We start from the raw sequence: 115,343 nt of genomic DNA, 5'->3' as shown, positions 1-115,343 counted from the left end.
GAGATCCGGAACGGGTCCGGCATTGCCAGCCCGGCGAGCAGGGCACGCCGTTCCTCGTACGGCTCGCGCAGCAGCGACGTGGTGCCGAGCTGGAGCAGGTCGAAGGCGAGGAACCGGACCGGGACGTCGTGGAACGGTTCGGTGCGGCGTGGGGAGCTGCGGTGGGTCTGGTAGCGGCCGCGGCGTTCCTGCAGCAGCCCGAAGTCGATCTGGCCCGCGTCGTTGTAGACGACGATCTCCCCGTCAAGCACCGCGGCCCGGCCGTGGAGGGCGGGAGCGAGGACGCCGGCGAGGTCGGCGAACTCGTGGGTGAAGTCGATCCCGTTGCGGCTGGTGAGCACGGTGGTGCCGTCGCCGGCGATCTGCATGCAGGCCCGGTAGCCGTCCAGCTTGTACTCATACGCCCACTCCGGGCCCTCGCGCAGCCGGCCGCCGTCGGCCTTGGCCAGCATCGGCTCGACCCAGCCCGGGACGCTGGAGGAGGCACGCGCAGCCATGGGCGGCCTCCCGGGGGTCGAGACATCATCGTCTGGTTTCGACGGTAACCCGGCTGGCCTAACCTCGCCGGGTTTGCGCTGGTCAACACCCTGATCGGTGACACCGCGTGCGGGGGCGAGCGCCCTGAGCTGCAGTCCGGCCACGGCGGGGTGAGCTTGAGCGACTCGGCTTGACAGCGGGCGGAACGTCTCGCAATATCCGAACAAGTGTTCGATGAGTTCGGGTTCGCTCGCGGCTTCCCTCGTTGGCGTCTCCGGTGCGTGTTCGTGGTGCTGGAGGTGCGTGGTGGCGGTGCCCGAGGCGGTGGCCGGGCTCGCGGCGATCCCCGGCGTCCGCACTGCGGCGCAGCTTGGCGACCCAGCCCCGGATTCCTCGACGTCGGCAGGTTCTTTGCCGGTGGCGCCGGCTCTCGCTGGCTGGTGCCAGACGGTCTGCGGCGCGGCAGCACGGTGGCGGTCCGCGGCTCGACCGCCTTGGTCCTGGCCTTGTTGGCCGAAGCGATGGGGGAAGGATCGTGGGCGGCGATCACCGGTATGCCCGAGGTCGGCCTGGTGGCGGCCGCCGAACTGGGCGTCGACCTCGACCGGCTCGCCCTCATCCCCGATCCCACCCCTCGAGCGCCGCGGCCGGCGCCCCCGCACGCGCATTTCCCCATGACGCCATTGTGTCGAGCCCGGCCGACTCGGACAAACAGCGGCGCGCAGCTGCAGCGATCATCACCCAGCGCGGCCTTCGGCCCGCCCGGCAGTCACCGCAGGCGATAGGCGGTTCGGGGTCGGTCATGGGGCCGCGGTGCAAGCCCGGTAGCCGAGGCTGCGGAAAAGCCCTCCGACGTTGCGCAGTTCAGTGATGGGTGCCCAACGGCAAGTCGTCGTCGAAGGGCGACCCAGCGCGTTCATCAACGACCAGGCCAGTCCGGCCGGGTGCGCCAACCGGCTGAAGTGCTGTCGCTCCGGCAGAGCAGGCAACGCGGTCGGCAGGTGAAAGTTCCGACGCCTCATCCTCAGGACCGGGTCCGGCGAACGGCCGGCTCACCGAGCGTGGTGGACCATTCCAGTTCAGCACGACGATCCGACAGGCCATCACGATGCTGCTCCTTGGCTGGCGACCCGGTTCTAGTGCACCGGGTCGGGAAGGTGGAACCGCTCAGTAGGCGGTGCGCCGCGTGGCCGTGGGCCGGGCGGACGGTGATTGCCTTACCGGTGCCGGCAATGGACTCCACAAAAGCCGACTGTTGCGCGACGGCGTTGTCATGGATCTCATTATGACCGGCCTCCGGGGGGCAGGGCATTGCGGGTGGGCGGCCGGTGACGCCGAAATCGCCAACGAGATGGCCGTCATGTCGTGTCGCACGAACATCGGCCGTCGGGCTCGGGCGTCAACCGACGGGTGTTGCGCTCTCGGATCAGGCGATCCCAGGGGAAAGTATCAGTCACCGGTCGGGCTGAATCAGTGGCGCACACGCTTGCCGGTTCGGCCTCGGGCACGCAGAGGTCGATCTGGCCTGGCAAGCGTTCCTGCGCCGGTTCGACATCGAGCACACCTTCGCATGCTGAAGCGAACCCTCGGCTGGACCACCCCGAAACTGCGCTCACCCGAGGCCGCCGACCGCTGGACCTGGCTGCTGCTCGCCGCCTACACCCAGCTCTGCCTTGCCCGTGACCTCACCACCGATCTGCGCCGCCCCTGGGAGAAACCCCGACCAGCTCAGCGGCTCAGCCCGGTACGGATCCGCCGGGGGTTTCGGAACCTGCGTCCACCGCTCGCCTGCCCGGCCCGTGTCCCGAAACCCTCCCGGCGCGGCCCGGGACGCTCCGCCGGACTGCCCAACCACCGGCCCGCGTCACGTCACGACGTCCACACCGTCAGCAGCTCGAACACCCAGAAACCCAAGCCTTGCAGGAAGACCAAGTCGAGTAACCCACGACCCCGTCGAACAGGTTAAAACTCAAGCTAGGCCCAGATGTGGCCGGCGGCGTCGGCGACACGCAGGATCAGCTGGTGCCGTGAAAGCCGTGCCGGCGCAGAAGGGCGGCGGATCATCGACCCCTGAGGACGATCGTGTTCTGAATGGGAACACCACGTACTTGGCCGGGGCACCGCTAATCCTCGATCCGCCGGTTCATGACCACCTTGTAGTCATGGCCGTAGTACACCTCGCCCGTGGTCCGGTTGTGGTAGAAGTGGATCTGGAAGTCGCCGTAGGGGCTGTGGTGGGTCCGCGTCGAGTACTTGGCCCACTGGGAGGGCCCGCCCGACCGGGCGAACACTTCCTTCACGTAGGGGTTGCCGATCACCTCGCCGGCCTGGACGGGGAACGCTTCTTCGACGGCTACCGCGGTCAGCTTGCCGTCGGGGGTGAACGGCTCGTAGCGCGAGTGGTGCCGGAACTCCTGAGCCATTTTCCCGGCGTCGGCCCCGGCGGGGATCGTGTTGCCGTAGATGTCCTTGCCCTGCTCCAGGAATTCTTTTTCCTGCTTCTCGTAGCGTTTCCCCTTGGCGGCCAGGACCTCCGCCAGAGTCGGCTCGCCACGTCGATCACCGGACCTGCCCGCCGCCCGCTCGACCGGCTTGCCGCCGCTGGTGTTCGCCGCCCGGTCGGCGGACTTCCGGCTGTGCGGTCGCTCGGTGGTCTCGCGGTTGCTCTTGTCCTGGTTCCGGTTGTCGGGTTTCCGGCTGCTGTGGGTGCGGTCGGTGGTCTTGCGGGTGCTCTTGTCCTGGTTCCGGTTGTCGGGTTTCCGGCTGCTGTGGGTGCGGTCGGTGGTCTTGCGGGTGCTCTTGTCCTGGTTCCGCTCGTCGGCTTCCTGGCCGCCCCGGGACCGGTCCGGGGACTTCCGGCCGCTCCTGCCCTCGGTCCGGTCGGCCGACTTCCCGCCTCCCTTCCCCGTCGTCCGGTCGGCGGTCGCGCGGGACGGCGCCGAGCCGCCCGCCCGTTGCGGGCCCGCCGAAGAGCCGCGCGGCAATGTCGGCGGCTCCGTCGGGGGAGTGGGGCGGACCGTCGCCCCCTTGCCGCCGGGTGGTTGCTCCGGGGCAGGCGGTTCCGAAGCAACCGGGCCACCACCGCTCTGCCCCTTGCCGCCGCCTGGCCCACCCGCCGGCGGCCCGGCTTTCTGCGGCCCGGCCGCCGGCGGAGTGCCCCGTGCGGGCGGCGGTGCGGCACCCCCCTTGCCCCCGCCGCTTCCGAAGAACGGCAGCCCGCCGCCGACGAATGGCCTCAGTACTTTGAGCGGCTTGTCTTCGAGTTCCGGCATGTCGTGGGAACCGGTCCCGCCGGTCATCTCCGCTTCGTCGCAGCTTTCCCCGCCCAACGTACAGAACTCGAAGTCGCCGTCGGGATCCCGTGAGGAGCCGGACGCGAGCCGCAGCTGCGGCCGGCCGCCCTTGTCGTCGTGCTTGACCGAGGTCGTGGACCGGCTCGGAGTGCCCTCCTTCGAGTTCCGGGCCGGGCGAGCGGTCTTCTCCTTCCGCTGCCGCGCCGACTCGGCCTGCTTCTTGTTCTCCGGTGACGCGTTCGCCCACCGGTCCTGCCGGGCGCTCCGTTCCCGCTGTTCGCCACGACCCGCTTGGCTGCTTTCGACTTTCCGGCGATCCGCCTTTGCCTTCTTGTCGGCGTTTTCCCGGCGGCGCTCCGCGGCGTTGGCGGACCCACTGGGTTTCTTCGACCCCTCCTTGGTCGCCTCCGCTTCCTTCTTCTCCGCCGTCTCGCGGCGCCGTTCGGCGGCCTTCTCCGAGCCGGCGGTCGCAGCCTGCCGTTTCTTCGCGGCGGTTTCCTGGCGGTGCTCCGCGGCGTTCGCGGAGCCGGTGTTCTGGTGTGCGCTCTGCTTCGCGGGAGGCGGCGAAGGCTGCCCGGCGGTGTTCTTCGGCTCCGCATGGGCCTCCCCGGCGCCGAGCACGCCGACCACCGCGGTCAGCACACCCCCGGAGACCGAGCAGAGGATGGCTTTCGTCAGATCCGGTTTCCTGGTCACCGCGCTCCCCGCTTTCGCCGTACCACCAGCAGAAGGTGGCTCACGCTAGCGTCGCCGATACACCGGGAATACAGCGAAGATACAGCCGGTACGGCCGAAGGTGTCCGCCACCGCGGGGCAGCCAGCAGCGCACGGCAGGAACCGGACAGGCGCCGTCGCGGCCGGGAACCGGCTGTTATCCATGGTGCATGCGCCGCGAACTCACCGCCCTCACCGTAGTTTTCCTGAGCCTGACCGGATGTGGCAGTGCCCCGGTGGCCCAGCCGCCGCCCGCGTCCACGACCCCTGTCACGCACACTCCGACAACCACCGCTACGCCCACCCCGACAACCACGGCCGCGCCCACGCCGCCGCCGACGTCCCGTTCCCGGAACCCGAACCCGCCCGCGCCGCCGAGCAACCGGATCCGCGACTGCTTCGACGGCGACTGCACGCTGCTGCTGGCCAAACCGGCGACCATTCCGCTGGACGCCGGGAAGTTCCACTACTCGTCCCTGCGGGTGACGGCGATCAGCGCGGATAGCCTCGCGATCAGCGTCCGCTACCGGCAAGGCGGCGGTGCCCAGTCCAGCATCGGCCCGGGTCTCGGCGGGGCGAGCTTCGGGTTCCGGGGCTCGCCGTCGATCGAGGTCGGCCTGACCCAGGTCGGCGGCAAGCCCGCGCTGGTGCTCCAGCCCGGAGCCGTCACGTGAGCCGGGCCGTCGCCACGGCGGTGCTCGCGTCCGCAGGAGTCCTCGGGCTGGTGGCCGGATGCGACGACGGTGCGCGGCCGGGCGCCGCCGCGCCGCCACCGTCGTCCATCCCGGCGTCGTCCTCCCCGGTGGTGTCCGCCCCGGCCGCCGCCGACAGCAGCGACTACTCCGCCTGCACCGACGGCAACTGCGAGGTGCGGGTGAGTGGCCCGGTCGACATCCCGCTGAGCGGGCAGGGCGGCCTGCACCGGATCTCCGTCACCGCCGTCACCGCGAACGGCATCGACTTCACCACCGGCGGTGGCGGCACCGGCACTCTGACGCGCGGGTGCGTGATCACCCTGTACGAGAACGGAAGCGGGTCCCGCTGCAGCAGCGGCGAACCGGAGCGGCCGCGACCGGTGGACGGCGTGCTCGCCCTGCAGCTCGCCGATCTGCGCGCCGGCACCGCGATCCTCCGGCTCGTCTCCGGCAAGGTCGGCCCGCCGCCCGCCTCGCTGCGCCCACCGACCTGGTCCTGGTGAAGGAGTTCACGTGACCGAGAACCCGCACGCCGACCGCGGCAACCGGGCCCGCCGTCGCGAAGAGCGCCGCGCCCGCCCGACCCCGCCGCCCGCCGCGGCACCGGCCCGGCCCGCCAACCTGAGCCGGGCCTTCGTGGTCTGGATGGTGCTCGGGGTGCTGACCGCGGTGGCGATCATCGGGATCATCATCGTCCTGGCGGCGGTCAACCTCCGCGCCGGCTACCGAGGCGCCCGCGTCGTGCTGACCGTCATCGGAGCGGGCAGCTTCCTGTCCCTCCCCGTCATCGTCGGCGGTGTGCTCTGGTCCGGCGGTTCCGGCGCCGTCGCCCTCATCCCGCTGGGCTTGTCGTCGGCCATGATCGCGGCGGTGGTCCTGATGTGGCGGCCGGACGTCACCGCCTGGTTCCGGGCGCGGAGACAGGAGACGGCGCCGCGTCAGGCCTCGACCAGGTAGCCGATCGTCGGTACTGTGCGGACCGGCTGTGGCTCGCCGAGCTTGCGCCGCAGGTTGCGGATCGCCACTTCGAGGGCGTTCGACGCCGGCGGGTCCGGCCACGCGCAGGCGATGAGGTCCTTGCGGGACACCGGTTTTCCCGCCTCGGACATCAGCCGCTCCAGCAGGTCGAACTCGGTGCGCGTCAGGCTCAGCAGCACCTGGCCGCGGCGGACCTCGCGTCGTCCGGTGTCGAGTTCGAGGTCGGCGCAGCGCAGGACCACCGGCTGCGGCAACGCGCTGCGGCGGCACAAGCTCCGGACCCTGGCCACCATCTCCTCGGCCAGGAACGGCTTTTCGAGGTAGTCGTCGCCGCCTCGGCTCAGCCCGGCCACCCGCTGGGCCGGATCGCCCAGCGCGGTCAGGAACAGCACCGGGACGGCCCAGCCCTCCCGTCGTTTCCGCTCGACGTACCCGAGTGCGTCGCCGCCCGGCAGCATGCGGTCGAAGACCGCGCAGTCGTAGGTGTTGACCCACAGCAGCTCGTCGGCGGCAGGCAGGTCGCCTGCCGGGTCGACGGCGAACCCCGCGCCGCGCAGCGACGTCGTGATCGCCAGCCGCAGATCGGCGTCGTCCTCGGTCACCAAGATCCGCACACCGCCACTAAACCAGCCTCAGCTCGCGCGTTCCAGCAGCCAGCCCCGATCGGCCGCCTTCACCCCCGCCTGGAAGCGGCTGCGGGCCCCGAGCTGGTTCATCAGCTCCGACACCATCCGGCGGACCGTGCGCACCGACAGGTCCAGCCGCGCCGCCACCGTGTCGTCCGTGCAGCCCTCCGAGAGCAGCGTCAGCAGTTCCCGCTGGCGCGCGGTGAGCCCGGCTTCGCTCGCCGAGCCGGCGGACCGGAACGGCGTCGCGCCGGACCAGAGGCGTTCGAACAGTTCGACGACCGTCGTGACCACGGCGGGCAGGTGCACGGCGGTGACCCCGGACTCCGGGCGGCGGCCCGGCAGCACGGCGACCGCCTGGTCGACGACCAGCGCGCTCGACGGCACCTGCGCGACGGTCCGCACGGCGGCGCCCGCCTGCACCAGCGCGGCCAGCCGCGTCGCCACCGCCGGGTTCAGCCTCGCCCGGTCCGGCACGAGGACCCGGTACCGCACGCCGCGGCGCAGGTTGTCGAGGTCGATCCGGCGCAGCGGCGCGATCGGGTCGGGAGCCCCGGGAGCGAGGACGGTCATCACGACGACCTCCGCGGTGGCCGCGGCGAGCGGGCCCGCGGCCCCGCCGGCGCGGTCGGCAGCCAGCACGACGGGGCGTTCGGTCAGCACCTGGCTCACGCGTTCACCTCGCTGACGCTCGGCGCGGCCTGAGCCGACGGCGCAGTGGTGAATGATTCGTTCGCAAGCTCACTCATGCCGGCACCCCGCCGAGCACGAGAGCCGGGGTCTCCGGCATGGTGACGCCGATCCGGTCGGCGAGCCGCACGGCGGTCTGGACCGCACGCACGGCCCCGACGAGGAGGTCCTGGATCTGCGCGAGGTCGGCGTCCGACGGCGGCCCGCCGAGCAGCACCGTGCGGTGCGCGCTCGCCAGCGCCGTCCCGGGCTCGACGCCGAGCTCCGCCCGCAGCACGGCCCGGGCACGGGCGAAGACTTCGAGCGCTTCGGCGCGGCGGCCGCCGTGGTGCAGGGCCAGGACCAGCCGGGCCCACGCGTCCTCCCGCAGCGGGTCCTCCTCGGCCAGCGCCCGCGCGAGGACGACGGCCTCGTCGTGCCGCCCGGCGGCGGTGTACACGTCGGCCAGCCGGCTGCGGAGGCGCTCGTGCAGCTGGTCGGCGGCCGCGACCGCGGGAACCGCCCAGTCGTGTTCGAGGCCCCCGTAGGGGCGGCCGCGCCACAGCCGCAGCGCGCCGGTCAGGCGCTCCGCCGCGGCCGCGGTATCCCCGGCGCGCACCGCTCGCTCGGCGGCGTCGAGCGCCAGCCGGGCCAGGTCGATGTCCGACTCGCCGGGCTCGAGCCGGATGCGGTAGGCACCCGCTGCGCTCTGGATCCGTGCTCCCGCCGAGGGGAGCGGCAGATCCCGGCGCAGCCGCCAGACGTAGGTCTTCAGGTTGCGTTCCGCCGACGGCGGCACGTCCTGTTCCTGCCACATCATCGTGATCAGCTGGTCTACGCTCACCCACGCGTTAGCGTGGACGAGCAGTGCCGAGAGGAGGGCGGCGGGCTTGCCGGCACCCACCCTGACCTCGGCCCCGCCCGGCCTGCGCACTTCGAGCGGCCCGAGCACCCCGAACGACACTGGACACCTCCTTCGATCGACTGAAGTCACGATGCCGGACCGGTGATGAGGATTTGATGACATGAGCGGAGCGAGGGGCCGGGTGCTCGTCGTCGAGGACGAGGAGGACATCCGGGTGGCCGTGACGGCCGAGCTGCGGGGCGCCGGCTTCGTGGTCGACGCGGTGGGCACGCTCGCCGACGCGACGAAGGCGCTCGACGCGGCCGAGCACGCCTGTGCCGTCTTCGACCGCATCCTGCCGGACGGCGACGCGCTCGGGTTCGTCGAGGCACTGCGCCGCCGCGGCCGGGCGGTGCCGGTGCTCTTCCTGACCGCCCGCGACGCCGGCGCGGACCGGGTCGCCGGGTTCGCGCACGGCGGCGACGACTACGTGACCAAGCCGTTCGTGCTGGCCGAGCTGCTGGCGCGGGTGACCAACCTGTGCCGCCGGGGCGGTGTGCGGCCGCCGGTGCTGCGCCACGCCGACCTCGAGGTCGACTGCGCGCGCCGGGAAGTTCGCCGTGGCGGGGTCCTGCTGTCGCTGAGCACCCTGGAGTTCGCGATCCTCGAGCACCTGGCCGCCCGGCCGGGGCTGGCGGTGACCCGCACCGAGCTGATCGAGCACTGCTGGGAAACCGAGCCCGTGGCGAACGTGGTGGACAAGGTGGTCAAGCGGCTGCGGGACAAGCTCGGCGAGCCGGAGCTGGTGCACACCCTCCGCGGCGTCGGGTACCGGCTCTCGTGAGCGACTCGTCCGCCGGACGGCTGCGCCGCCTGCGCCGTCTGCTCACGCTGCTGTTCACCGTCATGAACGCCGCCGGCCTGGTCGCCTTCGCCTGGCTGCTGATCAACGTCGACGCCGACCGGAGCACCCAGCGCCTCGACAGCGAGGTGCAGCTGGTCGTCACCGGCGTCAACCGGCTGCTCGGCTACTCGGGTGGCTCGCTCGTCACCGCGTTCATCGGCCAGGACCCGCTCAACGACAAGTGCCCGCAGTTCGCCGTGCTCCCGGGCGGCACGCCCGCTTTCGCGGGCTACGCCAGCAAACGCCGGTGCGTCGACGTCGACGACGCGTTCCTCGACGGGCTCGCCACCCAGGCGGTCCGGGCCGCGCACCCGCTGGCGGGGTACACCCGCACCCCGGACGGGCAGTCCCTCTACTTCGCGGTGGACCCGATCCGCAACAGCGACCGGCAGTACGTCGGCGCGGTCGTGGCGGTGACTCCCACCGCGGCCGAGGACGCCCGGCACGACCGGTTCACCCTGTTCGTCGTGGGCGGGTGCGTGCTGCTGGTGGCCGCGGTCGGCGGCATCGGCTACCTGCTCGCCGGCCGGGCCACCCGGCCCGCGGTGACCGCGCTGGAACAGCAGCGGTCCCTGCTCAACGGCGTTTCCCAGCTGCTCGACGGCGTGGTCCACGACCTGAAGACCCCCGTCGCGCGCCTGCGCGCGCTGGCCGACGCGGCCCAGCGGAACCCCGAAGCGCAGGCGGAGCTGCTGCCGCGCACCATCCGGCTGGCCGGGATGATGGGCGACATCATCGACCTGTGGCCCAGCCGGGCGCGGGTGACGGCCGGGGTGGAGGAGCTGACGCTCGCTCCGCTGATGCTCGACCAGCTGGTCGAGACACTGGCCGAGGACATCCCGACCGACGGCGCCCGCGTCTCGGTGACGTCCGTGCCGACCCGCGTCGACGGCGACGCCACCCTGCTGCGCCGGGCGATCGGCAACCTGATCGGCAACGCCCTCAACCACGGCAGGCACGGCGGCGAGGACGCCGACGTCCAGGTCACGGTGCTCGACGGCCGGGTGATCGTGGCCGACCGCGGCCCGGGCATCGACCCGGAGGAGGCGCCCAAGCTGTTCGAGCCGCACTACAGCGGCGGCGGGTCGACCGGCATCGGGCTGGCGGTGGTCAAGTGGGTGGCCGAGGTCCACGGGGGAACGGTCCGGGTCTACAACCGCGACGAAGGCGGCGCCATCTTCGAGCTGAGCCTGCCCGTCAGCGGATGAGACTGCTCGGGCCGTGGCGGGCCGGAGACATCCGGCACGTCCGATTCGAGCCGGATGGATCAAACGTGTACTCCGTGTGTATCCGCCGAAGTACCCTGGGTGCGTGATCCGAGGAGGGAAGGGGGCCGCGTGGCGGGCGCGGGCTCCGATCGCGGTGGCGGTGGCGGGCTGTCTCGCCGTGGTGGGGCTCGCCGTGGGGGGTGCCGCGGACCCGCTCGGCGGGTTCGCGTTCAGCCCGTCCGGGCACTGGGTCTACAACCCGCAGCTGGGCGCGGCCTTCCACGTCAACGGCGGTGGTGACCGCGCCGACGCCCAGGTCGACGTGCCCGGGGCCGGGGCGGGCCCGGTCGTGCAGGGCGACACGAGCGGGTTCGTGATCGGGCCGTCGAAGATCGTCGAGTTCGGGAAGTCGTCGCTGACCGTCGAGAACACCACGGCCGCGCCGTCCGACGAGCGGCCGGTCACGCTGGAGGTCCGCGGCGGCCCGTACGCCGTGTACCGGCAGGCCGGCACGATCGCCCGGCTCGGGGAGCTCGGCCTGATCCCGGCGGGCGGCCCGATCGGCGACGTCGTCGCGACCGGGGACGGCAAGCTGTGGCTGCAGCGCGCCGACGCCGGGCTGCTGTGCGAGCTCCCCGAGCAGGCCGACCGCCTGTCCTGCCCGGTCGCGCTGCCCCAGGGACACCGGGGACGGCTGACCGTGGTGGCCGACCGGCCGGTCTTCGTCGACACCACCGACGACACGATGCGGCCGGTGGAGCCGACGGAGCTGGGCAGCCCCGCGCCGCTGGAACTCGACGTGCCCGACACCGCGCAGCTCGCCTCCACCGACGTGGCCGGGCAGCTGGCCATCCTCGACGCGCCGGGGCAGAAGCTGCACCTGGTGGACACCGCGGGCCTGACCAAGGACCGTCCGCCGGCGCGCCCGCGGACCGTCAGCCTGCCGCCCGGCGACTACACCGGCATCGAATCCTCCGGCGGGGTCGTCGCGGTGGTCAACCGGACCACCCACACCCTGCACACCTTCGACAGCGCCGGCGTACCGCGGGCGCAGCGCCCGATCCCCGGCGGGGACAGCCAGCCGCCGCTGGTCAAGGGCGGCGACGCCCGGGTCTACGTCGACGGCGCGGACGGCGCCCACGTCATGGTCGTCGACCACGACGGCGGGGTCAGCGAAGTGCCGGTCACCGGCGACCGGAAACCCGACAGCGACCAGCAGCCGCCGCAGCCGCAGCAGCCGCCGCCGCCGGCCGCCTCGACCCCGGCGCAACCGCCCGCCGCCGCCGAGGACCGCAGACCCGTTGCCCCGCCGAAGAAAACGCAGCCGCCGAGGCAGCAGCAACAGCCGCCGCCGACGAAGGCGGCCCTGCCGGCCAGCCCGCCCGGCGCGCCGCGCTCGGTCGCCGCGACGGCGGACGAGGGGGCGGCCACCGTGTCGTGGGGCGCGGCCGCACCGAACGGCGCGCCCGTCACGAGCTACCGGATCAGCTGGGCCGGTGGCGGGAAGACCGTCGACGGAACCGCCCGGAGCACCCGGATCAGCGGCCTGGCCAACGGCACCGCGTACGTGTTCACCGTGGTGGCGGTGAACCGGGCGGGTGAAGGCCCCGGCGTCAGCTCGAAGGCGGTGACGCCGCGGGCCGCGGTCAGTCCGCCGGGCCGCCCGGGAAGCCTGGCGGTCGAGGCCACGACCAAGCACACGTGGGCGAAGGTGACCTGGACGGCCGCCGCGCCGAACGGCGCCCCGGTGACCGCGTACCACGTGAGCTGGGTCCGCGACGACGGTTCCCGCAGCGGTTCCAAGACGCTGTCGGGCTCGGCGAGGACGTACACGATCGAAGACATCTGGGACGGCAAGGACATCCCGTTCACCGTGACCGTGACGGCGGAGAACAGTGCCGGGAAGGGTCCGTCCGCCTCGGCGCACAAGGCGCCGCCGTCGTGAGGGGAGAAACAGTGCAGCAGCCGCGGGCGACCGAGGTCTACGCCCGGATCGCCGAGAACGTGCAGGGAGTGCTGCGCGGCAAGCCGGAAGTCGTCCGGCTCGCCGTGGCCGCCCTGCTCGCCGAGGGGCACCTCCTGATCGAGGACGTGCCCGGGCTCGGCAAGACGACGCTCGCCCGGTGCCTGGCGCGCAGCATCGGAGGCACCTGGAACCGGATCCAGTTCACCCCGGACCTGCTGCCCGGCGACATCACCGGCGTCATGGTCTACCACCAGAACAACGAGCGGTTCGAATTCCACCCCGGCGGGATCTTCGCCAACGTCGTGCTCGCCGACGAGATCAACCGCGGCACCCCCAAGACGCAGTCGGCGCTGCTGGAGGTGATGTCCGAGCGGCGGGCCACCGTCGACTCGGTCGCGCACGACGTGCCGCACCCGTTCCTGGTGATCGCCACGCAGAACCCGATCGAGATGGAGGGCACCTACCGGCTGCCCGAGGCGCAGCTCGACCGGTTCCTGATGCGGGTCGCGGTCGGTTATCCCGACCACCAGGCCGAGCTGGAGGTGATCATGCGCGCGTGCGCCGGCTACGGTCCCGACGAGCTGTCGCCGGTGGTCGACCTGGTCACCCTGCGCGCGGCGGTCGACGAAGTCCGCGACGCCCGGCTGGATCCGGCGATCCTGTCGTACGCGGTCCGGCTCGCCGAGTACACCCGCGACCACGCCGACGTCCGCTTCGGGGCGAGCCCGCGAGGCAGCATCGCGCTGGTCCGCGCGGCGCAGGCGATCGCCGCCACCGAGGGCCGGGCCTACGTGACCCCGGACGACATCAAACTGGTCGCGAAACCGGTGCTGGCGCACCGCCTCGTGCTCACCGCCGACGCCGAGCTGAACCAGCGAGAGCCCGCCGACGTCGTGCAGGAAGCACTCGACAAGACGCCCGCACCCGCCATCAGCGCGGTGTGAAACCGATGCGGCTGACCCCTCGCGGCGCGGGAGTCCTCGCTGCCGCAGTACTGCTCTACGCCCTCGGCGAGGTGGCGAATTACGTCCTGCTGCGGGCACTGGCCGGGGCCGCCGTGGGCGCGGTGCTCGCCGGGATCGCGGTGACGCTGCGCCGTCCCCGGGTCGCGGTGCGGCGGGAGATCTCCGCGAACCGCATCCAGCGCGGCGGCGCGACGGCGGCCAAGCTCGTGGTGAGCAACCCCGGCCCGCGGCGGCAGCCGGGCTTCACCGCACGGGAACAGAGCGGCCACGGCGAGGTCGTCGACGTCGGCTCGCTCGCCCCGGGAGCTTCCGAGACGTACTACTACAAGCTGACCGGCCGTCGCCGGGGCCGCTTCACCGTCGGGCCGCTGACGCTCGAGCGCACCGACCCGCTGGGCCTGCTCCGGCGCCCGGTCGCGGCCGGTGACACCGCGACTCTGTGGGTCTACCCGCCGCTGCGGTCGGCGCGGGCACCCGGCGCGGGACACCCGCGCCACCACCACGACGGCCCGACGACCGACGACTCGCTGCACGGCTCGGCCGACCTGCGCGACGTGCGGGAGTACGTGGTCGGCGACGAGGTGCGGCACCTGCACTGGAAGGCGACCGCGCGCACCGGGCGGCTTATGGTGCGCGACTACGTCGACCCGGACCACCCGCGGTTCACGCTGCTGCTCGACACCCGCCCGCACGTGCTGTCCGCCGTCGAGTTCGAAGAAGCGGTCGAGCTGGCGGCCTCGCTGGTGAACGCGGCGGCGACGGCCGGGCACCGCTGCCGCCTGCTCACCCCGGCCGGAGCGGACGTGGCCACCGACGGCGGCGCGGTCGGCGTGCGCCCCCTGCTCGACGTCCTGTGCGAAGCCGTACAGGAGGCCGGCGACGCCATGGTGCCGGCGGGGCTGGGCCGGACCGGTATGCGCGGCGGCTGCCTCGTGGTGGTCACCGGCCGGGCGAGCAAGGACCTTCCGCTGCTGGCCGCGGTGCGCGCGCACTTTTCGGCGTTGTACGTGCTCGGCGTCGGAACGCACGGGCTCGGCATGGACGGCCTCGGCGTGCACGGCATCGACGGGGTGCACGGTGCCCGCCGGCTCAGCGCCCCGGACGCGCGGGAGGCGGTGAGCCGGTGGAACCAGCTGGTGTCGTGACGGACCGGGGGAGTCACCCGGGAGGCCACGCTGTTCCCCGCGGTTCCGAAGCGGCGATGCTGGCCGCGGCGGCGCTCGGCGGGCTGCTGTTCGGCCCGGTGTTCGGCGTTCCGGCGCTGCTGCCCGGGCTGGTCGTCGTGCTGACCACGTTCGGGGTCGCCGAGCTGTGCCGCCGCCGTCCGGGGCTCACGCCGTGGCGTCCGCTCCTCGTGCTGGGGGCGGGGCTGCTGGCGGTCGTCGAAACCGTCCTGCCCGGCACGACACTGGGCGGGCTGCCGACCGTGGCCTCGCTGTCGGTGCTCGCCGACGGCGCCCTGCACGGCTGGCAGCGCACCCTGCAGTCCACCTGGCCCGCGCTGCCCGAGCCCCGGCTGGTGGTCTTCGTGCCGCTGCTCGTCCTGCTCGCCGGACTGCTCGGACTCGAACTGCTGCACCGGACGCGGCCGCTCCTGGCCCTGGTCCCCGCGTTGCTCGTGGTGGTGCTGAGCCAGGCGTACGCGGCGGCGAGCGGCCTGGCCGCTGTCCTGGCGGGACTCGCCCTCGCGCTCTTCGCCGCGCTGATGGTGCTTTTCCGCCGGGGCGGGCGGGTACCGGTGCTCGTGGTCCCGGCGGTCGCGCTGGGCCTGGCCGGGGCCGTCGCCGCCGGTGCCCTGCACCCGACCGGCAGGCCGGTGTATTCGTTGCGGGACGACGAACCCGCGCCGGTGCCCGCCGCGTCCGTGGCCAGCCCGCTGGACGACATCGCCGCCCGCCTCCGCACCCCGGCGGCGCCGGTGTTCCGCTACACGGCCCCGGAGCCGGTGGCCGCCTGGCCGGTCGCCGTCTTCGACGACTTCGACGGCGCGAACTGGCGGGCGGACACCGACTTCCGGCGCGTGGGGCGGGAGATCGCGCCCGGGCCGGCGGTCAGCGCACCGGTGTCCCGCAAGTCGGCGCGGGTCGAGGTCACCGGGCTGACCGGGCCGTGGCTGCCGAGCCAGACGTGGCCGGCCTCCGTCGAAGGGGTTCCGGCGCTGGTGGACGAGCACCGCGGCACGCTCGTCGCGGAGCGGTCCGCGGCCGGTGCCCGGTACACGGTCGGCTGGTGGGAACCGGAGACCGACGCCGGCGCCCTGAGCGACGCGGCGCTGGACCCGGAGGCGGGCCTGGGCGGCCTGCGCGAGGTGCCGCCGGACATCGACGCGCTCGCCGAGCGGGTCCTGCCCGGGTTGAGGCCGTCGTTCCGGTCCGCGCTGGCGCTGGAGCGGTTCCTCGCCGAGAACTACCGCCTGGCCGTCGGCACCGACCTGCCGACCGGGCACGGGTGGCCGCAGCTGCGGCGGTTCCTGGTGGAGGACAAGCGCGGCACGAGCGAGCAGTTCGCCGCGGCCTACGTGGTGCTGGCCCGGCTGCAGGGCATCCCGGCGCGCCTGGTGACCGGGTTCCGGGCGCCGGAACGGCCGGAGCCGGACGGCTCCTTCGTGGTGCGCAACGGGAACGCCGCGGCCTGGCCGGAAGTGGCGGTCACCGGCGTCGGCTGGGTCGCGCTGGACCCGGCCGCGGGAGCGGCCCGCAGCGGCACCGGGACCGCCGGTGTCGCGGCCGCGGTCGCCCGGGCGCGAGCGGAACTGCCGCCGGATCCCCAGCTGCAGAACCCGGAGATCACCACCGATTCGTCCACAGAGGACTCGTCGGTGTCCGGTGTGGACTGGCTGGCCCTGGCGCTCGCGGCGGTGGTGCTGCTGGCCGTCGTCGCGCTGGCCTGGCTGGCCGGAGTTCCCGCGGCGGTCGCCGTGCGAACCTGGCGAAGGCGCCGCCGGACGGGCCGCGACGCGGTGCTCGGCGCCTGGGCCGAGGCACGCGACCGGCTGCGCGCCCACGGTGTCGCGGTCACGGCGGGCATGACGGTCCGAGACCTCGCGGCGGCGGCGGGCCCGGTCGCCGACCGGACCGCGGTGCAGGGACTCGGCGCGCTGGCCAGGACGGTCGACGTGGCGCTGTGGTCCGGCGCCGCCCCACCCGACGCGGGCGGAGCCGCGTGGACCGCGGTGCGAGCCGTCCGCGAGGGCCTCGGCAGACGGCCGTGGCGGGAGCGGCTCCGGGCGGCGCTCAACCCGGCGGTGCTGCGCCCGCCACGCTGAGCGTCGACCCGGTCAGCACACGGCGTCGCGAATCCCCCGGGGCTCGCTCTGCCAGCTGCCCCGCGGGCTCGTCGCCTGGATCCGGAAACAGTAGGCGCGGTCGGGCCGCACGGTGATCCGCTTGCTCGTGAGGCGCTGGGCGAGGACCACCGTGGGCCGGGCCTGCCCCGCTTCGGTCACCAGTACGGCGAAGTCGAGGTTCGGCGGGGCGTGCCAGGTCAGCTCGACGTGGTCCTGCCGGTCGACCGGCGGGTCGAGGTCGATCCGCACGGCGGCAGCGGACGTCGAAGACGCGGGTGCGGGAACCGGCGCGGGCGGCGGCGCGGGGCTCGTGGCGCCCCCGGGCCACAGCAGCACCGCGGCCACCACGACGACAGCACCGGCGAGCCCGGCGAGCGCGAGGGCGGGACCGCGCCGCTTCCGTTGTGGTGCAGGCGATTCCCCCGACGGTGGTTCGAGCACGAGCAGCGGCTCGCCGGGCGCTTCCCGCAGCGCGGCCAGCGCGGCGAGGACGGCCTCGTCGTCCGGCCGGTCCCGCGGTTCCTTGGCGAGCAGCCGGGTCACCAGGCTCGCCAGCGCCGGCGGGGCGTCCGGGAGTTCGGGCGGGGCAGCGTCGAACACCCGCAGCACGAGGGCCTCCGGCCGCTCGCCCGGCGCCGCCTGGAAGGGGGCCTGCCCGGTGCGGCAGAAGTGCAGCACCGCGCCCAGGCAGTAGCGGTCCGACGCCGCGTCCAGGACCCCGCGGCTCAGCGTTTCCGGCGCGAGGAACCCCACGTCGGCCGCTGGGCTCCGCCCGAACCGCCGGCGCAGGCTGACGCCGAAGTCCGCGACCACCGGCTCGCCGCCGTCGGCGAAGAGCACGTTGCCCGGGTGGACCCCGCCGTGCGGCACCCCGGCGTCGTGCGCGGTGGCGAGCGCCTTCGCGACGGCCGTGGCCACCGCCACGGTTTCGGGCACGCCGAGCGGGCCGGTGCGCGCGACCCGGTCCGCCAGCGATTCCGCGCACCAGGGCGCGGACAGGGCCGTGCGCCCGTCCGGCAGCTTCGTGACCCGTTCGGCGAGCCGGATCGGCGCGGGGCGCAGCTTGGCGAGCGCCGCCTGCTCGCGGTCGAACGCGGCCCGCGTCTGCCGGTCCAGGGGTTCGCGGAGCACCTTGACGACGACCCGCTCACCGGGCCGGTCCCCGGGGGCGAGGTACGACGACGCGTGCGGGCCGTCCCGGAACGGGATCAGGCCGTCGGCGGGCGGATTCTCCATCTCGCCGGTCATCGTAGCGCCCGGCGATCGGCGGATCACTCCCTGCAGGTGGCGCCGCGCAGCGCCCGCGGGGGGCTGGCCTGGACCCGGACCCCGTTCGTCGCCTGGACCTGGAAGCAGTACTTCAGCCGCGGGTCGATCGGCACCCGCGCCGAGTGGTCGTGCCGGACCAGGGTGGTCTTCGTCGGGCCGGACTCGACGGCGACGACCACGGCGAACTCCCACCCGGCGGGGCCGGTCCAGGACAGCGCGGCCGTCGTGCCGAGGTCCGCGGGCTCGGCCAGGGCGAGCGGGACCGGTTCGGTGGTGCGCGACGGGACGCCCGGCGCGGACGCCGCCGCTGCGGGCGGTGCGTATTCGGCGGGCCCGCGGGTGAGGAACCATCCGGCCGCAGCGGCGATCGCGACGGCCGCCGGGATCGCGGCGAACCGCCACGCCCGGTTCTTGCGGACGGGCGGAACCGGTCCGGCGTCGTCGGCCGGGGGCGGCGGCCAGGCGAACACCTCGGTCCCGAAGGACGTCCGAGGCGCGCCGGGAACCTCGGGTTCGGGTTCGTGGTCGTCCCACAGCCGGAGCAGCTGCCGCGTCACCGCTTCGGCGGACGGCGGCCGCTGGTGCGGGTCCTTCAGCAGCAGCTGGTCGACGAGCACGAGCAGGTCGATCGGCGCCTCCGGGCGGTCCACCGGCGGTGCCGGGGTGTGGCGGACCGCTTCCCGCAGGGCGCCGGCGTCGGCCTCGGCCGGGAACGGCGGGTTTGCCGCCAGCGCCGTGTGCAGGACGACGCCGAGCCCGTACAGGTCCGACGCCGGCTCGGCGACGCCGTCGTCGAGGGTTTCCGGGGCGAGGTAGGCGATCCCGTGGTCGTGGTCGCGGACGAACACCGCACGGAGGGTGCGCTCGAAATCGCTCAGCACGGGCTCACCCGACGTCCGGAAGAGCACGTTCGACGGCGTGACCCGGCCGTGCACGATGCCGGCCCGGTGGGCGGCGACGAGGGTGGAGGCGAGCGTGATGCCGAGGACGAGCACGTCGGTGACGGGGAGCGGGCCGGACGTGGCGACCAGCCCGGCGAGGGACTGCGTGCACAGCTCCATGCGCAGCGCACACCGGCCGTCGGGCATCGGCTCGACACCCTGCGGAACCACGATCCCGACCGTGTCCGCGAGCTGCGCGAGGGTGGCCAGCTCCCGGTCGAGGCGGGCGCGGGTCCGCCGGTAGAGGCGGCCGGGGAAAATCTTCAGCGCGACGGCCTCCCCGCCGCGCCGGCACGCGCACACGGTCCCCGACGCACCGCCGCCCAGCGGCACCAGGCTGTACTGGCCCACTTCCGCCGTTTCCATCGCACGCTCCCGGACGCCGCCTGCTGGTGTCCGGTCGATCGTCGCGCGTCGGACCGCGTCGCGACGGGCCGTGGCCGGTTGCTGCCACGCCCCGTCGCGTGCCCGCGTGCTCGGGAAGACTCCGGTGTGCTGCTTGTTCCGCGACGGGGAGGATGCGACATGGTGACCAGCAAGGCGGAGCGGCCGGTGCTTTCTGCGCGGGCGGCACTGCGCAACGCGGCTTTCGCGCGCCGCACCGAGGCCCGCTATATCGCGGTGCCCCGGACGGCGTGGCTGGGCCACCCGGCTGCGGAAGCCGAGCCCGAAGACGAGGTCGGGATGGAGCAGGACGTGCGTGAGCCGGATCTCCCGCCGCTCAGCAGGGCGGCGGTGACGCGCTTCGGTGCCGTCACGGCCACCCTGCTCTACGGGGTGCCGACGAGCGTGCTGATCGGCACCCCGGCCGGCCTCGCGGTCGGCGCGGCCGCCGGGATCTTCGGCTGGCTGGCCGGGCGTTCGCTGGCCGACGAGTACTACACCCGCCACCACGGCGAAGACGCCTGAGACGCACGGCGGCGGCGCGGGGGTTTCCCCGCGCCGCCGCCGCTTTCTCTCCCCTCCGTCACTTCCGGGTCACGGTGACGCTCGACCAGGCTGATCCGTCCGAAGTGGACTTGGTGATCGTCTTGCTCTGGCCGGGCTTCACCTGCGACGAGTCGAGCGACACCGACACGGAACTTCCGCTCGTCGTCTGACCGGCGGCCACCGGCCGGTCCTTGACCCGCGTGGTCTTCTTTGCCTGCGGCCGGTGCTTGCCGTCGCACTGCTTGACCTTCTTGAGCTCCGACCTCGCGTGCTTGACGTCCGCCGACGCGGTGTCCAGCAGACGCCGGGCGTCCTTCACCGCCTTCGAAGCATTGTCTAGCGACTGACGCGCCGAGACGACGGGATCGGCGTTCGGCACCGCGACGGCGATCGGCTTCACCGGCTGCGCGATCGGCTTCACCGGCGGGGTGACGTGGTTCTTGACCACGGCGGCGTGGACCACCGAGGGGCGCGGCCGGTTCGCTTTCTTGACCGGCTTCTTGTGCTGCTGGTGGGCAGCGGCGCGGGCCTCGGGCTTGGCCACCTTGACGACCGGGCCGGGTGCGGCCACGGGAGCCGCGGGTGCCACCTGGACGGCGGCGGGCGCCGGTGTCGCGGTGGGCGCGGCGTTGGGCGTCACCGCCGTGCTCGCGAGCGCGGCCGGGACGTGCTGCTCGCCCGCGTCGCTTTCGGCGCCGTCCCAGAGGCCCGACGCCGCCGTGACGCCGACCGCGGCGGTCACGAGGCCCGCCATGCCGTAGACGTAGGCCTTCTTCATTCAGTTCTCCTTCGGTTCGGTGTGGCCGGCCGGCGGCCACGGGGCCCGGTCCGCGAACCAGGCGCGGACCTCCGGCTGGAGCAGTGGCCTGAGCACCAGCGCGGACAGGATGAACGGCATCGCCGCGGTGGGGGTTGGTGCCGAATCGGACGCCAGCGCGATGATCACGCCGACGAGGGCGCTCGCCGCGTTGATGCCCTCGACGGCGATGGCGACGCCACGCACCCACGCCAGCCGCAGAGGGAGCAGGACGGCGCACACGAAGAGGACCGCGGCCAGGACAACGCCCGCGGCCAGCGTCAGCTCGAAGCCGGCGTCGTCGCCCGCAGCCGACGAAGCGACCACGGAAAGCAACACCGTCCCCACGGCGATGCCGAGGACCGACTGCACGAACATCAGGATTCTGGCGGTGCGGAGGGCCTTCGGCGGCGGCGTCCGCAACGCGCGGTTCGTGCGGTCCATGCTGTTCTCCCCTTCTCGATCGGGCGGACTTCCACGGTGCTGCTGTGAAACCAGTTTCGAGGTCGGACGGCAGCGCCGGGGGGCCGTGACCTATTGCTGCCACGACCACCGGACGCTCCTGACGCGGCGGCCGCGCTCGGAGGCGAACACGAACCTCGGGTTTCGTGGCCGTGCGGGTGTGTTTACATGGCAGCTTCGGGGGCAGTCAGGGTGACTGAGGCAAGTGATCGGTTGTCGCGCCGCCCCGTTCCGATCCGACTCCCCGACCACCCAATCGGCGCAGCGACGAGGCACAGCGATCGAAGCCAACGGCGTTGGATCAGGTTAGGCCCGACTCGAACACATGAGCGCCAACGCGAATAGCGCACGATCGAATACATGCGCTGCACCGGCTGCGCATGGCTGCGCGTGCCTCCTCCCGCGTCCCGAACTGGGTCGAGCCGATGCTGGCCAAGGCCGACGGCGGCCGGCTCCAGCAAGGCCCGGAGTGGGCGTATGAGTACAAGCAGGTTCGTTGATTCCTGGAGGGCAATCCTGCGGAACCGGCCGCAATGACCGCAGGACTCGGGCGCCGGCACGCTGGTTCACCTGCACAACCAAGAGCTGACCTGGTTATAGCGCTGTAAGCAGCCGAACACCGAACTCGCCATGATCGCTGTGCGCGTGAGCGACATCCCGGTCAACGACCGATCAGCGGCACAAGAGCGCGTTCTGTCCGGGGTCCGGATACTGGGTTTATGGTGACCGGTGAGCGCGTCTGCGATGTGGGTTTCCTCAGCGCCGATGTGGAGCTGGCGGGGACGCTTGCGATTCCTCGTCGCCCTGATCCGACTCCTGGGGTGGTGATGGTCGGCGGGTCCGGACCGTCGGACCGGACCAACGACAATTTCTTCCCGCCGATCCGCCAGCACCTCGTGGAAGCCGGATTCGCCGTGCTCGCCTACGACAAGCGCGGTGTCGGCGCGTCCTCCGGCGACTGGCTCGCGGGAACGATCGACGACTTCGCAGCTGACGCCGTCGCAGCGCTGAACTTCCTCCGCTCCCAGCCTGGTGTCGAAGCCGAAACCACCGGCCTGTTCGGGCACAGCGAAGGCGGTTGGGTCGTCGTGCGCGCCGCGGCTCGCGAGAATGTGCCCTGGGTGGTCACCAACGGTTGCCCCGGCATGACACCCGCAGCTCAGGACCGCCATGCGCTGGCCACCGCCCTCCAGGCGATCCCCGGTGTCACGCTCCACGACGCCGAGGTGACACTCGCCGTGTACGACCGTCTCGTCGAAGCCGGTCGACGCGGCGCTGACTTCGCCGAAGCGACGCGATTGGTCCAGTCTTTCTCGATCCCCGCAGCCGTCGAAGACCTGTTCGACGAATACTGGTCCGAGACGGACGAGCACCTCTGGGAGTTCACCAAACGCAAACAAGACCACGATCCGATTCCGGACGTGCTGCGTCTGCGTTGTCCGCACCTGGCGACATTCGGCGGCGCCGACGAACTGGTTCCGGTCGCGGACAGCATCGGCCTGTTCGCCACAGCCGCCTGCCATGCCGAACGCCATCCGCAGGCAACCCTGACCGTCGAGGTGTTCCCCCATGCGAACCACCGTGTTCAAGTACGCGATGGGACCGCGTTGGTGTCCGGCTACCTCGGCGCTCTGACCCGGTGGATCACTGAGCATATCGACATCGACTCGCGCTGATGAACGCTTCCTCATCGGCATGAGCGGGCGTTCGCGGGGGCTGTCAAACGAGCGGTGTAACTCGGGTTGAAGGGAACTACTTGCGTCGGCGGCCAGGCGGCCGTCGAAGGCGATCTCGAACGCTGCGCCGGGCCCGCACCACCGCGGCCCAGCTGCAACGCAGCCTGCTTCCCGGCCCCCTCGCCCCAGCCGACGGCCTGCGGACGGCTGCCCGGTTCGTCGGCGGCGCCGAGATCGGCCTGGGCGGCGACGGGTACGACCTGTTCCCGCTCCCAGCGGGCCGCCTGAGGGTCGTCATCGGCGATGTCGCCGGACAGGGACCGGACGCGGCAGTGATCATGGGCCGCATGCGCAGCGTGCCTACGCTTTCGACAACGACGGTCCGGCCGCCGTACTCGGCAAACTCGACCGGGAAGCGAACCACCTCGAATACGGCACCATGGCCACCGTCGCCTACGGGGGCTCCTCGGTCAGCTCTTCGGTGCGCCCACCGCATCGCGTTTCACCGCACCCGGAGTTGCGGGATTCGAACGGCAGCTGCTGCGGCGGGCGACCGCCCGCGTCGGGAAAGCCTCGACGACTGGCGGCGGGTGACGGGACGGTGTCGCCGAGGATGGAGACGGAGCCGGTCACCGCGAGCCGGATCGGCGCAGCTGACAGCCCACGAACGTGCCCTGCGAGCAGCGGGGCTCGCCGAATCGGGCACGAGCTGGTAGCACGGCGGCGACCGGCTCGTTTGCGCGGTCACCGAGGCACCCGCCGTTTGAGCCTGCCGATCACCGGGAAATTCGTGATCGAGATACTTCGACGGCACGGAGGACGTCGCATGTCGCACCACACCGCCATGGATGAACTGACCAGCAGAGGCGAGGACGACAGCTTCGACGCGCTCGCATCGCGGCTCATCGACGAGTACGGGCCCGAACGCAGTCAGGACATCCGGGCGGCGATCGCGGCGGAACGGCGGCGGTTCGACGACGCTGGTGTCCGAAGCTTCCTGCCGGTCCTGGTCGAACGCTCGGCCCGGGACCGTCTCGAACGCGCCTGAGGTGTGCTTTCCGGCGCGAAGGCGTCCACTTTGTACTGATCGTTGACCTGCACGTCCAGCAGGACGTAATAGGCCAGCATGATCCGCAGCTGCGGGACGTTACCCGTTGCGTGCGTCAGGCGGTGAGGGGGCGCGGCGCGGGCAGGTCGGGTTGGGAGTCGGCCAGAGTCCGGTGGGCAATGGAGGCGACGAGGTCCGGCACGTCCTGGCGCTCTCGCCAGACGGCCCGCTGCCATGCGGCTCCATTGCCCGAGCCGAGCTGGCGAGCCAGGAGTTTCGCGACGCGGGGGTACTCGCCGAACGCTTCGAGTTCCGGGCGCAGCTGCTTGAGCAGTCTGTTCAGCAGGTGAGCAGGCGGGACAAGCCGGCCGGTGGCGGGGTCGAGCCACTGCCCGGTCAGGCCCTCTCGCGCGGCCCGGAAGCTCGCCATGCGCAAAACCTGATCGGGCACCTGCGGCGCCGGTTCGCCGGCGTGCACCTTCCGCAGCGAAGCCGACACCAGCGCCCGGACCACGGCGGCGAGCAGCGCGGTTTCGTTGGCTGTCGCCGGGACGTCGCTGATCCGCACTTCGAGGGTCGGCACGTGCGTCGACGGCCGGATGTCCCAGTACACCATGCGTTCGTCGAGAACGGTGCCGCAGTCGATCATCCTGGCCACCGTGGCGTCGTACTCGGCGGCCGAGGTCCAGACCGGCGGCGGACCCGAGCACGGCCACCGGGACGTCCGGACCGCGCGCCAGCTGGCGAATCCGGTGTCCCGCCCGTGGTGGACGGCCGAGTTCGCGGTCAGGCCCAGCAGCACCGGCAGCCAGGGCCGCAGGTGGTTGCTCACCCGCACGGCGATCTCCCGGTCGGGCACGCCGACGTGCACGTGGCAGCCGCTGACCTCCTGCCCGGTGATCAGTGCGCCGTATTCGCGGGCCATCCGGCGGTACCGCGGGGTGTCGGTCACCCGGCCCAGCGGGGCCCCGGCGACCGGGACGCCGACGGCGAGCAGCCGCGCGCCGACCTGCAGAGCGGCCGCCGCGGTCACCGCCCGCAGCTCGACCACGCGGTCACGCACCTCGCGCATGCTGTGACACACCGGCGTGGCGGTCTCCACCTGCGCAGGCGAGAGTTCGAGTCCGACGTCGACCCCGAACGTGGCCGCCGCGTCCACGACCTGCCGGTTCAGGGCGACCAATTCGCCCGAGACCGGGTCGGTCAAAAAGAATTCTTCTTCTACACCGATCGTGGGTCCGGCGTCGGGAAATACGTTCATGACCGCACCTGGATTCGTCCTCGGGCGCACGGCGCGGGCCGTACGCCACACCAAAACGGGGGAGCGAGGATCCGGCACACTGTTCGGCCGAGGCTCGGGTGCCGGAACCAGCCGGCGCCCGCCGCTCATGATCGGGAATACCGCCTCCGCCGACGGACAAACATGATCGCGGCCACGGCGGCGAGCATCCCGCCGAGTCAGCAGGTCGAGTTCGGCAGACAGGGAGTGCGGCCCACGACAGGCCGGCATCGTCCTGAACGTGGTGCCGGAGTCCCTGCCGCCTTCCGCCACGGTGGCCCCGACGGCCCGTGCCGTCGGGGCCACCGGCGCGCCCGCCTGGGGAATGGCCGGTGGGTGGCCGTTCACCCGTGCCTTCTCGCGTCCGTGGGAGGCCGGGCGGTCCGGTACGCCACCGGCGTCGGTACCGCGTTGCCGGTCAGGCTCCGGGTGAACGCGCCCACCGCCGCGGACGGCGCGGGTCAGGCGTTGATCGCCTTGCGCTCGACGCGACCGCTCGTGACGGCGATCTTGCGCGGCTTGGCCTGCTCGGCGACCGGGATGCGCAGGGTCAGCACCCCGGCGTCGTAGCCGGCCTCGATGTGGTCGGTGTCCAGGGTGTCACCCAGGAACAGCTGCCGGCTGAACGTCCCCGCCGGTCGCTCGCTGATCAGCGTCCGGACGCCGTCGCCGGTGACCGCGGTGCGCTCCGCCTTCACGGTGAGCACGTCGTTCTGCACATCGACCTCGATGGACTCCGGGCTCACGCCGGGCAGGTCGAAGTGCACCACGAACCGGTCGCCCTCGCGGTAGGCGTCCAGCGGCATCGCCGCGGAGCGGGTCGCCGCGCCGAAGAACTGCTGGGTCAGCCGGTCCAGTGCCTGGAACGGATCCGTGCGAACGAGCATGGTGGTTTTCCTCCTTCCCATCGTGAGGTGGTGCTTCGGCGACGTCTTGATCCTGCGTCTCGCCGGCACCACCGCTGCGCTGACATCCCGGAAACGGGTATCTCCGCGACGCCTGTTCCCATGACTTCCAGAATCACTCGAATGGAGTACTGTCACGCTAACTGGTTGAAGAAAGCGCTGGTAGGCGGCTGAGTCGAAGACGCTCATGTGTGGGGAACATACGTGCAGGCTGGTTCGTCATAGGGGTGAGAGCACCACTCGTAAGCCTGTCCGGATTTCTGGAGGTGGGACTGATGACACTGACGGCTGTGCGATCGGTTTCCGCGCTGGACCGCTGGGACCCGTTCGGCGAGTTCGACGTGCGGGAAACGGACGATGCCTACCTGGTCGAGGTGCAGCTGCCCGGGCTCAAGCGGCGGGACGTCACGGTCGAGGTCACCGGGAGCGAGGTGGCCGTCAAGGGCGAGGCCAGGCGGCGCGGGCTGTTCCGGCGCCGCGCCCGCCAGGTCGGGGAGGTCTCCTGCCGCGTCACGCTGCCGGACGAGGTGGACACCGACGCCGTCTCGGCCGCCTTGGCCAAGGGCGTGCTCACCGTCCGGGCGCCGAAACGGGAGTTCGCTCGGCGGCGGCGCATCGCCGTCACCAGCAGCCGATCCTGACCCGGCGCGGAGGTGAGACTCGATGACCACTTTTTCGCCACTGCGTGAGCCGGCCGCGGTGCCGACGCCGCCCACCGGGTGGCCCATCGGCGTTTACGGCAGCTACGCCGAAGCCCAGCGCGCCGTGGAGTACCTGGCCGGCCACGACTTCCCTGTCGAGGACGTCACGATCGTCGGCGTCGAACCCATGGTGGTCGAACGCGTCACCGCCCGCCTGACCTGGAAACGGGTCCTGGCCGGCGGCGCGGCTTCCGGCGCCTGGTCCGGTCTTTTCCTGGGCCTGCTGCTCGGCTTGTTCAGCAACCGGCCGCTGGTGGCACTGATGTCGGCCGGGCTGGTGACCGGGGTCTTCGTGGGCCTGGCGTCCGCCGCGGTCGGCTACGCCGTGGTGCGGGGCCAACGGGACTTCGCCACGACCACGCAGCTCGTCGCCCGGCGGTACGACGTGTTGTGCGAGCCCCGCCACGCCGAGCGGGGCCGGGATCTGCTGGCGGAACTCGCCGTGGCCGGACCACCGCGCCCCGGCGAGCAAGGGCACCTGGAGGCGAACGCGGCCGGAGGTGATCGAGGCCTGCGTCCATCGCTCCCATGACGGCTCTGCCGATCGACCAGTTCGCCGTGCAGCCTCCGTCGTGGCCGGCCCGGCGCCGACTCGCCGGTTGCCGAGCCGTCCGGCCGTGGCCGGTCACGACGGCCGCGGCACCAGGATGAACCCGCTCTTCGGCCGTGCCGGGACCCGCCGCAGGGAAATGCTCAGGTCCTGCTCGGGGACGTCGTAGTCGAGGGTGGCCAATCGCCCGGCCAGCGTACGCACGATCCCGATCGAGAACGGTTCGCCCGGGCAGCGGTGGTTGGTGTGGGGATCGCCGCCGCCCTGCGGGACGAGCTCGTACGCGCCGATGTCGTGGCCCAGGAACCGCTCCGGGCGGAGCGTGTACGGGTCGCCCCACAGTTCGGCGTCGTGGTTCTGGCCCCACAGGTCCAGCAGCACCATGGCGTGCTTCGGGATGCGGTCGCCGTTCCAGGTCAGCGTTTTCACGGCGCGGCCGCCGATGAACGGCGCGAACGGGTAGAACCGGCGCAGCTCGTGGGTGAACGCCTCGGCGTAGGCGACGTCGCCGGAGCGCAGACGCTCGCGGTTGGGCCAGCGGTGCAGGGCGTGCCCGGCGTAGGCGACGAACCAGGCGACCGCGACGGTCGGGCGGATGACGTCGAGCAACTCGACCGCCGTGAGCCGGGGGTCCAGCTGCTCGCCATCCGGTTCGCGGTGGTGGGCCACGACTTCGCCGGGGCGTCGGCCGCACCGGAACGCACTCGCGTGACAAGGCCGCCGAGCCAGGCCTCCCGCCGGTTGCGCGCGGCACGGGCGCGCCAGTGCCGGGGTCCGGGCGTGGCGAACCCGTCGACCATGGCCACCAGATCGCGCGCCACCGAGGGCACGTCGGCGTCGGCGAGCGGGACGCCCGCCCGGCGGCACACGGCGCGGGTGATGATCGCGGCGGCTTCGTCGGACAACACGATCGGCCGGCCGGGCGGCCAGGAGGCCACGGCGTCGTCCCACGCCGTGGCCACGTCGTCGAGCAGGCCCGCGGTGGTGTCCGGGGTGACGACGGCGTGGAAGAGGCTCTTGCGGACGCCGTGATGTTCGCCGTCGAGGGTGTGCACCGCGCCGTGGCCGAACAGGGTGCTCTGCACCGGCCACGGGATCGCGGTGTGCCGCCGGACGTGGTTCTCGGCGTAGAAGAAGCGGGCAGCGTCCGGGCCGCACAGCCCGGCCGCGCGCTGACCGAGGACGCGGGTGTGCGCCACGCCGGAGGCCGAGCGGGCCCGCCGGGCCGGGAGCCAGGTGTAGCCCTCGGCCAGGGCGAGCAGGCTGTTGCCCAGGAGAGCCCGGGGTCGTCGCGTGGTGCGGGGTGCCCGGTTCGCCCGTGGCCAAACCGGCGACTACCCCGTTGCGGACCACCTCGCCCGGCTTGCGGGCAGCGGCGTAGCCGGGGAAGTGCGGGGTACCCGGCCGGAATGATGAGACGCGCACTGTGGGAAGGCCTGGTCGCCGGGGCGGCCGGGGTCACGGCGATGACGATCGGCGAGAAACTGGAGCAGCGCCTCACCGGCCGGCCCGACTCCCACGTCCCCGCCCGGGTCCTGCGCCGGCTGACCGGAAGACCGGACGACCCCGGACGGCCGTTGCCGGCGAACTGGGTGATGCACTTCGGCCAGGGCGTGGTGCTGGGCGTCGTGCGCTCGGTGATGGCGCAGGCGGGTCTGCGCGGTCCGTGGTCTTCGGCGAAGTTCGCCGTGATCCGGCTGACCAACGACCAGATCCTCGAGAACGCCACCGGTGTCGGCGCGCCTCCGCCGACCTGGCCGCGCGGCGAGCTCGTCGTCGACCTGCTGCACAAGGGCGTCTACGCCGCAGTGACCGGCGTTGTCGCCGACGCTCTCGCCGCCCGGTCCGGCCCCGGGCCGGGACAGCGGCACGCCGCCGTGCAGCCGGGCCGGCATTCCGACGTCGGACCCCTGCCCCGTATCCCGGCGAGCAAGCGGTGAACGGAACGTGCCGAGGGCACCGGGCCGTCCCCCGATGCCAGACTGTCCATTTTGGATCGCTTCGATGCCGGTCAGTCGGTGAAGCAGCGCAACGACGGCGGCAGTGACCGCGGCTCTTCGTCCAGTTCGAGCAGCCAGCCGAGGCAGTGGAAGATCACTTCGGCGATCTCGGCCGGATCACCTGACGTCGCGAGTTCCGCCTGCACGGCGGAGTCGAAAGGATCGTCGTTGAGCGCGGCCAGCACCGCGCGTACGGCACCCCGGAGGTTCGGCGGCAGGTGGTCGATCCCCACCGCTCCGGCTTGCTCGTTCTCGATCTGGGCCGTGTAGACCCTGTTCCCTGCGGTCGGCCGGCGGCCCGTGATCGCTTCCGCGCACAGACCGGTCAGCTCGACCACCACGGCGGCGGGCAGCCGCGGCGACCGTGACCGGGCGACGGCGATGACCGCGTCGGCCAGGTCGTCGTCCGCTCCGCCGCGGGCGGCCCGCAGCAATGCTGTCGAGAGCCGGTGGCACTCCGGGGGAGGGACGCCGTCCGGCGTCTCGTTCGGGTACATGTTCAGCAGCTACCCGGCGCTTCCGGTGATAACCCGGGTCGATTCGGCCGGAGTCCCTTCACCGTGCCGGTCCTCGCGCCCAGGCCGTCAGCTCGGGACAGCTTCGAAATCCGCGTCGCGGCGCACGGGTCCGAGTAATCGGTCTCGGCCCGGGTAGTTCGCGGGCAGACATCACAGGCGGGACCGAAGAGGTGACGATGGTGGCTGCCGACCTGCCGTCGGCTGACGAACTGGCCGCCCGTGTCGAGCAGGCCGGGCGGGGAACCTGGTGACATGACCGACACCGAAGAGGAGCAGCGGCGCCGGCTCGTCGAGTGCTTCGAGCGCGCCGGTCTGACGCTGGAGCAGCTGTGGATGCGGTACTTCGCGCTGGGCGGCGACGCGGGTTTGCTGGAGCTGGACGCGTATCTGCACGGGGTCATGTCGCTGCCGCGGGTTCAGCGGGACATGGTCGCGCACGCGGTCAACGAGCGGCTCGACGAGCTGATCGGCCGGAACCGGGTGCCCTACAGCCGGCCGATCCGGCCGGGCCGCCCGGCACACGGCCCGCTGGCGGCGCTGGTGAGACTGCTGGAAGGCGCTCATCGCGCGCCGCCGGAACGCCTGCCCGCGATCCTGGACGCCGCGGGGGAGGCCCTGGACCTGCGCCTGGGCGTCTACCTGGCCGACTACTCCGGGCGCATCCTCCTGCCCGTCGGTGGTGCCGGACGTCAGCCGCTGGAGGTCGGGAACACGGTCGCGGGGGAGGCTTTCCAGCGCGGGGACGTGGTGATCGACGACGAGCGGGACGAACCCCGGATGTGGGCGGTGCTGCTGGACGGCGTGGAGCGGCTCGGTGTGCTGGAGGTGGCGCCGACCGACGGCACGGATCCGCACGACCCGCTGCTCCAGGAGCAGTGCCGCTGGCTGGCCTACCTGTTCGGCCACCTGGTCACGATCACCACGCACTACGGCGACGGGCTGGACCGGGTGCGACGGCGGGAGCACCGCGGCCCGGTCACCGAGCTGCTGTGGACGGCGCTGCCGCCGCTGACGGCGGCGACGGAGTCGGTGACCGTCGCGGCGGCGGCGGAGCCGGCGTACGCCCTCGGCACTGATGTGTTCGACTACGCGCTGTCGGAGACGTCGGCGTCGTTCGCGATGTTCGACGCGGGTGTGCGCGAGCCCACCGCCGCCCTCAGTGCGGTGGCCGCGCTGTCGGCCTACCGCGCCGCCCGCCGCGACGGGACGGGCCTTCAGGCTCAGGCACGCGCGGTCGACGAGGCGGCCGGCGACCTCGGCAAGGCCGTCTCCGGGGTGCTGGGTGAGTTCGACGTGACCACCGGCCGCGTCACGTACGTGGCGGCCGGGCACCCGCCCCCGTTGCTGTTGCGGGAAGGCGAAGCGACGAGATCGCTGCGCGAAGGCCGCGCGGCGCCGTTCGGCCGCGGCGACGGTGAGTGGACGGTGACGGAGGAAGAGCTGCGGCCCGGCGACCTGCTGGTGCTCCACACCGACGGGATCGTCGCCGCGCGCGACCGCCACGGCGTGCCCTTCGGCCGGTCCGGGCTGATCGAGGTCCTCGAACGGGAAGGCGCGAACCGGTTGCCGCCGGAAGTCGCCCGGCGCATCACCCAGGCAGTTCTGGCCCACGGCGGTGAGGCCCTGGCCGACGACGCCACCGTCCTGCTCCTGCGTCCCTTCGGCGACTACCGGACGTCACAATGGTTCTGACCGAGGTCCCCGTGATCCGTGCGCGCCGTCCGCGCGCGAGCGGTAAGCGAAGTTCGCAGGCGACGCCCACCACCCGGGATTTGACTGCTTTTGTCCGCACCGCTGGTGATCGACGCCGAACACGCCGGGACCGCCAGCCCAGGGCCGCCCGCCGGGCCGTCACCGACTTCGACAAGACCGGCCTGCCCGCCGCCGAGATCGACGACCTCGTCCTCGCGGTCAGCGAAGTGGTCGACAACGCGCTGCGGTACGGCCGCTCGCCGGTCCGGATGCGGATCTGAGCGGACGCCGAGCACATGGTCGTCACCGTCCACGACAGTGGCGAGGGGCCGGGCGACCCGTTCGCCGGGCTGCTGCCCGTCGCCCGCGGCATCGGCGGTCGCGGGCTGTGGATCACCCACCAGGTGTGCAGCCAGGTCGCCCTGCACCGCGACGACACCGGCTTCACCGTCCGTCTCACCGCGGGACGACCTGGGTCTTGGCCCACGGCGCGCTGACCCCGTCTCCGCTGTTTGTCGGTCGGCTTCGCGGGTACCTACCGGCGAGTAGGAGTCGGGTGAGGGACATCCGGCCGAAGGGAGAACCATGACGAGCGCAGCACGCCCGGCCGGACCCGTGCCCGGACAGCCCGTTCCGCCGAATGCGGCTCCGGCAGGCCCGCAGGCAAGGGATCTGGGGCCGGCGACCTCCGGACGCGCCACCGGCGCGGAGACGAAACCGGCTTTCAAGACGACCGAGTTCTTCGTCTTCCTGGCCGGTGTCGTGGCGATCGTGATCACCGCCGTAACGGTCGACGGCGACGCCACCACCGGTGGTGACCCGTTCAACGCCGAACAAGCGTTGCGCTACATCACGTTCCTCGCCATCGGCTACATGATCAGCCGTGGTTTGGCCAAGGCCGGGGCTCGTCAGCGCGCCGACCGCCGTTGATCGGTCAGCACGGCCGAAGACCGCTTCCTGTTGGGGCGGGCAGTCCGCGCTGAATCCTAGAGCGATCCTCGGTCAGACCGGCGGCCTCGACCGCTCTCAGGGCACATTGGACGCCCACGCGAGACGATCGATCCCGGCTGGGCGGGCAAGGTCGCGCGTCCGGTCGTTATGGGCGGGCCCCTCGACCTGCCCGACCACGGCGGAACTCGTGCGCGAGGTAGGGCGGCGGCGGCCAGCCCCTGACCTGACCGGGTTCCGGCGAAAAGAACCGCTTCCGCTCGGCGAAGGTGGGGGAGACCTGCGAGCGGAAGCGGTTGCTGGGGGTCGGTACGGGGGTCGCCTCTCGGCGGGTGGCGCGACCCGGCTCCGGGGTGAACCGGTGTTCCGGGAAGGCGGAAGGGGTGAGGCCCGGGGAACTCCGCCGTACCGACACCCAGTACAACGCCCGGCGCGGTGCGGTGTTCCCCGGCGGCGACCGCGGCGGGCGTGACGTGCGTCGCTCACAGGTCCCGGCGGTGCTCGACGAGCCAGGTGGCGACCTGGTGCAGTTTCATGTTGCCGTGCTGGGAGGCGTCGACGAGCATGCGGAACGCGTGGACCGGGTCGACGTCGTGGCGCTGCATCAGGATGCCCTTGGCCATGCCGATCGTGTCGCGGTGCTCGACCGCGGCGCGCAGGTGGGCATCCTGTTGGGCGGCGGCGAGGGCGATCGCGGCGTGGGTGGCGAAAACCCGGCCGTCCTGCTCGGTCCGGTCGCTGAACGCGTCGGGGCGGCCGGAGTAGAGGTTCAAGGCGCCGAGAGTGCTGTCGGTGAGGAAAAGCCGGTAGGACAGCATCGACCGCACCCCCGTCTCGGCGGCGGCCGGGGCGAACCGCGGCCAGCGTGGTTCGGTGACGAGGTCGCCGACGCGGAAGATCTCATGTTCGGCGATGGCGTCGACGCACGGTCCTTCGTGGGTGCGGTACTGGATCCGGTCGATCTCGGCGACCAGGGCCGCGGTCGGGGCGACGGTGCGGATCCGGCCCCGGCGTTCGGCGAGGGAGATCCCGGCCTACTCGGCGCCGTCGACGTAGTCGACGGCGGCCTTCACGATCGCCATCAGGGTCGCGTCGACGTCGGGTTCCGCCTGCAGCGAGCGCGCGATCTGTCCGAGCAGCCGGGCGAGCCCGGTGTCGGCCTCGTTGTCCTGTCCGTTGGGGTTCATCCCCGCCTCCCTCGACGCTGACGGATACCCGGTCTTCCGGCGATCATCACGGCGAAGTCTTTCCGGACCGGTGAACTTGACCGGAGATCCCGCGTCGGCTTCGGATCCGCAGGTGATCCGGGAAAGCGCTCCGGCGCGGTCCGGTCGCTCTTCCAGGCGCACCGGATCAGCCGGCTGGTCGCCGAGCTGTGTTCATCAGAGTCGGGTCAAACAGCGTCGAGAACCCCCTTGGCCGAACCGTTCGCCACTCGGCGACGGCCGGTTCGAGGCCGCTACCCGCCGCGCCTGGACCGCTGCGCCCGGCGGTCCTGCCGGCAGGACGTGCAAACCATGACCTGTCCGAGGAGCGTGCCCTCGCCGGAGACCAACCTGGCGACGTAAAGGGTGTCCCGGCCGCATCGCTCACACGGGATCGGGCTGGTGTCCGGGCTGATCATCACCCTGTTCGGCATACGACGTCCTTCTGGCGGAGTCGAATCCGACGGCGCCGGGGTGTCAGACACCGGGAATCGCGACCGGCGGTGGCGGGGACAGCGGGACTTCGCGCAGGGCGTCGGCGAGGATCGGGTAGACACCGACGTGGGTGTCGATGCCGAAGATCCGCAGTGGGCGAAGGACCGCGCGAGTCGCGGAGACGATCCCGATGCGGCGGCGCTCGGCGCAGGCCCGGCTCACGGCGCCCTCGACCGCCCGCAACCCCGCCGAGCCGAAGAAGGTCACTCGGGACAAGTCCAGTACGAGGCCGGCCGGCAAATCCTGCCACAGCGCCCGCTGCAGCAACCGGACGGAATCGGTGTCGATTTCTCCGGCGGCGGTGATGATCGACAGATCGTGCCGCCACGGGACGTGCCGCACGGTCAGGATCGGTTCGGCGTGGTGACGGATGGAGTCCCGCTTCGTCGCGGCCGGTGGATATACGGAATGGGAAAGGGGTGAAGGCATGGCTGGGTGCTCCCGAATGATTCGGGGCGAAGCGTCGGTGCGGCCACCGAGAAGATTCGAGCGCAACAGGGGGGAGCCCGGCACCTCGCCGTGACATCTGTCGCCGGACGAGGATGGTGCGCAGCTAGCAGGCTCAACCACGCTCTCCTTCACTGTAGCCGCCTTTCCGTCTTTTGTCGCGGTCGGCAGCGCCCGAAAAGATATTCACATGTGGACCGTCACCCCATCGCGTCGATACACCGTTCGCCACGGTTTTTCCTCCGATACAGCGGGTAGGTGGGGGTGAAGCGGCGGCCGTTCACTCGCGGACGACACCCGAGAAGGTGACCGGTCGGCGAATCCACCGCCGCTTCAGTGACGCGAGCACCGCCCAGCCCCACACCGAGGAAAGGATTGGGACCATGGCCGACAAGGACACCAAGGAGATCAACCCCGACGCGCCGGTGTCGCCCGGCACGGCGCCCGTGCCGGACTTGGACGTCGATGTCGCGCAGTTCATGCGGGAGGACCCGCCGTCGCCACGTCCGGGAGCCGCTGCGCCGGAGCCGCCGGACTGACTGATCAGCGCGCCGAAGTGCGTGGCCGGAAGTTCTTCTCGCTCTCGACTCCGCCGTCGCAGTCGTGGATGACGTGGCTGACGCGTCGTTTCCTCGCTGCCTGCCGGCCCGCCAGCACGGCGTCCACCCGGTGCGGCGAGGTGTTGGAGGCGCGGACGCCGCCCTCGACCCGGTTCTTCCACTGACCATCTTCGAAATAGGTGTGCACGTCGCCTTCGGCCATGGGAAGCCCCTTCAACCGGCTCGAGTTGTCGCTTAGCGGGCGGCGTCGTTTCCGCGTCGAATCGGTCGGCGCGCCCCTGACGCAGGGCCGTCGCAACGCAGTTCTGTCCGGGCGCCCCCGGTGGCGGTGATCACGACGCGCGAGCTGAGGTTGAACCCGAGGCCACTCCGAGGGCGGACCGCGGGGATCCGGCGTCGGTGGTGGCTGCATGCCTCACCGTTTCGCGGATACCCCGGACAACTCCGTCCAACCATCGTGATGAAGAGCCGGAAAGAGCCGGTCGGCGAGCCGGAGACGAGCAGCACGCCGAGTCCTGCCCGAAGCCTGTGACGAGCTCGCCCGCTCGGGACGCGGGCGGAGGTGGCCTGCGGCTGATCGACGTCGCCTGGTGGTCCGCGGTGACGGCGCCGCCCCAGCGGGTGGTGTTCACGCGGGCCAGCGGTCCGAGGCCGAGCAGCAGCGCGGCGGTTGCCAGGCGAACACTCCGCTGCCGGTGTCCTGCCGGCTCACCGGGAACACCGGGATCGGTGCGTCGGTGAAGAAGCCGGGTGCGTGGACGGCGTTGAGGATGGCGTTCCACGCCGCCGGTCCCAGTCCGGCCGCGAGGCCGGCTGTGCTGATCACCAGCGGTCGGCGGGGCCGTACCAGCACCCCTTCCGCCGGCCACGATCACCTTACGCAGAACAAGAGCCCGTTGATGTGTGGTCGTGTGGCGTGGCGGGCCGCAGTTCCACGCAGCACTCGCCGGCACGGGGATCGAGGACGGCTTCGACGGTGGGGGCCTGGATGCCGTCGAGCAGGCCGCTGAGGAAGGCCTGGTTGATGCCGCACACGAGATCGGGGGCCTTGGCGGCGAGCGGGTGGAACGGGCAGTTCCGCAGCCGCAGGCACGTCGGGTTTTCCCGATCCGGTTCGAATCCGTGGCGTTCGACGATGGCCGAGGTGAGGGTCAACGCGCGCTCGGTGCCGAGGCGTCCGGGCCGGAGCTGATCGCGTTCCGTCGCGCCGAGCGCTTCGCCGTGGCGGTGGGCGGCGCGCAGCGCCGAGTCGCGGGCGGTTTCGCCGTCGCCTTCGTCCAGGATGGCGTCCAGCAGGATGTCGGCGAGAACGTCGTGCTGGCGGGGCGGGATGCTGACCTGTACCTCCAGATCGGACGGCTCATAGACCTTGGGAGCCCGCCCGACCTTGCGGATCCCGCCGACGAACTCGTAGCGGGTCCGCAGCAACCCGGCCGCGACGAGCTTGTCGAGGTGGAACGCGGCCAGCTTGCGGGAGATGCCGACCGCCTCGGCGGCTTCGTCGCGGGTGACCGGGTGCCGGGCCTGCCGGATGTGGCCGTACATGCCCCGCCGCAGCGGGTCGTCCAGCGCGGCGAGCGCGCTGATCGGCTCCTCGTTCATGGCAGCAGGCTAACACCGAACCGTATGGAGGTAACTCCGATCGGGTACCGCTCACCTGCTCGACTTGACCGTCGACGCAAATAAGACCAAACTTCGCTGGCGAAAAGGAGGCCGCCATGACGAACGAACTCGAACAGGCGAAGCAGCCGGTGAGCGCCGTGCTGGCCGGCCCGTACGGGCACCCGTTCCACCCGATCCTGGTCACCGTCCCGATCGGTGCCTGGGTCTCCAGCCTGGTGTTCGACATCGGGTCGCTGATCGTCGACGATCCCGGGTTCCTGGCCCGTGGATCGGTCTGGCTCATCGCGATCGGCGTCGTCGGCGCGCTCGCCGCGGCCCTGATCGGCACGCTCGACCTGCTGGCGATTCCCAAGGGCACGCGGGCGTTCCGCACCGGGCTGACGCACATGAGCCTCAACCTCGTGGTCACCGCGGCCTACGTCGTGGGCTTCTTCTGGCGCCGCGCGGCCTCCGACGGGCCGGGCCCGGTCGGGATCGGCCCGCTGGTGCTGTCGGCGGCCGCACTCGTCGTGCTCGGCGCGTCCGGCTACCTCGGCGGCAAGCTGGCCTACCACTACGGCGTCCGCGTCGCCGCCGAATCCACCCAGGCCCAGGGCTACACGACCCGGCAGCACACCGCCTGAACCATTCCGTTCCCCCACCACATCGAGGAGACGTTCCATGGACATCGCCGCGCTGATCGCCTGGCTGGTCACCGCCGTGGGTGGCTTCGTCATGCTGGGCACCTGGATCGCCAAGGGCGGCACTCGCGAACCGGGCCGCAGCCGGTTCTCCCCGGGGCTGGTGTTCGGGCACTTCGCGCTCGCCGCGGCCGGGCTGGTCCTGTGGATCAGCTACCTCGTCGCCGGCGGCAAGACGCTCGCGTGGATCGCGTTCGTCCTGCTCGTGCCCGTCGCAGCGCTGGGCTTCACCATGCTGGCCCGGTGGATCCCCGGCCGCCGAGCCGGGACCGCCGGTGGTGACCGAGCGCCCGAGCAGCACTTCCCGGTCGTGGTGGTCGGCGCGCACGGTCTGGTCGCCGTCGCCACCGTCGTCCTCGTCCTGCTCGCCGCCCTCGGCGTCGGCAGCTGATCCTACCTCGGTCCGCGCACCATCCGACAATTCCCTCGAGGAGCTCATCAGTGGCATCGCCGACGTTCGTGATCATCGGAGCGGGCCTGGCCGGCGCGAAGGCCGCCGAAGCGTTGCGGGAGAAAGGCTTCGACGGGCAGATCGTCCTGCTCGGCGACGAGCACCACCGCCCCTACGAGCGGCCCCCGCTGTCCAAGGACGTGCTCACCGGCAAAGCCGAGCGCGAGAGCGCGTTCGTGCACCCCGAAAGCTGGTACGCCGACCACGACATCGACCTGCGGCTCGGCACCCAGGTGACGGCCATCGACCGCGCCGCCCACGAGGTCGTGCTCGGCGACGGCAGCCGCATCGGCTATGCCAAGCTCCTGCTGGCCACCGGCGCCGAACCCCGCGCCCTGCCGGGCGCGCAGGACACGCTGCAGCTGCGCCGCTTCGGCGACACCGAACAGCTGCGGCAGGTCTTGGAGACCGGGTCGCGGCTCGCCGTGGTGGGCGCCGGGTGGATCGGCCTCGAGGTCGCCGCGGCGGCCCGGCAGGCCGGTTTGGAGGTCACCGTGCTGGAAGCCCTCGAGCTGCCGCTGCTGCCCGCCCTCGGCCGGGAAGCCGCGCGGGTGTTCGCGGACCTGCACACCGCGCACGGCGTCGACCTGCGGCTCGGCGTTCAGGTCGCCGAAGCGGGCCCCGACGGGGTCAGCCTCGTCGGCGGCACGCGCATCGACGCCGACGCCGTCCTCGTCGGCATCGGCGCGGTCCCGAACACGGCGCTGGCCGAAGCGGCCGGGCTGACCGTGGACAACGGTATCCGCGTCGACGCCCACCTGCGCACCAGCGACCCGGACATCTTCGCCGCCGGTGACGTCGCCAACGCCGACCACCCGTTCCTGGGCCGCCCGATCCGCGTGGAGCACTGGGCCAACGCGCTCAACCAGCCGGCCGTCGCGGCCGCCGGGATGCTGGGCCAGGACGAAACCTACGACGAGCTGCCGTACTTCTTCACCGACCAGTACGACCTCGGGATGGAGTACCTGGGCCACAACGCTGGCTACGACCGCGTTGTCTTCCGCGGCGACGTCGAAGCCCGCGAGTTCATCGCCTTCTGGCTCAGGGAAGGCAAAGTCGTCGCGGGGATGAACGTCAACGTCTGGGACGTCACCGACCCGATCAAGGCCCTCATCCGCTCCGGCGGCACGGTCGACGTCGACCGCCTCGTCGACGTCTCGGTGCCGCTGGCGGAGGTCGGCACCGAACGAGCGGCCACGCCGGCCTAGAAGTCCTGGCCGGCCGGCGGGGTGCCGGTGAGCCGGCCGATGCCGAACGTGACGGCGACGGCCAGCCCGCCGGCGTGGCGTGGCGTGGCGGTCCGTATCGTCACGCGGGCAGCGTCAGTTACTGACGTGGCCGTGGTCGTCTCGGAATTTCGCATTATCACGCTCCTTGAATACGACTGAGCGTGATCACTAATTGCCCACCGTACCGATTTTCTACGCCGCAAGTCCGCAGCGCGGCGCCGACGAGTGGTCTCCAAGGACAAGGGTTAACCCGTTGGTGTTGATCTATGCCCGTGCTTCGCGGTCCGCCCGGCCCCACCGCCACGGCGGCCGTTTGTCCCCGGCGCCCAGGGGTATCGGCAAGGCTTGTTCACCCATCGGTCCAGGAGGGGCAATGGAGCAAGACGAGTTTCGTCCGGTGCTCGACGCGGACGGTCCGTTCGTGTCGGTTTTCCTGGAGGATTCACACGACACCGAGGACGCGGGCCGTCAGCTCGACCTCAAGCTGAGGGACATCGCCGCCCGGCTCAGGGAGCAAGGCGCGGACGAGGCGACGGTCGACGCCGTCGTCACCGCCGTCCGGGATGGTGAGCGGGCGGTCGGGCGTGGTGGCCGCGGCGTGGTGGCCGCCGGTGGCCGGGTGCTGCTGGATCGGCGGCTCGCGGGTGCTCCGGCGGTGGAGGTCGCGCGGGTGTCGGCGCGGCCTTATCTGCTGCCGTTCGCTTCGCACGGTCACGCCGGTGTGGGCTATCTGCTGGTGCTGGTGGACAACCGCGGCGCCGACCTGGTCTCGTACGACCGGGACGGCCGCGAGGTGGCCACCGAGACGGTGACGGGGGAGGACTCGCCGCTGCACAAGGTGCGGGGTGGCGGGCTCGCGCACACCAGCATGCAGGCCAGTGTCGAAGAAACCCGCAACCAGAACATCGAGGACGTCGCCGACCGGATCGCCGTGCTCGGTCCCGAGCTGGTGTTGCTGGCCGGCGAGCAACAGTCCCGCCGGGCGCTGCACACCAAGCTGGCGCCCGCGCTGCAGGAGATCACCCGGGAGCTGTCCTCCGGCGGCCGTGCGGCCGGCGCCTCCCGCGACGACCTCCGGCAGGAGGTCGAGACCGTGCTCGCCGAGCACCGGTTGCAGGAGCTGGACGGCCTGGCCGAGCGCTACCGCATGGGCCTGGGCCGCGGCGACGGGCTGGCGGTCACCGGGCTCGCCGACGTCGTCGCTGCCTTGGCCGCAGCCAACGTCGACACGCTGCTGATCGGCGATCCGGCCGACACCGTGGTCTGGGTGGGCGAGAACACCGGCGAAATCGCCACCGACCGCGAAAGCTTGCGCGCCTTCGGCGTCGAAGGCGGCCACGAGCAACGGGTGGACGAGGCGCTGCCGTGGGCGGCCCTGGCGTCCGGGGCGTCGGTGACCGTCATGGACGAACGCGTCGAACTCAAGGACGGCGTGGGCGCACTGCTGCGGCACAACTGACGGCCCATGAAGCGCCGTTGTGGTCGGCGGAGCGCGGGGTGCAGCCGGCTGGCGGCCGGCCGCGGATTCCGCGCGGCGGCGTGAGACCGCCAGGGTGACTGCGCCTGACGTCCCGGGCGGCAGAGCGCGGTCCTTGGCGCGCGGGCGCGGAGCGGCAACCTGCCGGCGGCGGTCACCGGCGCGATCGCCGTACTCGCCCGGAGCCGGGGCGACCGAGGATTCGGCCGCCCCGGCGACCGCCGCGGCCGTCAGGGACGCCCGCGAGCCGGAGTCTGGCCCGCAACACCGTGCCGCAGCGGTGTGTTGCCGGGCGCGGCCGTCGACTCGCTGACCGGCGAACCGCCCGGAGTCCCCTGGGCGGGCGGCGCCGCGGCGGGGTCGCCCGGTGCCGGTTCGGCGCCGTCGCGCAGCTGATCGAGCCGTGCTCGAAGGACCTGCAGGACCGGTACGCGGTCGCCGTGCGCGCGTTCGTGCTCGACGAGCGTGCGCAGCTGAGCCTCGTCGAGCGAGCGGATGCGGTGCTGCAGGGCCCCGAGTGGAGTCTGGTCGTAGTCGGGCAGGGGAAGTTCGGGTTCGGACATGGTTTTCCCTTCTCCGGATCTTGCAGGCTTCCCCGGAGCCGCGGGATTACACCGTCCGATCGGGGCGGTGGCTGCCGCGGTGCCGGCGCGGGAGACCCTACGAGGGTGAGCCGGACGCCTGGCTTTCCGCCAAGCACCTCCTGATGGCTATCGCAGGGCTACCGGTCCGGCGTCGATCGGGGTGCGGAACAGGACGTACGGGTATTGGCGTTCGTCCTTGCCGCCGCGGTACTTGTCCTGGCGGTGCAGCTGGTTCGCCGTTACGTACAGGTAGCCGTCGGCCACCGACATCGTGTCCGGCCAGAGCAGCCGTGGGTCGTGGGCGACGGTTTCCCACCGCCCGTCGGGATGGCGGCGATGGATCGCGTTGTGCTCGCCGTCGGTGACGTAGAGGCGGCCTTGGTCGTCGGTTTCCAGGCCGTCGCCGGCACCGCCCTTGTCGCCTTCGTCGATGACGGTCGCGGCGACCGCGTCGTCGTCGGTGTCGCGGTTGATCAGGGCCTCGGTGGAGACGCTCCACCAGCGTCGGGAGGCGAGGCAGCAGTAGTACAGGCGGGCGCCGTCGGCCCCGATGGCGATGCCGTCGGCCCCCATCTTGATCGGGCTCGTCGAGCCGTCTTCGGATCGTTCGACGAAGTCGCGGCCTTCCACGACCATCCGCAGGTCCGGCGGTTCCTCGGCCTTGGTGCTGGGGTGGTCGTGCAGGCGCCGCCAGGACTCGCCGGTGTTCAGGTCGACGACGATGATGCCGTTGGGGCCCTGGTCGGCGGAATCGGTGATGAACGCGACCCCGCGGCCGAGGTCGAAGCGCACGTCGTTGAGGTAGGTGGTGGGCAGCGCGACGTCCTCGGGGAACAAAATGGTCGTGGTGACTTCGTCGCGGTCGAGGTCGACGCAAACGAGCTTGGGGCCGCCGTGGGCGGTGGGTTCGAACAGCGGGCTGCCGGTGTCGAGGATCCAGAGGCGGTCGCTCGGGTCGACGACGATGCTCTGCACCGACACCAGCGCGCTGGGATCGGTCTGGCTCTTGTTGTCGTTGAGGGCTTGGCTGGGGTAGGGGACGAGTTCGCCGTCGCGGATTTCGGCGACGGTGAAGCGCACGTCGTCGCCCCATTTCGGGAAGTTGACGAAGACGCGGCCGCCGCGGGACACGCTGACCCCGGTCGGCATGGGCCCGGTGAATTCGTGGACGACTTCGAGGTCGCCGAGGGGCTGGTCGGTTCCGGTCATGGCGATCACGCCGTCCCGACGAGGTGCTCGCGCAGCTGCCGGCAGCTGTCCTCGCACTTGCGGCAGGCCTCGGCGCAGAGAGCGCAGTGCCGGTGGTGATCGGCGTGCTGTTCGCATTCTTCGGCGCAGGCGCGGCACGCTTCCGCGCACGCTTGCAGGAGCGCGTCGAGGACCGCGGTGGTGCCGGTCCGGCGGGACAGTATCCGGGCCGTGGCGCCGCAGAGGTCCGCGCAGTCGAGGTCGGTGCGGATGCAGTGCGCCAGTTCGGCGACCGACGGTTCCGACAGGCAGGCGTCGGCGCAGACCGTGCACGCGCGGGCGCAGGCCAGGCAGTCGTCGATGCAGTTCGCGATCGCGGTCGGGTCGAGGCCGCCGAGCTGGTCGGGGTGGCTTTCGAGCAGCGGCAGGGTCATCAGTCGTCCTCCGTCATGGCGGCGTAGGTGGTGGCGGTGGTCAAGCCGTAGGCCAGGTGCGGGATCAGGTCGCTGAGCCAGTCCGGCACGTTCCATTCGCGGGGGTCGGACACGCCCATCGACGCCATCGGCAGGCCGGCCGCCGGCCGGCGGCGCGGGCGGCGCCGTAGCAACGCGCCCGCTCCGGGCTCCCGGTGGGACCGCTGCTCTTCGTCGCCGGGTATCGGGATGCCGGTCTTGGCCGCGAGCCGCCGGACGCTCTCCTCGGGCGTGCTGCTGGCGGCCCGGCCGCGCAGGACCATGTCGAGGTAGGTCACGGCGTTCAACGCGGTGGTTCCGGCGGCGCCCGCGGCCACGCCGCGCAGGAGGGGTTTCAGCATGGCGGTCAGCAGCTCCGTTCGGGTCGGGGCCGTTGCGGCGTACCCGGCCATGGCGGCGTCAACCGCGTCGCCGCGGAACGCGTACCGGCCACCGGCGCGGGTATGCGGGTGGTTCCGGTCGAAGGAGGAGCAGTGAAGGCAGTGGTCTGGCACGGTATCGGGGACATCCGCATCGACGAGGTGCCCGACCCGAAGATCCTCGAACCCAGCGACGTGATCATCCGGATCACCCGATCGGCGATCTGCGGCACCGACCTGCACCTGGTCCGCGGCACCATGCCCGGCATGCAACCGGGCACGATCCTGGGCCACGAGGCCGTCGGGGTGGTGGAGGAGATCGGCCCGGCCGTGCGCGGGTTCTCACCCGGTGACCGCGTAGTCGTCACGTCCACGATCGGGTGTGGCACGTGTTCGTATTGCCGGGCCGGGTACTTCGCGCAGTGTGACACCGCGAACCCGAACGGGCCGTCGGCGGGGACGTCGTTCTTCGGCGGACCGGAGACGACCGGCCCGATCGACGGGCTGCAGGCCGAGTACGCGCGGATTCCGTTCGCGATGACCACGCTGGTGCGGATTCCCGATTCGGTGAGCGACGATCAGGCGATCCTGGTTTCGGACATCTTCCCGACCGCGTGGTTCGGCGCCCGGCTGGCCGAGGTCGGCCAGGGCGACAGCGTGCTGGTGCTGGGCGCCGGCGTGGTCGGGCAGTTCGCCATCGCCTCGGCCAAGCGGCAGGGTGCGGGCCGGGTGTTCGTCGTCGACGGCCTGCCGTCGCGGCTGGACAAGGCCCGTGGCCAGAACGCCGAGACCATCGACTTCAACCGCGAAGACCCGGTCGCCATGGTCAAGGAACTCACCGGCGGCATCGGCGTCGACCGGGTGATCGACGCGGTCGGCGTCGACGCACAGCGGCCCTCGAGCGGCCCGGCCGCGGAGAAGCTCGCGCAGCAGGCGGAGCAGTTCGAGCAGGAGCGGGCGCAGGCCGCCCCGGACGCCTCGCCCTCGGGGGAGCAGTGGGTGCCCGGGAACGCGCCGAGCCTGGCCGTGCGGTGGGCGGTCGAGGCGGTCGCGAAGGCGGGCACCATCGGGGTGATCGGGGTGTACCCGCCGGGGTTCGACCGGTTCCCGCTGGGGGAGGCGATGAACCGCAACCTCACGATCAAGCTGGGCAACTGCAACCACCGCCGGTACGTGCCGCGGCTGCTGGACCTGGTCTCCTCCGGCGCGGTGGACCCGCTCGCCTTCATCACGCAGCACGAAGAGCCCGCGAACGCGATCGAGGCGTACGAGACCTTCGACCGGCGCGAGGAAGGCTGGCTCAAGACCGTCCTGGACGTGTCCGCATGACCCGCACGGTCGCCGACCTGGTGGTCGAACGGCTCGCGACCTGGCAGGTGCGTCGGGTGTTCGGCTACGCGGGCGACGGGATCGACCCGGTGCTCGCCGCCCTGCGCCGAGCGGGCGGAAACCCGGAGTACGTCCAGGCGCGGCACGAGGAGATGGCCGCGTTCATGGCGTCCGGGCACGCGAAGTACACCGGGACGCCGGGTGTCTGCCTGTCGACGCAGGGACCCGGCGCGATCCACCTGCTCGGCGGGCTCTACGACGCCAAGCTCGACCGGCGGCCGGTCGTCGCGCTCGTCGGGCAGGTCGTGTCGACCGCGCTGGGCAGCGGCTACCTCCAGGAAGTCGACCTCCACGCGCTGTTCAAGGACGTCTGCGCGCAATACCTGCAGACGGCGTTCGCGCCCGAGCAGGTGCCGATGCTGCTGGACAACGCGATGCGGACGGCGATCGAGACGCGGACGCCGACGTGTGTGATCTTGCCGCACGACGTGCAGCGCGCCGAAGCGCCCGGGGAGATCCCGCACGCGCACGGTGTGGTGCCGTCGTCGCCGGTCTCGGCCCGGCCCCGGGTGCTGCCGGACGACGGCGCGGTGCGCCAGGCGGTCGACGTGCTGCGCGGTGGCCGGAAGGTGGCGTTGCTGGTCGGGCGCGGCGGCGCGGGTGCGCGACGGGAGATCGAGCAGGTCGTCGACCGGCTCGGCGCGGGTGTGACCGTGTCGCTGGTCGGCAAGCCGGAACTGCCGGAGGGCCCGGACTGGCACACCGGCGTCATGGGCCACCTCGGGACGACGGCGAGCGCGGAGCTGATGAGCGGCTGCGACACGCTGCTGATCGTCGGCTGCAACGACCCGTGGACGGAGTTCTACCCGGCGCCCGGCCAGGCCCGGGCCGTGCAGATCGACAACGAGCCCCGCGTGATCGGCAGCAAGTACCCGGTCGAGGTCGCGCTGGCCGGAGACGCCCGCGAGACGCTGCGTGCGCTGCTGAAGCTGCTTCCTCGCAACCCCGACCGGCGCTGGCACGGCGAAGTCGGCAAGAGTGTCGAGCGGTGGCGCGAGATCGCCCGGGACCGCGCCGAGCGTCCCGCGGATCCGCTGAACCCGGAGCTGGTGGTGCGGAAGCTGTCGGACCACGTTCCGCCGTCGGCGCGGGTCGCGGTCGACGTCGGGTCCTCGACGTACTGGTACGCGCGGCACCTGGCCTTGCCAGCGGGGGTGCCCGCGCACGTGTCGAGCTACCTGGCGGCGATGGGGTGTGCGCTGCCGTACGCGCTGGCGGCGAAGCTGGACGCGCCGGACCGCCCGGTCGTGGCGCTGGCCGGCGACGGCGCGATGGAGATGAACGGGCTGCTGGAGCTGATCACCGTCGCCGACCGCTGGCGTTCGTGGGCCGATCCGCGGTTCGTCGTGCTGGTGCTGCACAACCGCGACCTCAACGAGGTCACCTGGGAGCAGCGGGAGATGGAGGGCGATCCGCGGTACGAAGAGTCCCAGCGCGTCCCCGATTTCCCGTATGCCGCATACGCGGACCTGGTCGGGCTGCGTGGTTTACGGCTGGACGACCCGAAACAGGTCGACGACGTCTGGGAACAGGCGTTCGCCGCGGACCGGCCGGTGGTGGTCGAAGCGATCGTCGACCCCGCCGTGCCGCTGCTCGCGCCACACCTGCCGGACGCCAAGGTCGAGAAGATCCACCAGGGTCTCGAGCAGGAAACCGACGACGCCGGGGCCGGCGAGAACGTCGCGAAGCAGCGATCCGACGAAGGCCATGAGGGCAGTTCATGACACGCCCGAGGTCACCGCGACCGCCTGAGCCGGGGCGGTTGTCAGGCGGCTGCGCGGGTAGCCGACGGGCATGAGCGATGACGAGAAGCGCGACACGACTCCGGCCTGGACCGAAGAAGAAGGCAGCCGGGCGTCGATGGCCGAAAGCGGGCCCGGGCTCGCCGGCGAACCGGATCCGCAGCCCGGGCGGGCCGAGGTGTCCGAGCGGCGGGAGCCGGCGTCACCGACCGGTGCGGTGGGGCAGAGCGATTATCCCGTTACGGACGTCTCGGGGAGCTGACGCCGGGCATTACGTCATGGCCGCCGAAGGGCGCGATGGTTTCGTCGTTGACGGTCTGGTCGTTGACGTGCCCATCCCGGCGTGCAGCCGGCCGCCGACCGCGAGCGGCTGTGGCAGGAGGTCACCCGGCGGGCTGCACGGGACGGCGCGGGACTGCCCGCCGCGGTCTGCGCCACCTGCGTCGGCGGACTGGCGGACGGCGCCGCGCTCTCGATGCGCTCTGCGGGCCGCACGCAGGAGCTGCTGGCCACGAGCGGGCCGTGGGCGTCGAAGCTGGAGGAAGCTCAGTACGCACTGGGCGAAGGCCCCGGCGTCCTGGCCTACACCAGCGATGAGCCCGTGCTCATCACCGACATCACCGCCGAAGACGGCCGGTGGCCGATGTTCACCGACGCCGCCCGCGCCGAAGGGGTGGCCGCGGTGTTCGCCTTCCCGCTGCACAGCGGCGCGATCAAGCTCGGCACCCTGGACCTGTACCGCCGCGCCCCCGGACGGCTGACGTCCGACGCCCTGGCCGACGCGACGGTCCTGGCCGACCTCGCCATCGCGGTGGTCCTCCGGCAGGCCCTCAACGACGAGGCGGCGGGCTTGGATCCGGCGGAACAGGGCGGCGGTGCGTACGAAGACGTGCACATCGCGACGGGCATGGTCGCCGTCCAGCTGCGGATCAGCCTCGTCGACGCCTCCATGCGCCTGCGGGCGCACGCTTTCGGGGAGGGACGGTCGTTGCTGGAGGTGTCGCGGGACGTGATCGCCCGGCGCATCACGCTCGACCGGTGGGCGGAGTGACTCCGGCGGCCGACCGCACCGCGTCCGGCGGTACCGGGCCGTATGCTCACGGAGTGTCCGTCGACCGGGAACAGCTTGCGCACGCGATGGTGGAGCTCACCACCCGCCTCGTCGCCGACGGCACCGACCCGGCTTCGCTGCTGCGGACGGCGACGCGGTCGCTGGGCGAGGTGACCGGCGCTTCCGCGGCGGGCCTGCTGGTGGCCGACCCTCGAGGCGGCGTCGAGGTGCTCGCGGCGTCCGACGACACGTCCCGGTTTCTCGAACTGCTCCAGACCTTGACCGGGGAGGGGCCGTGCGTGGACTGCATCCGCACCGGCGAGATCGTCGCCGCGCCCCACCTCGATGCAGTGGACCCGGCGCGCTGGCCGGCGTTCCGGCTCGCGGCGTCGGCCGGCGGGTTCGCCGCAGTGCACGCGTTTCCGCTGCGGTTGCGGGGGCGGACGCTGGGCGGTGTGAACGTCTTCCACACGCGTCCGCGTGAACTCGGCCGCGAGGAGCTGGCGGCCGCGCAGGCGCTGGCGGATCTCGCGGTGCTCGGCATGACAGTGGAATCCGGCGACCGCCGCGAAGCCCGCTTGGCCGAGACGACCCTCGCGGTCCTCAACGGCCGGGTCCGGGTCGCCCAGGCGGTGGGCATGGTGGCCGCGGCGCGTGACCTCGATCCGGGTGCGGCGCGGGTTCTGCTGCAGGCCCATGCCGACCGGACCCGGGCCACGACCGGCGAGGTCGCGGGGGCGATCACCGGGGGTACCCTCGACCCCGCGCTCGTGGCGGCCGCCTCGCCCAGCCTGTCGACCTCGGCCGCGGGCCGCTTGGCCGAAGACGGCTGACCCCGGGTTCCGCCCCGCGAGCCGTCATGCCGCGGAATCGGTGCGCCGCCGGTCAGATCCAGTCCGGATCGGCTCCGTCCTCGGCGGCCGCGTTCGCCGTCGCGACCACGCGGGCGGCTTCGTCGTCCTCCCCGGCCGGACCGTGGGGCTCGCGCAGCGTCGCGCGGGCATGGTCGTCGCCCTGGGCGAGGAGGATGCCCGTCGCCTCGCCGATCGCCGCCCGCCGGTCGGCCTTCGCGCGCGCCGCGCGCGCCGCGTGTTCCCGATCCTGTCGGTCCACCAGCGAGCCTCCGTCCCTCACCCACCACGCTAGCCGCCTGCGTGCTCCAGGTGTAGTCCCGCCGCAGACGGGGGCATGACCATCGCCCGTCCGGGCAGCTTGACCTGATCGGGTGTCGGCCGACGAGAACCGCTTCCGCTCAGCGATGGGTGGAGGAGGCCTGCGAGCGGAAGCGGTGGCATGAGAGCCGGCATGGGGGTCGCTTCTCGGCGGTTGCGCGACCCGGCTCGGGCGTGCACCGGTGTTCCGGGAGGCGGAAGGGGTGAGGCCCGGGGACTCCGCCGTACCGACATCCCTTTCGACGCGCGGTGCGGTGTTCCCCGCCGGCGGGCGTGACGCGCGTTGCGGGGACTGTGCTCCCGTTTCGGCGACACGGGAGCCGATCACCCGTTTAGCGCTCTCACCCGGTGGCACCCGGAGCACTCGGCCGCCACGAGCCGGTTCGGCACCGGGAAAGGAAAACCGTCATGACTCAACTGGTCCGGGACCTCATGACCACCGACCTCGTGAGCCTGCCGCCGGACGCCCCGGTGCGGCAGGCCGCGCAAGCCATGCGGCAGCAGGACGTCGGTGCCGTGCTCGTCGTCGAAGACGGGCAGCTGCGCGGGATCGTCACCGACCGCGACATCGTCGTCCGGGGCGTGGCCGACTTCGACGACCTGGCCGCCTGTGCGCTCGGCGACGTGTGCAGCGACCAGCTGCTCACTGTGGCGCCGGACGACGCCGCCGACGCCGCCATCGCCCGCATGCGCGAGGCCGCCGTGCGCCGCATTCCGGTGGTCGAGAACGACCGGCCCGTGGGCGTGCTTTCGCTCGGTGACGCGGCCATGGAACGCGACCCGGATTCGGCGCTCGCCGAAATCAGCTCCGAGGAAGCCAACACCTGAGACCGGCGGAGTCGCGGTTGTCCGTGTCCGGCGACGGGTAGCCGGTGAGGAGAATGCGCTCCCCTTCCGCCTGCTGGACGAGTCCCTCCCTGACCTGCTCGGCGGCTACGCCTGACTGTCCGGCTTCCGTGCTCGCAAGGCGTCCGTGGTGGCCCACACCCGGCTGCTCAGCGAGCGCGCGGTCGGCCTGTGCGGACCGGACGCCGGGCACGCCCTGCACCGCTGGCCGCAGCACCGGTAGCGCTTGGCCAACGGCGACACCGCGTTCGCCCGCGAGCTGCGCCGGTTCTCCCCCTTCGCGCCGTTCATCGGCGGCCGCGTTCGGCCCGGAGCGGTTCCTCGGTCAGGACATCGGCGCTTTCGACCTGGTCCCGCAAGGCGGCGGCGACCCGGCGACGAACCACCGCTGTCCCGGCGAGCCGTCGACCGTGTCGATCCTGCGGGACCTCATGAACGCGGCTCAAATCCGGCCGGTCGCTCCGGCGGTGGCGGGGACAGCGGCACTTCGCGCAGGGCATCGGCCAGAATCGGATAGACCCCGACCCAGGCGTCCACGCCGAAAATGCGCAGTGGGCGGAGAACCGGGCGGGCAGCGGCGACGATTCCGATCCGGCGGCGCTCGGCGCGGGCCCGGCTGACGGCGACCTCGATCGCCCGCAATCCCGCCGAGCCGAAGAAGGTCACCCCGGACAAGTCCAGCACGAGGCCGGCCGGCAAGTCCTGCCACAACGCTTGCTGCAGCAGGCCGACGGAACCTGTGTCGATCTCCCCGGCGGCGCAGATGATCGCCAGATCATGCCGCCACGGGATCGTCCGTACGGCCAGGATCGTTTCGGCGTACTGGTGGGTGGTTTCCCGCACCGCCACTCGAAAAGGTATTCACATGTGGACGGTCGTCGTCAGGTGTAGCCCCCCACCCCCGGGCTACTCCGCACTATGACGACGGCGACTCACCGACCCGCTTACGTTTTGCCGCTGCGCCACGACCGCGACGCCGACCTGGCCGAGCTGACCGCGTACCTGCGGTGGCTGTCCGGCCGGGCGGAGGTCGTGGTCGTCGACGGCTCGGCGCCGCGCTGGTTCGAACGACACCGGCGAGCGTGGGGAGATCTGGTCGTCCACGTCCGGCCCGATCCGGAGCTGCGGTGCGCCAACGGGAAAGTCGCCGGCGTCATCACCGGCGTGTGCCTGGTGCGGGCGGAGCGGGTGATCATCGCCGATGACGACGTCCGGTATGACGGAGACGCCCTCGCCGCGGTGGCCGGGGCCCTCGACGGCGCCGACCTCGTCGTGCCCCAGAACTACTTCCGGCCGACGCCGTGGCACTGCCGGTGGGACACCGCCCGCAGCCTGCTCAACCGGGCGTTCGCCCACGACTATCCCGGGACGTTGGCCGTGCGGCGCACCGCCTTTCACCGGTTCGGCTGCTACGACGGCGATGTGCTCTTCGAGAACCTCGAACTGATCCGGACGGTTCGGGCGCGGGGCGGCACCGTCCAGTACCTGCTCTCGCCGCTGGTCCGGCGCCTGCCCCCGGACGTGCGGACCTTCCTGTCCCAGCGGGTCCGCCAGGCCTACGACAGTTTCGCGCAGCCCTGGCGGCTGGCCGCCGAGCTGGCGATCCTCCCGGCCGCAGTGGCGGCTGCCCGCCGTGGCGGACGGCTGGTCGCCGGCGGCTTGGTGGCGGCGGCGTTGCTGGCCGAAGCGGGACGGCGGCGGGCCGGCGCCGCGGCGGTGTACCCGGCCGACAGCGCGTTGTGGGTGCCCTTGTGGCTGGCGGAGCGAGGGGTGTGCAGCTGGCTGGCGGTGGGCACGCGCGTACTGCGCGGCGGTGTTTCCTACCGGGACGGGCGGTTGCGGGTGGCCGCTCATTCGGCGGCCCAGCTGCGCGATCGGGTGAAGGTGACGGGGGTCAAGGCGCGGCGAGCGGGATGGGGCCGGCCAAGCAGCCGGGCCCCTGCGCGGACACGCTCAGCTGGCTGACGTCGTCGGTGATCGGCTCCTCGCTCGTGCGGGAGCCGGGTGTGAGCAGCGCGAACAACGCTGCTGCCGGCGCAGGCGGCGCACAGCCGGTCCGCGTGACCGTGGTCCGCCCCGGCCGCGTGGGACGGACTTCAGGCGCGCCCGCATGGGTACCCGCCGGGAATGGTGTTCCGGGGAAGCGAGTGGCTGCGCTCGGTGACCCGGGCGGTCGCCGGGCGGGTTCGGCGTGCCCGCTGGGCCGTGGTACAGACGGCCGCAGCCGGTCAGTGCGTCGTGGTTCGTCGCGCACGACCTGCTGGGGCATCCACAGCCCTTCTTCGCGCCGATCGCGGCCGCGGTGTCGCTGTCGGCCAGTGATGTCCTGCGGGGTCAGCGGGCCGTGCAGCTGATGAGCGGGGTGGCGCTGGGCATCGCGCTCGGCACCGTGGTGGAAGCGGTGGCGGGCAGCGGGACCAGCTCGCGGACGAGACGCCGGCCGGGTCCCGCGACGACGCCGGCCGGGAGCCGGCGATCGGGCAGCGCATCCACAACCGGCTCGCCGTGCTCAAGCAGGCGCGCGGCACTGCGCAGCAGGTGGCGCTGATCGCACCGCGCCGGTGGCGTTCGCGCGCGGCCGTGCACCGCGCCATCGCGCGGAGCAAGTACCTGACGCTGCAGGCGAACGCCGTGCTGAGCCTGGTGCGTGTCGCCCGGGCGGCGATCGGGTCCGGGGAGGAACTACCGCGCCCGTTGCTCGACGCGGTCGCCGAGCGGGCCAGGGACCTCCTCGACCCGGCGAAGCATGCAGGGCCGGGTTACCGAGGGCCCGCGGTCTACGCCGCACGCGCTTGCGCTCGGGATCTGCTCACAGTGATTGGCCGGGCGGTCGACGACCGGGTAACAGCACCTTCGAAGAGTGCGGGCGTCGATCCACAACACATGCGGGAACCGCTCCAAACCGGCTGTGTGCAACGGCAGTCTGGTTGGTCCCCGGCCGCCAAGCGTGCAGGGATCCGCCGGGCTCGCGCACGCCGTCGTCGTCGGTCCACCGGCTGGACGCGGCTACCGCGGGATCCGACCGCCTGGGCATCTGGTCCTCACTCCCGTGCTGGTGGCGCGGTCAGCTCACGTTGAAATTCTGGTCGACTTCGGCGGCCAAGGCCTGCAGTGCCGCGTCGAGCACCGTGCGCACTTCGCCGGCGTCGGCGTCGTCGGCGGCCTCCACCAACAGCTCCGCGCGGCTGGACCCGGCACCCTGTTCGGTGACCCGCAGCTCGCCCGCCCAGCCGCCGTCCCCGGTCGGGTGCCAGGCCAGCCGGTGCTCGGCCGCTTTGAGGTCGATCTCGTAGCGGTGCACGCTCTCGTCGCGCCACCGCAAGTCGACCGTGCCGGCTCCGGTGCCGACCACCTGCACCGGAGCCGGCAGCCACGCCGGGGCCCGGGTGAGGTCGGAGGCGGTGTTGAGGACGATGTCGACGTCCGCGGCCATCGCGCGGCTGGTGCCTCGAACTTGGGTCATGGGTGCACGTACCCCGCCCGCGACCGGCTAGTCATTGCAGAGCGACGGCTGGCTGCCGGCGACCGATGTGCCGCCCGCCGGACGGGGCTCGTGCGCGCGGTGACGGGCACACCGCGCTACCGGGCGGTGGCGCGGCACTACGGACGACTCATCACCGAGCAAGGGCTTTCCTTCCGGGGGTGATATACCGCAGGTGCATTTTATTTCTGCTGCGCGATTTCGCGCGCGGTCGCCGAGATATAAAGCGCTGCAATACGCGCGAGTATTTGCCGGTGGCGCTCTCGACGGGGGGTTATCGCCGCGGTTGTTACGGCAATCCTAAGGATATGGATAAAATGACATCAAGTAGCGCATGTATCGACGATGGAAGGGTGCTGGCGGGGTAGACGCCTGATCGCGACCTGGGGGACGCAGTAGCGGTGGATTGAACTGGCGACTTTCCACACGATCGGCCTCTAGGCCCCGTCGACTGCTCGACCTGATGGGCCTCAGGGCAGGGAGCGTACGCGGTGCGCGGTCGTCGCTATACATGTCAGAAGACTTAGACTCTGGAAGAGCAGACACCGATAGGTGGTCTTTGCTTATCGGTGTCTGGGCTTCGAGGGTGCTGTTACCAGTCGGTCGGCTTCGCCGATTCGGACGTCTCGCTTGGTCTTTGAGCGTCCTTGGCCAGTCGCTGGGGGAAGTCGGGGCCAGTTCCTCACTGGCAGTTATGAGGTCGATACAGAGTGGGTAGTCAACTTTGCGACGTTGCTTCCTTATACGTTCCGATTAGCAGCCGTGTAGATAGTGTGCAAGATCGTCTCGGGCACATCATTGCCTCATGGACGATTGAGTCACGATCAGCTGTGTGGCAATTCTGTTTGCTGAACTTCTGCGGATCGAAGCGTCAGTGTCGCGGCGTCGCACTTGATCGTCAGCTTCTGTGTGCGCAAGTATCCGGCAACATCGCCGGTTCGGCTGCCTTGGGGGAGCAGGCGCGTGGCGATCCGTTCGAGAAGATCGTCTTCCCGTAGATAGAGGTTCTTCACGCCGGTCGCTGGCCGGGGTGGGCGCTCGAGCGCGCCCGTGTCGGCAGCGATAGCCAGGGCGACCGTTCACCCAATGTGAGTCCATCCGGCGTCCGCAGGACCCGCACTGCACCAGCCCCGACAGCTGGTAGACGCGTCTCGTGCCGTCGGACGCCGTCCGAGTGACCCGGACAGCCTGGACGGCGACGAAATCCCGCTCGCTGACCAGCGCTGGACGAGAAGGTCCGGCTGCGATGGTCAACTTGCCACGCGGTGTTTCCGGGTCCTGCAGGTTACGGCCCGGGACGCGGTCCCAGACTCCTCGACCGGTGTATCGCGGATTCGGAGGATCTCGACGATCGTGCGGAGTGACCACGTCCGGTCGGAACGGTGCCGGTTGCGGCCCGGATCCGCTGCGGACGGGCACGGCACGCCTCGCTCGTTCAGCTCGCGAGCGATACCCGCAGCGCTGCGGCAGGCAAGTCGCTTGGCGAAGATCCATTTCACATGCGGGGCTGTCACCGGGTCCGGATCTAGTCGCTGGAGTCGGCGGCACCAGGCGGCGTGCGTCCGGTTTGGATGCGGTCCCGCATCGACCAGGCGGTACCCGTACGGTGGCCGCCCTCCCAGGTAGCGGCCCTGCATGCGTACCTGGGCGCGCATCGCTGCCAACGTCCGATGTCGGGCGCGTAGCACCTCCCGCTGCGATTGTGCGCCGAGCACGGTCATGAGCATCCGGTGCAGGGGACAGCCGGCCTCGACTGGTCCGCCGGCCTCCGGGAGCCAGACCTGCACACCGTATCGGGTGAGTGTCGGGGTCAGCTGTTCGAACTGGTTCGCGGCGAATGCGCGTTTGTACTCTCCGACCACGATCGCATCGAACCCGCGATCCGGATCAGGAAGAGCCGCCAGCAACGCTGCTGCTGCCTCCGGCCGGTCGCGCCACGGCAACCGCCGTGAACACCCGGCATCGAAATACTCCGCCATGATCACTCCGCGCCTGGTGATCAAGGTTTCGGCTGCCTCACATTGCCACGCGGCGGACTTACCGGATCCTGGTGTTCAACCGTCGACGTCCGACCGTAGAACGCGAACCTGGCCGCGCCGCGGGCTCGCCGCTGTGGACGGTGAGCAATCCTTTGGCGTGCGCCCTGAACCCAGGCACTGAGAAGATCAGGAGTTTCCATACTTGCCACCCTCGCGTCGCCGGCTGTCACGGGTGCGACGCGAGAACCGTTGACGCGTGATACACCACGGCAAGCGATCACCCGGCAAGACCAACGACCCCGCCACAACGTGCTGGTAACCCGGAGCCGCGACTATCCGGCTGAACGCCGCGTGGTTCAAGTGCTGCACAATCACGGCGTCCCAGGCCTGGTCCTCCAGGCGATGAGTGACGTCGACCCGACGCCGCGTAGAGCACTTTCGTGCCTTAATGAGGTAGGAACCTCTCCAGGGCCGCTTCGGTGTGCCGGCTGTCGTTGCGGCTGCCCGGCCGCGGGTCACCGGTGGCGATCACCAGCCGGGTCTCGGCATCGATCGCGACCTGCACGTTGGTCGAATATCGGTAGTTCTTCGACGGTCGCCAACCGGTGATCCCGGGTCGGGACAGGGTGCCGTCCGCGATCGCCACGGAGTCGACCCGGCGTTTACGGACTGGCGCCAGCGCCAGCAGCGGCCCGATCGTGTCGATCACCCGGTGCGCGGCGGAATGCGACACTCCGAACAGCGGCCCGATCTGGCGCATCATCAGGTTCGTCCGCCAGTAGGTCGCGACCAGCAACACCCGGTCGGCCAGCGGCAACGCCCACTGCCGGCCCGGACGCCCGTCCGCGATCTCGTCTCCGCCCCGCTTCGCGACCAGCCGCACCAGCTTGCGGAACTGACCCGGTGCAGTCCAGTGAACGGGGCAATCCACTCCGGCCGCGACGCTGTGATCACCTGAACCACACCAACATGATCAACTATCGGCCCGACGAATCGCCCACCGGGTTACGAGACATCCCCTTAGCTTGAGTTTTAACCTGTTCGGCGGGGTCGTAAGCTGCTTGACTTGGTGTTCTTGCCGTGTTTGGGTTTCCGCTTGTTTGTGCTGGTGACGGTGTGGACGTCGTGGCGTGCTGTGGGCTGGTGGTTGGGCAGTCCGGCGGGGCGTCCGGGGCCGGGCCGGGAGGGTTTCGGGACACGGGCTGGACAGGCGGGTTGTGGACGCAGGTTCCGAAATCCTCGGCGGATCCTGGCGCGGGTGAGCCGCTGAGCGGGTCGGGGTTTCTCCCAGGGGCGCGCAGATCGGTAGTGATGTCACGGGTGAGGCGGAGCTGGGTGTAGGCGGTGAGCAGTAGCCAGGTCCAGCGGTCGGCCGCTTCGGGTGAGCGAAGTTTCGGGATGGTCCAGCCGAGGGTTTGCTTGAGCATGCGGAAGGTGTGTTCGATGTGGAACCAGCGCAGGAACGTTTGCCAGGCCAGATCGACCTCGGCGTGGTCGAGGCCGGTGTGGGAGTGCTAGAGCCCCACGGGTTCGGGGATCGCGCCGGAAGGCAGGCGCTGGACCTGCAGCCGGATCATGGTGCCCTCGATGATTGGCAGGGCGCCGTCGTGGCCGGCCCAGGCGATGCGGTGGGTCAGCCGTGGATGCAGCCGGTCCCAGGCCCGGATCAGGGCGGGACCATATAGCCGGGTCGTGGTGTCGATGGTGATATCCGGCTCGCCCCACGTGTTCGGGTCACCGAAGATGAACTCGCCGCCGTGGCGGCGGGGCCGGCCTGTTGTGCCAGGTGAGGGTGCGGGCGCGGGACGGTGCAGTACCCGGTCTGAGCGCATTCGCACCAGCACGGTGATCGGGAGATCGGCCAGCACGTGGGCCAGCCGGGGTCCGTCGTAGCCGGCGTCGGCGACCAGCAGGATCTGCGGATCTCCCGGTTGCCAGTGCCCGGCGGCGACCAGCCGGATCGCGTCCAGCGGCGCGGTCCACGAATGGCGCCCGGTTTCCAGGGCGACGACGACGGAGTAGGGCCAGCCCGGCACCATGATGTGCTGGTCTTTGCCCCGGCCCTAGGTGTGACACAGGATCCGCTGCGAGCAGGTGTGTGCCTCCGGCCGCAGCCAGCAGGTGACGTCCACCGCCAGCACCAGCCGCCCGTCCGCTGCACGTGGCAGTGACACCGCGGTCAGCGCAGTGCGCAACCGGTTGATGTTCACCCGGCCCCGGGCCAGCGCGGCATCGCCGCTGCCATGCCCGCGCCGGTGCTCACCAACCAGCGACAGCACCGCGACCGACCGCACCGGCCCGTCCGTGCACAACACCGCGTCGGTCAGTTCGAACAACGCGTCCGCCCGCCGGGGCAGACAACGATAGAACTCCGCCCGCAACGCCGACAGCTCCCTCGCCGCACCGGCGTCCACGGCATGGTGCACACTGATCAACTGAAGCCCTTGGTTCGATCTTCCATCTGTCGCAAGAGGAATGATCGACCAAGGGCTTCACTCATGATCAACCAGGGCCTCACCCGGCCACTCAAAGGTTAAACTCAAGCTTAGACGAAGCGCCGCGGATAGACGAGGTATCGGTACAAGTTGCGGAGGTTGTGAAGAACTCACCTACTCCATCGTCTCGATCGCTGTAACGGCCCGACAGCGCAAGACGATTATTAATCGTCAACGTCTTACGCGAGAACTCTCCGGCATTTGAGACGAAAGGTGCTGTGCGTTCAGGGCGACAGCGAACAAATCTGTCCAACGCATTAGAGTGAAAGTTTTCCGAAGAGGGAGTTGAGCAAATGGGAAAATATGACAAGCAGATTGAACGTTCGAAGCAGATGCTGGCCGAGGCTCAGAAAAAATATGACGAAGCCGTTATTAAATTGGCTGACGCCAGTCCTGGCGTGAGAGAAACGGTTCTGGGAACCTACGGTAGGCAGATCGAGGAGGCGAAGAGTATGATCGCCACCTTTGAGGGGGCGAACGACTAGTACCATGAGAACGGCTGAATAATACGGCGGGTTCGGTGCGGGCAGAGCTAGTTCTTTGCTCGCGCCACCGCTGCAATGCCGGGAATCAACATGGGCTTGAGCGTCTGATAATATCAGTGGTCCGGAAGGAAGGACTTGAACCCTCAAACTCCTGGATCAAAACCAGGCGACTTTACCAATTTGTCTACTCCCGAATAAATGGTTGCCTCGCTTGGACTCGAACCAAGACTTCTCGCTCCAGAAGCGAGCGCCCTACCGTTGGGCTACAAGGCATTCCTGCTAGCTATTATAGCAGGAAATATATATCTCTCTAACCGCTCCTACCGAGGAGGGCGCCATGTATCTTCCGAGGAGTTGTCCCGCTTCAGGGTTGGGTGCCGATCCTTCAGCTTTAGAATCTGGCTCTGGGCGTTCGCGATTGTCTTCAGCGCGGTATCCTTGTCGTGCTGCTGAGGGTACCTCTTCCATTTGTCGATATGCTCACGAATAGCCCTCCGGTGCCCTTCGACTTGATCTCGGGCTCGCGCAGTGTTGTCAGCCATGCTCTAGCCTTTCATTTGGGTAGTACATCCTCGATGGGCCCGACTGTTGAAGTTGCCCGGCCAGTTAACTTGCTCAAAAGCTGAGGTCGTGCTTCAAAGATACGCGTTATGCGGGCTCGTCGCCCGCTTCAGGTATGCCCAGTTCTGGGATAGCGCGCCGGTAGCCGATGCGAAATATTTTGCGTACTGGTCGTCCTTGAAATGAGGTTGCCGCCTTCCATGGGCACCTGGACAGCCCCAAGGCGTACAAGATCATCCATACCAAGAGGGTGGGCGGCCAGTAGATCGATTTTACCCAGGTCAAGATGAAGAAAAGCAGATTGGGCAGTAGAAACCCCCGCCATGTCACACCTTGCTCGTGCTTGATGTCGGTCAGGCCGGAACGACGCATGTACACCGCCCAGCTGACAAAGACGCCTGCTAAGTAGGCCAGGCCAAAAAAAGTAGCGGCGTCCATGCACTCCTCCTAACTGGAGTTGTTGAACTGAACGCTGAGCAAGTCGTGTGGTGGTTGTATGTCGTTACGGTTGCCGGGCCGGGTGCTCATTCCGTTTCCTAAGTGAGACGTGTCGGAAGGAGGCGAAGGGGTGACCGCCGCCTCGCCCGAAGTGTTGGTATTTCCAGAGAACCTGACAAACCCTGGACAGATGGATGACAGTATCCACGAGCTGCCTTGCAGCGTCAGGATGACAGTCAGGTCACGGTGTATAGCGTGGCTCACCCGTCGGCCAGGGTCCGGTGGAACCGTTCGATCTTGCCGTTGGTCTACGGCCGGTAAGGCCGGGTCCGTTTCGGGATGATCCCCAGCTCGGTGCAGGTGCCGCGCCAAGAGTGCGAGCGGTAGGCCGAGCCGTTGTCCGACAGCACCCCCGTTCGACGGTGACGCCGCGGGCAGCGAGCCATGCCACTGCTCGCCGCAGTACTGCGGTGGCGGTGGCGGCGGTTTCGTCGGCGTGGATTTCGGCGTAGGCGATGCGGGAGTGGTCGTCGAGCACCGTGTGCACGAACGCGGTCCCGATCTTGGGGTTGCGGTGGGCGTTGCGGGGCTTGCCCGGTGTCGCGCCCGGTTGCGCTTGCCTTGGGCGCGGCCGACAAACCGGTCGATCCGGGCGAGCCGGTTGATCCGGCACCGGGTCAGCACCGCGTGCACGGTCGAGGCGGGCAGGCCGAGCCGGCCACCGATCCGCAGCGGGCCCAGCCGCTGCCGCCACCGCAGCCGCACGATCGCCAGCACCAGGTGCTCGGGCGTGCGGGCCGGGCTGCGATGCGGGCGGCAGCTGCGGTCAGTCATCCCGGCCACACCTTCGGCGCGGTAGCGGGCGGCCCACTTCGTGGCGGTTTCAGGCGCGATCATGAACATCTTCGCCGCTGCCGTGCAGGTCCAGCCCTGCTCCACGATCAGCCGGGCCAGTCGCAGCCGGGTGCGTGGGGTCAGGGTGGCGTTAGGGTGGGACACGAAGGCCTCCGGACTGGTGATGTGGTTCCTAGACAGCTCCACTTCACATCCGGAGGCCTTCACCTGTCAGCACGACAGGCCGCCACTGGTCACCTCAACTCGGGACAACGTCCCTGGACATCACACCTAGTAATGCAACGGTACTCGGGTGGCTTGTGGTAGATCATCCTGGTGGTGGTCGATGTGGTGATGGATCGGGTGCATGAGCGGATCGCGGGTCGGTTCACCCGGTCGGAGCCGCGGGGCCGGGCGCGGGAGAATGTGTCCGGGCCGGTGGCGGGGTTGGAGCGGAAGAACGGGTGGACGCTGGCCGAGCAGGCCGGCGAGGTGTCCCCGGACGGGGAGCAGCGGCTGCTGCGCTGGGCGGACTGGGACATCGACGGCGTCCGTGACGACGTTCGCGACTACGTGGTCGAGCACCTCGGCGAGCCGGGCGGGGTGCTGATCGTCGACGACACCGGGTTCCTGAAGAAAGGCACCCGTTCGGCCGGCGTGCAGCGGCAGTACTCCGGAACCGCCGGACGGATCGAGAACTGCCAGATCGACACTTTTTGGCCTATGCCGGTGCTGGTGGGCATGCGCTGATCGACGGGAGCTATATCTGCCCGAGCCATGGATCGCTGACCAGGACCGGTGCCGGCGCGCAGGGATCCCGGAGGGCACCGAGTTCGAGACCAAGCCGCGGCAGGCCACGGCGATACTGGCCCGGGCGTTCGCTGCGAAGGTGCTCTTCGCCTGGATCACCGCCGATGAGGCCTATGGGCAGGTCAAGGACCTGTGATTGTGGCTGGAAGCCCACGACGCGGCCCACGTGCAGGCCACCAAGGTCAACGACACCCTGGTTACCACCGGCGGCCGCGAAGCCCGCGCCGACGAGCTGATCACGGACTTGCCAGCCCGGTCGTGGCGGCGGCTGTCGGTCGGTGCCGGAGCACACGGGCCGCGGGAGTATGACTGGGCGCGGATGCCGATCCGGATCGGCTGGCAGGCCGGGCGGGGGCTCTGGATGCTTGCCCGCCGCTCGATCACCGATCCGGCGGAGATCGCCTACTACGTCTGCTACGGACCCCGCCGCTCGACGCTGCTGGACCTGTCCTGGATCGCCGGCAGTCGGTGGCGGATCGAGGAGTACTTTCAGCAGGCCAAGAACGAGGCCGGGATGGATCAGTATCAGGTCCGGTCGTGGCGGGCATGGTATGCCCACATCACCCTGTCGATGCTCGCCCACGCCTGGCTCGCTGTCTCACGATCTCTTGTCACAAAAGGGGAACCGGTGTCGCCGAGGCGGACATGATCGGGTTCACGCTACCGGAGAACCGGCGCCTGTTCACCAAGCTGGTGTTGCGTGTCGCCGACGCCGCCGACCACATCTGGGCCTGGTCCCGCTGGCGCCGCCGACGACAACACCAAGCACGGCTCAGCCACTACAAACGACGCGGCTACCCACTCACCTAATTGCCGTTGCAGTACTAGGCCTGCAAGTCGAACGCAAGGAAGCTTGTCGGTCCTCCTGGGTGCCAAGGGATAATGCACGAAAGCAGTAAGAGATGTTCGCGCCCGGCGAGCCGACGCCGGACCGGCCATTGCTGGTCGACCGATGCGGCCACCTCTGGTGCCGAACGCCAAGTGGCAGAGATCAGTCGATGCGAATGTCAGCAGCGGCGCGCGGTCGGCTGCGGCCCCAGGCATCCTTCTGGCGGCGGTGGACGCCTTGCCGGCCCGGCCTTTCTTCACGCGTCGGTGAGAGTGGGAATTTACCGACCCGCAGACCATTTCGGACACTCAATTACTCCATGAGGTGCGGGGTGGCTTCAAGCCCAACTCGTGGGAACCTGCAGGTCAAGCTGGGGGTTGCAGGCGTGTAGATAGTGAGCAAGATCGTCCTCGGACACTGGGTTGTATCCCTATGGACACGGATCTTGCTAGTCAACTGACGCATGATTCATCGCCTCGCCGGTGATCGCCTTCCAGCGCATGGTGCGGTTGCCGCTGTTCTGGGAGGCTACGCCCACGTAGGTATGGTCGCTCACTCGCGCGCCGGTTCCAAACTCCGCTCTGCGGATCCACCAGCGAAGCAACGCACGACGGTGAGTCTGGCGGGCCGCTGCATCCGGCTGCTATGTCGCCAGAAACGAGTGGTCAAAGTTCGCTCCCGACTCTTGTATCATGTGAAGTCATCACTTTGCGTAGCGTTACGCCACCGGCGTCTACGCTTTTTCCGGTCGTCGAAGCGCCAGGTAGTGCGGCGTTAAGCGCCCTGAGCTTCACCCAAACGTATTAACGCTCGTCGGTATCGTAGCTATTTCACTGTAACGGACGCGGTGCCGACGGCCGATCTGTGGAGCATGCTGGTCAGTCTGACGCGCGTAGGTGCCACCAAGCAGGGGATCGAGAAGGCGTTCACCGTTCTCGGCGCTGACCCTGCCACGATGGCTCGCGCGTTCGAAAGCGTCAGCCTCGATGTCCGGGGGACGCCGCTCGGTGTCGTCCCCGTCTCCGGGTCTCCGGGGTTGTTCACCCTTCGAGTGCCGCCAGTGTGGCTGGGCACCCGCCGCGGACGGGACGAGGTCTTCTCCGGTCTCGCGGCCGCGCTCGCCGAGCTGTGCCGCGTCACCGCACGCACCGGCGGCGTTCTGGTACCGCCGGGAGTCGCGGTCGGTGACCACCGCGCCGTCTTCGGCGGCGACGTGCACATGATCGAGGTGCTTTCGCCGGTGGAGCAGGAAGTGCTGTGCAACCTGCTGCGCGGCTGGGTGCCGGCGCTCATCGCGGTCGCCGGACACGGCCTTACCTCAGTGGGCCGTTCGCCGGACCGGACAGGTTCCCGGTGGCTGGCCACGTCGAATTCGCACCTCGCGACCAGATTTCTGGCCTCGACCACCCCCGAACACCTCGAACGGGTGAAAGCCGAACTGCGCAGGCGAGACGGTGTCGCTCGGCTCGACCGGATGGACGTGGCACCGGGAGTGCGCGCGGACGGCACCCCGGTCGTGCTGGTGCGTTGCCTCGACGCCGCCGCCACCCTCGCCGGCACCCGGGCGGCTGCCTTGCTGCTCAGTGCTTTGGCGCTGCACGCCCGGCGCCTGGTGCGCGACGGCAGGCGAACCGGCCACGCGCCCCAAAGGATGCTGGAGGAGAACCGTGCACGGGCGATAGCGGACGGCTTGCGCGCCCGGTTCGCGGTCGAAGATTCCCGTGCCACGGGACGGCGAAACCGGCACCGCCGAGCTGCCCGCGACGCGGTGCGTGACTTGCTGCGGGAGGTCGTCGTCGAGTTCGGCAACCTGGAGACGGACGTGGCGGAGATCGCCCCGCTGCTGATGGGCGTCGACCTGCCCGGTCTCGGCGTCCGCGCCGAGATATCCGAACGTGGGTTGCTCGCGCGGTGGGCAGTCTCGGGAGAGGAAACGCTGGTCTCGGAGTGTCGTCGGGCGTTGGGTGATGCCACTCCCGGAGGTCCGCTTCTCGCGCATCTGAACGCGGAGGTGCCGGGCCGCACCTCGGTGGTGCTGGGGTCGTGGCGGGAGCGGATCGAAGGACCGGCGAAACCGCTGCGGCGCAGCCGCCAGGAGGCTCGATGACGGTCGACGTCGAGGTCGTGCTGGACGTCCGTGATCTGCGGGCAGCGCCGTCCACCCCGACGGGGTTCGCCGAGCTGTGGGCTTCGGTCGAACCTGAACTCGTCGGACGTGACATCAGCCGGAAAGCCGTGCACGAGCTGGACGGTGCGGCCGGCCGGCTGCGCCTCGAGATCGTGCGGCTGCCGCCGGGTGCCGGGCTGGTCGGTCCGGACACGAGGTTTTCGATTGTCGCGGTGCGGGAGACAGCCCGGCTGCGCTACCGCTGCACCCACTGTCGCGGCCGTGGCACCTACGGCCCGTTCCTCTGCAAGACGTGCCCGTCCGATGGGGAAAACCGCGTTTGCGACCGGCACGTCGTGATCCTCGACGGCTCGCTGACCGCGACCTGCCCGGACCACCGCCCGGCGTGCCGATGTGACGCACCCGCGACGTTCCGCTGCGCGGGCAAGGCGTGCCGGACGGTGACCGCGTGGTGCGACGCACACCGCAAGCGACATCCACGCGACCACGACCTGAACTACTGCCCATCCTGCTACGACGTGACCTTTCCGCGGTGCGACGAACGGCCCTGTCCGGATCTGGGCAGTGTCCGGTGCGAGCACGTGACCTCTGGATTCCGGCGTTGCGGACGTCGGATGTGCACCCGGCACGCCAGCCGGTGGCAGGTGTTCGGCGGCGAACGCGTCGGCCTGGGCCGGTGCGCCGGTCATCGTGAGGTGCGCAACCTCGGCCCGGAGGACGTGCTCTTCCAGATCGTCGCCGGAGCCGCCTTGCGCAAGCGCAAGGATCGGTTGCCGAGCCTTCAGGGCTTCGCGCACAACCTGCGCGGGGTCGGCATGAACGAACTCGCGCTCGACTTCGCGTGGATCCACCGGACGCTGGCCGCGGTGGTCCGCCGCACCCAGCCGGATGCCGCCGTCTCGGCGGAGGCGATGAAGGCGAAGTCGGAGTGGGACGAGCAGTTCGAGAAGATCAAGGTGACGTCGCAGACAGGGCGGCACCTCGTCGAACAGCTGCGTGGTCTCGTCCCCACAGCCCTCGCCGGCACGATCGAATACGCGGACTACCGGCCCGCCACCCGCCGTGGTGGGGTCGACCGGCCGGCGCTGCTCTTCGTGAAGGTCCCGGAGCACCAGCGCGGTCACTTCATCGGGCCCAAGGGAGCCGCCATCAAGTCATACCGCAGCCGCCTCGGCGTCGACGTGCAGATCGAAGGGGACAGGCGCCGATGACGCGCTCCGTCGTGGCCGACTCGGGATCGCACCGGCTCGCCGTCGTCCCGGGCAGCGGGCCGCTCAGCGGTGACCGCATCGCACTCCCACCGGGGATGGGCGAGGGTCCGTGCCTGATGAGCATCCAGCACGGCCGCCGCGTCATCCGTGCCGCCGTCCACGCCGTGGAGCTCACCGAAGTGCCGGCCGGCCACATCGCCGTCGACGAGGGACTGGCGGAGGCGTGGGACATCGGTCCCGCTGACCAGCCGGGCTGGCGGCTGGACCGGGTGGCGCCGGTGCCCGTGCGGAGTGTCGTGTTGGACCTGCCGACCGAACGCGAGCCGGCCGGCGTGGCCAGGGACATCGCGCACGCGGGACTCGCCGGCATGCCGCTCTGGGTGCCCGGCGGAGACGAGGAGGTGTCGCTGGTCATCGCCGGCGTGCCGTATCGCGTGCGCGAACTGGACGTCGGCAAGAAACGGCAGGTGGTCGCCCGGCTCACCAAAGACACCGAAGTGGAGCTCTACGCCTCCGCCGTGCGTGCCGGGGTCGATGTCGTTGTCCTGGCGGACACCAGCGGATCGATGGGGTTCGTGGACCTGCCGATTTCCACCGAGACGGCGTTGCTGTCGAAGACCACCCGCCGGCGGATGTCCAGGATGGAGGCGCTCAAGCAATCGTTGCGGGAACTGCTGGAAATCCGGCTGCAGGTCTCCGGCCGCATTTCGCGGTTCGCCCTCCTGGAGTTCGATCATCGGGTCCGGCACCGGTTCCCTCGGGACGGTGGCATGGAGCAGCTCGACGCCACCTCACCGGACCAGCTCATCACCGAGTACCGGCAGGCCGTGGCGCTGCTGGCACCAGACGGACGGACGGACATCGGCAACGCGCTGCACGAGGCAGCGAACCTGCTCCACCGCCACGGCAGGCCGGGCAACGACAAACTGGTCGTACTAGTGAGCGACGGTGCGGAATGGACACCGGCGGGCGATGGCGGAACCGGCGAGGTCGTGCAGACCGTCAGGGAGCCAGTGAGCCTCATGGCGCACTTGAACCGGGAACTCGGCATCCGCCTGCACGCCATCGGCATCAGTACCCCGGAGTGGTACCGGCAGGCGGGTGGCGACATGTCCAAGCGGCCCTTGGTACCCGACCACGGGCTCTTGGAAGAGCTGGTCAAGGTGGGCGGTGGCGATCCGACGACAGTGGGTGGGCTGGACGTGCTCGCGGACTACTTCGCGGGACTCGGCGGCGGAATCGTCCACCGGGTCCAGGGGCGCCTCACCGAACCCGCCCGGCCAGGACCGTTGCTCGATCACACCCGTGCCGCACTCGATCTGCTGCGACCCGCAGGAGCCGCGGACTTCAACCAGCGCCGGGAAGACCTGAAAGGACGTATTGCGGAGCTGGCGGGCCAGTGCAACACCGAAGCGCAACGCACCGGTGGCCAGGTGGTGTGGGACGACGGACGCATCAGCATGCTGTCCGACCGCGAGCTCGGCCTCCTCGTGACCGACGACCGGCGCGTGCCCGCGTTCCTGATCGGCTTGTCCGAGGGTTTCCGGCCACCGTCGGCCGACCCGCGGTTCACCGCATTCGTGGCGCTGCTCGAAGAATTCCGGATGCTCGGACGGGGTCGCGCGGTCGACTACGGGCGCGTGGCCGCTCTGTGCGGTACCCCGGTCGACTCCGCCGGTGGGTGCCAGGTCGCCGTCCTGCAGCGGGTGCACGACTGCCTGGGCGATCTGCGCACCGTGCTGGCGGCCGGGCGGGCCGAGCCGCCACCCGAACCGCCGGCCGCCACTGGCGACTTCACCTACCGGGACTGATCTCATGCGCGGTGCGGAAGTGGGGAACCGGCTCGGTTCGGCCGAGTTCCCGGACGACTACGAGCTCAAGGAATGGGCCTTCGACGGTGGCGAAGGCGAGGTCTGGCGCGCCACCACCGCACGACGCGATGGTGACACCCACCACGAGTGGGCGGTGAAGATCGTCCACGACGAACGGCTCAAGGCGCACCACCTGGAGTCCGCCGCCGATGCGCTGCAGCGCTGCTACCTGCGAGCCAAGGATTCCGCACGGGAGGTGAAACAACTCCGTCTGCCCGGTGTAATCGGTGCGTTCGACGTGTTCGTCGGCGGTGAACCGCACCTCCCCGGCGAAGCTGGCGAAAGCCGGGTGCTCTACGTGGTTTCGGAGTGGATCGACGGCGCGAACCTGCCGGTTTGGCGGAAACAGGACGACCGCACCTTCCTCGACGTGTGCGGCGTGGTGGAGGCTCTCGCCCGCATCGTCGATTCGATCACCAACCGGGCGCTGGGCATCATCCACCGGGACATCTCTCCGGCGAACGTCATGGTGGAGGCCCGTTCCGCCGAGGTGAAGCTGATCGACTTCACGTTCGCCGTGCCTGTCCAGAGTGGCCCGGGCACGGTCGTCGTGAACCGGGGTTACACCGCCCCGGAGGCCCGGGCCACCGGGATGGGCAGCGCCGCGGCCGACCGGTACTCGTTCGGTGCGGTGGTCTACTACCTGCTGGTCGGGCAGCCGCCGCCCGAGCACGACGCAGCCAACGGCGGCCGGTCGGCGTTGATCCGCGCGAACTTCCCCGAGACCGTCGCGCGGCATGTCAGCGACCTGCTGGCCGAGGATCCGGCCCGGCGCCCGGTGTCGCTAGTGCGCTGGGCGGAGCAGCTGCGCGGACTGGCCGCCGAAGTCGACACCGGCAGCGGCGAACCCAGCTGGGGAGACGTGGACCTCACGGTCGACGGCACCAACACCGTGCAGGTCGTCGCCGCCGGCACGGCGACCGTGGCCAGTGCACCGCTGGCCACGGGCGCGCTGTGGTCGCTCGTGGCAGACGGGCGCGAGAACGTCCCGCGTACCCCAGCCGCCGTCCGGACGACGTGCGACGGTGCCGGTAACATCGTCCGATTCGTGCTCAGCAGATCGGACACGTTGTCGGTCGGGCGCGCCGGGAAGTGGACGACGGCGGGCGCCGCGGCGCTGACCGGTGGTGTGGCGGTGGTGCGGACCCCGGACGGCTCAGCCGTCGCGTTCACCGTCGATCCGGTGGCGGAACGGCTCACTACGGTGGAGGTTCGCGTCGACGGAAGGGTCGTGCGCAGCACCGGCGGGCCGTATGTGCAGCACGTGCTCGCCGCGGCGGCCGGACCGGACGGCCGGCCCGCTGTGGTGGCCATGACGGCTGACGGTGCACCCACCGTGATCGGTGCGGGCGATCCGGTCCGGCTCGCCAGGCAGGAAGTGTCGGTCGCGGGTGTCTGCGTGACTTCGTGGGGCGAGCTGCAGTGCCTGTGCGCCAAGGCCGGCACCCGGGAGATCGCGGTGTTTGAGCAGCTGTACGGCAGGTGGACCGAGATGGCGCCGATCAACCCGCCCGGTTCGGTGACCGACCTTGCGTGCGTCGGACGCCGCGGTGGGATCTCGATGGCGATCGCGGGCGACAACGGGCTGTGGATCGCGACGGAACAGGACGGCGTGATCGCGAACTGGCAGCGGCTGACCGCCGAACCGGGTCACCGGGTGGCGCTCGAGGTGGGCGCGGCCTGGAGGTTGCGGCTCGTGGCCGTGGTCGACGGCCAGGTCGTGGTGGCCACCGAGGACGCCTCCGGTTCGTGGTCCCGAGGTTTGAAGGTGCTGTAGAAGATGGAGGCATCGTGTTCATGGAGTACGTGTATCTGTCCCACGCGAAGCTGGCGGAATTTCTGCCGGTCGAGCAGCGGTGGTGGTCGCGGATCAGGGCGAAGAAGTTCGCCGCCAAGGCCGGCGCGGCAGGAGCGGAGGTGTCGCTGGAATTCGAGCCGGTCGAGGCCGCCGCGTCCACCGCGCGGCTGGAGAAGATCCGCGACCACATCGGAGAAGCCGGTCGCTGGTTCGAGGAGCCCGGGTTGACACCGGGGGAGTGGGTATTTTTCGAAGGGCGGATCGGCTACCAGGCGCTCGAGGGTGGAGCTGTCCTGTTCTGCCAGTCCGGCGAGCTCAAGCCGTCCGGCAACCGGATCGTGCTGCACGGAACGGCGGCGCACCTCATGAGCACGACCGCGGCCGCGACCCCATTGTCGTCGGTGCCCCCCGGTGGGTACTCGAACCAAGGGGGAGCTGTCGCCGTGCTGGCAGCCGCGCTGGGGCGGCCCGAAAAGCTCGAGGTCGCCGAGCGGCAGTTCTGGCGCCGGTTCACTGGTAACGCGCCGGAGCATCCGTTCGCGGGCCCGGGGTCCCTCACCCGGCACGTGGAGACCCTTTTCGAAGAGGTCGCCTGCACTGATTGGTTCCGAACCTACTCGCCGTTTCTCGTCGGCTGCGCGCGCGTCTCGGCGGTCGTCGAATCGTCCTCACTGCCGTTCGACGTCGTAGTCGCCTCGCCCCTCTTCGTCCGTCGAGCCAGACCTTAGTGGTCAGTTCACGGCCGACCCGAAGCCCCGCCGATTCGGTTGCCGATTTTCGGGCGATTTTCGGATAGGCGTAACAACGCGCCAGACCCGCGCGATAGTAGACCGCGAGAGCTGCCCGGTCGAGGTAACAGCAGCCTTTCTACGTGTGCATGGGAACGAGGGCAAGTGAGTTCGGTAAACGCGGTCGCGAGCAGGCTCGACGACCTGGCGAGTAAGCCCTCGTACCGCAGTTTCGAGGTGGAACTGAGCCGGCTCGCCCGGGATCTCCGCGCCGGAAACGTCGCGGCGTGGCGCCGGGTCGACCTCGTGGCCTACTTCGACGCCGGTTCGGTGGAGGGGCGTGCGAAGGGCGTGCTCGCCGCGTTGTCGCGGCACGTCGAAATCGTCCGGAACGTCCTCCTCTTCACGCCCTTGTTCTTCACCTGGGTGGGCATCTTCGCCGCGGTAAAGGCGTACCGGGAGTTGCTCGGGGCCCCGTGGAGCGAACAGGCGCCGTTTCAGGAAGCGTCGTTCCTGCAACTGTGGACGAGGGGTTTCGGCGACCGCACCTGGTGGACGCTGGACCACGTCGCGATGTGCGACTTCATCGCGCTGGCGGCGGTGATCACCACGTTCCTCGTCGGCTCCTGGATGCAGAACCGCACAGCCGACACAGAGGAGAAAGATCGCAGAGCGAATGTGAATGAGCTGCGCTCGGCGCTCGTCGACGCCGGGTTGTCGCTGCGGCAGGAGAGCACCGAGCTGGTCGACCGGATCAGTTCGAGCTTGCGCTCGCTGTTGCCCGAATGCCAGAAGACGGTGCAGCAGTTGGTGACGGCCCAGCGGGAGATGAGCAGCCTCGTCACCGACGGCAAGGACAACATCGCGCTGATGGCGCGAGCCGCCGGTGAACTGGCGGTCAGCAGTACGACGATCGCGGCGAGCGCCGAGAGCATGGACGGCCCCACCCGCCAGTTGGCTGAGCACGTGCACGACATGAAGGCGACAGCCCAGGACCTCGTCACCAACCTCGGGCACGTCACGACCGGCGTCACAGCTGCGCGTGACGGCATGTCGGATGTGGTCAAAGGGGCCGGCGACCTCAGCCGCGAGCTGCGTGAGGCTTACACGAACCGGATCGAGGAATTGCGAGAGGAGTCCACCGTGCATGCCGCGACGGTGGGGAAGCTGACCAAGTCTCAAGAGGAGCTGAGCCGCTCGATCGAGTCGGGACGGGCCGGAGTGGCGCAGTGGCTGCGCGGCGCCGAAGCGATCGCCGCCGGCGGAAGCGGCGTGGCGGACAGCGCCCGTGAGTTCCGGGAGAACGTCGACGCGCTGCGGGATGCGTCGCAGGAGTTCGATCGGACCGTCGGTTCGATGGTGTCCGGCACCGAAGCACTCGCCACCCAGCTTCCTGCGGCGCAGAAGGGCGTCCTCGACGTCCTCGCGGCAGTGACTCAGCTGAGCAAGAAGCTCGACGGCGTCCACGAAAGGCAAGAGCGGCTCACGGCGAACATCGCCGCACTCGCGGACAACCCGCAAGCCGCGGCGAGTGCGGCGAAGCGCACCGCGGAGACGGCCCGCGATGCGGAAAGAGCGTTGCGGGAGGCGGTCGAGGCGCTGCCTCGTCAGATGGACCAGCTCCGCGTCGCGATGGTGGCTGCGTTCGACCGCGAGCTCGAGCACCGCAGAGCTGCGGCGGACAGCCTCGGCGCGTCGGTCGGCCGGTTCAACGGTACGGCGGGGGAAACCGCGCAGGCTCTCCGGAACGCGGTCGAGGGCCTGCGGTCGGCACCCACGCTGATGCTGCCGGAACTGCGGACGGCTTCGCAGGATCTGGCGGACGCACTCGAACAGTCCCGCAGCCTGGTGACGGAACTCGTCGCAGCCAACGGCCGGAAGCCGCGCGGGCGGTTGTTCGGGCGCGCCACAAAGGGCGGACGGTGACCGGCGATGGCTGGAGGGAAAGGCCGTGGCGCCCAGGTCGTCGGCCTGGTGGGCTGGATCTTCGCGGACACATTGCTGGTGCTGGTGGTGATCTTCCTGGCTACCCAGACCGGCGGCGCGGTGCAGAAGCCGCCGGCTCCGCGCGCCACGCCGACGACGACGGCGACACCGAAACCGGTCACGCGCGGCGTGGACAGCGGGTTCGTCTGCTTCCGGGTCACGACCAACCCGGCCCTGCTCACCGGATCGCCGTCACCGCAACGCGACGAGCACCTGAAGGCGATCGAGCGACAGGTGGGGGACAGGTTGGCGCAGCCCGACTTGAAGGGCAGGCGCGCCGGTGTCGTGCTGTCGTTCGGTGTCGCGGAACAACCACAGGTCGGCGTCGCCCGGGCGAACGCCTTCAACGCCGAAATCCTGCCACGCCTCGGCGCGTTCGCGACCCGCGACGACCACGGCCCGGTCGCCAACCGCGCCTTCTGGGGCGGCAACCCGAAGGCGGGCAAGTCCGACGGCGTGATCACCGTGAACGTCTACCCGCTACTCGAAACCGGGCAGGAACCGCTCGCCGGTCCTCCCCCCGAGGACTGCTGACCTCAGGAGATGTGCTTTGACTTCAACCGACTTGCCGGGCGGTCCGATTTCGCACCGACCCCTTCGGTTCTACTGGATGCTGGACGTGTCCGGCTCGATGGCCGGAACGAAAATCGGCCAGCTGAACCACGCGATCCGCGAGGCGTTGCCGTTCATGCGAGACTCCGCCGACGAGAATCCACACGCCGCTGTCGAGGTGCGCGCGATGACCTTCGGCACCGGTGCCCGCTGGATGACTCCGAACCCGGTGCCGCTCGCCGACTTCAGTTGGACCGACGTGACCATCAACGGCATCACCGACATGGGTGCCGCGTTGAAGCTGATGGCACAGGAGCTTTCGGTCGGCAGGATGCCCGACCGCGGTCTGCCGCCGGTGTTGGTCCTGGTTTCCGACGGCCAGCCCACCGACGACTTCGTGTCCGGGCTCAACGCCTTGCTCGCTGAGCCGTGGGGAAGACGCGCCGTCCGGATCGCGATCGGTATCGGCGATGACGCTGATCTGGACGTCCTGCGTCGGTTCATCGACCACCAGGAGATCGAGCCGCTCGAGGTGCACAACGCCGGTGACCTGGTCCAGTTCATCAAGTACGTCTCGACGGTCGTGCTGAAGTCCGCTTCGGCGCCCGCGAGCCAGCCTGCGGACAGCACGCTGAACGGTACTCCGCCACCACCTCCTCCACCGCCGCCCACGACGGTCGACGACGATCAGGTGTGGTGAGCTGGGTGGGGTTCTTCAAACAGCCGGCGCAGAAGGTGGCAGGGCACAGGCTCGGCTTCTGGCAGGCCGCGCACCTGTCGATCCAAGGCGACAAGCACGTCCGGGACGGCTCACCGTGTCAGGACGAAAGCGACAGCAGGGCGCTCGAGGACGGGGCTTGGGCGTACGTGGTGGTCGCGGACGGACACGGTTCCGACCGGCACTTCCGCAGCGACCGGGGATCCGCGCTCGCCGTGGCCGCCATGCGGGACACCTTCCACGCGTTCCGGAACAGGGCGCGCGACCTCGGTGAGCCCGGGATCGACGAGCTGGCCCAGCTCTGGGAGATCGAGGCCGGCGAGGTCGTAGCGAGGTGGCGGGCCAAGGTCCACGCCGACCTGGTGACGCGCCCGGCCCAAGTGCCGGGCAAGACCGAAGGCGAGCGCGGATTGGTGCGCTACCTCGACGACTTCGCCAAGCGCAACGGCTACGCCCAGCTGGAGATGTTGTTCTGGCAGTTGCGCCGATTCGAGGAGTACGCGCGAGGAGCCATCTCGAAGGAAGCGGCTTTGCTCGGCCCATTGCCGTACTTCAACGATCCTGCGTGGGACCAAGCGAAGTTCGGGGGGTGGCAGGCGAAGGCCTATGGCACCACGGTGCTCGGCGTGCTGATCGGCCCGGATTCACTCCACTGGGTGCAGCTGGGTGATGGTGCGATGGTGCAGATCGTCGGCGGCGAGGCGACGTACCTCGTGCCTCCCCCGCCCGAAGCGCTCGGCAACCTGACTCCGTCATTGTGTGACGAAGACGCGCAGCAGGAGCTGCGGTACGGTACCTCGTTGATCCGCAACGGAAAGATCCCGTCGGCAGTCCTGCTGACCACCGACGGCGTGCCCAATTCCTTCGCCGAGATCGGTGGGTTCTTCGCCTTCTGTCAGGAGCTGGCGAAGGCGGCTCCGGATCTCACGCAGCGCTTGCCGGGGTGGCTGCGCGAAATGTCGCGCAAGGGCAGCGGCGACGACGTCAGTGTCGCCATGGCATGGCTGACGGAGCTGCCGGCGAAGCGGCACGATCCGCCGGTCGAGGTGCCGTCGGATCCCCACGAGAACACCGGCGAGATCGTCGAGGCCACCGCCGAGCCCGTCGACGAAAGGGGCGGCGAAGAGCTGGACATCCAGTGTCAGGCGACCCAAGGCGGGCGTGACCCCGGAACCGGCCGTCAAGTCGTCGAAGGCGACGACGCCGGGCCGCTCGAACCAGGACATCCGGTCGAGGCTGCTGACGGACCAGGGAAGGGAAGTGACCGCGGTGTTGAAGACGGGCGATGAACTGCACTGTGAATCCGGTGCGCTGGTCACGGTCGGCGAGGTGCTCGGCGCGGGTGGTCAGGGTGAGGTGCGGGAATGCCGGATGAGCGATGGCCGGGCAGTGGCCGTCAAGTGGTTCAACCCGCAGTTCCAGACCGGTGAGCTGCGCGAAAGCATCGCGATGCTGGTGCGGGAGAAGGCGCCGTCGGCCCATTTCCTGTGGCCGGAGGACATCGTCGTCCGGGCGGGGGAATTCGGGTACCTGATGCCGTTGCGGCCGGCCCACTATGCGGGACTGGCGCAGGTACTCGGGCGCAAGGTGACCATGGGCTTCCGTGAGATCGTCCGTGCGGCGAGCCACACCGTGGCGGCCTTCAAGGCGCTGCAGGCCAAAGGACTGTTCTACTGCGACATCTCCGATGGCAACCTGTTCGTCGACCCGGCCACCGGTGACATCTTGATCTGCGACAACGACAACGTCGGCTCCAGCCGCACGGCGCCGCGGGTGTTGGGCACGCCGAGGTTCATGGCTCCCGAGATCGTTCGCGGCGATGCGAAGCCCTCCGCGCTCACGGACAGTTTCTCGATGTCCGTCCTGTTGTTCATGCTGCTCATGAACGACCATCCGCTGCAGGGGGCGATCGAGTCGAAGATCCACGTGCTGGACGCGCGGGCGATGCAGCAGATCTTCGGTACCGACCCGGTGTTCGTCTTCGACCCGGACGACCGGCGCAACCAGCCGGTGCCCGGGATGCACGACAACGCCCTGACGTTCTGGTCGCTGTACCCGTCGGTGCTGAGCAGGATCTTCATCCGTGCGTTCACCGCCGGCCTGGCCGATCCGGGCAAACGCCCGACGTTCGGAGAATGGGAAGCGGTCCTCGCGGCCGTCTCCGACGCGATCTATTCGTGCAGCGCCTGCGGCAGGCAGAACTTCTACTGCCGTGAGAAGGCGGATGCGGCGTGCTGGGGCTGCCGGCGGATGCTCGTGAAGCCGAGGCGTCTGCTGATCGGTGGCCGCACCACCGTCGTGGTGGATCCGGAGACCAAGTTGTACGCCCGTCACCTGACCAAGGGCAGTGCAGCGACACCGGGCGATGTGCCGGTGGCTGAGGTGGTGAAGCATCCGACTCGGGACGAGTACGGGCTGCGCAACCTGACCGATCGTCAGTGGTTCGCCACGCCGAGCGGTTCGAACACCGCGCGATCGATCGGACAGGGCCAGTCGATCAGCCTGCTGCCGGGGACCCGGATCGGCTTCGGCACCCAGGACGCCGTTGTCGAGCTTTAGCGGTCCGTGTCCTGCAGGTCCCGCGTGGTTCACGGGACCTGCAGGGCGACCTAGAGGTCCCCCTGCGCGGTGAGCGACTGGATCTGGCCGCTCGGTGTCCCGAAACCGGGGCAGGGTGCCCATTTGCAGAACCATTCGGGGTCTCCGCCGACCCAGCAGCTCAACCGGTCGCACAAATTGCATTTCACGAACGAGTCCGCGTGGCACCGGGCGCACGCTGCGACGCCTGGATCAACTCGAATGGTGCCGTTGATGGTGGTTTCTGCATATTTTTCCCTCTGGGCAGAGGTTTCGTCGATGTTGAATGTCCACGTCACATACCATGAATTGGGTCGCTCCTCCACGCGAAGTCCGAAGAGTGCGGCGTCACGTCGGCATCTTGCGATCAAGACTTCAGCTCTCATAGTGTCATCGTAGCCGATGAACGCCAATTCTTCATGCATCGTTTGCGGTGGACGTCTTGGGTTTGCGTGGCTTGTAGACCACTTTGACGAGCAGATTTGTCAGAAATGCCGAGACGGTCGGCGGTGCTGGAGTTGCGCGGCCGTCACCGGTGGAACGGGAGTGCGCGCCGAGATCGTTCTTCCTGACGGCCGGAGTCGATGTGCCCGGTGCTCGAAATGGGCCGTCGATCGTCAGGTGGACGTGGGTGCCGTGGTCCGCACCGTTCGGCCCCTGCTGCATTCTTACGGTATTCGCCTCCCCAACCAGGTACGTGTGGAACTCGTCGAGCCAGGCATCCTTCGTGCGGGAACGGGCGAAGGCTTTGTCGGTGAGACGGTCGTGGAGCAGAGACGGCTGCGCGGCGTGAGTGGAGTGCAGAGCATCAAGGTGGTGTCCGGGATGCCCGCGACCCGATTCGGTCACGTCGTGGCCCACGAAATGGGCCATGGCTGGCTGACCCGTTGTCCGGGCGACCGCTCGCTTACCACGGAGGAGGGTATTTGCGAACTGATCGGCAGCTGGTGGCTGCGACACCGTGGCGGCCGTCTCGCCGCATACTACCTCGAGCAGATGTGGCAAAACCCCGACCCGGTGTACGGCGATGGTTACCGGTCTGTGTGCCGCAAGCTGGGGTCCTTGAGCCCGGGCGAAGTGGTGCGACGGGTAGAGACGACGGGACGGCTCTGACTTAAGGCTGCGTCGTCGGCAGGCCGAAGCCGTTCTTCGCGGGTGCGGAAGCTAGTGAGCTGATCGCTGTCGTTCGGAGACATCGACGTTTTCGGGATGTGGGTCTGTCGGCGATTCAGCGGGTGCCCCAAAAGTCCGCGGGATGACCTCTGCTCGTGATAGACGGTTGACGGTGTTCGGTCCGGGGCGGGGGCCAGCGCTGGTTTCTTTGGAAGCGCCGCGGCACCGCTGGTGGCAGGGTGTTGCCGCGCTGGAGGAATGCATGGTCCACCGCTCGCAGTTGTCCGTTCGTGGAGACCAGCGGGCCGGTGAAGCCTGCGGTCGGCGCCGCTTCGATGACGCACAGGTTCTCGACCACCAGAACAACGGAGTCGGCCCGGCTGCGGGACTAGCGGTCAGACCGAAGGCGTGAGGGCACCAATCGCCGCCCGGTCGAAGCCGCTAGCTGTCGGCGCCGGTATACGAAGCTCGCAGGTTCGGTCCCACAACTGATGTCGAGAGCCGGTGAGCGAGCACGCCGAAGCCTCACGGTGGCGTCGTGGCTGTTCCCACGGAAAGGTTGGGATCGTGGCGACAGATGATCGAATTCGTGTTCGGTGTGGATTGCGACGCCGACCCCGCCAACGCCGACGAGCGAAGAATCTCGTGACCCACGGTAGCGCGCCTCTGTCCCCTTGCGGCAGACTCCCGCCCGGCCCCTGCGTCGTCGCCGACCGCTGGGCGACGCGAGCGATTCCAGGTATCGGTCTCCATTACCGGCCGCAGCGACTACCGCTGCACCCGGCGACCGTGTGCACGTGGCTCTTCGGTCGCGGCTGGTTCGTGGGTTGGGTGCTGGTGTGGTCGTGGCGGCAGCGGTAGGTCGGGCGTCCGTGGTTCCAGTGTGAGTCAGCCGTCGGTTACAGACCCCGCAGTGGATCAGGCCGGCCAGGGCGAATCGGCGATGCTGACCATCGCTGGCTGTGCGGGTCGCCCCGATCTGCTGTGCGGCGACGAAGTCCTGGACCGTGACGAGAGCCGGATGCGCAAGCTTGGTGGACAGTGCTGGTTCTGAAACTGGGAGTAACGCGGGTTCGCGAGGATGACGGCGACGGTGCGTAGCGTTCAGGCGCCGCGGGTTCGGTGGCGGTTGCGGCCCGGGTCGGCACTGGACGGGCAGGGGACACCACCCTCGTTGAGCTGCCGGGCGATCCTGTGCCCGGCCAGGCGTTGCCGGAACATCGAAGGCGGTCGAACAGCTCACCGCGCTCGGGTTCTCGCAGTACGAGGCCCGCGCGTACATCGGCCTGCTCGGTGGCGAGCCGATGACCGGCTACGCCCTGGCCAACCACACGAAGATTCCGCAGCCGAAGGTCTACGAGACGTTGCGGCGCCTCGAGGACAAGGAGGCCGTCATCCGCGTCGGTGAGGAACCGGCTCGGTTCGTCGCCGTACCGCCGAGCGGCTCATGGCGAACCTGTCGGAACGGCTGCGCACGCGCGTCGCCGAGGTCGAGCGGAGCCTGGCCGAATTGGATCAGCCGCGGCGGGAGCACCACGCCCACGTGCTGCCCGCCCTGCCGGACTGGGACGCCGTCGCGGCGGGGACCGAAGAAACGCTCGGGGGGGCGGAGAAGCACGTCTACCTGTTCACCCGCGCCGAGCACCTCGCCGGATTCGCGAGCGCCATCAAGGCGGCGCAGGACCGCGGCGTGCGATTCGATCGAGCTGACCGGCGGTCGGGTCCCACCGAGCCGAGTCGCTACCGTCCGTGACTGCCGGTGCTGCCTGGTCCCGGATGAGGCGGACGACCTGGTGGCCGTCGTCGAGCAGGGAGCGGGCGAGGCGGAGCCGATGAGTCCGGTGTTGATGCTTGAAGTTTCAAACATTCGGTGGTGTGTCTTGCGCCGCTCGGATTGAATTGCCCTCGGGCGCGTTCCGGCGCGGCGACAGCGGGCTCACCGGGTGCACTGAATCCGGCCGCCGCTTGGGTGGCCGGGCCGGTGGGACGTGCTGTCGTCCCACCGGCCGGGTCGGCGTTGCGGTCAGGAGGTGGCGCAGCTGACGCCGTTGAGGGTGAAGGCGTCCGGTGTGGCGGTGTTGCCGGTATGGGTGGCCTGGAAGCCGATGTCGGCGGAGTCGCCGGCGGCGAGTGTGGCGTTGTAGGAGACGTTGCGTGCGGAGATGGGACCGCTGGAGCCGGTGTAGGTCGCGTTCCAGCCGTTGGTGAGGGTTTGGCCGCCGGGCAGGGTGAACGCGAGGGCCCAGCCGTCGATGGCGGTGGTGCCGCGGTTGGTGACGTGGATGCTGGCGGTGAATCCGTCGCTCCAGGAGTTCATCGTGTAGCCGACGGAGCAGGCGCCGGACGGGCCGGGGGTTCGCTGGTCGGCGTGGTGGTCGGGGTCGGTGGTTCGCTCGTCGGCGCCGTGGCGAAGGTGATGTTGGAGACGTAGCTGTTGATGTTCCAGCTCGCGTCCGGGTCGGTCCGGCTGGTGACGGGGTTGCCTTGGACGGTGAAGTTGGTGAAGTGAACGCCACTGATGTTGATGGTGGCGTTGCGGCCGCGAAGGCTGACCACCTTCTTGACGTCCGAGGAGATGTTGGTGAAGTAGGCTTCGCGGATCGTGGCGATGTTCTTCGCCGTGCGCCAGGACGGCGGACTGTCCTCCTGCAGGTCGATCAGGTTGTCGGTTTGCTCGACCCGGACGTTTTCCCAGCGGGTGTTGGAGACGACGGCGGTGCATGAGGCGGATCGGGTCGGCGGACAACGCAAGCTCGCGGTGGCGCAACGCACAGCGGACGACGTTCCAGGCCGTGGTTCGCGGGCGCCCGGGCACCGACCAGCGGCTCCCCCGGTATTGAGCGATTTGACAGCTGAATTTTAGTGAAAAGATTCGTTGGACCGAATGCTCAGGCGGGCGAATACTGATGGCCATGGACCCTGGTCTTCGCGAGCTGCCAGACGCGACGTCCGGCCCCGCGGAGGAGCCCGGGACGCCGGAGTGCGTGCGTCTCCTGCGGCACTTCGGTGTCCGGGCTGTCGTGCTGGCGTTCGTGTCGTGCCTGACCGGGATGACGACGGTGGCCCTGTGCCTCACCATCGCGGGGCTGGTCCTGCTCTACGCGCCGGTCAGGGCGAAGTAGCGAGCAGGTGGTCCAGCAGCGCCCGCGCGGCCGGGTTCGTCAGCTCCGACGCGCGGCCCGCGAGGTGGACGGCCCGGTCGAACCCCGGTTGCTCGATCCGGGCGAACGGGAGGCCGGACTTTTCGGCGACCGGCCGCGGGACGATGGCGATGCCGAGACCGGCCGCCACGAGCTCGACCAGCAACGGCATGTGGGTGGCCTCGCAGACCCGGTTGTGCTTGATCCCCGCGGTGGCGAAGCGCCGAGCGGTCATCGCCTGGATGCCGCTGCCGCTGAAGTCGACGAACGGCTCGTCGTCCAGCTCCGCGAGCCTGACCCGGCGACGGCGCTCCAAGCGGTGTCCTGGGTGACACAGCAGCACCAGGTTCTGACCCCAGCGGGCGAAACTGTGGAGCTCGTCCGATAGCGGTTCGTCGCCCGCGAGGAAGGACAGGTCGAGTTCGCCGCTCGCGACCGCCGCGGCCAGGTCGGGCACCGTGCCGTCGCGCACGTGGATGCGGACGCCGGGGTGGCGCAGCCGGAATTCGCCCAGCTTCGCGGGCAGGTTCACCACCGTCAGCGTCTGGATCGTGCCGATGGACACCCGCCCGCGCGTCAGCCCGGCCACCGCGGACACTTCGCTCCGCGCCGCGTCGACGTCGGCCGCGATCCGATGCGCCGCCGGCAGCAGCGCCCGTCCGGCCTCGGTCAGCGCGACCCGACGGGTGGTCCGCTCGAAAAGCTGCGTCCCCAGCTCGGCTTCGAGCTTCCGGATCGAAGCACTCAACGCCGATTGGACGATGTGCGCCCGCTGTGCGGCCCCGGTGAAGCTCCCGGTCTGGACCACGGCGAGGAAGTGCTCGACCTGCCTCAGCTCCATTGAGCGATGCTATCGCCGGGCGGCCTGCTCCGCTGGAGTCGCCGCTCGCCGCACCGACGCCCCGGTCGCGCGATTCGACCTCCGCGAGGTGCCTGCCGACCGCATCCCGGACCTGGTCCGGCGGGCCACGAGCGACCACGACGTCGGCTCACCGCAGGCTTGGCAGGTCACGATCGTCCGCCTGCCGGCCGAGATCACCGTCCGCGCCACCGTGACCGGCCCTGGGGGCAGCGACTCCCTCGTCCTGCCGCCTCGATGATCAGCCACCCCCATGGCGACCGGCGCATCGAGCTCGACCGGGTCGCGGCCGTCCACGCACCTCAGCGGCTGGTGGTCTGGGTCGTCTCCTGGAGCCGGCCCGGCCCGCCGCGCGGTGGTCGCCCAGGGTGAGGACCGCGCTCGGCGGCACCTTCCGGCTCACCGATCGGCGGCGGCCGCGGAGTTCGCGGTCGCCGCCGCGGGATCAGGTGCGGGTCCACCTCTGGTTGGTGCCGCCGTGGCAGTCCCAGATGATGACCTTCGTCCCGTTGGCGGTGGCGCCGCCGTTGACGTCCAGGCACCTGCCCGACGCCACCGCCGTCACGCTGCCGTCGGAGTTGACGCGGAACTGCTGGTTGCCCTGGCCGTTGCAGTCCCACACCGTCACGGCGGTGCCGTTGGCCGTGCCTTGGTTGGAGACGTCCAGGCACTTCGCGCCGTCGTAGGCGCGCAGCTCACCGGCCGCGGTCGTGGTGAAGCGCTGGTTGGTCTGGTTGTTGCAGTCCCAGATCTGGGCCAGGGCGCCGTTGGCCGGCGTGCTGCCGGCGATGTCCAGGCAGCGGCCGGAGTTCTGGCTCACCAAGGAGAACGACGTGGGCGCGGGGCCCCCACCCCCGCTGACGACGTACACCGCGGTGCCGTGCGCCGGGACGCTGGCCGAGATGGCGCCGGACGTGGTGGTCGTGCCGTTGGTCCAGGCGTCGCGCAGCGTGAACGAGCTGCCCGACAGGCCGATCGCGCTCGCCGTGGTCGAGACGGTGGTCGTGCCGCCGCCCTGGTTGAACAGGGCGACCGCGACGTTGCCGTTGGCCAGCCGCTTGGCCAGGACGCGCCGGGTGCCGTCGTTGGAGACCTGCCTGGCCTGCAGGCCGAGGCTGTCCTGGTTGATGGCGATGAGGTTCGCGTTCTTCAGGATGGTCGACGTGGCGGCGTCCATGTTGCGCAGGTCGTTGCCCGCGATGAGGGGCGAGGCCATGACGGCCCACAGTGCGAAGTGGCTGCGCATCTCGGTGTCGTTCATGCCGCCGCGCCCGACTTCCATCATGTCCGGGTCGTTGAACCCGCCGGGCGTGGCGTAGGACGCCAGGGGCACGGTGACGTTGACGATGTTCTGGATGCCCATCGGGTAGCCGTTGGTCTGCCCGGTGTCCCACTTGTTGGTGATGTCCTCGGTGGTGCGCCACATGTTCGCGACGTCGCCCCAGTTGCGCCGGGGTCCGGTCTTGTCGTGGATGCTGTTGGAGTTGATGCTGTAGACGATCGGGCGGCCGGTGGCGCGTAGCGCGTCGCGCATCTTGGCGAAGGTGCGCACCTGGTCGTCGATCGTGCCGCTGGGCGAGCACCAGTCGTACTTGAGGTAGTCCACGCCCCAGGCCGCGAACTGGCGGGCGTCCTGCTCCTCGTGGCCCAGCGCCCCGGTCGAACCGGCGTAGGAGTTGAAGTACTGGGCGCACGTCTCGGCCAACGGCGCCTGGTAGATCCCGAACTTGAGGCCCTTGCCGTGGATGTAGTCGCCGAGCGCCTTCATGCCGCTGGGGAACCGGCTCGGGTCGCCTTGGAGGTTGCCCGCGGAGTCCCGGTTCGGGTTCATCCAGCAGTCGTCCACCACGACGTACTCGTAGCCCGCGTCACGAATGCCGGAGTTGACCATCGTATCGGCCATCTGCCTGATCAGCGCCTCGTTGATGTTGCAGCCGAACGTGTTCCACGAGTTCCACCCCATCGGCGGTGTGCGCGCCACCCCGTTGTCCAACGCCTCCGCGGACGACGTATGCAGTACCGTCGTCATCGCGGAGATCAGCACGCCTGCCGCCAACAGCGTTGCCGCTCTGCGAGGACGGGGAAGTCGTGTTGCTGTCACCCTGATCTCACTCCTCGGTGCGTAGGACGTTCCGGCTGCCATCCCTGCTGCCGCACGGCCGGGCACAGCTCTGCCCGTTGCTCCGGAATTCCGGTTTCGACAAATTCACCGGCGGGCTGTGGCGCAGCGGCTTCCGTCAGCGGCGCAGGCTTCGACCGAGACAGTCTGGCACTCAATGTTCACGCTCACAAGAGCGCTCCTGTAAGAAGGTATGCGGCAATCCGGGTGAACCACCGTTCGGGAAGGAGCCCTCGTTCAGTACTGCAACGGCAGTTGAGTGAGTGGGTGGCCGCGGCGTTTGTAGTGACTGAGGCGGGCTTGGTGTTGTCGTCGACGGCGCCGACGTGACCGTGCCCGGATGTGGGCATGGCCCAGCGATCGCGTCCTGGACGGGATGAGGACCAGCCCGGCGACGAAGGTCGTCAGCCCGACGCCCTGGGCCGCCGTGCCGACCTCAGCCACGCGAACGGCAGTGGCAGCACGGTGAGCGCGCTGCCGGCGACGACCACCGACGACGTTGACCGAAGCCATCGCCCACATCCGCGACAAAACCGGTGAAGGCGCTATGCGTCGGTTATCCTTGCGCCGTCGCGTTGAGTTCGCTGATTCTCGCCGCGGCGAGGCGGACCTTGGCGACGATTCTGCGCTCGGCCTGCGGGGGAATGTGGGAGACGAGGCCGACGACACTGACCGCCCCGGCCACCTCGCCTTCGTGGACTCCCCAGATCGGCGCCGCGATTCCCATGACGTCCGGATCGAGTTCCGAGCGGGACACCGCGTACCCGTCGGACCGGATCCGGTCCATCCGGGCCAGCAGAGCGTCGACGTCGGTGATCGTCTCCTTGGTGAACCGCTTCAGCTCGGCCTTCTCCAGCTCCAGGACGCCGCCGGCTCGTCGCGAATGACCAGGCGAACCGCCAAGGGGACCGGTCTGGGTGCCTCGCCACGGTCAGGAATCATCGTATGAAGCAGCACCGGGTAGCGGCCGGGCGGCACGGTTTGGGTGAATCCGATCGGTTCCCAGCGCCTTTCCGGGGCGACCACCTCGCCCGAGGGCAGCGACAGTTCGGTTCGCAACGGCTCCGCGACGGTCCCTGACCGGGGCGGGACTCTTCGGGCAGCGCAGGTCGCCGAATTTCCCGCACGCTTGCCGCGGTCGAGGCCGGCCGTATACAAGTCGAAACAAGTCCGGGTTTCCGGTCCGGTGGTGTGTCCGGAAGCGAGGTTCCTGAATGTCCGAGCAGGTCGATGGCCGACCGTGCGGCTGTTGCGCAGCCGGGGCGCGGATCCGGCGTGGGGACGCGCCCTTTACGGCGCGCTGCAGCCGACTCGCCCGCCACCACCCAACCTGGATCGGTTGCCAGGCCCGCATTCCGAGTTGGGTGGCTGCGGCGGCCTGGTCCCGGCCCGACGCGGGGTCCGGGACCAGGGCGGCGGCAGGTCAGCGGCTCGCAGTCTTGAGCTGCCGCTCGGCGAGTTCACGGCCCGTGCGGTGGGCACGCTGCTCTGCGCTGGATTTGAGGTCCTCGGCCATGTCGGTGAAGGCGTCCAGGGCTGGATTGACGCCCACGAGGGTGAACTCGCGGGTCACGACCTCCAGGTCGATCTGCCACACGTCTTCGAGGATGCGGCGCATCCAGGCGGTCGCGTGGTCCCATCCTTCCCGGGGTGTGCCCGGCGAGTAGTTCCCGCCCTGCACGGTCACCAGCACGCCGGGCTTGCCCGCGGTGACCGGGGTGAGTCCTGGCGACATGCGTGGATCTGCGATGACGAGGTCGGCGTAGATCTTGAAGTGCTGCGAAACCCCGAAGTTGTAGAGCGGCACGGCGAACAGATAGGCGTCGGCTTCGGCGAGCTCGTCCACCAGTGTGGTGACGAGGTCGCAGGCGCTCTGCTGTTCGGGTGTGCGATCGTCTTCCGGTGTCGCACCCGCCGCCAGTGTCTGCGCCCAGGCGTCGCTGGGCAGGGGGGTGGTGCCGATCTCGCGGCGCACGACCCGAGTGTCGGTTGCGGTGTCGAGCCACTGGGCTTCGGCGATGTCTGCGAGGGCGCGGCTGGCGGAGCCGTCATGACGGATGGATGCGTCGATGCGAAGCAGGGACAAAGGGAGTCAGCTCCTGGTGACAGTGATGTGCTTCATGGACTGAACGTCCGGTCGGGCGAGCCGTGCGACGACGCCCGGCTGTGCGTTCAGGACTGGGAGGCCGCCGTGATCTCAGCGAGGTCGGGGGCGATGTAGAAGTTGTCGCGGAACAAACCGCTCGGATCCCACACCGCCTTCAACTGGCGTAACCGGTTCAGGTGAGCGGGCGGGAAGGCGCGGGCGAGGACGTCGGGGCCGGTGTCGGTCTCGAAGCTGAGGTACATGCCTTCGAGCTTCGGGACGAGGTCGGCCCACCGCTGCTCGACCTCGCCGGTCCCGCCGCCGAGCATCGCGATGAGGAAGTTCGCGTCCCGCCACCCGTACGCGGCCGAGTCGGCGGGCTGGTTGGCGACCGCGCCGCCGGCCGAGCGGATGCTGAGGAGGAACGACGACCGCGACGCGAGCAGATCCGCCAGGCCACCGGCGACATCGCGAGAGAGGTGCCGTGCGAGGCCGGCGTGTCCGTGGGGTTCCCCGTGCCCGTGCTGCCGCTCTTCACCGGCGGGGAGTTCGAGGAGGGCCGCGTAGGGGACCATCTGCACGGACTGGTTCGCCATCGGCGCGAGCCGGGCGAAGGGCCGCAGGCGCTCGACGACCGTGTCCGGGTCGTTCTCGTCGACGACGATCAGCGCCTGCACGGCCGTTTGCGTGCCGGGTCCGGACGGGCCGATCATCAGGGTTCCCGTCACGGTCGGGTCGGCGTGCTCGATCGTGGTGCCCCAGGCTTCGAGGAAGCCGGCGATGTCGTCGGGGACGAACACGAGCATCGCGAACCCGACCCGCGCCGAGACCGGGTGCGCCTCGAACTCGAACGACACCACGACTCCGAAGTTCGCCCCTGCCCCACGCACGGCCCAGAACAGGTCGGGGTTCTCCTGGGCGCCGGCGTGGACGAGTTCGCCGTCGGCGGTGACGATGTCGACCGCGCGGAGGTAGTCGATCGTCAGGCCTCGTTCGCGGGCGAACCATCCGATCCCCGCGGTGGTGGCGAGGCCGCCGACGCCGACGCCGCCGTGGTCGCCCGCGGTGATCGCGAGGTTGTGCGGGGAGAGGGCCTTCGCGACCTGGCCCCAGTGCGCTCCCGGGCCGACGCGGACGCGGTGGCCGTCGCTGATCGCGATTTCGTTCAGCGCGTCGAGGGCGATGACGATCCCGTCACTGTTCAGCGACCTGCCGGAGAGGCCGTGGCCGCCGCTGAACAGTCCCAGCGGCACGTCCCGGTGCCGGCCGGCGAGCCGCACGGCTTCCTGCACCTCGGCGACCGACTCCGGACGGATGACCATGCCCGGACGCCCACCGCGGAAGTACCCGGAGGTGTACCGGTGGTAGCCGCGGTCGCCGGGGAGCAGCACCCGCGACCGGAGCGTCCCGGGGATCGGGTCGTCGCGGAACGATCGGGCCACCGGCGCCACCGCAAGGGTGCTCGTCTTGGCGCGGGCCTGTTCGAGGCGGTCGCGGATGCGAGGTGCGGTGTCTTCCGCGAACTTCCGGATCTCCCGCGGGTCGTCCGAGCCCATGATGAACACGCTGATCCCGTGCTCGATCGCCAGCTCGGCCAGGTCGTTCGCGTCGTACTGCGGCGTCACGTTCAGCAGGCGGGCGATGTCCCGCGGGTCGCGGCCGGCCTTGCGGGCGGAGTCGTCGATGACCTGGTTGCCGCGCTCGATGTCGCCGGGTTTCAGCCATGGCAGGCTCGGCAGCCACCCGTCGCCCTTGCGCCCCAGTATCCGCTGCACCCGCGGCTTGTACGCGCCCACCCAGATCGGGATCTCGTGCGCCGGCGCCGGGCCTCGAGCGGCGCCGGCCACGCGGTGGTGCTCGCCGTCCACGTGCAGGGGTGCCCGGACGCTGACATCCCAGATGCCCCGGATGATGTCCAGTGCCTCATCGAGACCGCTGACCGCCTCCGCCGGGGTCAGCAGCGGCGCGCCCATCGTCGCCATCGCCTCGAAGTACCCGCCGGTGCCGATGCCCAGTTCGGCACGGCCGCCGCTGAGCTGGTCCAGGCTCGCCAGCGCGCGCGCCAGAACAGCGGGCTGACGCAGCGGGAGATTCAGGACGTTCCCGGAGACGTGGATGCGGGACGTCTTCGCCGCGACCCAGGCCAGCAGAGTCCACGTGTCCTGGAACACCGCCTGGTACGGGTGGTCCTGGAAGGTCACCAGGTCCAGGCCCAGCTCCTCGCTGAACAGGGCGAGATCGACCGGATGCTGCGGGGCGGAGGCGATCGGGGTGACGAAGCTGCCGAAGCGCAGCGGGTGAAGATAGTCGGGCATGTGTCCAGCTTCGAGGTACGCGACGTCCTTGACAAACGACCCATAACCGACTTACTTTTAGTAAGTGACTTCGGAGAAGACCGGTGCGGCGCGACGCCCTCTGCGTATCGATGACGAGGAATGCCGTCGTCTCGCGGGCGTCATGGAGATCGTCGGCAAGCGCTGGTCCGGCGGGATCCTCCTCGCCTTGGGCATGGGGGCCGAACGCTTCACCGAGATCGAGCGCCGCGTCGAAGGGCTCTCCGGGCGGATGCTCAGTGTCCGGCTCCGCGACCTCGAATCGGCCGGCCTTGTCGACCGGCTCGTGGAGCCGACGACACCCGTGAGCGTCCGCTACCGACTCTCCGAACGTGGCATGGAACTCCTCCGGTCGTTGCAGCCCATGGCGCGGTACGCCCGCCGCTGGGAACCGCCGGTGGATGAACAGACCGCTCCCTAGCCGCCTGGCGCTGGTGACCACACCGGACTCGAGGTTGAGCAGCGCCGGTGCAGCCGTTGGCGTTCAGGGCCGGATCCGCTGGTGAAGGCGCTTCCGCCGCCCGGGCTACTCGCGTTCGACGACGACCGCGCCCGTGGGTGTAGAGCGCCCCGTGGCTGGGGCCGAGCTCCTGCGCCACGTCGGAGATGCCGGTCTCGCGGTAGCCGCGCTGCGTGAAACCCCGGCCGCGGCCGCGGCGACGTCCGCCGGCGACCGCGTCGCCACTCGTGTGCCGAGCCGCAATGCCGGAGACGTCACGGGCCCGGCGTGGCTGCGAGGGTCGGTCGGGAGGGCGGCGAGGAGGCGGCATGATCGCGAACGGGCCGATCGCGGTGGTCGGGCTGTCCTGCCGGGTGCCGGGAGCCGCCGACCCCGGTGCGTTCTGGCGGCTGCTGCGGGACGGCACCGAGGCGATCACCGACGTCCCCGCCGGCCGCTGGGACGCCCGAGCCGTCGCCGGTGCCGATCCGGCCGGCCGCGGTGGCTTCCTCGACGACGTGCGGGGCTTCGATCCCGGCTTCTTCGGCATTTCGCCGAGGGCGGCCGCCGCGCTGGATCCGCAGCAGCGGCTCGCGCTCGAACTCGGGTGGGAGGCCCTCGAAGACGCCGGGGTGGTCCCGGCGCGGCTTTGCGGCAGCGACACCGGGGTCTTCCTCGCGACCGGCGGGGACGACTACGCCCTGCTCACCCACCAGGCCGGGCGTTCCGCCATCACCTCGCACACCTTCGCCGGGCTGCACCGCGGGCTCGCCGCGAACCGCGTCTCGCACTTCCTCGGCCTGCACGGGCCCAGCCTGACCGTCGACACCGCCCAGTCGTCGTCGCTGGTCGCGGTGCACCTCGCGTGCGAAAGCCTCCGGCGCGGCGAGACCGCCGTGGCCCTCGCCGGCGGCGTGCACCTGAACCTGGTGCCGGACGGCGCGGTCGCCTTCGCGGAGTTCGGCGGCCTCTCCCCGGACGGCCGCTGCTACGCCTTCGACGCCCGCGCGAACGGAACGGTGCGGGGCGAGGGCGGTGCCGTCGTCGTCCTCAAGCGGCTGGCCGACGCGGAAGCGGACGGCGACCGGGTCTACGCGCTCGTCCACGGCGGTGCGATGAACCACGGCGGCGCGAGCGAGGCCCTGACCGTGCCGGACGAAGCCGCCCAACGGGCCGTCCTGCGCGCCGCCTACACCCGCGCCGGGGTCCGGCCCGAGGACGTCGGCTACGTCGAACTGCACGGCACCGGGACGCGGCGAGGCGATCCGGTCGAGGCCGCCGCACTGGGGTCGGTCCTCGGCGCCGCGCGGACCGGCGACCGGCCGCTGCTCGTGGGTTCCGTCAAGACGAACATCGGCCACCTCGACGCGGCCGCGGGCGTCGCCGGGCTGGTCAAGACGGTGCTCGCGCTGCACCACGGCGAAGTGCCCGCCAGCCTCAACCACGTGGCTCCGCCACCGGAAATCCCCTTGGCCGAGTTGAACCTCGCGGTCAACAGCCGCCGCACGCCGTGGCCGGACCGCGGCCGGTTCGCCGGGGTGAGCTCGTTCGGCATGGGCGGGACGAACTGCCACCTGGTGCTGTCCCGCCCCGCGCCGGCCGGCCGCTTGCCGGTGGCCGCGCCGCCGGTACTGGCCTGGACCGTGTCCGCCCGGACCCGCGACGCCGTCCGCCAGCAAGCCGGGCGGCTCGCGGAATTCGTGGCGGCCGAGCCCGGCCGCACGCCGGCCGAGATCGCCGGTGCGCTCGCCGCGGGCCGGACCGCTTTTCCCGAACGTGCCGTCGTCGTCGGCATCGGCGACGGCGAACTCCGGTCCGGGCTGGCCGCGCTCGCGGCGGGCACCGACACGGGGAACGTCCTGCGCGGCACGGCAACCGGCGGGACCACCGCGTTCCTCTTCGCCGGCCAGGGCAGCCAGCGCCCCGGCATGGGACGCGAGCTGTACTCGGCGTTTCCGGTCTACGCCGCCGCGTTCGACGAGGTCTGCGCCGCGTTCGACCCGCTGCTGGGCACCTCGCTGAAGGACGTCGTCTTCGCCGGGGGCGCCCTCCTGGACCAGACGCGGTTCACCCAGCCCGCCGTGTTCGCCGTCGAGGTCGCGCTGGTCCGGCTGCTCGCGCACTGGGGCCTGCGCCCGGACCTGCTCGCCGGGCACTCGGCGGGCGAGCTCGCCGCCGCGCACGTGGCCGGCGTGCTGTCCCTGCCGGACGCGGCCACCCTCGTGGCGGAACGCGCCCGGCTCATGCAGACGGTCGCCGGCGGCGGGGCGATGGCCGCCATCGAGGCGGGTGAAGACGAGGTGCTCGGCGAGGGCGTCGAAGAGGGCGCCTGCGTCTCCGCCGTCAACGGCCCGCGCGCCACGGTCGTTTCCGGGGCGGAGGAAGCCGTTCTCGCGGTGGCCGCCCGGTGGCGCGAGCGCGGCCGCCGCGTGAAACGGCTCCCGGTCGGCGTGGCCGGGCACTCCGCGCTGCTCGACCCGATCCTCGGCGAGTTCGGCCGCACGGCCGGGCGGCTGGCCTACGGCGAGCCCGAGATCCCGGTCGTCACCAACCTCACCGGCCGGCTCGCGGCGGAAGGCGAACTGCGCGAACCCGGCTACTGGGTGCGCCAGGTCCGCGAGCCCGTCCGGTTCGGCGACGCCGTCCGGACGCTGCACGAGCTCGGCGCCACCCGGTTCGTCGAGGTGAGCCCGGACCGGGTGCTGGCCGCGCTGGTGCGCGGCACCCTGCCGGACGCGGCGGTGTCGGTCACGGCGGTGCTGCGCGCCGGCCGGCCCGAGCCGCGTACCGTGGTTTCCGGGGTGGCCCAGGCCTTCGCCGACGGCGCGCCGGTCGATTGGCCCGCGGTGTTCGGCGACCCGGCGCCGGCCAGGGCGATCGGGCTGCCCGGTTACGCCTTCCAGCGCAAGCCGTACTGGCTCGGCACCACCTTGTCCACTGTGGACGAACGACGGGAAGTGCCCGCCGACGGCGGGGACCCGCTCGACGTCGTCCGGTCCGCCACCGCGGTCGTGCTCGGGTACCCCGGCGCCGGCGACGTCGATCCGCGCCGGACCTTCCGCGACCTCGGCTTCGACTCCCTGGCCGCGGTCGAGCTGCGGGACCGGCTCACCGCGGCGACCGGCGTCGAGCTCCCGCCGACGCTGACGTTCAACCACCCCACCCCGCTGGCGCTCGCCGCGCACCTGCGTGGCGAGCGGCGCGCACCCGCCGCTCGGGTGGCCGTCGCCGAACCCGGCGAGCCGATCGCGATCGTCGGCATGGGCTGCCGGTTCCCCGGTGGGGCCGGCTCGCCCGAAGACCTGTGGCGGCTGGTCGCGGACGGCGTCGACGCGATCACGGGCTTTCCCGGCGACCGCGGCTGGGACCTCGGCGCGGCGGGCGCGGAGATCCCGCGCCGCGGTGGCTTCCTGCCCGATGCCGCCCTGTTCGACCCGGAGTTCTTCGGCATCAGCCCGCGCGAGGCGCTCGCCATGGACCCGCAGCAGCGGTTGCTGCTCGAGACGGCGTGGGAAGCGCTGGAACGGGCCGGCCTCGACCCGGCGGCGCTGCGCGGCACCCCGGCGGGCGTGTTCGTCGGCGCGACGGCGAGCGACTACGGCCCCCGGCTGCACGAAGCCGGCCACGGCGCGGAGGGACACGTGCTCACCGGCAGTTCGGCGAGCCTGCTGTCCGGCCGGGTCGCCTACACGCTCGGGTTCGAGGGCCCGGCGGTGACCGTCGACACGGCGTGCTCGTCGTCGCTGGTCGCGCTGCACCTGGCCGCGCGGGCCCTGCGGCAGGGCGAGTGCACGCTCGCCCTCGCCGGCGGGGTCACGGTACTGGCGACGCCGGGGATCTTCCTCGAGTTCGGCAGGCAGGGCGGGCTGGCCGCGGACGGCCGCTGCAAGGCGTTCGGCGCGGGCGCCGACGGCACGGCCTGGGCCGAAGGCGCCGGGCTCGTCCTGCTGGAGCGGCTGTCGGACGCGCGTCGCCACGGCCACCCCGTGCTCGCGCTGGTCGCCGGGTCGGCGATCAACTCCGACGGCGCCAGCAACGGCCTGACCGCACCGAGCGGCCCCGCCCAGGAACGCGTGATCCGCGCCGCGCTCGCCGATGCGAGACTGTCCACATCGGACGTCGATGTGGTCGAGGCCCACGGCACGGGGACGGCGCTCGGCGACCCGATCGAGGCCGGCGCCCTGCTCGCGACGTACGGCCGCGACCGGGAAACGCCGCTGTGGCTGGGTTCGCTGAAGTCCAACATCGGCCACGCGCAGGCCGCCGCCGGCATCGGCGGCGTGGTGAAGATGGTGCAGGCGATGCACCACGGGGTCCTGCCGGCGACCCTGCACGCGGACGAGCCGTCCCCGCACGTCGACTGGTCGGCCGGCCGGGTCCGGCTGCTCACCTCGGCGAGGGAGTGGCCGGAGGCCGGCCGCCCCCGCCGGGCGGCGGTGTCGTCGTTCGGGATCAGCGGCACGAACGCCCACGTGGTCCTGGAACAGGCCCCGGCCGAACCGGAAACCCCAGCCGAACCGGAAACCCCGGCTGATCCGGCGCCCGAATCCCCCTTGCCCTATGTCCTTTCCGCCCGTGACACCACCGCCCTGCAGGCTCAGGCCCGGCGGCTGCGGGACCACCTCACCGACCACCCGGACGAGACCCCGGCGGACATCGCCTACTCCCTGGCCACCACCCGCACCCGCTTCGACGAGCGGGCCGCGTTCGTCGCCACCGGACGGTCCGGCCTCCTCGACGCCCTCGACTCCGTCGCCGGTGGCGAGACCACCGGCGTCGTGCGCGCCACGACCGGCGGGACCGTCTTCGTCTTCCCCGGCCAGGGCGCGCAGTGGGCCGGGATGGCGGCCGGGCTCCTCGGCACCTCGCCGGTGTTCACGGCCCGGTTCGCCGAGTGCGAGCGGGCGCTGGCGGAGCACCTCGGCTGGTCTCCCGCCGACGTCCTGCGCGAGCGGCCGGGGGCACCCGCGCTGGACCGTGACGACGTGGTCCAGCCGGTGCTGTTCGCGGTGATGGTGTCGCTGGCCGCGCTCTGGCGTGCCCACGGCGTCGAGCCCGACGCGGTGATCGGCCACTCGCAGGGCGAGATCGCCGCCGCCTGCGTCGCCGGCGCGCTGTCGCTCGCGGACGCCGCCCGGGTCGTCGCCCGGCGCGCCCGGCTGCTGAGCGAGCTGGCCGGGCTCTCCGGGATGGTTTCGGTTCCGCTGCCCGAGGCCGAGGTCACCGAGCTGCTGACCGGCTGGGGTGACCGCGTCTCGGTCGCCGCCGTCAACGGGCCGCGCTCGGTCGCGGTGTCCGGCGACCCGGACGCGTTGCGGGAACTCGTCGCCGCGTGCGCGCTGCGCGACGTGCGGGCCAGGGAGATCCCGATCGACTACGCGTCCCACTCCCGGCACGTCGAACGGCTCCGCGACCGGCTACTGGCCGCGCTCGCGCCGATCACGCCGCGGCCGCCGGACATCCCGTTCTACTCGACCGTCACCGGGGAACCGCACGCCGTCCTCGACGCCGCCTACTGGTACCGCAACCTGCGGGAGCCGGTGCGCTTCGAAGCCGGGGTGCGGCGGCTGCTGGCCGCCGGGCACCGCGTGTTCGCCGAGGTCGGCCCGCACCCCGTGCTCGCGCTCGGGATGCGGGAGACGTTCGACGACGCGGGCGTGGCCGCGGCGGCCGTCGGGACGCTGCGGCGCGGCGACGGCGGCCGAGAGCGCTTCCTCCGGTCCCTGGCCGAGGCCCACGCCTGCGGCGCCGCCGTGCGCTGGGACGCCGTCTTCGCCGGAACCGGCGCCCGGCGCACCGGCCTGCCGACGTACCCGTTCCGGCGACGGCGGTTCTGGTGGCGCCCGCCGGCCGAGGCGCGCACCGGCACCGATCCCGCCGCCGGCCTGCGCTACGGGATCGAGTGGTGGCCGGCGACGGCCGAAGGCACCGCGCGGCTGTCCGGAACGTGGCTCGTCGCCGGCGGCCGCCGGTCACCGTGGCGCCCGCTGATCGCCGCGGCACTGGCGGAGGCGGGCGCCGACGTCCGCGACGAGGACTTCACCGGGGAACCCGCCGGTGTCGTTTCCCTGCACGCCCTCGACGAAGAAGGCGCGCTCACCGGGACGCTTTCGCTGCTGCGGCGGTTCGGCTGTCCGATGTGGAGTGTCACGTGCGGAGCGGTCGGCACCGGCGACGGCGACCCGGTCCGCGCGCCCCGGCAGGCCGCCGTCTGGGGTCTCGGCCAGGTGGCCGCGCTGGAGCAGCCCCGCCGCTGGGGCGGGCTCGCCGACCTGCCCGAGCAGCCGGCCGCGGAATCCGCGCGGCGGCTGGCCGGACTGCTGACCGGGACCGAGGACCAGATAGCCGTCCGGCCCTCCGGCGTCTTCGCCCGGCGCCTGGTGCGCCCGGCCCCGCCGGCCCGGCCGGCCTGGCGGCCGCGGGGGACCGTCCTGGTCACCGGCGGGACCGGCGCGCTCGGCCGCCGGGTCGCGCGCTGGCTCGCCGGAAACGGAGCCGCGCACGTCGTGCTCGCCGGCCGGAGCGGCCCGGCGGCGCCGGAAGCCGTGGCCATCACCGAAGAACTGGGTGCGGACCGCGTCACCGTCGCCGCCTGCGACGTCACCGACGAGAACGCGGTGGCCGGCCTGGTCGCGTCGGTCCCCGGCGAGCTGACGGCCGTGGTGCACGCCGCCGGGACGAGCCGGTTCGGGCGGCTGGCCGACATCGGCCCGGCGCACCTGGCGGAGGTGTTCGGCGCGAAGGTGCTGGGAGCCGAGGTCCTCGACCGCGTGCTCGGCGACCGGCCGCTGGACGCTTTCGTGCTGTTCTCCTCGGCCGCCGGCGTCTGGGGCGGCGCCGAGCAGGGCGCGTACTCGGCCGCGAACGCCTGCCTCGACGCGCTCGCCCACCGGCGCCGGGCGCTCGGCCGGGTCGCGACGGCGGTGGCGTGGGGCCCCTGGCCCGGCGGCGGCATGGTCACGCGTGAGTTCGAGACGGTCCTGCGTGCCCGCGGGTTCACCCCGATCGATCCGGGTGTCGCGCTCGACGCGCTCGCGACGGCCGTCGGCGGTGGCGAGACCGCCACGGTCGTGGCCGACGTCGACTGGCCCCGCTTCGCCGCGCTCTACACGATGGCGCGGCCGAGCCCGCTGCTCGGCGAGCTCGCCGCAACCCGCCGTCCGGCGCAGCCGCGGCAGCCGGCTTCCGCGCTCGGGCAGCGCCTTCGCGAGTTGCCGGAGGCCGGGCAGCACGACCTGCTGCGGACGCTGGTCCGCACCCAGCTCGCGGCCGTTCTCGGGCACGACGGGCCGGCGGCGGTGGCCGCGGACCGGCCGTTCTCCGCGCTCGGGCTGGACTCGCTCACGGCGGTCGAGCTGCGCGACCGGCTGGCGGCCGCGACGGAGCTCGCGCTGCCGGTCACGATCGTCTTCGACCACCCGACCGCGACCGCGCTGGCCACGCACCTGCGTGACACCGCCCTCGGCACGCACGGGGCCGAAGCCGCCGCGCCGGCCGCCCCCGCGGACGAGCCGCTGGCCATCGTGGGCATGAGCTGCCGGCTGCCCGGCGGCATCGAAGACCCCGAGGACCTGTGGCGGTTGCTGGCCGAGGGCGGCGACGCCGTCGGCGGGCTCCCGGCCGACCGGGGCTGGGACCTCGGCGCGCTGTACGACCCGGACCCGGACCGGCCGGGGACCAGTTACGTCCGCGGCGGCGGCTACCTGAGCGGGATCGACCGGTTCGACGCCGACCTGTTCGGCATCGCGCCGCGCGAAGCGCTGGTGATGGACCCGCAGCAGCGGCTGCTGCTCGAAGCCACCTGGACGGCGCTGGAGCACGCGGGCATCGCGCCGGACTCCCTTTCCGGCAGCGGCACCGCCGTGTTCGCGGGCATCCAGGTGCCCGACTACTGGACGCCGGACCGGATCCCCGGCGCCCTCGAGGCCTACCAGGTCACGGCGGGCGCGCCGAGCGTGGCGGCGGGCCGGATCGCGTACACCTTCGGGCTGGAAGGCCCGGCGATGACCGTGGACACCGCGTGTTCGTCGTCGCTGGTCGCGCTGCACCTGGCGGCGCGCTCGCTGCGCGCGGGGGAGTGCTCGCTGGCGATCGTGGGCGGCGCGACGGTGATGACCACCCCGGCGGCGCTGCGCAGCCTCAGCCGGCAGCGGGCCCTGTCCCCGGACGGCCGGTGCAAGGCGTTCTCGGACGACGCCGACGGGTTCGGCGCCGCCGAAGGGGTCGCGGCGCTGGTCGTGGAGCGCCTCTCGGACGCGCGGCGGAACGGCCACCGCGTGCTGGCCGTGCTGCGCGGTTCGGCGGTCAACTCCGACGGCGCCAGCAACGGGCTCACCGCTCCGAACGGCCTGGCCCAGCAGCGCGTCATCCGCGCGGCCCTCGCGGACGCCGGACTGTCCGCTTCGGACGTCGACGCCGTCGAAGCGCACGGCACCGGCACCCGGCTGGGCGACCCGGTGGAAGCGCTGGCGCTGCAGGAGACCTACGGCCGTGACCGCCCGGCCGACCGGCCGGTCCTGGTGGGGTCGGTCAAGTCGAACCTCGGCCACACGCAGGCCGTGTCCGGTCTCGCCGGCGTGATCAAGACGGTCCTCGCGCTGCGCAACGGGGAGCTTCCGCGCACGCTGCACGCCGACCGGCCGTCGTCCCACGTGGACTGGACGCGCGGCGCGCTGTCCCTGCTGACCGAGCCGGCGCCGTGGCCGGCCACCGGGCGGCCGCGACGGGCCGGGGTCTCGTCCTTCGGCATCTCCGGCACCAACGCGCACGTGGTCCTCGAGCAGGCACCGGCCGACCCGGAGCCGGCCGACGGCGGCCCGGCGGGCGTGGTGCCGTGGGTGCTGACCGCGGCGACCCCGGAGGCCGTCCACGACCTGGCCGGCCGGATGCGGTCGTTCGTCGCCGGGCGGCCGGAGCTGACCGTCCGGGACGTGGCCCGGACGCTGGCCGCGCGGTCCGCGCACGCCCACCGGGCCGTCGTCGTCGGCGAAGGCCGCGAAGAACTGCTGGCCGCGCTCGCCGGCGTCCGGCCCGAGCGGGGGACCGGCGGGAAGCTGGCGTTCCTGTTCACCGGCCAGGGCAGCCAGTACGCCGGGATGGGCCGCGGCCTGCGTGAGCGGTTCCCGGTGTACGCCGGGGCTTTCGACGCCGCCTGCGCGGCGGCGGGTCTCGACCCGGCGGTCGTGGCCGACGGCGACGCGCTCGCCCGCACGGAGTTCGCGCAGCCGGCGCTGTTCGCGCTGCAGGTCGCGCTGTACCGGCTCGCCGAGTCGTGGGGGCTGCGCCCGGACGTCCTCATCGGGCACTCGGTCGGGGAGATCGCGGCGGCGCACGTCGCCGGCGTGCTGTCACTCGCGGACGCCGGAACGCTGGTCGCGGCGCGCGGCCGGCTGATGCAGGAACTGCCCGCCGGCGGCGCGATGATCGCGGTCGAGGCGAGCGAAGACGAAGTCCGTGCCGCGCTGACCGGCGAGGTCGCGATCGCGGCGGTCAACGGCCCGGCCGCCGTCGTGCTCTCGGGGGCCGCGGACGCCGCCGAGGCCGTCGCCGCGGAGTTCGCCGCACGGGGCCGCCGGACGAAACGCCTGCCCGGCGGGCACGCGTTCCATTCGCCGCTGATGGCTCCGATGGTCGAGCGGTTCCGCGAAGTCCTGGCCGGGCTGGAGTTCGCCGAGCCCGCCGTCCCGCTGCGGCCGGCCGCGGCCGGCGATCCGGCGACGCCGGAGTACTGGGCCGGCCACGTGCTCGGCACCGTGCGGTTCGCCGACGCGGTCGGGCGGCTCGGCGCCGACGGCGTCACCACGTGCCTGGAGATCGGGCCCGACCGGGTGCTGTCCGCGCTCGGCCCGGCGATCGACCCCGCCATCGACTTCGTCCCGGCGCAGCGCGCCGACCGCCCCGGCGCGCGCACGGCCGTCGAGGCCGCCGGCCGCCTGCACGTGCTCGGCCACGACGTCGCCCTGGCCGGCCTGTGCACCGGCGGCAGGCTCGCCGACCTGCCCGCCTACCCGTTCCGGCACCGCAGCTTCTGGCTGGCCCCCGGTCAGGCGCCGGAGGGGTCCGGGCACCCGCTGGCCGCAACGGCCGTCCGGCTGGCGGACGGCGGGGGCGCGCTGGTGACCGGCACGCTCTCCGCGACCGCGCCCGGCTGGCTCGGCGACCACACGATCGGCGGGGCGACGCTGGTGCCCGGCACCGCCGTCCTCGAACTGGCGCTGCGGGCCGCCGCCGCGGCGGGCTGCGCGACCGTCGGGGAACTCACCCTGGAGACCCCGCTCGTCCTGCCGGACCACGGATCGGTGTCGGTCCAGGTCCGGGCCGGGGCGGCCGACGACGACGGCCACCGGCCGCTGACCGTCCACTCCGGACGGAACGGCGAGTGGACCCGGCACGCCACCGGGCTCGCCGGTCCCGGTGCGCCCGCGGATTCCGCCCGGCCCCTTCCCGCCGACGCGGAACCCATTGCCGTCGAGGGGCTCTACGAGCAGCTGGCCGACGCGGGATACGGCTACGGACCGGCCTTCCGCGGCCTCACCGCCGCCTGGCGCCACGGCGAAGACGTCTACGCCGAGGCGGTCCTGCCCGAGGAACTCCGCGACGACGCCCCGAACTGCACGCTGCACCCGGCGTTGCTCGACTCCGCGTTGCACGCGCTCGGTTTCACCGGCAGGCTCGACGGCGGCACCCCGGTCCCGTTCGCCTGGCGCGGGGTTTCCGTCACCGCACCGGGACCATCGGCCATCCGCGTCCGCCTCACCCCGGCCGCCGGGGACGCCGTCTCGCTGCACGTCACGGACACCGAGGGCCGTCCGGTGGCCACGGTGGATTCGCTCGTCCTGCGTCCGGCCGCTCCGGCGCCGCGCGACGGCCTCCTCGAACCGGACTGGGTCCGCGTCACCGCCCGGGAAGTCACCGCCCCGGACGTGACCGAGCCGGACGTCGTGGCGGTCGGCGACCTCGCGGAACTGGCCGGCGAGCCGGTGCCGGGGGCCGTGGTCGTCCCGGCCGGGGACCCGGCCCGCGCCCTCGCGTTGTGCCGGCAGTGGGCGGCCGACGACCGGTTCGCCGCCGCGCGGCTGGTCCTGCGCACCCGGAACGCGGTCACCGACCCGGACCAGGCCGCCGTCTGGGGGCTCGTGCGGTCGGCGCAGACCGAGCACCCCGGCCGGTTCGTGCTGCTCGACGCCGGCACCGAAGACACCGCCGGGCTCGCCGCCGCGATCGCGACCGGCGAACCCGAAGTGGCCGTCCGGGCCGGGGAAGTGCTGGTGCCGCGCCTGAAGCGGGCGAGCACCGGCGACGACCTGGCCCTGCCGGACGAACCGTGGCGGCTTGCCGTCGTCGACAAGGGACGACTCGACGGGCTCGCCCCGATCGCGCATCCGGCCGAGCCGCCGGCCCCCGGCCAGGTCCGGGTCGCCGTGCGGGCCGCGGGACTCAACTTCCGCGACGTGCTCAACACGCTCGGGCTCTACCCGGGTGAGGCCCCGCCGTTGGGCATCGAAGGCGCGGGTGTCGTCACCGAGACCGGTCCGGGGGTCACGGAGTTCGCGCCGGGCGACCGGGTGCTGGGCCTGCTCGACCACGCCTTCGGCAGGCTCGCCGTCACCGACCGCCGAAACCTGGTGCGCGTGCCGGCGGACTGGACGTTCGCCGAAGCGGCGGCCGTGCCCGTCGTCTTCCTCACGGCCTGGTACGGGCTGCGCGACCTGGCCGGGCTGCGGGCCGGGGAGAAGGTGCTCGTGCACGCCGGGGCCGGCGGGGTCGGGATGGCGGCGATCCAGCTGGCGCGTCACCTCGGCGCCGACGTCTACGCCACCGCGAGCCCGGCCAAGCACGACGTCCTGCGCGCACTCGGCCTGCCGGACACCCACATCGCCTCGTCGCGGACCCTGGACTTCGCGACGGCGTTCGCGGGCACCAGGTTCGACGTCGTGCTGAATTCGCTCGCCGGCGAGTTCGTCGACGCGTCGCTGGGCCTGCTGGGCGACGGCGGCCGGTTCGTCGAGCTGGGCAAGACGGACGTCCGGCCGGCCGGGGAGATCCCGGCCGGGGTGACCTACCGGACGTTCGACCTCACCGAGCCCGGCGCCGAGCGGATCCAGGAGATGCTCCGCGCCCTGGTGGGCATGTTCGCCGCCGGCGCGCTCCGGCCGCTGCCCCTGTCCACATGGGACATCCGGCGAGCGGTCGAGGCGTTCCGGTTCGTCAGCCAGGCCAAGCACGTCGGCAAGGTCGTGCTGACCGTGCCGGCCGGGCCGGCGCCGGACGGCACGGTGCTGATCACCGGCGGCACCGGCGCACTCGGCCGCCTGGTCGCCCGGCACCTCGCCGGGCAGGGTGCGCGGCACCTGCTGCTGGCCGGACGGCGTGGCCCGGCCGCCCCCGGGGTGCGCGAACTGACCGCGGAGCTGGCCGGGCTCGGCGCGTCGGTGACCGTCGCCGCGTGCGACGTCGCCGATCGCGGCCAGCTCGCCGCCCTGCTGGCCGGAATCCCCGCCGAGCACCCGCTGACGGCGGTCGTCCACGCCGCGGGCGTGCTCGACGACGGCCTGGTGGCGGCGATGACGCCCGAGCGGCTGGAGCGCGTGCTGCGGCCCAAGGTCGCCGCCGCGCGGCACCTCGACGAGCTGACCCGCGGCAGCGACCTCGCCGAGTTCGTGCTGTTCTCCTCGGCGTCGGCGTTCTTCGGCGGCGCCGGCCAGTGCAACTACACCGCGGCCAACGCGGCCCTCGACGCCCTCGCGGCCCGCCGCCGCGCGGCCGGGCTGCCCGCCGTGTCGATCGCCTGGGGCGCGTGGGCGCACGAAGGCAGCATGACCGGGCAGCTCGGCGCGGCCGACCACGCCCGGCTGGCCAGGGCCGGCCTGGCGGCGCTGGCCGACGAGCGCGGGCTCGCCCTGTTCGACGCGGCCCGCCGGCTCGGCCGGCCGCTCGTCGTGGCCGCGGAACTGGACATCGCGGCCCTGCGCCGCGGCGGCGAGGACGTCCCGCCGTCGCTGCGCGGTCTCGCCGGGGCCACCGCGCGGCGGCCGGAGCCCGGGCGCGCCCGGACCGAAGACGTGCTCGACCTGGTCCGCGATCGGGTCGCCGCGGTGCTCGGGCACACCGGGGCCGCGGAGGTGGCGCCGGACAGGGCGTTCAAGGACCTCGGGTTCGACTCGCTGAGCTCGGTCGAACTGCGCAACGTGCTTTCGGCGGCAACCGGGCTGCGGCTGCCCGCGACCGTCGTGTTCGACCAGCCGACCCCGGAAGCCCTCGCGGCCTACCTGCGGGCCGAGCTGTCCGGTGCGGTGGCCGCGCCCGTGGCCACCGTGGTCACCGAGGCCGGTGACGACCCGGTCGCGATCGTCGCGATGAGCTGCCGGCTGCCCGGCGGCGTCCGGTCGCCCGAAGACCTGTGGCGGCTGGTGCGCGACGGCGCCGACGCGGTCACCGGGCCGCCGGCCAACCGCGGCTGGGACCTCGACGCGCTCTACGACCCGGACCCCGAGCGCCCCGGCACCACCTACGCGCGGGCGGGCGGCTTCCTGCACGACGCGGACGAGTTCGACCCGGAGTTCTTCGGGATCAGCCCGCGCGAAGCGCTGGCCATGGACCCGCAGCAGCGGTTGCTCCTGGAGACCGCGTGGGAGGTCTTCGAAGCGGCGGGCATCGACCCGGGTTCCGTGCGGGGGCAACGGCTCGGCGTCTTCGTCGGCGGCGCGTCGCTCGGCTACGGCACCGACTCGCGCGAGTTCCCCGGCGAGCTGGAGGGCTACCGGCTGACCGGCAGCACGACCAGCGTCCTGTCCGGCCGGATCGCCTACACCTTCGGTCTGGAGGGCCCGGCCCTCACCGTGGACACGGCGTGTTCGTCGTCGCTGGTGGCGCTGCACCTGGCGGTGCAGGCGATCCGCCGCGGAGAGTGCTCGATCGCGCTGTCCGGCGGGGCGGCGATCATGGCGAACACGGACCTGTTCGTCGAGCTGAGCCGCCAGCGCGGACTGGCGCCGGACGGGCGGTGCAAGCCGTTCGCGGCGGCCGCCGACGGCACGGCGTGGGGCGAAGGCGTCGGGATGCTGCTGCTGGAACGGCTGTCCGACGCACGGCGCCACGGGCACGAGGTACTGGCCGTGATCCGCGGCTCGGCGGTCAACTCCGACGGTGCGAGCAACGGCCTGACCGCGCCCAACGGGCCGTCGCAGCAACGGGTGATCCGCGCCGCGCTGGCCGACGCCGGACTGTCCCCTTCGGACGTCGACGCGGTCGAGGCCCACGGCACCGGCACCCGGCTCGGCGACCCGATCGAGGCACAGGCCCTGCTGGCGACGTACGGCCGTGACCGGACGGCGGACCACCCGCTGTGGCTCGGTTCGCTCAAGTCCAACATCGGCCACGCCCAGTCGGCGGCGGGGGTCGCCGCCGTGATCAAGATGGTGCTGGCGCTGCGGCACGGCGAACTGCCGCGCACGATCAACCTCGACGAGCCGACCCCGCACGTCGACTGGTCGCCCGGCACGGTCCGCCTGCTGACCGAGCACCTCGCCTGGCCTGAGACGGGCCGGGCGCCGCGGGCGGCCGTCTCCTCGTTCGGCATCAGCGGGACGAACGCGCACCTGATCCTGGAGCAGGCGGCCGAGGCGCCGCCCGCGGAGCCCGCCGGCCCCGCGGCGGAGCCGATGCCGCTGGTGCTTTCGGCCCGGTCCGAAGAGGCGTTGCGGGCCCGTGCGGGGCAGGTCGCCACCGTCCTGGAAGCCGAAGACCTCGCGGACGTGGCGCACAGCCTGGCCGCGCTGCCGCGGTTCGAGCACCGGGCCGTCGTCGTCGCCGCGCCGGCCCTGCCGGCGCTGGCCGAGGGCCGCCGCGATCCCGCCGTGGTGCGCGGGACCGCCGGGACCCCGGGCCGGACCGTCTTCGTGTTCCCCGGGCAGGGCGGCCAGTGGGCGGGCATGGGCGTCGAACTGCTCGACAGCTCGCCCGTCTTCGCGCGGCGGATGCGTGACTGCGACGCGGCGCTGGCGGAGTTCACCGGCTGGTCCGTGCGCGACGTCCTGCGCGGCGCACCGGGCGCGCCCTCGCTCGACGACGTCGAGGTCGTCCAGCCCGCGCTGTTCGCCGTCATGGTCTCCCTGGCCGAGCTGTGGGCGGCCGCCGGCGTGCGGCCGGACGCGGTGGTCGGGCACAGCCAGGGCGAGATCGCCGCGGCCTGCGTCGCCGGCGCACTGTCCCTTGCGGACGCCGCCCGCGTGATCGCCTCGCGCAGCGCCATTTCCCGGGTGCTCATCGGGCGCGGCAGCATGGCGCCGGTCGCGCTCGGCGAAGAAGCCGCGGCCGGACTCGTCGCCGGCTGGGGTGACCGGCTCTCGATCGCGGCGGTCAACGGGCCGAACTCGGTCGCCGTCGCCGGTGACCTCGGCGCGCTGCACGAACTGGTCGCCCGCTGCGCGGCGGAGGGCGTGCGGGCCCGGCTGATCCCGGCCGCGTTCGCGTCGCACTCCCCGGCGGTGGAACCGATCCGTGACGAGCTGCTCGCCGCGTTCGCCCCGGTCCGCCCCCGGACCGGCGAGGTGGCGTTCTACTCGACGGTCACGGGGGACGTGCTCGACGGGAACGAGCTGGACGCCGGCTACTGGTACCGCAACCTGCGGCAGCCGGTGCGGTTCGACCGGGCGGTCCGGGCGCTGGCCGAGCAGAAGCACACGACGTTCGTCGAGATCGGCCCGCACCCGGTGCTGCCGGCGGCGATCCGGGAACTGCTCGACGAGCCCGGCACCCCGGCCCCGGTCGTGACCGGCACGCTCCGCCGCGGCGAAGGCGGGCTCACCCGGTTCGTCACGTCGGCGGCCGAACTGCACGTCCGCGGTGTCGGAGTCGACTGGGCCGGGCTGCGGCCCGGCGGACGGCGGATCCCCCTGCCCGCGTACCCGTTCCGGCGGCAGCGGTTCTGGCTGCGGTCGGGTACTGCCGCGGCGGACGTGTCGTCGGCCGGGGTGACCCCGCTCGGGCACCCCCTGCTGGGCGCGATCGTCGCGGTGCCGGGGTCGGAGGCGGTCGTGTTCACCGGCCGGATCGCGGCGTCGGCCCCGGCGTGGCTGGGCGAGCACGCCCTGCGCGAGACGACTCTGCTGCCGGGCACGGCGATGCTGGAACTCGCGTTCCGCGCGGGCGAGCACCTCGGCTGCGACCGCGTCGAGGACCTCGTCCTGGCCGCGCCGGTGGTCCTGCCCGGCCGGGGCGGCCTGCAGCTTCGGCTGGTCGCCGACGAGCCGGACGCGACCGGCCGTCACCCGTTCCGGGTGTTCACCCGGCCGGAGGGCGCGGACACGGCCTGGACCCAGCACGCCGAGGGCACCCTGACGGCGGCCGAGGACGTCCCGGCGCCGCGAACCGGGCCGTGGCCGCCGGAGGGGGCCGAGCCACTGGACCTCGACGGCCTCTACGACGTGCTCGCCGACGCGGGTGTCCACTACGGACCGGCGTTCCGGGGTGCCGGACGGGCCTGGCGGCACGGCGCCGACGTGCTCGCGGAGGTCCGCCTGCCCGAGCGCGAGGCGGCCGACGCCGGCCGGTACGGCGTCCACCCGGCGCTGCTGGACGCGGCACTGCAGCCGATCGGCCCCGGCGGACTGGTGTCCGGGCCGGACCTCATGCCGTTCGCGTGGTCCGGGGTGTCGCTGCACGCCGCCGGTGCCGCCGCGGCGCGGGTCCGGCTGCACCGGACGGGTGCGGACGCGCTGGCGGTGGAGCTGACCGATTCGGCCGGGTCGCCGGTGCTGTCGGCCGAGTCACTGACCCTGCGGCCGGTGCCGGCCGGGCCGCCGGGCCAGGCCGCGCTCTTCCGGCTCGGATGGGTGCCGTTGCCGGCCCTTCCCGGGCCGCCGGAGGGTGCACTGCGGATCTGCGACGACCCGGCGGAAGCGCTCGAGTGGGTCCGCACGGCGGGCCCGGGCCCGGGCCCGGTGATCGTGGCCACCCGCGCAGCGGTGGCGGTGTCCGACGCGGAGCTGCCCGACCCGGCTCGGGCGGCGGTGTGGAGCGCGATCCGCGGACTCGCGGAGAAGCGCATCGTCCTGGCGGACCTCGACGACTCACCGGACGCGGAGAACCTGGCCAAGGCGGCCGCGGCGCTCGGCGAGCCGGAACTGGCGGTACGCGGGGGAGCGGTGCACGTCCCGCGGCTGGAGCGGGTGCAGCCGTCGCCGGCGGAGCCGGAACCCTTCACCGGCACGGTCGTGGTGGCCGGGGCGGAGATCGAGGCACCCGGCGAAGCGGCCGACGTGGTTGCCGGTTCCGGTGCTGCGGCGGGCGGGCCTGCTGCCGGCGCCGGGCCCGGTGCGCGGGCTGCCGGCCGGGCCGCTGATGACCCCGGCTCTCCCGGCTGGGTGCGGATCGCGTCCCCGGCCGATCTTCCGTCGCTGCCCGCCTCGGGCGAGCTGATCGTGATCACCGGCCCGGCCGGCAGCCCGCTCGCCGAGGCGCTGGCCGCCCACCGGCGAGCACTGGGACACTCGACCCGGACCCTCACCTGGGGGCTTCCCGAGGCACCACCGCCGGACCATTCGCCGAGTGACTTCGTCGAAGCCGTGCGGCGGATCGCGGTCACCGGGCTCGTCGCCGCCGTGCTGCCCACTTCGCCGTCCGGCGCGGTTCCCGCGGTGCTGCGGAAGCTCGTGCGGCCGGGCAGGCGCACCGCGGCCGACCGCACCTGGGCCCAGCGGCTCGGCTCACTGCCCGCGGAAGACCGCCCGGCCGCCGTGCTCGGGCTGGTGCGGGAACAGATCGCCGCCGTGCTCGGGCTGGCGAATCCCGCGCACGTGCGTGACGATCGCGGACTGCTGCAGCTCGGCTTCGACTCGCTGACCGCCGTCGAACTGCGGAGCCGGCTCGGGGAGCTGACCGGCCTGCGGCTGCCCGCGACCCTCGTCTTCGACCACCCGACCGCGGCCGACATCGCCGGCCACCTCACCACCCTGCTCGTCCCCGACACGGGCAGGCAACCGGCGGACACCGGAGAACGGGACTTCCGCGCCGCCCTCTCCGCCCTCGGTTACGCGCGCCTGAAAGAAGCCGGGCTGGTGCGCACCGTCCTCGACCTGGCGGCGGCGCCCGCCCACGACGACCGGATCGACGCGATGGACGTCGCCGACCTGGTCCGGCTCGCCCTCGGCGACCCCGCCGACCCTCCCGACGAAACGTGAGCTGACGATGACCACCACGCCCGAGCGGATCGTCGAGGCCCTGCGCGCCGCGCTGAAGGAGAACGAGCGGCTCAAGCACCGGAATCGGGAGCTGACCGCCGGGGCCGCCGAGCCGATCGCCGTCGTCGGGATGAGCTGCCGGTTCCCCGGCGGCGTCCGGGAGCCGGCGGACCTGTGGCAGGTCGTCACCTCCGGCGCCGACGTCATCTCCGGGTTCCCCGCCGACCGCGGCTGGGACCTCGACGCGCTCTACAGCGCCGACCGCGACCGGCCGGGCACCACCTACACGCGCTCGGGCGGCTTCCTCGACGGCGTCGCCGACTTCGACCCGGCCTTCTTCGGGATCAGCCCGCGCGAAGCCCTCTCGATGGACCCGCAGCACCGGCTGCTGCTCGAAGCTTCGTGGGAGGCGATCGAGCACGCGCGGATCGACCCGCTTTCCCTGCGCGGCACCCGGACCGGGGTGTTCGCGGGGCTCGTCTACCACGACTACGGGTCCTGGCTGAGCCGGGCGCCGGAGGACCTCGAGGGCTACCTCAGCACCGGGATCTCCGGCAGCGTCGCCTCGGGGCGGATCTCCTACACCCTCGGCCTGACCGGTCCCGCGGTCACCGTCGACACGGCGTGCTCGTCGTCGCTGGTGGCCCTGCACCTGGCTTGCGAATCCCTGCGCCGCGGCGAATGCGCGCTCGCGCTGGCCGGCGGGGTCGCCGTGCTGGCGACGCCGATGATGTTCGTCGAGTTCGCCCGGCAGGGTGCGCTGTCGGCCGACGGGCGGTGCCGGTCGTTCGCCGCCGGCGCCGACGGGACGGCGCTGAGCGAAGGCGTCGGCATGCTGCTGGTCGAGCGGCTGTCCGACGCGCGGCGGCTGGGGCACCCGGTGCTCGCGGTCGTCCGGGGCTCGGCGATCAACTCCGACGGCGCGAGCAGTGGCCTGACCGCCCCGAACGGACCGGCGCAGCAGCAGGTGATCCGGTCCGCGCTGGCGAACGCCGGGCTGTCCACATCGGACGTCGATGTGGTGGAGGCCCACGGCACCGGCACCCGGCTGGGCGACCCGATCGAGGCGCAGGCGCTGCTGGCCACCTACGGCCAGGACCGGGAAACCCCGCTGTGGCTGGGCTCGGTGAAGTCCAACCTCGGCCACACCCAGGCCGCGGCGGGTGTCGCGAGCATCATCAAGCTGGTGCAGGCGATGCGCCACGGCGTGCTGCCGAAGTCCCTGCACCTCGACGAGCCGACTCCGCAGGTGGACTGGACCGCGGGAGCGATCTCCCTGCTGTCCGAACCGGTGCCGTGGCCGGAGACCGGCCGCCCGCGCCGGGCGGGGGTGTCGTCGTTCGGGATCTCCGGGACCAACGCGCACGTCGTGCTCGAGCAGGCGCCGGAGGGCGACGAACCGGGCACGCACGAGGGGGTGGTGCCCTGGGTGGTCACCGGCGCGACCCCGGCCGCGGCCCGGGACCAGGCCGCGCGGCTGCGTGCCTTCGCGGCGGACCACCCGGAACTGTCCCCATCGGACATCGGGCTTTCCCTGCTCACCACCCGGTCCGCGTGGGAGCACCGGATCGTCGTCGCCGGTGCGGATCGGGACACCCTGCCGGTCGCGCTCGAGACCGCGCGGCCGCGGCGGGTCGCGGCCGGGAAGCCCGCGTTCCTCTTCACCGGCCAGGGCAGCCAGCGCCGGGGGATGGGGCGTGAGCTGCACGAGCGGTACCCGGCGTACGCGCGGGCCTTCGACGAAGCGTGCGCTGCCGCGGGAATCGACCGCGACCTCGTGCTCGGCGGCGCCGAGCTGACCCGGACGGACCTGGCCCAGCCGGCGATCTTCGCCCTGGAAGTGGCGCTCTACCGGCTGTTCGAGTCGTGGGGCGCCCGCCCGGACCGGCTGGCGGGCCATTCGGTGGGCGAGCTCGCGGCGGCCCACGCCGCCGGGGTGCTGTCCCTGGCCGACGCCGGAAAGCTGGTCGCCGCCCGTGGGAGGCTGCTGCAGGCCCTGCCGGAGACCGGTGCGATGGTCGCGATCCAGGCGGCCGAAGCCGAAGTGCGTCCGCGGTTGGCCGCCACCGCCGACATCGCCGCCGTCAACGGGCCCGAAGCCGTCGTCGTCTCCGGTGCCGAAGACGCCGTTGCCGCGATCGCCGCCCACTTCACCGGACTCGGGAGGCGGACCAAGCGGCTCGACGTGTCGCACGCCTTCCATTCGCCGCTGGTCGAGCCGATGCTCGAAGAATTCCGGGCGGTCGCCGCCGGGCTGTCCTACGCGCGGCCCCGGATTCCGCTCGTCTCGGCCGTCTCGCCGTCGGCGGACCCGGCCACCCCCGGCTACTGGGTCGAGCACGTGCGCGCGACCGTCCGCTTCGCCGACGCGATCGGCGCGCTGGCCGAGGCGGGCGTGACGACCTGCGTCGAGCTCGGGCCGGACGCCGTGCTGTCCGCGATGGGTGCCGAGTGCGCCGAAGACCTCACCTTCGTCCCCGCCCTGCGAGCGGGGGAGTCCGAGACCGTCACCGCCGTGGCCGCGCTCGGGCACGTCCGGGACGCCGACTGGACGGCGTTCTTCGCCGGGGCGCGGACCGTCGACCTGCCTGCCTACGCCTTCCAGCGCGAGCGGTTCTGGCTCGAGCACGACCGGCCGGCCGGCGATCCGTGGCGCTACCGGATCGCGTGGCCGGCCCTGCCGGAGCGGCCCGCGACCCCGCCGTCGGGCACCTGGCTGGTCCTGCTCCCGGCCGATGGCGCGTCCTGGGCCGGGGAAATCCGCCAGGCCCTGGACCCGGACGCCGTCACCGTCACGCTCGACACCGGTCTGGACCGCCACGCCGTCGCCGAACGCCTGCACTCCGCACTGGGCGGCACGACCCCCGCCGGTGTCCTTTCGCTCCTGGCCGCCGGGACCACGCCCCACCCCGGGCACCCGGAGATCCCGGCCGGGCTCGCGCTCACCACCGTGGCGCTGCAGGCCCTGGCGGGGATCGACGCGCCGTGCTGGCTCGTCACGTGGTCCGGCGTCGCGGTGGACCCGGCCGAAACCCCCGACCCCGACCAGGCCCGGATCTGGGGCCTCGGCCAGGTGGCCGCACTGGAGGTGCCGGAGCGCGAACTCCGGCTCGCCGACGTCGCCGACGGCGCGGTGCCGCGGTTCGCCGGCCTGCTCGGCACGGCGAGCGAGGACCGGGTCGCGGTCCGCCGGGACGCCGTCCACGGCCGGCGGCTGGTCCGGGCGGCGGCCCCCGCCACCGCCCCCGAACGGCCGTGGCGCCCGCGCGGAACGGTCCTGGTGACCGGCGGCACCGGTGCGCTCGGCGCGCACGTCGCCCGGTGGCTCGCCGAGAACGGCGCCGAGCACCTGGTCCTCGGCAGCCGCCGAGGGCTCGACGCGCCGGGCGCCGCGGACCTGCGAGACGAACTGACCGCGCTCGGCGCCCGGGTGACCGTCGCCGCGTGCGACGTCGCCGACCGCGCCGCGCTCGCCGCGCTGCTGGCCGAGCACCCGCCGAACGCCGTCGTCCACGCCGCGGGCGTCCCGCAGTTCACCCCGCTCGACGGCACGAGCGCCGCCGAGCTGGCCCGGGTCGCCGCGCCCAAGGCCGCCGGCGCGGCCCACCTCGACGACCTGCTCGCCGGCACCGACCTGGACGCCTTCGTGCTGTTCTCCTCCGTTTCGGGGGTTTGGGGCGCCGACGGCCAGGCGGCCTACGCGGCCGCGAACGCCTACCTCGACGCCCTCGCGCAGCGCCGCCGCGCTCGCGGCCTGCCGGCCACGGCCATCGCCTGGGGCGCGTGGGGCGAAACCGGAATGGCGGCCCACGACGGCGTCGAGGAGCACCTGCGCCGTCGCGGTCTGGCCGCGATGCCGCCCCGGCGCGCGGTCGCCGCGGTGCAGCACGCCCTCGACCACGGCGAAACCGCCGTCGTCGTCGCCGACATCGACTGGGCCGCCTTCGTGCCCGCCTTCACCGCCGGCCGTCCTGGCTTCTTCCTGGACGAACTACCCGAAGGACGGCGGTTCGCGGCCCCCGCCCCGGCCGGGACCACGCCGCTCGCGACCCGGCTCGCACAGTTGCCCGAGGCCGACCGGCTGCCCTTCGTCACCGCGCTGGTCCGTGGGCACGTCGCCGCGGTGCTCGGGCACCACGAGCCGGGCGGCGTCGACCCCGGCCGTGCCTTCCGCGAACTCGGGTTCGACTCGCTCACCGCCGTCGACCTGCGCGACCGGCTCAACGGCGACACCGGGCTGCGGCTGCCGGCGACCGTCGTGTTCGACCACCCGGACGTCACCGCGCTCGCCGCGGAACTGCACCGCACGGCGCTGGGAACGGTCCTCGACGAAACCGCGGCCGCACCCGTCGCCGCCGACGAGCCGATCGCCGTCGTCGGCATCGCCTGCCGGTTCCCCGGCGGTGCCGACACGCCGGAGGAGTTCTGGAACCTCGTCCGCGAGGGCCGCGACGCCATCTCGGGCTTCCCGGCCGACCGCGGCTGGGACCTTGAGGACCTGTACGACCCCGAGCCGGGACTCCCCGGCAAGACCTACACCCGCTCCGGCGGCTTCCTCGACGACGCCGCCGGGTTCGACGCCGCGTTCTTCGGCATCAGCCCGCGGGAGGCCAGGGCGATGGACCCGCAGCAGCGGCTGCTGCTGGAGACCTCGTGGGAGGCCGTCGAACGCGCCGGCCTGGATCCGCACGGCCTGCGCGGCAGCCGCACCGGCGTGTTCGCCGGCGTGACGCACCAGGGCTACGGCCCGCCGTGGGACTCGGCCGCCGGAGCCGCGGCCGGGCACCTGCTCACCGGCATCGCCTCCAGCGTCGTGGCCGGCCGGGTGGCCTACACCTTCGGCCTGGAAGGCCCGGCGCTGTCGATCGACACGTCGTGTTCGTCCTCCCTGGTGGCGCTGCACCTGGCGGCCGAGTCGCTGCGGCGCGGCGAATGCACCCTGGCACTGGCCGGCGGCGTGACCGTGATGAGCAACCCCGGCGCGTTCGTCGAGTTCGGGCGGCAGCGCGGACTGGCCCCGGATGGGCGGTGCAAGCCGTTCTCGGCCGCCGCCGACGGGACGGCCTGGGGCGAAGGCGCGGGTGTGCTCCTGCTGGAACGGCTCTCCGACGCCGAGCGCCACGGCCACGAGGTGCTGGCGGTGATCCGCGGTTCCGCGGTCAACTCCGACGGCGCGAGCAACGGCCTCACGGCGCCGAACGGCCCTTCGCAGCAGCGGGTGATCCGGGACGCGCTGGCGCGGGCCGGGCTCCGGCCGTCCGAAGTGGACGCCGTCGAAGCGCACGGCACCGGCACGACGCTCGGCGACCCGATCGAGGCGCAGGCGCTGCTGGCGACGTACGGCCAGGACCGGGAAACGCCGCTGTGGCTGGGTTCGGTGAAGTCGAACATCGGGCACACGCAGGCGGCGGCCGGGGTGGCCGGGGTGATCAAGATGGTGGCGGCGATGCGCCGTGGTGTGCTGCCGCGGACGTTGCACGCCGACGAGCCGACGTCGCAGGTGGATTGGACCGGGGGCGCGGTGCGGCTGCTCACCGAGGCCGTGGCGTGGCCCGACGGCGGCCGGCCGCGCCGGGCCGGTGTCTCGTCGTTCGGCATGAGCGGCACCAACGCGCACGTCGTGCTCGAACACACACCGGTGCGCGAGCGCCCGCGACCGGCCCCGGCCCCGGCGGCCGGGCCGCTGGTCCTGTCGGCGAAGACCGGGACCGCGCTGGCCGCGCTGGCCGCCCGCTTATTGTCCCATGTGGACGGTGAAGAGGACGTCCGGTGGGCGGATCTGGGTGCGTCCCTGGCCGCGCGCCCCCGGTTCGAGCACCGCGCCGTGGTGCTGCCGGCCGCGGACCCACGGGCGGCGCTGCGGGCACTCGCGGCGGGCCGCCCGGCCTCCTCGGTGGTTTCCGGCGCCGCGACGAGCCCCGGCCGGACCGTGTTCGTCTTCCCCGGCCAGGGCGGCCAGTGGGCGGGGATGGGCGCGCGGTTGCTGCGCGAGTCGGAGGTGTTCGCCAAGCGGATGGCCGAATGCGACGCCGCACTCGGCGAGTTCGCCGGCCGGTCGGTGACCGGCGTGCTGCTCGGCGAACCCGGTACACCGGGCCTGGACCGCGTCGACGTCGTGCAACCGGCGTTGTTCGCGATGATGGTCTCCCTGGCCCGGCTCTGGCAGTCCGCCGGTGTCGAGCCGGACGCGGTCGTCGGGCACTCGCAGGGCGAGATCGCCGCGGCGTGCGTCTCCGGTGCACTGTCCCTTGCGGACGCGGCGCGCGTGGTCACCCTGCGCAGCAGGGCACTGGGCGAGCTGGCCGGGCAGGGCGGGATGGTCTCGGTCGCCCTGCCCGGGGCCGCGGCGGCGGACCTGCTGCCGGCCCGCTGGGGCGGCCGGCTCGCGCTCGCCGCCGTCAACGGGCCGTCGTCCACAGTGGTCTCGGGCGATCCCGAAGCGCTGGGTGAGCTGATCGCGTACTGCGACGGCGAAGGCGTGCGGACCCGGGCGGTGCCGGTGGACTACGCCTCGCACTCGGCGCACGTCGAGCGGATCCACGACCGGCTGCTGCGCGAGCTGGCCCCGATCCGGGCGCGGGTGCCCGAGATCGCGTTCTGGTCGACCGTCACCGGCGAACGGCTGGACGGCCCGGCGACGGACGCCGGTTACTGGTACCGGAACCTGCGGCAGACCGTGCTGCTCGAACCGGTCGTCGAGCGGCTGGCCGGGCTGGGGCACACGGCGTTCGTCGAGGTCGGGCCGCACCCGGTGCTGCTGAACGCGCTGCTGGAAACCGTCGAGAACCGGGGCGCCGACGCGGTGGTGACCGGCACCCTGCGCCGCGACGACGGCGGCACGGACCGGTTCGCCGAATCGGTGGCCACCCTGCACGTGCGGGGTGTTCCCGCCGACTGGCGGCCGTTCTTCCCGGACGCGCGGCGCGTCCCGCTGCCGACCTACCCGTTCGAGCGCGAGCGGTTCTGGCTGGACCGCGGTGCGCCGTCCGGCGGTTCGCCGGACGGGCCACCCGGCTCCGGGCACCCGCTGCTCGGCGCGGTCGTCGCGGTCGCCGGGCGCACGGAAGTCGCGTTCGCCGGACGGCTGAGCGTCGCGGGCCGGCCGTGGCTCGCCGACCACGCCGTGCACGGCGTGATCCTGTTTCCCGGCACCGGTTTTCTCGAACTCGCGAGCGCCGCGGGCGAGCGGACCGGCTGCCCGGCCGTCGACGAACTGACGCTCGAAGCACCGCTGGTGCTCGGGACGACCGGCACCGTCGAGACGCAGGTGCTGGTCGGCGAGCCGGACGAGGGGGGCCGCCGGGCCGTCACCGTCCACTCCCGGCCGGACGACGAGGAGACCTGGACACGCCACGCCACCGGGGTGCTGTCGGCGGCCGCGCCGGCCGCGACCGGGCTGCCCGGATGGCCGCCGCCCGGCGCGGTTCCCGTCGATCTGGCCGGCTTCTACGACGACCTCGCCGAGCGGGGCTACGGCTACGGCCCGGCCTTTCGCGGCCTGCACGCGGCCTGGGTGGCAGGCGACGACGTCTACGCCGAGGTCCGCCTCCCGGACGGCTGCGCACCGGACTCCTTCGGGCTGCACCCGGCGTTGCTGGACGCCGCGCTGCACGCGTCCGCGCTGCGGACTGCCCCGGACGGCCTGCCGTTCTCGTGGACCGGCTACACGCGGTTCGCGGCCGAGGCCACCGCGGTGCGCGTCCGGCTGTCCCCGGCCGGCGACGGGCTCGCGGTGACCGTCGCGAGCGAGACCGGGGAACTCCTCGCCCGGATCGGCGCGCTGGTGACGCGGCCGGTCCCCGAACCGGCCCGCCCGGCCACCGACGGGCTGCACCGGCTCGACTGGGTGCCCGTCGCGGCCCCGGCCGAGCCGCCGGCGAGCTGGACCGAGGTGTCCACGGTGGACGACGTGGCGACCGCGCGCGGGGACCTGCTGGCCGGGTTCGCCGCCGAGGACGGCGATCCGGCGGAGACCGTCCGCCGGACGACGTTCCGGGCGCTGGAACTCGTGCAGGCCTTCCTCGACGACGAGCACCGCGCCGGGACCGACCGGCTCGTGCTGCACACCCGCGGCGGCGTCGCGGCCGCGACCGGGGAGCTGCCGGACCCGGCGCAGGCCGCGCTCTGGGGCCTGGTGCGCTCCGCGCAGTCCGAGCACCCCGGCCGGTTCGTGCTCGTGGACGACCCGGCGGGCGACCACCTCGCAGCAGCTGTCGCCCTCGGCGAGCCGCAGGTGGCCGTCCGGGACGGCGAGTTCCGCGTCCCGCGCCTGACCCGGGCGGCCCCCGGCGAGGCGGCTCCGGCGTGGGGCGACGGGACCGTGCTGGTCACCGGCGCCTCCGGGCTGATCGGCGGCCTGGTGGCCCGGCGGCTGGTCGGCCACCACGGCGTCACCCGGCTCGCCCTGCTTGGCCGGCGCGGGGCCGGCAGCCCGGAAGCCGCCGCCCTGCTGGCGGAGCTGCGCGACCGGGGTGCCGACGTCAGCTGGCACGCGTGCGACGCGGCGGACCGGGCCGCGCTGGCCGAGGTCGTGGCCGGCCTGCCGGACCTCACCGCGGTCGTGCACTCGGCGGGTGCGCTGGACGACGGCGTCGTCACGGCCCTGACCCCCGAGCGGGTCGAGACGGTGCTGCGGCCCAAGCTCGACGCGGCACTGGCCCTGCACGAGGTGACGAAGGACCACGACCTCGCGGCGTTCCTGCTGTTCTCGTCGGCGGCGGGCTTGCTGGGGACGGCCGGGCAAGCCGGTTACGCGGCCGCGAACGCCTTCCTCGACGCGTTCGCCCGGCGGCTGCGCGCCGCGGGCGTGCCGGCGAAGGCGCTGGCCTGGGGCCTGTGGGCCGAGCCGAGCGGGATGAGCGGCGGCCTCGGCGACGTCTACCTCGCCCGCGGCGCCCGCATCGGCCTGCTCCCGCTGTCCTCGGCCCAGGGCCTCGAACTGTTCGACGCGGCGCTGGCCGTGGACGACGCCGTCGTCGTCCCGGTGCGCGTCGACACGACCGTCCTGCGCTCGGCGGAGGATCCGGCCGAGGTCCCGGCGGTGCTGCGCGGCCTGGCCGGGCCGCCGCGGCGGCGGGACACCGGCCGCGGCCCGGACCCGGCCGGCTTCGCGCGGCGGGTGCGCGGCGCGGCCCCGGCGGAGCGCGCCGAAGCCGTGCTCGGCCTGGTGCGGCAGCTGACCGCGGACGCGCTGGGACTCACGTCCGCCGCGGCGGTCCGCGACGACCGCGGGTTCCTGGAGATCGGCTTCGACTCGCTGATCGCCGTGGAGTTCCGCAACCGGCTCAGCGCCGCCACCGGCGTCAAGCTGCCGAGCACGCTGGTCTTCGACCACCCGTCACCGGCCGCGGTGGCCGCGTTCACCGAGGCCCGGCTCGCCGGGGACGCCGACGACACCGCGGCCGCGGCCCTCGCCGGCCTCGACGGCGTGGCCGCCGCGCTCCGGACCGCCGGGCCGGAAGCGCGGGCCCGGATCCTCACCCGCCTGCGGGCCCTCGCCGCCGATCCCGGCACCGCGCCGGACGACGGCCCCCGTGACCTCGACGGGGTGTCCGACGAAGAACTCTTCGACCTCATCGACAACGACTTCGGGATGGCGTGACATGGCCTCGCAGGACCAGCTCCGCGCCTACCTCAAGCGCGCGGTCACCGAGGCACGCGACGCCCGGCAGAAACAGCGCGAACTCGAAGAGCGAGCCAGGGAGCCGATCGCGATCATCGGGACGGCCTGCCGCTTCCCCGGCGGGGCCGAGTCGCCGGAGCAGCTGTGGCGGCTGGTCGCCGACGGCGTCGACGCGGTCGGCGAGTTCCCGGCCGACCGGGGCTGGGACCTCGGCGGGCTGTTCGACCCCGACCCCGACCACCCCGGCACGTCCACCACCGCGGCGGGCGCGTTCCTGCCCGGCGCGGCCGAGTTCGACGCCGGCTTCTTCGGGATCAGCCCGCGCGAAGCACTGGCCACCGACCCGCAGCACCGGCTGCTGCTGGAGACCGCCTGGGAGGCGGTGGAACGCGCCCGGATCGACCCGGCGTCGCTGCGCGGCACCCGCACGGGAGTGTTCGCCGGGGTCATCTACACCGAGTACGGCGCCCGCGTCTGGAACGGCAGCGCGCCGGAAGGACTCGAAGGCTTCCTCGGCACGGGCAGCGCCGGCGGTATCGCCTCCGGCCGGATCGCCTACACCCTCGGTCTCGAAGGCCCGGCGATCACGGTGGACACGGCGTGCTCGTCGGCGCTGGTGGCGCTGCACCTGGCGAGCGAGTCGCTGCGGCGCGGGGAATGC

87 protein-coding genes, 2 tRNA genes and 8 pseudogenes (2 of these 97 running past the window's edge) are annotated in these 115,343 nt (G+C 71.9%); 55 read left to right on the top strand and 42 right to left on the bottom strand.

Annotated elements, in window-relative coordinates; all coding sequences use genetic code 11:
- Positions 1–497 carry the 5' portion of a DNA ligase D gene (gene ligD, locus DV20_RS43970; protein ID WP_084093458.1) on the bottom strand. It extends 1,501 nt beyond the left edge of the window, so 497 of the gene's 1,998 nt are visible here — the first part of the coding sequence; it begins with the start codon at positions 495–497; the stop codon falls past the left edge of the window.
- Positions 498–783: 286 nt separating this feature from the next.
- On the opposite strand from ligD, the pseudogene DV20_RS46550 reads away from it, so the two are divergent.
- Positions 784–1,106, top strand: a pseudogene (locus DV20_RS46550) (hypothetical protein); the annotation flags it as partial.
- 1,494 nt (positions 1,107–2,600) lie between these two features.
- Here DV20_RS46550 and DV20_RS13230 read toward each other — a convergent pair.
- Positions 2,601–4,466 (bottom strand): hypothetical protein, encoded by a 1,866-nt coding sequence (locus DV20_RS13230; protein WP_152603710.1) that lies wholly within the window; start codon positions 4,464–4,466, stop codon positions 2,601–2,603.
- A gap of 188 nt (positions 4,467–4,654) precedes the next feature.
- On the opposite strand from DV20_RS13230, the gene DV20_RS13225 reads away from it, so the two are divergent.
- The 3 genes from DV20_RS13225 to DV20_RS13215 are packed head-to-tail and all read left to right on the top strand — an operon-like array spanning position 4,655 to position 6,136.
- Positions 4,655–5,158: a hypothetical protein gene (locus DV20_RS13225; RefSeq protein WP_152603709.1), complete on the top strand. Its 504-nt coding sequence runs from the start codon at positions 4,655–4,657 to the stop codon at positions 5,156–5,158.
- Entirely contained in the window at positions 5,155–5,682 is a 528-nt protein-coding gene (locus DV20_RS13220; protein WP_200876413.1) for a hypothetical protein, read from the top strand. Before DV20_RS13225 ends, DV20_RS13220 begins: the two co-directional genes overlap by 4 nt.
- A gap of 10 nt (positions 5,683–5,692) precedes the next feature.
- Positions 5,693–6,136, top strand: a complete 444-nt coding sequence (locus DV20_RS13215) for a hypothetical protein (protein WP_043779871.1) — start codon at positions 5,693–5,695, stop codon at positions 6,134–6,136.
- On the opposite strand, the gene DV20_RS13210 is transcribed toward DV20_RS13215, so the two are convergent.
- The 3 genes from DV20_RS13210 to DV20_RS13200 all read right to left on the bottom strand — a co-directional run bounded on the left by DV20_RS13210 (position 6,118) and on the right by DV20_RS13200 (position 8,416).
- On the bottom strand, positions 6,118–6,771 hold the full coding sequence (locus DV20_RS13210) for a response regulator transcription factor (RefSeq protein WP_043779869.1): 654 nt from the start codon (positions 6,769–6,771) through the stop codon (positions 6,118–6,120). The two genes, DV20_RS13215 and DV20_RS13210, sit on opposite strands and share 19 nt — an antisense overlap.
- An 18-nt stretch (positions 6,772–6,789) precedes the next feature.
- On the bottom strand, positions 6,790–7,455 hold the full coding sequence (locus DV20_RS13205; protein ID WP_043779868.1) for a response regulator transcription factor: 666 nt from the start codon (positions 7,453–7,455) through the stop codon (positions 6,790–6,792).
- Between the two features lie 73 nt (positions 7,456–7,528).
- Positions 7,529–8,416, bottom strand: a complete 888-nt coding sequence (locus DV20_RS13200; protein WP_051735968.1) for an AfsR/SARP family transcriptional regulator — start codon at positions 8,414–8,416, stop codon at positions 7,529–7,531.
- A 61-nt stretch (positions 8,417–8,477) separates the two neighbouring features.
- Between DV20_RS13200 and DV20_RS13195 the strand changes: the two genes are divergently transcribed.
- The 6 genes from DV20_RS13195 to DV20_RS13170 all read left to right on the top strand — a co-directional run bounded on the left by DV20_RS13195 (position 8,478) and on the right by DV20_RS13170 (position 16,604).
- A complete protein-coding gene (locus tag DV20_RS13195; protein ID WP_043779865.1) occupies positions 8,478–9,140 on the top strand; it encodes a response regulator transcription factor in 663 nt (220 codons plus the stop codon).
- Complete coding sequence (locus tag DV20_RS13190) at positions 9,137–10,408, top strand: sensor histidine kinase (protein WP_043779862.1); 1,272 nt, start codon at positions 9,137–9,139, stop codon at positions 10,406–10,408. Before DV20_RS13195 ends, DV20_RS13190 begins: the two co-directional genes overlap by 4 nt.
- A 103-nt stretch (positions 10,409–10,511) precedes the next feature.
- Positions 10,512–12,353, top strand: coding sequence for a fibronectin type III domain-containing protein (locus DV20_RS13185; RefSeq protein WP_152603707.1), 1,842 nt, complete (start codon positions 10,512–10,514; stop codon positions 12,351–12,353).
- A gap of 11 nt (positions 12,354–12,364) precedes the next feature.
- The gene (locus DV20_RS13180) at positions 12,365–13,318 is read left to right on the top strand and encodes an AAA family ATPase (RefSeq protein ID WP_043779861.1); all 954 of its coding nucleotides are present in this window, start codon (positions 12,365–12,367) and stop codon (positions 13,316–13,318) included.
- Between the two features lie 5 nt (positions 13,319–13,323).
- Entirely contained in the window at positions 13,324–14,484 is a 1,161-nt protein-coding gene (locus DV20_RS13175; protein WP_043779988.1) for a DUF58 domain-containing protein, read from the top strand.
- A gap of 56 nt (positions 14,485–14,540) precedes the next feature.
- Positions 14,541–16,604 (top strand): transglutaminase family protein, encoded by a 2,064-nt coding sequence (locus DV20_RS13170; protein ID WP_051735965.1) that lies wholly within the window; start codon positions 14,541–14,543, stop codon positions 16,602–16,604.
- A gap of 12 nt (positions 16,605–16,616) precedes the next feature.
- Here the strand turns inward: DV20_RS13170 and DV20_RS13165 are convergent, their stop codons facing one another.
- The gene (locus tag DV20_RS13165) at positions 16,617–17,861 is read right to left on the bottom strand and encodes a protein kinase domain-containing protein (protein ID WP_043779985.1); all 1,245 of its coding nucleotides are present in this window, start codon (positions 17,859–17,861) and stop codon (positions 16,617–16,619) included.
- 35 nt (positions 17,862–17,896) lie between these two features.
- Positions 17,897–19,201: a protein kinase domain-containing protein gene (locus tag DV20_RS13160; protein ID WP_043779857.1), complete on the bottom strand. Its 1,305-nt coding sequence runs from the start codon at positions 19,199–19,201 to the stop codon at positions 17,897–17,899.
- Between the two features lie 159 nt (positions 19,202–19,360).
- Here DV20_RS13160 and DV20_RS13155 point away from each other — a divergent pair, with 159 nt between their 5' ends.
- A complete protein-coding gene (locus DV20_RS13155; protein WP_043779854.1) occupies positions 19,361–19,744 on the top strand; it encodes a hypothetical protein in 384 nt (127 codons plus the stop codon).
- Positions 19,745–19,802: 58 nt separating this feature from the next.
- Here DV20_RS13155 and DV20_RS13150 read toward each other — a convergent pair whose 3' ends face one another.
- On the bottom strand, positions 19,803–20,543 hold the full coding sequence (locus tag DV20_RS13150; protein WP_043779851.1) for a hypothetical protein: 741 nt from the start codon (positions 20,541–20,543) through the stop codon (positions 19,803–19,805).
- The gene (locus DV20_RS13145; protein ID WP_043779849.1) at positions 20,544–21,005 is read right to left on the bottom strand and encodes a hypothetical protein; all 462 of its coding nucleotides are present in this window, start codon (positions 21,003–21,005) and stop codon (positions 20,544–20,546) included. It lies immediately after the preceding gene.
- Between the two features lie 737 nt (positions 21,006–21,742).
- Here DV20_RS13145 and DV20_RS13140 point away from each other — a divergent pair.
- Positions 21,743–22,699: an alpha/beta hydrolase family protein gene (locus DV20_RS13140; protein WP_152603706.1), complete on the top strand. Its 957-nt coding sequence runs from the start codon at positions 21,743–21,745 to the stop codon at positions 22,697–22,699.
- An 826-nt stretch (positions 22,700–23,525) separates the two neighbouring features.
- Complete coding sequence (locus DV20_RS46540; RefSeq protein WP_043779847.1) at positions 23,526–23,747, top strand: three-helix bundle dimerization domain-containing protein; 222 nt, start codon at positions 23,526–23,528, stop codon at positions 23,745–23,747.
- 115 nt (positions 23,748–23,862) lie between these two features.
- Here DV20_RS46540 and DV20_RS13130 read toward each other — a convergent pair whose 3' ends face one another.
- Entirely contained in the window at positions 23,863–25,008 is a 1,146-nt protein-coding gene (locus DV20_RS13130) for a carboxylate-amine ligase (RefSeq protein ID WP_043779845.1), read from the bottom strand.
- 479 nt (positions 25,009–25,487) lie between these two features.
- Positions 25,488–25,913, bottom strand: coding sequence for an Hsp20/alpha crystallin family protein (locus DV20_RS13125; RefSeq protein ID WP_043779842.1), 426 nt, complete (start codon positions 25,911–25,913; stop codon positions 25,488–25,490).
- 293 nt (positions 25,914–26,206) lie between these two features.
- On the opposite strand from DV20_RS13125, the gene DV20_RS13120 reads away from it, so the two are divergent.
- The gene (locus DV20_RS13120) at positions 26,207–26,572 is read left to right on the top strand and encodes an Hsp20/alpha crystallin family protein (RefSeq protein ID WP_043779841.1); all 366 of its coding nucleotides are present in this window, start codon (positions 26,207–26,209) and stop codon (positions 26,570–26,572) included.
- Positions 26,573–26,594: 22 nt separating this feature from the next.
- Positions 26,595–27,164 carry a general stress protein gene (locus DV20_RS13115; RefSeq protein ID WP_063607798.1) on the top strand — a complete coding sequence of 190 codons (570 nt, stop codon included), beginning with the start codon at positions 26,595–26,597 and terminating at the stop codon, positions 27,162–27,164.
- 93 nt (positions 27,165–27,257) lie between these two features.
- Here the strand turns inward: DV20_RS13115 and DV20_RS46200 are convergent, their stop codons facing one another.
- Positions 27,258–27,851 (bottom strand): cytochrome P450, encoded by a 594-nt coding sequence (locus DV20_RS46200; protein WP_200876412.1) that lies wholly within the window; start codon positions 27,849–27,851, stop codon positions 27,258–27,260.
- A 129-nt stretch (positions 27,852–27,980) separates the two neighbouring features.
- Here DV20_RS46200 and DV20_RS46195 point away from each other — a divergent pair, with 129 nt between their 5' ends.
- Both DV20_RS46195 and DV20_RS13105 read left to right on the top strand, forming a co-directional pair.
- The gene (locus DV20_RS46195) at positions 27,981–28,214 is read left to right on the top strand and encodes a hypothetical protein (RefSeq protein ID WP_200876411.1); all 234 of its coding nucleotides are present in this window, start codon (positions 27,981–27,983) and stop codon (positions 28,212–28,214) included.
- 377 nt (positions 28,215–28,591) lie between these two features.
- A complete protein-coding gene (locus tag DV20_RS13105; protein ID WP_043779839.1) occupies positions 28,592–29,122 on the top strand; it encodes a hypothetical protein in 531 nt (176 codons plus the stop codon).
- Positions 29,123–29,193: 71 nt separating this feature from the next.
- Here the strand turns inward: DV20_RS13105 and DV20_RS13100 are convergent, their stop codons facing one another.
- On the bottom strand, positions 29,194–29,679 hold the full coding sequence (locus DV20_RS13100; protein WP_152603705.1) for a hypothetical protein: 486 nt from the start codon (positions 29,677–29,679) through the stop codon (positions 29,194–29,196).
- Positions 29,680–29,952: 273 nt separating this feature from the next.
- Here DV20_RS13100 and DV20_RS13095 point away from each other — a divergent pair, with 273 nt between their 5' ends.
- The 3 genes and pseudogenes from DV20_RS13095 to DV20_RS13085 all read left to right on the top strand — a co-directional run bounded on the left by DV20_RS13095 (position 29,953) and on the right by DV20_RS13085 (position 32,322).
- Positions 29,953–31,392 carry a PP2C family protein-serine/threonine phosphatase gene (locus DV20_RS13095; protein ID WP_043779836.1) on the top strand — a complete coding sequence of 480 codons (1,440 nt, stop codon included), beginning with the start codon at positions 29,953–29,955 and terminating at the stop codon, positions 31,390–31,392.
- A pseudogene (locus DV20_RS47180) lies at positions 31,383–31,889 on the top strand (ATP-binding protein). Before DV20_RS13095 ends, DV20_RS47180 begins: the two are co-directional and overlap by 10 nt.
- 88 nt (positions 31,890–31,977) lie before the next feature.
- Entirely contained in the window at positions 31,978–32,322 is a 345-nt protein-coding gene (locus tag DV20_RS13085; RefSeq protein ID WP_200876410.1) for a hypothetical protein, read from the top strand.
- A gap of 500 nt (positions 32,323–32,822) precedes the next feature.
- On the opposite strand, the gene DV20_RS13080 is transcribed toward DV20_RS13085, so the two are convergent.
- The 3 genes from DV20_RS13080 to DV20_RS13070 all read right to left on the bottom strand — a co-directional run bounded on the left by DV20_RS13080 (position 32,823) and on the right by DV20_RS13070 (position 34,469).
- On the bottom strand, positions 32,823–33,368 hold the full coding sequence (locus tag DV20_RS13080) for a GAF and ANTAR domain-containing protein (protein WP_268747416.1): 546 nt from the start codon (positions 33,366–33,368) through the stop codon (positions 32,823–32,825).
- A gap of 6 nt (positions 33,369–33,374) precedes the next feature.
- The gene (locus DV20_RS46535; protein WP_235190811.1) at positions 33,375–33,527 is read right to left on the bottom strand and encodes a hypothetical protein; all 153 of its coding nucleotides are present in this window, start codon (positions 33,525–33,527) and stop codon (positions 33,375–33,377) included.
- A 495-nt stretch (positions 33,528–34,022) separates the two neighbouring features.
- Positions 34,023–34,469 (bottom strand): STAS domain-containing protein, encoded by a 447-nt coding sequence (locus DV20_RS13070; protein ID WP_051735961.1) that lies wholly within the window; start codon positions 34,467–34,469, stop codon positions 34,023–34,025.
- 401 nt (positions 34,470–34,870) lie between these two features.
- Between DV20_RS13070 and DV20_RS45515 the strand changes: the two genes are divergently transcribed.
- The gene (locus DV20_RS45515) at positions 34,871–35,026 is read left to right on the top strand and encodes a hypothetical protein (RefSeq protein ID WP_160169725.1); all 156 of its coding nucleotides are present in this window, start codon (positions 34,871–34,873) and stop codon (positions 35,024–35,026) included.
- Positions 35,027–35,030: 4 nt separating this feature from the next.
- On the opposite strand, the gene DV20_RS13065 is transcribed toward DV20_RS45515, so the two are convergent.
- From DV20_RS13065 to DV20_RS13055, 3 genes are all read right to left on the bottom strand, one after another.
- Positions 35,031–35,249, bottom strand: a complete 219-nt coding sequence (locus DV20_RS13065; protein ID WP_043779831.1) for a DUF2188 domain-containing protein — start codon at positions 35,247–35,249, stop codon at positions 35,031–35,033.
- A 426-nt stretch (positions 35,250–35,675) separates the two neighbouring features.
- Complete coding sequence (locus DV20_RS13060; RefSeq protein WP_051735960.1) at positions 35,676–35,873, bottom strand: hypothetical protein; 198 nt, start codon at positions 35,871–35,873, stop codon at positions 35,676–35,678.
- A gap of 50 nt (positions 35,874–35,923) precedes the next feature.
- Complete coding sequence (locus DV20_RS13055; protein ID WP_043779828.1) at positions 35,924–36,649, bottom strand: helix-turn-helix transcriptional regulator; 726 nt, start codon at positions 36,647–36,649, stop codon at positions 35,924–35,926.
- Positions 36,650–36,765: 116 nt separating this feature from the next.
- Here DV20_RS13055 and DV20_RS13050 point away from each other — a divergent pair, with 116 nt between their 5' ends.
- From DV20_RS13050 to DV20_RS13035, 4 genes are all read left to right on the top strand, one after another.
- Entirely contained in the window at positions 36,766–37,293 is a 528-nt protein-coding gene (locus tag DV20_RS13050) for a DUF2231 domain-containing protein (RefSeq protein WP_043779826.1), read from the top strand.
- Between the two features lie 37 nt (positions 37,294–37,330).
- Positions 37,331–37,741: a hypothetical protein gene (locus DV20_RS13045; RefSeq protein ID WP_043779824.1), complete on the top strand. Its 411-nt coding sequence runs from the start codon at positions 37,331–37,333 to the stop codon at positions 37,739–37,741.
- A 50-nt stretch (positions 37,742–37,791) separates the two neighbouring features.
- Positions 37,792–39,009 carry an NAD(P)/FAD-dependent oxidoreductase gene (locus tag DV20_RS13040; protein ID WP_043779822.1) on the top strand — a complete coding sequence of 406 codons (1,218 nt, stop codon included), beginning with the start codon at positions 37,792–37,794 and terminating at the stop codon, positions 39,007–39,009.
- Positions 39,010–39,403: 394 nt separating this feature from the next.
- Complete coding sequence (locus DV20_RS13035) at positions 39,404–40,489, top strand: Rv2629 family ribosome hibernation factor (RefSeq protein WP_043779820.1); 1,086 nt, start codon at positions 39,404–39,406, stop codon at positions 40,487–40,489.
- A gap of 248 nt (positions 40,490–40,737) precedes the next feature.
- On the opposite strand, the gene DV20_RS13030 is transcribed toward DV20_RS13035, so the two are convergent.
- The 4 genes from DV20_RS13030 to DV20_RS13015 form a co-directional block, all read right to left on the bottom strand.
- On the bottom strand, positions 40,738–41,070 hold the full coding sequence (locus tag DV20_RS13030; protein ID WP_043779818.1) for a hypothetical protein: 333 nt from the start codon (positions 41,068–41,070) through the stop codon (positions 40,738–40,740).
- A 147-nt stretch (positions 41,071–41,217) separates the two neighbouring features.
- A complete protein-coding gene (locus tag DV20_RS13025) occupies positions 41,218–42,300 on the bottom strand; it encodes an L-dopachrome tautomerase-related protein (RefSeq protein WP_043779977.1) in 1,083 nt (360 codons plus the stop codon).
- A gap of 5 nt (positions 42,301–42,305) precedes the next feature.
- Positions 42,306–42,713 carry a four-helix bundle copper-binding protein gene (locus DV20_RS13020; protein ID WP_043779816.1) on the bottom strand — a complete coding sequence of 136 codons (408 nt, stop codon included), beginning with the start codon at positions 42,711–42,713 and terminating at the stop codon, positions 42,306–42,308.
- Positions 42,713–43,093 carry a hypothetical protein gene (locus DV20_RS13015; RefSeq protein ID WP_063607805.1) on the bottom strand — a complete coding sequence of 127 codons (381 nt, stop codon included), beginning with the start codon at positions 43,091–43,093 and terminating at the stop codon, positions 42,713–42,715. The genes DV20_RS13020 and DV20_RS13015 overlap by 1 nt, the downstream gene beginning before the upstream one ends.
- Before the next feature lie 132 nt (positions 43,094–43,225).
- Between DV20_RS13015 and DV20_RS13010 the strand changes: the two genes are divergently transcribed.
- From DV20_RS13010 to DV20_RS12990, 5 genes are all read left to right on the top strand, one after another.
- Entirely contained in the window at positions 43,226–44,440 is a 1,215-nt protein-coding gene (locus DV20_RS13010) for a zinc-dependent alcohol dehydrogenase (protein ID WP_043779813.1), read from the top strand.
- A complete protein-coding gene (locus DV20_RS13005; protein ID WP_043779810.1) occupies positions 44,437–46,224 on the top strand; it encodes a thiamine pyrophosphate-requiring protein in 1,788 nt (595 codons plus the stop codon). The genes DV20_RS13010 and DV20_RS13005 overlap by 4 nt, the downstream gene beginning before the upstream one ends.
- Positions 46,225–46,294: 70 nt before the next feature.
- The gene (locus DV20_RS13000; RefSeq protein ID WP_043779808.1) at positions 46,295–46,504 is read left to right on the top strand and encodes a hypothetical protein; all 210 of its coding nucleotides are present in this window, start codon (positions 46,295–46,297) and stop codon (positions 46,502–46,504) included.
- A gap of 81 nt (positions 46,505–46,585) precedes the next feature.
- The gene (locus DV20_RS12995; RefSeq protein ID WP_043779805.1) at positions 46,586–47,293 is read left to right on the top strand and encodes a GAF domain-containing protein; all 708 of its coding nucleotides are present in this window, start codon (positions 46,586–46,588) and stop codon (positions 47,291–47,293) included.
- Between the two features lie 53 nt (positions 47,294–47,346).
- Positions 47,347–48,126, top strand: a complete 780-nt coding sequence (locus DV20_RS12990) for a GAF and ANTAR domain-containing protein (protein WP_051735958.1) — start codon at positions 47,347–47,349, stop codon at positions 48,124–48,126.
- Positions 48,127–48,178: 52 nt separating this feature from the next.
- On the opposite strand, the gene DV20_RS12985 is transcribed toward DV20_RS12990, so the two are convergent.
- Positions 48,179–48,406 (bottom strand): hypothetical protein, encoded by a 228-nt coding sequence (locus DV20_RS12985; protein ID WP_043779803.1) that lies wholly within the window; start codon positions 48,404–48,406, stop codon positions 48,179–48,181.
- A 467-nt stretch (positions 48,407–48,873) separates the two neighbouring features.
- Here DV20_RS12985 and DV20_RS12980 point away from each other — a divergent pair, with 467 nt between their 5' ends.
- Positions 48,874–49,293, top strand: a complete 420-nt coding sequence (locus DV20_RS12980) for a CBS domain-containing protein (RefSeq protein WP_043779802.1) — start codon at positions 48,874–48,876, stop codon at positions 49,291–49,293.
- A gap of 447 nt (positions 49,294–49,740) precedes the next feature.
- On the opposite strand, the gene DV20_RS12975 is transcribed toward DV20_RS12980, so the two are convergent.
- On the bottom strand, positions 49,741–50,154 hold the full coding sequence (locus DV20_RS12975) for an STAS domain-containing protein (RefSeq protein WP_063607803.1): 414 nt from the start codon (positions 50,152–50,154) through the stop codon (positions 49,741–49,743).
- A 108-nt stretch (positions 50,155–50,262) separates the two neighbouring features.
- On the opposite strand from DV20_RS12975, the gene DV20_RS12970 reads away from it, so the two are divergent.
- Positions 50,263–51,276 carry a glycosyltransferase gene (locus tag DV20_RS12970; protein WP_063607797.1) on the top strand — a complete coding sequence of 338 codons (1,014 nt, stop codon included), beginning with the start codon at positions 50,263–50,265 and terminating at the stop codon, positions 51,274–51,276.
- 226 nt (positions 51,277–51,502) lie between these two features.
- Positions 51,503–51,859, top strand: coding sequence for an FUSC family protein (locus DV20_RS46530; RefSeq protein ID WP_235190810.1), 357 nt, complete (start codon positions 51,503–51,505; stop codon positions 51,857–51,859).
- Positions 51,860–52,375: 516 nt separating this feature from the next.
- On the opposite strand, the gene DV20_RS45855 is transcribed toward DV20_RS46530, so the two are convergent.
- The 6 genes and pseudogenes from DV20_RS45855 to DV20_RS46520 all read right to left on the bottom strand — a co-directional run bounded on the left by DV20_RS45855 (position 52,376) and on the right by DV20_RS46520 (position 57,197).
- Positions 52,376–52,774, bottom strand: coding sequence for a hypothetical protein (locus DV20_RS45855; RefSeq protein ID WP_167344377.1), 399 nt, complete (start codon positions 52,772–52,774; stop codon positions 52,376–52,378).
- Between the two features lie 842 nt (positions 52,775–53,616).
- Positions 53,617–53,805 carry a hypothetical protein gene (locus DV20_RS46190; protein ID WP_200876409.1) on the bottom strand — a complete coding sequence of 63 codons (189 nt, stop codon included), beginning with the start codon at positions 53,803–53,805 and terminating at the stop codon, positions 53,617–53,619.
- Positions 53,806–54,042: 237 nt separating this feature from the next.
- The gene (locus tag DV20_RS47175; RefSeq protein ID WP_235190809.1) at positions 54,043–54,771 is read right to left on the bottom strand and encodes a recombinase family protein; all 729 of its coding nucleotides are present in this window, start codon (positions 54,769–54,771) and stop codon (positions 54,043–54,045) included.
- A gap of 490 nt (positions 54,772–55,261) precedes the next feature.
- Positions 55,262–55,734, bottom strand: a pseudogene (locus tag DV20_RS12955) (helix-turn-helix domain-containing protein); the annotation flags it as partial.
- Positions 55,735–56,285: 551 nt separating this feature from the next.
- Positions 56,286–56,810, bottom strand: coding sequence for a transposase (locus tag DV20_RS46525; protein WP_235190808.1), 525 nt, complete (start codon positions 56,808–56,810; stop codon positions 56,286–56,288).
- Between the two features lie 24 nt (positions 56,811–56,834).
- The gene (locus DV20_RS46520; RefSeq protein ID WP_235190817.1) at positions 56,835–57,197 is read right to left on the bottom strand and encodes a transposase; all 363 of its coding nucleotides are present in this window, start codon (positions 57,195–57,197) and stop codon (positions 56,835–56,837) included.
- 362 nt (positions 57,198–57,559) lie between these two features.
- Here DV20_RS46520 and DV20_RS44905 point away from each other — a divergent pair, with 362 nt between their 5' ends.
- Positions 57,560–57,751: a hypothetical protein gene (locus DV20_RS44905; protein ID WP_152603703.1), complete on the top strand. Its 192-nt coding sequence runs from the start codon at positions 57,560–57,562 to the stop codon at positions 57,749–57,751.
- A gap of 117 nt (positions 57,752–57,868) precedes the next feature.
- On the opposite strand, the gene DV20_RS12945 is transcribed toward DV20_RS44905, so the two are convergent.
- From DV20_RS12945 to DV20_RS43935, 4 genes and pseudogenes are all read right to left on the bottom strand, one after another.
- Positions 57,869–57,945, bottom strand: a tRNA-Gln gene (locus tag DV20_RS12945).
- A 5-nt stretch (positions 57,946–57,950) separates the two neighbouring features.
- Positions 57,951–58,024, bottom strand: a tRNA-Gln gene (locus tag DV20_RS12940).
- Positions 58,025–58,399: 375 nt separating this feature from the next.
- On the bottom strand, positions 58,400–58,750 hold the full coding sequence (locus DV20_RS44900) for a hypothetical protein (RefSeq protein WP_152603702.1): 351 nt from the start codon (positions 58,748–58,750) through the stop codon (positions 58,400–58,402).
- Positions 58,751–59,061: 311 nt separating this feature from the next.
- A pseudogene (locus tag DV20_RS43935) lies at positions 59,062–59,749 on the bottom strand (DDE-type integrase/transposase/recombinase); the annotation flags it as partial.
- 189 nt (positions 59,750–59,938) lie between these two features.
- On the opposite strand from DV20_RS43935, the pseudogene DV20_RS43435 reads away from it, so the two are divergent.
- From DV20_RS43435 to DV20_RS46515, 15 genes and pseudogenes are all read left to right on the top strand, one after another.
- Positions 59,939–61,043 (top strand): annotated as a pseudogene (locus tag DV20_RS43435) (IS701 family transposase).
- 1,051 nt (positions 61,044–62,094) lie between these two features.
- The gene (locus DV20_RS12925; RefSeq protein ID WP_152603701.1) at positions 62,095–63,330 is read left to right on the top strand and encodes a hypothetical protein; all 1,236 of its coding nucleotides are present in this window, start codon (positions 62,095–62,097) and stop codon (positions 63,328–63,330) included.
- Positions 63,327–64,562: a KH domain-containing protein gene (locus DV20_RS12920; protein ID WP_043779797.1), complete on the top strand. Its 1,236-nt coding sequence runs from the start codon at positions 63,327–63,329 to the stop codon at positions 64,560–64,562. Before DV20_RS12925 ends, DV20_RS12920 begins: the two co-directional genes overlap by 4 nt.
- Positions 64,559–66,373 (top strand): vWA domain-containing protein, encoded by a 1,815-nt coding sequence (locus DV20_RS12915; RefSeq protein ID WP_043779795.1) that lies wholly within the window; start codon positions 64,559–64,561, stop codon positions 66,371–66,373. The genes DV20_RS12920 and DV20_RS12915 overlap by 4 nt, the downstream gene beginning before the upstream one ends.
- 19 nt (positions 66,374–66,392) lie before the next feature.
- Positions 66,393–68,210 (top strand): serine/threonine protein kinase, encoded by a 1,818-nt coding sequence (locus DV20_RS12910; RefSeq protein ID WP_160169724.1) that lies wholly within the window; start codon positions 66,393–66,395, stop codon positions 68,208–68,210.
- Positions 68,211–68,230: 20 nt separating this feature from the next.
- Positions 68,231–68,959 (top strand): SAVMC3_10250 family protein, encoded by a 729-nt coding sequence (locus tag DV20_RS12905; RefSeq protein WP_268747414.1) that lies wholly within the window; start codon positions 68,231–68,233, stop codon positions 68,957–68,959.
- Between the two features lie 165 nt (positions 68,960–69,124).
- Positions 69,125–70,885: a coiled-coil domain-containing protein gene (locus DV20_RS12900; protein ID WP_043779789.1), complete on the top strand. Its 1,761-nt coding sequence runs from the start codon at positions 69,125–69,127 to the stop codon at positions 70,883–70,885.
- 6 nt (positions 70,886–70,891) lie between these two features.
- Positions 70,892–71,479, top strand: coding sequence for a hypothetical protein (locus DV20_RS12895; protein ID WP_152603700.1), 588 nt, complete (start codon positions 70,892–70,894; stop codon positions 71,477–71,479).
- A gap of 76 nt (positions 71,480–71,555) precedes the next feature.
- Entirely contained in the window at positions 71,556–72,197 is a 642-nt protein-coding gene (locus DV20_RS12890) for a vWA domain-containing protein (RefSeq protein ID WP_051735956.1), read from the top strand.
- A gap of 5 nt (positions 72,198–72,202) precedes the next feature.
- Positions 72,203–73,504: a protein phosphatase 2C domain-containing protein gene (locus tag DV20_RS12885; RefSeq protein WP_160169723.1), complete on the top strand. Its 1,302-nt coding sequence runs from the start codon at positions 72,203–72,205 to the stop codon at positions 73,502–73,504.
- Positions 73,476–74,774 carry a protein kinase domain-containing protein gene (locus DV20_RS12880; protein ID WP_043779781.1) on the top strand — a complete coding sequence of 433 codons (1,299 nt, stop codon included), beginning with the start codon at positions 73,476–73,478 and terminating at the stop codon, positions 74,772–74,774. The genes DV20_RS12885 and DV20_RS12880 overlap by 29 nt, the downstream gene beginning before the upstream one ends.
- Before the next feature lie 564 nt (positions 74,775–75,338).
- Entirely contained in the window at positions 75,339–75,905 is a 567-nt protein-coding gene (locus tag DV20_RS12875; protein WP_160169722.1) for a protein DA1, read from the top strand.
- A gap of 913 nt (positions 75,906–76,818) precedes the next feature.
- Positions 76,819–76,959 (top strand): hypothetical protein, encoded by a 141-nt coding sequence (locus DV20_RS45510; RefSeq protein WP_160169721.1) that lies wholly within the window; start codon positions 76,819–76,821, stop codon positions 76,957–76,959.
- Between the two features lie 196 nt (positions 76,960–77,155).
- Positions 77,156–77,332, top strand: a pseudogene (locus DV20_RS47325) (helix-turn-helix domain-containing protein); the annotation flags it as partial.
- Between the two features lie 20 nt (positions 77,333–77,352).
- Positions 77,353–77,658 carry a hypothetical protein gene (locus DV20_RS46515; RefSeq protein WP_043779776.1) on the top strand — a complete coding sequence of 102 codons (306 nt, stop codon included), beginning with the start codon at positions 77,353–77,355 and terminating at the stop codon, positions 77,656–77,658.
- A 270-nt stretch (positions 77,659–77,928) separates the two neighbouring features.
- On the opposite strand, the gene DV20_RS46175 is transcribed toward DV20_RS46515, so the two are convergent.
- Both DV20_RS46175 and DV20_RS46170 read right to left on the bottom strand, forming a co-directional pair.
- Positions 77,929–78,222, bottom strand: a complete 294-nt coding sequence (locus DV20_RS46175; RefSeq protein ID WP_043779774.1) for a cellulose binding domain-containing protein — start codon at positions 78,220–78,222, stop codon at positions 77,929–77,931.
- A complete protein-coding gene (locus tag DV20_RS46170; RefSeq protein ID WP_200876407.1) occupies positions 78,219–78,677 on the bottom strand; it encodes a hypothetical protein in 459 nt (152 codons plus the stop codon). Before DV20_RS46170 ends, DV20_RS46175 begins: the two co-directional genes overlap by 4 nt.
- A 140-nt stretch (positions 78,678–78,817) precedes the next feature.
- Between DV20_RS46170 and DV20_RS46165 the strand changes: the two genes are divergently transcribed.
- On the top strand, positions 78,818–79,027 hold the full coding sequence (locus tag DV20_RS46165) for a hypothetical protein (RefSeq protein ID WP_200876406.1): 210 nt from the start codon (positions 78,818–78,820) through the stop codon (positions 79,025–79,027).
- Here the strand turns inward: DV20_RS46165 and DV20_RS12850 are convergent.
- Positions 79,014–79,886 (bottom strand): LysR family transcriptional regulator, encoded by an 873-nt coding sequence (locus tag DV20_RS12850; RefSeq protein ID WP_043779766.1) that lies wholly within the window; start codon positions 79,884–79,886, stop codon positions 79,014–79,016. The two genes, DV20_RS46165 and DV20_RS12850, sit on opposite strands and share 14 nt — an antisense overlap.
- Before the next feature lie 88 nt (positions 79,887–79,974).
- Here DV20_RS12850 and DV20_RS45500 point away from each other — a divergent pair, with 88 nt between their 5' ends.
- A complete protein-coding gene (locus DV20_RS45500) occupies positions 79,975–80,145 on the top strand; it encodes a hypothetical protein (protein ID WP_160169720.1) in 171 nt (56 codons plus the stop codon).
- A 204-nt stretch (positions 80,146–80,349) separates the two neighbouring features.
- On the opposite strand, the gene DV20_RS12845 is transcribed toward DV20_RS45500, so the two are convergent.
- From DV20_RS12845 to DV20_RS12830, 4 genes are all read right to left on the bottom strand, one after another.
- The gene (locus DV20_RS12845) at positions 80,350–81,933 is read right to left on the bottom strand and encodes a glycoside hydrolase family 27 protein (protein ID WP_152603698.1); all 1,584 of its coding nucleotides are present in this window, start codon (positions 81,931–81,933) and stop codon (positions 80,350–80,352) included.
- Between the two features lie 646 nt (positions 81,934–82,579).
- A complete protein-coding gene (locus DV20_RS12840) occupies positions 82,580–82,879 on the bottom strand; it encodes an IclR family transcriptional regulator domain-containing protein (RefSeq protein ID WP_268747413.1) in 300 nt (99 codons plus the stop codon).
- A gap of 567 nt (positions 82,880–83,446) precedes the next feature.
- Positions 83,447–84,109 (bottom strand): FMN-dependent NADH-azoreductase, encoded by a 663-nt coding sequence (locus tag DV20_RS12835; RefSeq protein WP_043779762.1) that lies wholly within the window; start codon positions 84,107–84,109, stop codon positions 83,447–83,449.
- 86 nt (positions 84,110–84,195) lie between these two features.
- Positions 84,196–86,424: an LLM class flavin-dependent oxidoreductase gene (locus tag DV20_RS12830; protein WP_043779760.1), complete on the bottom strand. Its 2,229-nt coding sequence runs from the start codon at positions 86,422–86,424 to the stop codon at positions 84,196–84,198.
- Positions 86,425–86,488: 64 nt separating this feature from the next.
- Here DV20_RS12830 and DV20_RS12825 point away from each other — a divergent pair, with 64 nt between their 5' ends.
- From DV20_RS12825 to DV20_RS12810, 4 genes and pseudogenes are all read left to right on the top strand, one after another.
- On the top strand, positions 86,489–86,863 hold the full coding sequence (locus tag DV20_RS12825; protein ID WP_200876405.1) for a winged helix-turn-helix transcriptional regulator: 375 nt from the start codon (positions 86,489–86,491) through the stop codon (positions 86,861–86,863).
- Between the two features lie 347 nt (positions 86,864–87,210).
- Positions 87,211–105,060, top strand: coding sequence for a type I polyketide synthase (locus DV20_RS46160; RefSeq protein WP_043779759.1), 17,850 nt, complete (start codon positions 87,211–87,213; stop codon positions 105,058–105,060).
- Between the two features lie 16 nt (positions 105,061–105,076).
- A pseudogene (locus DV20_RS12815) lies at positions 105,077–114,661 on the top strand (SDR family NAD(P)-dependent oxidoreductase); the annotation flags it as partial.
- 7 nt (positions 114,662–114,668) lie between these two features.
- Positions 114,669–115,343 (top strand): annotated as a pseudogene (locus DV20_RS12810) (type I polyketide synthase); its annotated part runs 5,391 nt beyond the window's last position; the annotation flags it as partial.

Origin of the sequence: Amycolatopsis rifamycinica (assembly GCF_000695625.1) — a bacterium.
GTDB classification, from domain to species: Bacteria; Actinomycetota; Actinomycetes; order Mycobacteriales; family Pseudonocardiaceae; genus Amycolatopsis; species Amycolatopsis rifamycinica.
The sequence above is the reverse complement of the archived record's forward strand: the minus strand, read 5'-3'. Positions and strand labels throughout refer to the sequence as shown.

What these genes read in the sequence shown, in the direction of transcription:
- DV20_RS46535 (WP_235190811.1), bottom strand. Translation starts at nt 33,527, where the DNA reads ATGAACCCCAACGGACAGGACAACGAGGCCGACACCGGGCTCGCCCGG.
- DV20_RS44900 (WP_152603702.1), bottom strand. Translation starts at nt 58,750, where the DNA reads ATGGACGCCGCTACTTTTTTTGGCCTGGCCTACTTAGCAGGCGTCTTT.
- DV20_RS13045 (WP_043779824.1), top strand. Translation starts at nt 37,331, where the DNA reads ATGGACATCGCCGCGCTGATCGCCTGGCTGGTCACCGCCGTGGGTGGC.
- DV20_RS12905 (WP_268747414.1), top strand. Translation starts at nt 68,231, where the DNA reads ATGGAGTACGTGTATCTGTCCCACGCGAAGCTGGCGGAATTTCTGCCG.
- DV20_RS13225 (WP_152603709.1), top strand. Translation starts at nt 4,655, where the DNA reads ATGCGCCGCGAACTCACCGCCCTCACCGTAGTTTTCCTGAGCCTGACC.
- DV20_RS13085 (WP_200876410.1), top strand. Translation starts at nt 31,978, where the DNA reads ATGACGAGCGCAGCACGCCCGGCCGGACCCGTGCCCGGACAGCCCGTT.
- DV20_RS13105 (WP_043779839.1), top strand. Translation starts at nt 28,592, where the DNA reads ATGATGAGACGCGCACTGTGGGAAGGCCTGGTCGCCGGGGCGGCCGGG.
- DV20_RS13165 (WP_043779985.1), bottom strand. Translation starts at nt 17,861, where the DNA reads ATGGAGAATCCGCCCGCCGACGGCCTGATCCCGTTCCGGGACGGCCCG.
- DV20_RS45515 (WP_160169725.1), top strand. Translation starts at nt 34,871, where the DNA reads ATGGCCGACAAGGACACCAAGGAGATCAACCCCGACGCGCCGGTGTCG.
- DV20_RS13030 (WP_043779818.1), bottom strand. Translation starts at nt 41,070, where the DNA reads ATGTCCGAACCCGAACTTCCCCTGCCCGACTACGACCAGACTCCACTC.
- DV20_RS12925 (WP_152603701.1), top strand. Translation starts at nt 62,095, where the DNA reads ATGCTGGTCAGTCTGACGCGCGTAGGTGCCACCAAGCAGGGGATCGAG.
- DV20_RS45855 (WP_167344377.1), bottom strand. Translation starts at nt 52,774, where the DNA reads ATGACCCAAGTTCGAGGCACCAGCCGCGCGATGGCCGCGGACGTCGAC.
- DV20_RS12850 (WP_043779766.1), bottom strand. Translation starts at nt 79,886, where the DNA reads ATGGAGCTGAGGCAGGTCGAGCACTTCCTCGCCGTGGTCCAGACCGGG.
- DV20_RS46195 (WP_200876411.1), top strand. Translation starts at nt 27,981, where the DNA reads ATGGCCACCAGATCGCGCGCCACCGAGGGCACGTCGGCGTCGGCGAGC.
- DV20_RS13070 (WP_051735961.1), bottom strand. Translation starts at nt 34,469, where the DNA reads ATGCCTTCACCCCTTTCCCATTCCGTATATCCACCGGCCGCGACGAAG.
- DV20_RS13025 (WP_043779977.1), bottom strand. Translation starts at nt 42,300, where the DNA reads ATGACCGGAACCGACCAGCCCCTCGGCGACCTCGAAGTCGTCCACGAA.
- DV20_RS13170 (WP_051735965.1), top strand. Translation starts at nt 14,541, where the DNA reads ATGCTGGCCGCGGCGGCGCTCGGCGGGCTGCTGTTCGGCCCGGTGTTC.
- DV20_RS13195 (WP_043779865.1), top strand. Translation starts at nt 8,478, where the DNA reads ATGAGCGGAGCGAGGGGCCGGGTGCTCGTCGTCGAGGACGAGGAGGAC.
- DV20_RS13175 (WP_043779988.1), top strand. Translation starts at nt 13,324, where the DNA reads ATGCGGCTGACCCCTCGCGGCGCGGGAGTCCTCGCTGCCGCAGTACTG.
- DV20_RS44905 (WP_152603703.1), top strand. Translation starts at nt 57,560, where the DNA reads ATGGGAAAATATGACAAGCAGATTGAACGTTCGAAGCAGATGCTGGCC.
- DV20_RS13065 (WP_043779831.1), bottom strand. Translation starts at nt 35,249, where the DNA reads ATGGCCGAAGGCGACGTGCACACCTATTTCGAAGATGGTCAGTGGAAG.
- DV20_RS13095 (WP_043779836.1), top strand. Translation starts at nt 29,953, where the DNA reads ATGACCGACACCGAAGAGGAGCAGCGGCGCCGGCTCGTCGAGTGCTTC.
- DV20_RS13035 (WP_043779820.1), top strand. Translation starts at nt 39,404, where the DNA reads ATGGAGCAAGACGAGTTTCGTCCGGTGCTCGACGCGGACGGTCCGTTC.
- DV20_RS12895 (WP_152603700.1), top strand. Translation starts at nt 70,892, where the DNA reads ATGGCTGGAGGGAAAGGCCGTGGCGCCCAGGTCGTCGGCCTGGTGGGC.
- DV20_RS13100 (WP_152603705.1), bottom strand. Translation starts at nt 29,679, where the DNA reads ATGTACCCGAACGAGACGCCGGACGGCGTCCCTCCCCCGGAGTGCCAC.
- DV20_RS13115 (WP_063607798.1), top strand. Translation starts at nt 26,595, where the DNA reads ATGACCACTTTTTCGCCACTGCGTGAGCCGGCCGCGGTGCCGACGCCG.
- DV20_RS13120 (WP_043779841.1), top strand. Translation starts at nt 26,207, where the DNA reads ATGACACTGACGGCTGTGCGATCGGTTTCCGCGCTGGACCGCTGGGAC.
- DV20_RS46175 (WP_043779774.1), bottom strand. Translation starts at nt 78,222, where the DNA reads ATGAACTCCTGGAGCGACGGATTCACCGCCAGCATCCACGTCACCAAC.
- DV20_RS46515 (WP_043779776.1), top strand. Translation starts at nt 77,353, where the DNA reads ATGGCGAACCTGTCGGAACGGCTGCGCACGCGCGTCGCCGAGGTCGAG.
- DV20_RS13000 (WP_043779808.1), top strand. Translation starts at nt 46,295, where the DNA reads ATGAGCGATGACGAGAAGCGCGACACGACTCCGGCCTGGACCGAAGAA.
- DV20_RS46165 (WP_200876406.1), top strand. Translation starts at nt 78,818, where the DNA reads ATGGACCCTGGTCTTCGCGAGCTGCCAGACGCGACGTCCGGCCCCGCG.
- DV20_RS12830 (WP_043779760.1), bottom strand. Translation starts at nt 86,424, where the DNA reads ATGCCCGACTATCTTCACCCGCTGCGCTTCGGCAGCTTCGTCACCCCG.
- DV20_RS47175 (WP_235190809.1), bottom strand. Translation starts at nt 54,771, where the DNA reads ATGGCGGAGTATTTCGATGCCGGGTGTTCACGGCGGTTGCCGTGGCGC.
- DV20_RS13050 (WP_043779826.1), top strand. Translation starts at nt 36,766, where the DNA reads ATGACGAACGAACTCGAACAGGCGAAGCAGCCGGTGAGCGCCGTGCTG.
- DV20_RS12980 (WP_043779802.1), top strand. Translation starts at nt 48,874, where the DNA reads ATGACTCAACTGGTCCGGGACCTCATGACCACCGACCTCGTGAGCCTG.
- DV20_RS12915 (WP_043779795.1), top strand. Translation starts at nt 64,559, where the DNA reads ATGACGCGCTCCGTCGTGGCCGACTCGGGATCGCACCGGCTCGCCGTC.
- DV20_RS13155 (WP_043779854.1), top strand. Translation starts at nt 19,361, where the DNA reads ATGGTGACCAGCAAGGCGGAGCGGCCGGTGCTTTCTGCGCGGGCGGCA.
- DV20_RS46160 (WP_043779759.1), top strand. Translation starts at nt 87,211, where the DNA reads ATGATCGCGAACGGGCCGATCGCGGTGGTCGGGCTGTCCTGCCGGGTG.
- DV20_RS13015 (WP_063607805.1), bottom strand. Translation starts at nt 43,093, where the DNA reads ATGCTGAAACCCCTCCTGCGCGGCGTGGCCGCGGGCGCCGCCGGAACC.
- DV20_RS13125 (WP_043779842.1), bottom strand. Translation starts at nt 25,913, where the DNA reads ATGCTCGTTCGCACGGATCCGTTCCAGGCACTGGACCGGCTGACCCAG.
- DV20_RS46540 (WP_043779847.1), top strand. Translation starts at nt 23,526, where the DNA reads ATGTCGCACCACACCGCCATGGATGAACTGACCAGCAGAGGCGAGGAC.
- DV20_RS12845 (WP_152603698.1), bottom strand. Translation starts at nt 81,933, where the DNA reads ATGACGACGGTACTGCATACGTCGTCCGCGGAGGCGTTGGACAACGGG.
- DV20_RS13020 (WP_043779816.1), bottom strand. Translation starts at nt 42,713, where the DNA reads ATGACCCTGCCGCTGCTCGAAAGCCACCCCGACCAGCTCGGCGGCCTC.
- DV20_RS46525 (WP_235190808.1), bottom strand. Translation starts at nt 56,810, where the DNA reads ATGGTGCCGGGCTGGCCCTACTCCGTCGTCGTCGCCCTGGAAACCGGG.
- DV20_RS12920 (WP_043779797.1), top strand. Translation starts at nt 63,327, where the DNA reads ATGACGGTCGACGTCGAGGTCGTGCTGGACGTCCGTGATCTGCGGGCA.
- DV20_RS13140 (WP_152603706.1), top strand. Translation starts at nt 21,743, where the DNA reads ATGGTGACCGGTGAGCGCGTCTGCGATGTGGGTTTCCTCAGCGCCGAT.
- DV20_RS12890 (WP_051735956.1), top strand. Translation starts at nt 71,556, where the DNA reads ATGCTGGACGTGTCCGGCTCGATGGCCGGAACGAAAATCGGCCAGCTG.
- DV20_RS13150 (WP_043779851.1), bottom strand. Translation starts at nt 20,543, where the DNA reads ATGAAGAAGGCCTACGTCTACGGCATGGCGGGCCTCGTGACCGCCGCG.
- DV20_RS13130 (WP_043779845.1), bottom strand. Translation starts at nt 25,008, where the DNA reads ATGAACGTATTTCCCGACGCCGGACCCACGATCGGTGTAGAAGAAGAA.
- DV20_RS13145 (WP_043779849.1), bottom strand. Translation starts at nt 21,005, where the DNA reads ATGGACCGCACGAACCGCGCGTTGCGGACGCCGCCGCCGAAGGCCCTC.
- DV20_RS13005 (WP_043779810.1), top strand. Translation starts at nt 44,437, where the DNA reads ATGACCCGCACGGTCGCCGACCTGGTGGTCGAACGGCTCGCGACCTGG.
- DV20_RS13160 (WP_043779857.1), bottom strand. Translation starts at nt 19,201, where the DNA reads ATGGAAACGGCGGAAGTGGGCCAGTACAGCCTGGTGCCGCTGGGCGGC.
- DV20_RS13055 (WP_043779828.1), bottom strand. Translation starts at nt 36,649, where the DNA reads ATGAACGAGGAGCCGATCAGCGCGCTCGCCGCGCTGGACGACCCGCTG.